We start from the raw sequence: 110,908 nt of genomic DNA, 5'->3' as shown, positions 1-110,908 counted from the left end.
GGGGTCTCCCCATGTGAGAGTAGGGAACTGCCAGGCATCAAACAAGTGAAGAGGCCATCCGCAAGGATGGCCTTTTTGCGTTTGTTTGCTGAAAAACGGCAGGCCGTAAGGCGAAGCCGCCATCCGGCAACTCAGAGCGCACTATCCACATTCAAACGACGCAATTGCCGCTGATGGAAACGCCCAAGGATCAGCACCGTCGTTAACGCACCAAGCAGCGCGCAAAACATATCAGACTGGGTATCCCATGGATCGCCCTGCGTCCCCAGAAAATCATCCGCACCCTGTCCCATCGCCAAAGCAGCCCACCACTCAATGAGTTCATAGGTGGCGCTAATGGCCAGAGCAACACAGCACACCAGAAACCCCGTCATCTTATGTCCACGAACATACCCACCGCGCAGCAGAATTTCTCGCGCTGCCAGTGCGGGAACCAGCCCCTGGAAGAAGTGACCGAGCTTGTCATACGGATTTCGGCTAAGCCCGAGCATCCCCTGAACCTCAAAACCAACCGGAACCTTTGCGTAGGTGTACATTCCACCAACCATCAGAATGATGGCGTGGAAGAAAACCAGAGTATAGAGAAGGGGAGTCAAAGGGTATCGCCGGTGTGTGGCAAGCAGAAGTGGGATGATGATAATGACGGGCGTCACCTCCATCAACCAGGTGACGCGATCGCTCGTGAACAGGCCGGTATAAAACAGGATCATCAGCAGGAGCAGTGACCCGGCTTTTAAAGCAGATAAGGTCATATCATTTTCATTGTCAGGAAAAAAAATCACTATTACCTGACAGAAGGGAAAATTCAATGCGTAGCGGGGACAGAAAAGCAAAAACCCAGCCATAGGCTGGGTTCTTTAAATAGTGGTGCCCGGACTCGGAATCGAACCAAGGACACGGGGATTTTCAATCCCCTGCTCTACCGACTGAGCTATCCGGGCAACGGAGCGCATTAAACCGCAATCGCGCGCGATCGTCAACATTATTTCGGGAAAAGCTGTTCAACTGCTTAAGTTTGCGGCAATCTGTCCGTTTGTGCCCTGGAATTGCACAAATCTTCCAGACAGTTCAGGCAAGATGTGACAATGCTGACGGTAAGAGGAGGGCAGTATGGCAAACGACTGGCTTGAGCTGCGTCAGCATGCAGAAACAGGTATTGAGACAATTAAGGCGCATTTCGAAGGACATGCCTTTGATCCCCACTGGCATGATAGCTATCTGGTCGGAATAACCCTTTCCGGTACGCAGCAGTTCCACTGTCGCCGTGAACGCCACCGTAGCCAGCCGGGCGATGCTTTTTTACTTGAGCCCGGGGAGATCCATGACGGTGATGCGCCGGTAGAGGGCGGCTTTACTTATCTGACCTTTTATCTGGATGAACACTGGCTCACCCGTACGCTTCAAGGGCTGTATGACTCTACTCCCGGGAGTTACACTCTCCACTTTGCCCAAACGCTGACGCGAGAGCCTCAGTTGGTGCGCGCTATCGGTGATACATTTGCCTCGTTGCATAACGATGAGATGAAGATCGTCCAACAGAGCACAATGGATAACCTGCTCTCTCAGATAACTACCCACTGCCACTGGCGTAAGAAACTCCCGTCGCAATTACAAAGCTCAGCTGTAGCGCATCGTGCCCGCGACTATCTCTATGCGCATATCGGCGAGAACGTGGGGCTATCAGACCTTGCCCGCGAGACGGGTACGGATCGCTTTACCCTCACCCGCTGTTTTAAACGCGAATTTCACCTGGCACCGCACGCCTGGCTTATCCAGCTGCGACTGGCAAAGGCCCGACAGATGCTGGCGTGTGGGGAACTGCCTGTTGATGTTGCGACGGCAGTGGGTTTTGCCGATCAAAGCCATCTTGGTCGCTGGTTCCAGCGTGCATACCGTATTTCTCCGGCACACTACCGCCGGTTGTGCACAAACCTTCCAGACGTTTCCAGAAAATAACGGCACATTCGTGGCTCTAATAAAAAAGGAGTCACCTGTGAATTTATTACCCTTCCTGCTGTTTGCATTTGTCGCCTCGATTACACCGGGGCCAACCAACATTCTGGTACTGGCTAACAGTCAGCACTTTGGCGTAAAAAATACGGTTCCTGCGATCCTGGGCGGGTGTATTGCCGCCAGCGCTATTGTTCTGGTTTCAGGCGCTGGGGCAGGAGAAGTGTTACGCCAGTATCCATTGATACGTCAGGTAATGAGCTGGGCGGGTGTGCTGTGGCTTTCCTGGATGAGCTGGCAGCTGTTTAGCGCCCCGGCCGCGAATCTCTCCTCCAGAAGTCACGTCCGATTTACCGCGCGGGCGGCGGCGTTACTACAGGTTGTAAACCCAAAAACATGGATGATGGCGCTGGCAGTTGTCAGCCTGTTTGCTCCGGCAAGCGACCATGCATTACGGGATATTACGCTGATGGCGCTATGGTTTCTGGCGATCTCCGTGGTCTGTTTGTTGTGCTGGGCGTGGCTGGGGAAGGCGGTGAACCGGATTTTCCGCACCACCGTGGCGATGGTGCGATTTCAGCGCGCGATGGCGCTGTGTTTGTTTATTTCCGCCTGGATGGGAATGCTGGCTTAGGTCAGTGCACCACCCATACGACACTGCGCGAACCGCAAAATATCTTCCGCCAGACGGTGCGCCGTATCCACATCCGCCTGGCTACGGTTCACCAGCATGCGGCTCAGGCAACCTTCCAGCACCAGCTCCATCTGCTTCGCGACCATTGCCGGATCATCCACTTCAAGTGTGGTCAGCAGCTCATGTGTGAACTCGTGCGCGGCTCGTTTTTGCTGATCTGCCAGTTGATGGATGGGGTGCCCAGGATCCGGATAGTAGGTGCAGGCGGCGATAAACAGACAACCTGGGTAACGGTTGTTGGTAACACACTCCGTCAGTGCGGTATAGCGCGCCAGCAGCTTTTGCTCGGTGGTCAGTTCTTCATTCAGCATCAGCTGCCTGCGCCAGATATCTACCTGCTGGCTGAGATAGCGCAGGGCATCGTACAGCAGCGCCTCTTTATCCGGCCAGAAGCGCTTAAGTTCATCCAGAGGGTAATCGATACGGTCGGCGACCATCTCAAGCGTGGTGCTGGCGATCCCTTGAATCTCAAGCAATTGCAGGGCTTGTCCCAGTACGTCTTCGCGTTGCACGGTTATCTCCTCCGCTATTCCCAACGGTTTGTCCCGTCTAAAGTGTTGTTTACGGTTGGCGATTGCGCAAATGCGCGTTGAATGCCGTCGCGTCCATAAACCCGGTTACACGCTGCGTCGGCTGTTCTTCCCCCTGTTCATTGAAGAACAGGATGGTAGGCAACCCGAGCACGTTAAGTTGCTTCAGCAGAGCCTTATCCTGCGTGCTGTTGGCGGTTACGTTCGCCTGGAGCAGAACGGTATCGCTCAGCGCATGTTGTACCTGCGGATCGCTGAAGGTGTATTTTTCAAACTCTTTGCAGGCCACGCACCAGTCGGCATAGAGATCGAGCAAGACCGGTTTGCCTTTCGCCTGCGCCAGGGCGTGGTTAAGGTCATCCACGTTTTTAATCTGTATAAAATTCAGATGAGCCTGTGTTTGACCTGCCGGGGTGCCAAACGCCCAGTCCTGTAGCGGACGGACGCTCACCAGCGCGGCCGCCAGCAGAAGGATCTGTAGCAGGCGCATCCACGGTTTCTTCGCCCCCAGACTCACGATAAACGCCCAGCTGAAGAAGGCCACGCCGAGCATCGCCCAAAGACGTGTACCCCACACATCACCGATGATGCGCTCCAGCAGAAATACCGGCAGCGCCAGAATGACAAAACCAAACGCGGTTTTCACCGTCTCCATCCACGGACCGCTTTTCGGCAGCAGACGATTGCCAAACACCGTCACCATGATCAGCGGCAGGCCCATGCCGAGCGCGTAGAGGTACAGCGTGCCGCCGCCGAGCCACAGGTTGCCGCTCTGAGCAATGTATAACAGGATGGCGCTCAACGGCGCAGTGGTGCAGGGGGAGCAAATCAGCCCGGCGATGGCACCCATGGCGAACACGCCGCCCGCAGAGCCACCCTGCTGACGGTTGCTCATCAGCGTCAGACGGGTTTGCAGGGAAGAGGGCAGTTGCAGGGTGAACAGGCCAAACATCGACAGCGCCAGCAGAATAAACACCGCTGACAGTCCGATAAGCACATAAGGATGCTGAAGGGCGGCCTGGAACTGCAACCCGGCAGCGGCGACCACTAGGCCGAGCGCCGTATAGGTTAACGCCATGCCCTGTACATAGATAAAGGCCAGCAACAGCGCACGGGCGGTGGAAAGGCGTTGTTTACCGCCCAGCACGATGCCAGAGATAAGCGGGTACATAGGCAGTACGCAGGGCGTAAAGGCGATGCCGATACCAATCAATAACGCCCAAAGTGCTGAGAACGGAAGGTCTGAAGTGGCTTCGCCTGCGCCTTCACCCTTCATCCTGGCCCTCTCCCCTGATGGGAGAGGGGAGGCAGCGCCTTTCACTTCGCTAAGCGGAACGACCTTTGTTTCAGGTGGGTAACAGAATCCGGCGTCTGCGCAGCCCTGATAGGTGACCGTTAATGTGGCACCTTTATCGGCATGGTTCACCGTGACGGGCACGCTTAAGCGCTGGCGATAAATTTCACTCTTACCGTAGAACTCGTCCTCGTGCCACACGCCAGCGGGCATCTGCAATGCGCCGACGTTCGCCTTTGTCGGCGTGATGCTGACCTGCTTGCGATAGAGGTAGTAACCCTCTTTCACCTGCCAGGTGAGACTGAGATCGTGCTGGTTTTGCTGAAAGTCGAAAACGAATGCCTGGTCGGCAGGAATAAAGTTCGAACGGCCGGGTGCGTCAAACAACCCGGCAAAAACTGACGTGCTGCACAGCAGCAGGATCAGCGTAATGAAGCGTTGAGCCATGAGAGATAATCGTTATCGCCGTGGACCACTGGCAGCACCAGCAGCTCCGGGGTTTGGTATGGATGATGAGACTTGAGGCAGTCGAGGAGCGCCTGCTGGTTTATCAGGTTGGTTTTGAGCAACATCTGGACTTCGTACTCTTGCTCCAGCTTGCCTTCCCAGTAATAAAGGGAGGTGGCGCCGGGAAGAAGCGTGACACAGGCAGCCAGTTTTTCGGCCAGCACTTTGGCGGCCAGATCCTGGGCAGAAGCTTCATCAGGGGCGGTGCACAGTACAACAACAGCATCAGGCGTGTTCACAAGTCGACCTCCTCATCACGAAAGTCTTCACTATATCACGCAAGGCGGTTGGTCATTAATGAAACGGGCCGCAGAGCGGCCCGTTTTTAACTATTTTTACAACGGCTAATCGTTTACAGCACAATGCCGCCGATGATAAAGCCGAGGATCACGCAGAGCGTAATCGCCACCACGCCCGGGATGAGGAACGCGTGGTTAAACACGTACTTACCAATACGGGTTGAGCCGGTGTCATCCATCTCAACTGCGGCCAGCAGGGTTGGGTAGGTGGGCAGCACGAACAGGGCGGAAACCGCTGCAAAAGAGGCAATCGCCGTCAGCGGCGTCACGCCCAGCATCAGTGCCGCAGGCATCAGCGCTTTGGTGGTCGCAGCCTGGGAGTACAGCAGCGTCGCGGCAAAGAACAGCACTACTGCCAGCAGCCACGGATAGTTGTGCAGCAGGTCGCCTGCAACGGTCTGGATATCGCTGATGTGCGCTTTCACAAAGGTATCACCGAGCCACGCCACGCCCAGCACGCACACGCAGGCGCTCATACCGGATTTGAAGGTGCTGGCGTTCAGCACTTCACTGGTGTCGATTTTACAGGTGATGCTGATCAGCGTCGCGATGGTCAGCATAAACACCACAATGGCTTCGTTACGCGGCAGAACCGGGTTCTGGATCAGACCTACCGTGTCGCTGATGGCGGTCGCGTAGAACATCACGGCGACGATACCAATCAGAAACAGCAGCACGGAGCGTTTTGCATGCGGCTTCAGCTCGAAGACCTGGCTACCGCGCAGGCTCACTTCACCTTTTGCCAGACGCTCCTGGTAAACCGGATCGTCTTTCAGCTCGGCACCGAGGAAGTTACACAGCACGGCAGTGATCATTACCGCAATCAGCGTGACCGGAATACAGATTGCCAGCAGCGTCAGGTAACTTACGCCCATTGGCTCAAGGATGCCCGCGAAGAAGACCACCGCCGCGGAAATAGGCGAGGCGGTAATCGCAATCTGGGAGGCGACCACGGCAATAGAAAGAGGGCGAGACGGGCGAATACCCTGCTCTTTCGCCACTTCGGTGATGACCGGCAGCGTGGAGAAGGCAGTATGGCCAGTACCGGCGAGAATGGTCATAAACCAGGTCACCAGCGGGGCAAGGAAGGTGATGTATTTCGGATGGCGACGCAGCATACGCTCCGCCAGGCTCACCAGGTAGTCCATACCGCCAGCGACCTGCATGGCCGCGATAGCAGCAATAACCGCCATGATGATTTCGATAACGTCAAAAGGGATTGCGCCGGGTTTAATCTGAAAGATCAGGGTAAGTACAAGCACTCCGAGACCGCCAGCAAAACCGATGCCGATTCCCCCGAGTCGTGCGCCCAAATAAATCGCCAACAGGACGATGACGAGTTCTGCTCCAAACATAAAGACCTGCCTTGCTCATTAACAAGTTGATATTGAATTGTTGTGTTTTGGTAACGCCCATAAAGAAAAAAGGCACGTCACAAGTGACGTGCCTTTCGGAAGCTTAGCCTGAACGGTTACTGTTCGCTTTCATCGGTATATCGTTTCGCTTTATATGCCGGGTGCATCAGGTTCTGGGCGGAGAAGATATCGTCCAGTTCGGCTTCGGTCAACAATCCTCGCTCGAGAACCACCTCACGTACGCTCTTACCGGTTTCGGCACAAATCTTCCCGACGATATCGCCGTTGTGGTGGCCGATGAAGGGGTTGAGGTAGGTGACGATGCCGATGGAGTTATAGACGTAGCCTTCACACACTTCTTTATTCGCGGTGATGCCGTTAATGCATTTTTCCAGCAGGTTGTAGCAGGCGTTGGTCAGAATATGGATAGATTCAAACATCGCCTGGCCAATCACCGGCTCCATCACGTTCAGCTGGAGCTGACCGGCTTCGGAGGCCATGGTGACGGTCGTATCGTTACCAATAACCTTGAAGCAAACCTGGTTCACCACTTCTGGCACCACCGGGTTCACTTTAGCTGGCATGATGGATGAACCCGCCTGCAACTCTGGCAGGTTGATTTCATTCAGGCCAGCGCGCGGACCGGAGGAGAGCAGGCGCAGGTCGTTACAGATTTTGGACAGTTTCACCGCCAGACGTTTCAGGGCGCTGTGCACCATCACGTAGGCGCCGCAGTCTGAGGTAGCTTCAATCAGGTCTTCCGCAGGCACAACCGGCAGGTTGGACACTTCAGCCAGCTTCTGTACCGCCAGTTGCTGATAGCCATCTGGCGTGTTCAGGCGTGTACCGATGGCGGTTGCGCCCAGGTTCACTTCCAGCAGCAGTTCGGACGTACGCAGCAGGTTTTTCGTCTCTTCGTTCAGCAGCACGTTAAACGCGTGGAATTCCTGTCCGAGGGTCATTGGCACCGCGTCCTGCAACTGGGTACGGCCCATTTTCAGGATGTCCTGGAACTCAACGGCTTTACGCTGGAAGCCATCGCCCAGCTGATTAATCGCGTCGACCAGTTTGACGACAGAGGCATACACCGCGATGCGAAAGCCGGTTGGGTAGGCGTCGTTGGTGGATTGACATTTGTTAACGTGGTCGTTCGGGTTCAGGTACTGGTATTCACCTTTCTGATGACCCATCAGCTCCAGGCCGATGTTTGCCAGCACTTCGTTGGTGTTCATGTTGACAGAGGTGCCCGCGCCGCCCTGATAGACGTCGACCGGGAACTGATCCATGCATTTGCCGTTGTTCAGCACCTCATCGCACGCGGCGATAATCGCATTTGCAGCGCTTTTAGGAATGGTTTGCAACTCTTTGTTTGCCAGAGCCGCGGCTTTTTTTACCATCACCATGCCACGCACAAATTCAGGGATGTCGCTGATTTTGCTGTTGCTGATGTAGAAGTTTTCAATCGCTCTCAGAGTGTGAACACCATAGTAGGCATCCGCTGGAACTTCCCTGGTACCCAACAAATCTTCTTCGATACGAATGTTGTTTAACATGTGAACCTTCTTTTCAAGCTGCCGATGGATTGTACTAAACACACAGTATATATGTGGTTTTGAATATTTTATGACCGACGATTATTCCCTCAATCGGCCAGATGTTCGAGATCATATGCTGATGATAGCGAATTGCCGTAAGCTGGATCACTTATTATCGACCCGATTTCATGATAATTATTAATCTGTGAAATATGTCACCGCTTTAATATTTCCAGAAAAAATATCCGTGCAAACCGATTGAAATTTGGCTAACCGTCGCCATCTCTTATCTACGCGCTTCGCGAACACATTCAGTCAGGGCCAGAAGGCACCTGCCATACAGGAGATGCCAGTGCGCTGGATACCATTTATTGCTTTCTTTCTTTATGTTTACATTGAAATTTCGATTTTCATCCAGGTTGCCCATGTGCTGGGCGTCCTGCTGACGCTGATTCTGGTGATCTTCACCTCCGTCATCGGCATGTCGCTGGTGCGCAATCAGGGTTTCAAAAATTTCCTGTTAATGCAGCAGAAGATGGCCGCAGGCGAAAGCCCGGCCGCCGAGATGATCAAAAGCGTGTCGCTGATTATTGCTGGTTTGCTGCTGATCCTGCCGGGCTTCTTTACAGACTTCCTCGGCCTGCTGTTGCTGTTGCCGCCGGTGCAGAAGCACCTGACCATGAAGCTGCTGCCGCATCTGCGTTTCAGCCGTATGCCAGGCGGTGGTTTCAGCACCGGCCCGGGGGATACCTTTGAAGGGGAATACCAGCGTAAGGATGAGCAGCGCGACCGGTTAGATCATAAAGACGATCGGTGAGTTTCTGGCCCGGTGGCGCTCGCTCACCGGGCCTGCGGAGCTTGCCGCTTCGGTAAAAACACCCACAGCCCCGCCAGCATGACGATGGCGTACACACTCTTCCATCCCACCATCGCCAGCAGCATCAGGCACAGGACACACCCGACAGCCGCCAGCGCCTTAAAACGTCCTTTCAGTAGCCGACAGCCCGCCAGCATGCACAGCAGGTAGATCATGATGAAAATACCGTTGGCGTAGACAATCAGCGCGTCAAGGTTGATGTCGAGGAGATAAATGGCCAGGGAACTCACCACGCAGCAGCCCAGTACGGTATTCAGCGCATTCACCGGAAGCTGACGCTTTGACAGGCGTGAGAGGGGGCTATCCGGTTTATAAAGTGCCTGAGACCACACCAGCCGGGCGAAGCTCTGAATATAAATGTTGAGGCTGGCAAAGCAGGCGAGATAGCCAATCACGCAGGCTACCCACAGGGCTTTAACACCAAACAGCTGCACCACGATGCCCGGCAGCGACGCGGCGGCGGCTTTCTCTTCACTGAACGCGTTGAAGTGCAGCACCAGTACGGTACAGGCCCAATACACTGTGCCCGCCAGCATCAGGCCAATCATCAGAGCGCGGGGAAAGTCACGCTCGGGCTGTTTAAACTCGGATGCCAGATGAGCGAACGCCTCCAGACCGACGAAACACCAGAACATGACGGATAGTGCAGCGAAAAGCTGTGCGTGGTCGATGTCGTTAATCGCGGGGAAAGGAATATCCGCCACCGTAATGTCACCCGCAAACCAGATGGCGACGATCAGCGCGACAATTAACACGGCGACCAGCGTTTGCAGATTGGCGCTGGAACTGGCCCCTCGCGAGCCAACCCACCAGACAATCGCCAGCGTACCGATTTCAGCCAGCAGCAGTTGTTCATCGTGCCAGCCAAACAGCGCCTGTCCGAAGCCGGTTGCGATATGCAGGGCTGCCGGAAGGCCAACGGGTATCACCGACAAAAATAGCCAGCCGGTGACACGCTTCATCCGCGGCCCAAACGCCATGCCGACAAAATGCGCTACGCCGCCTGCGCTCGGGAAGTGCCGCCCGAGTATGGCAAAGACAATCGCCACCGGAAACACCAGCACGATCAGCACCGGCCATGCCCAAAGACTGTTATTGCCGGCAACCAACGCCGCCAGCGCGGGAACCGCAAATACCCCCGTGCCTAATAAAGACGTTGAGAGTAAGCCAATGCCCTGCGCCAGCCCCAACTCCTGCCTGAGTCCACTCATTTACCTCGTCCCGCCACCATCAAAAGAGAGTGGATGGTAACACTTTCGCAAATTTTTTTTCGATTACCCCTTGAAGGGGTAAAAAGCTATCCCCATCTCTCAGGGCACTAGCCGGAAAACCGCATGCGGACCGGCGTCATCCATAACTGATAATGACTTTCTCAAAGGAGAGCTATCAATGAGTATTCGTCCGTTACATGATCGTGTGATCGTCAAACGTAAAGAAGTTGAAACCAAGTCTGCTGGCGGCATCGTTCTGACCGGTTCAGCAGCAGCAAAATCAACGCGTGGCGAAATCATCGCTGTCGGTAAGGGCCGCATCCTGGAAAACGGAACTGTGCAGCCACTGGACGTTAAAGTTGGTGACATCGTCATTTTCAACGATGGCTACGGCGTAAAATCCGAGAAGATCGACAATGAAGAAGTGTTGATCATGTCCGAGAGCGACATTCTGGCAATTGTTGAAGCGTAATTAACGCACGAAAACTGTACGAATTTGAGGAAATAAGAACATGGCAGCTAAAGACGTAAAATTCGGTAACGACGCTCGTGTAAAAATGCTCCGCGGCGTAAACGTACTGGCAGACGCAGTGAAAGTCACTCTGGGCCCGAAAGGCCGTAACGTAGTGCTGGACAAATCCTTCGGCGCGCCAACCATCACCAAAGATGGTGTTTCTGTTGCACGTGAAATCGAGCTGGAAGACAAGTTCGAAAACATGGGCGCACAGATGGTGAAAGAAGTTGCCTCTAAAGCGAACGACGCTGCCGGTGACGGTACCACCACCGCGACCGTACTGGCGCAGGCGATCATCACCGAAGGCCTGAAAGCCGTTGCTGCGGGCATGAACCCAATGGATCTGAAACGTGGTATCGACAAAGCCGTCGCTTCCGCTGTTGAAGAACTGAAAGCGCTGTCCGTACCGTGCTCTGACTCTAAAGCCATTGCTCAGGTTGGTACTATCTCTGCTAACTCCGACGAAACCGTAGGTAAACTGATCGCTGAAGCGATGGATAAAGTCGGTAAAGAAGGCGTGATCACCGTTGAAGACGGTACTGGTCTGGAAGACGAACTGGACGTGGTTGAAGGTATGCAGTTCGACCGCGGTTACCTGTCCCCATACTTCATCAACAAGCCAGAAACTGGCGCTGTTGAGCTGGAAAGCCCGTTCATCCTGCTGGCTGACAAGAAAATCTCCAACATCCGCGAAATGCTGCCAGTGCTGGAAGCCGTTGCGAAAGCAGGCAAGCCGCTGGTAATCATTGCTGAAGACGTTGAAGGCGAAGCGCTGGCGACCCTGGTGGTTAACACCATGCGTGGCATCGTGAAAGTGGCAGCGGTTAAAGCACCTGGCTTCGGCGATCGTCGTAAGGCGATGCTCCAGGATATCGCTACCCTGACCGGCGGTACCGTGATCTCCGAAGAGATCGGTATGGAGCTGGAAAAAGCGACTCTGGAAGACCTGGGCCAGGCGAAACGCGTTGTGATCAACAAAGACACCACCACCATCATCGACGGTGTGGGTGAAGAAGCCGCTATTCAGGGCCGTGTTGGTCAGATCCGTAAGCAGATCGAAGAAGCAACTTCCGATTACGACCGTGAAAAACTCCAGGAGCGCGTAGCGAAACTGGCAGGTGGCGTAGCGGTAATCAAAGTCGGTGCGGCTACCGAAGTTGAAATGAAAGAGAAGAAAGCACGCGTTGACGACGCCCTGCACGCGACCCGTGCTGCGGTAGAAGAAGGCGTGGTTGCTGGTGGTGGTGTCGCGCTGGTGCGTGTAGCCGCTAAACTGGCTGGCCTGACTGCTCAGAACGAAGACCAGAACGTGGGTATCAAAGTTGCGCTGCGCGCAATGGAAGCTCCGCTGCGTCAGATCGTGTCCAACGCCGGTGAAGAGCCGTCTGTGGTTGCGAACAAGGTGAAAGCGGGTGAAGGTAACTACGGTTACAACGCGGCAACTGAAGAATACGGCAACATGATCGACTTCGGTATCCTGGATCCAACTAAAGTGACCCGTTCTGCTCTGCAATACGCGGCATCTGTAGCTGGCCTGATGATCACGACCGAGTGCATGGTGACCGACCTGCCTAAAGGCGACGCGCCTGACTTAGGTGCTGCTGGTGGTATGGGCGGCATGGGTGGCATGGGCGGCATGATGTAATCATGCTGTTCTGAACCTCTCAGAACGAGCCCCGGGCAGCAATGCCCGGGGTTTTTTATTATCTTCTACTCAAACGTGCCTTTCACGCACACCACGCCTTCACGCACCATCTGGCGGCCTTTCGCCCAGACCTCACGGATCTTCAGGTCATCCGTCAGCACCAGGAAATCGGCATCGCATCCGGGCGCGATCCGCCCTTTATGCTCCAGACCGAGAAACTCCGCCACGTTACGCGTAAATGGCAGAAGTGCCTCCTCCAGAGGCAGGTGATACCGGCCGACCAGCTGCTGTAGCGTATCAAGCAGGGACTCAAAACCCGCCACGCCAATGCCAACAAGATTACCGTTTGCGTCAAAATTCGGCTGGCTGCCGTTGCCATCCGAGCTGAGCGTGAGCCGGTTAAACGGCACCTGCGCGTCACGGGCCGTCGCGATGGCGGTAGCGGCATCAATGGGCTCACTGATGCTGGTGGTGATGTCGATGTACCCCCCTTCGCGGGCATAGTCCAGTGCGGCGTGGAACAGTGCCTGGGCGCGGTTGACGTGGGTTGGCAGCAGCTTCGTGCGAGGCACGTCGGCGTTATTCAGGATGTTAAGCAGTGGCTCCAGCAGTTTAGGGCTGTTGCCGAGGTGAAATACGGATATCCCCGCTTTGGCGCCCAGCAGCCCGCCGACGCGTGACTGGGCGGCCATATTCGCGAGCTGGTCATCTGCCGGTGCGGAAGAGCGATGGTCAGAAATCGCGCATTTCACGCCAATGATTTTATCAATTAGCGCCACATCCTTTTCGATACTGCCAGTGATCGTCGGAGAAGGCAGGCCATACGCGCCTGTCAGCATCCATGCGCTGATCCCTTCATGCTCAAGTGCCCGCGTTTTCGCCAGCAGCGACTCGGGATGGCGGGTCACGCCGTCGGTGCCCAGCAGGCCTACAACGGAGGTGATGCCAGCCGCCACCAGCGCAGACAATCGTACCTCTGGCGTCCGGGTGTGGGGACCGGCTTCACCGCCGCCGCCAATCAGGTGTACATGCTGATCGATAAACCCCGGGCAAACCACCGCTCCGGCGAGATCGCTTTCAGGGCAGTCTGGCCTCATTGTGGCGTGGCCAGCTTTTTCGACTGCGACGATTTTTCCTCCGGCAATCAGCAGATCGCAATGCCCAAGATCCTCGGGAGCGTAAAGCTGCGCATTGCGGAAAAGGTGCGGTTCCAGCACTGAAAAATCCATTTTTATCTCCTCAGAAGAGTAGTTGCATCACCCACATTGAGAGCAGGGCGTTAATGACGTAGACAGCGATGATGTGCGGATAATACTTCGGGTTGACGCCTGCGGTGCCAAGGCAACGGCCCGTGTTTTGCACCGGATTACCCATCAGATAGATGGCGGGCAGCAGGATGGTGGCATCGTGACCGTTGAGCGTGCCGGCAGCGACCAGACTGGCGCAGACCCCCACACCGCCCCCCATGCTCATCACCGAGGCCAGAAGAACCGTTGCCGCCGCACCCGGAAGTCCCCACAGAGCCATGATGGGCTCGCATACCTTGCCGACAATATCCAGCAGGCCGGTTACCTTGAGCGCCTGAATGATAACAAACGCCATGACCACGTTCGGCAGCAGGCTGGTGGTGGCGATGGTAAAGCCGCGGCGGGCGCCATCGATAAACAAGTCCATGATATTTTTACGCGACCGGGCGATCATTTTTCCTCCTGAGCGCAGCGAACTTCCATGTGGGCGATCCACAGTCGCAGAAAGTTCGCGCCAACAAATTTGAACACCAGAATGACGGCAAGCGGCGTGATTACCGGGACGGTAATAAAGGTAAAGAGTGCGGCGCCGGAAGAAAAATAGTTGGTAATAATGGCGCTACCGCTGGTCTGGAAGGTGGCGAAAATGGCGCGCTCATGGTCAGTAATTGCCCCTTCGTTGGTCAACTCTTTGGTCATCCCTGCGGCAGCATCAGTATTTTGCAGGTTGGCGATAAGCGCCAGAGAGCAAATGCCCGGCACGCCGAGCAGCGGGCGCAGAATGGGCGTCATAAGCTGTTGTGCGGCGCGCAGCCCGCCCAGCCCCTCGGTAACGGCAATGATCCCGAGCGATAAAATGACCGAGGGCGCCAGTTCAAGGGCAAACAAAAACCCATCTTTCGCTCCTGTGCCGCCCTCGCCGCGAAACGTCAGCGCACCGTTCACCGGTCCAAAGCTGCCGTTCAGGACGGTAAAATCCAGCACGCGCCACCATTCGGTACTTTTGGCGAAAAAACCTGAGAAAAATACGATGGTGAGCACGAACGCCAGATAGCCCACCCAGGTTACTTTTTCCTCTCCTGAGGATGATGCACTCATGAAACCCCCTTTTTTGAGTCGCGTACAAAAGTTGTACGTCGCATCACTAAAAACGATCGGGGGCTAAAACACGATATCCCAAAGGTTATTATCAGAATTCATTTAAGATGTCGGAGGAGTGCCAGCGGAATCTGGCTCGCAGAAATGCTCAGCATTTTTCTTTTGGTCATCTTTTTAGTATAAGGTTTACACGCGGACAACTACTGTCCAGCTTATTGAAAACGAGGAATAACATGCGCATAAAAGTCTGTGCAGGGATTGTAGGTGCAGCATTGCTGCTGGCGGGTTGTAGCACCAGCAATGAGCTGACGGCAGCGGGCCAGAGCGTTCGCTTTGTGGAAGATAAGCCGGGCAGCGAATGCCAGCTGTTAGGCACCGCCACTGGCGAGCAAAGCAACTGGATGTCGGGGCAGCACGGCGAAGAGGGCGGCTCTATGCGCGGTGCGGCCAATGCCCTGCGTAATCAGGCTGCGGCAATGGGCGGCAACGTGATTTACGGGGTAAGCAGCCCGACGCAGGGGATGCTGTCCAGCTTTGTGCCAACCGCCAGCCAGATGAACGGCCAGGTCTATAAGTGCCCGAACTGATATAACCGTTTGATGGCGCTGCCGCTTTATCTCCAGGGCAGGTAAGCGTAGCGCCACCTGCCTTTTTACTGCTGACGCAGCTGCAAATCCAGCGGCGTCTTACTCGGCTCTCCGCCAATCTCACGTGCCAGCTTCGGCACCATATAACCTGAAACCAGCGTTAACAGCTCGCGCATAATCTTCCGGGCCTCTTCATCTGTCACCATGAAGTGCGCCGCGCCCTGGACGCGATCCAGAACATGCAGGTAATAGGGCATAACGCCCGCATCAAATAAGGCATTGCTGAGATCGGCCAGCACGCGGGCGCTGTCGTTCACGCCGCGCAGTAATACGCTCTGGTTGAGCAGCGTCACGCCTGCCTTTCGCATACGCGCCATCGCCGCACGAAAGTCCGCGTCAATTTCATTCGCGTGGTTGATATGGTTTACCAGCAGCACCTGCAAACGGGACTGCTCCAGGCGCGTGACCAGGGCGTCGGTGATACGCGCCGGGATGACGATCGGTAAACGGCTGTGAATGCGCAGACGCTTAATGTGCGGGATGGTCTCAAGCTGAGTCAGCAGCCAGTCCAGCTCATGATCTTTTGCCATCAGCGGGTCGCCGCCGGAAAAGATGATTTCATCCAGTTCCGGGTGCGCCGTGATGTAGTCCAGCGCCACCTGCCAGTTGCGCTTATTGCCCTGGTTTTCGGCGTACGGGAAGTGGCGACGGAAGCAATAGCGGCAATTTACCGCGCAACCGCCCTTAACCAGCAGCAGGGCACGATTGCGGTATTTATGCAGCAAACCCGGTACGACACTGTTCTGCTCTTGCAGCGGATCGGTGCTGTAGCCGGGGGCGGTAATAAACTCATCCTGAGAGGTAAGCGTTTGTTTTAATAACGGATCATCAGGATTGCCCTTTTCCATTCGGGCAACAAACGCGCGGGGAACGCGCAGGGCGAAAAGGCGTTTCGCCTCACGACCTGCACGCAACGCTTCGTGCTGTTCGAGGTCTAAAAGACGCAGCAATTCATCAGGACTGGTGATTACATCGGCAAGTTGCGATAACCAATCTTCTCTGGACGGGGTGTTTAGGGTTACAATATGCGCCATTTTGTGGCTTAGCTACCAGTTAACAAATTTAGAGGGCCTTATGGCAACGTACTATAGCAACGATTTTCGTGCTGGTCTTAAAATCATGATGGACGGCGAACCGTACGCGGTTGAAGCCAGCGAATTCGTTAAACCAGGTAAAGGCCAGGCATTCGCACGCGTAAAGCTGCGTCGCCTGCTGACCGGTACCCGTGTTGAGAAAACCTTCAAATCTACTGACTCCGCTGAAGGCGCTGATGTTGTCGATATGAACCTGACTTACCTGTACAACGACGGTGAGTTCTGGCACTTCATGAACAACGAAACCTTCGAGCAGCTGTCTGCGGACGCAAAAGCGATTGGTGACAACGCCAAGTGGCTGCTGGATCAGGCTGAGTGCATCGTGACCCTGTGGAACGGTCAGCCTATCGCGGTTACGCCTCCGAACTTCGTTGAGCTGGAAATCGTTGAAACCGATCCAGGTCTGAAAGGTGATACCGCAGGTACTGGCGGCAAGCCTGCCACTCTGTCTACCGGCGCTGTGGTGAAAGTGCCACTGTTCGTACAGATCGGTGAAGTGATCAAAGTGGATACCCGCTCCGGCGAATACGTATCCCGCGTGAAGTAATTTACGTCATGATGTAAGGCGCAGCGCCCGCTGCGCCTGATTTTGCAGGCAGGGAAGATGAAACGTACCGTTAAAATTCTGCTTCTGTTAGCGCTCTCCAGCGCAATTCTCTCCGGTTGCAACACCGCGCGTGGCATGGGTGAAGATATCCAGGATCTCGGCCATATCATTTCCCATGCGGCCAGCTAATTCCGTCTAATTTTCCTAAAAATTCTTCCTTTTCCGTCAAACGACAAGATCTTGTCTATTCTTAAGTTGCTATACACAAAATAACTTTGGCTATAAAAGGAAGATATTATGGTTAAGAAAACAATTGCAGCGATCTTTTCTGTTCTGGTGCTTTCTTCGGTACTGACTGCATGTAACACCACCCGTGGCGTAGGGGAAGATATCTCCGACGGTGGTAACGCGATTTCTGGCGCAGCAACCAAAGCTCAGAACTAATGAAAGCGACGGTACGGCAGGTCATTTCACCGTACCGTCAATTCTCCACTTCCTGTAGCGATAAAAACGGGGAGTAGCGCGTATCCATATGTAGCTTCATGCGGATATTGCGTTTGTACGTGTACACCGTTTTTCCGTTAATGCGCAGATTGCTGGCAATTTTCTGGTTGCTCGCGCCATCCATCCACAGGCTAAGAACTCTCTCTTCCTGACGCGTCAGTAACGGTGCCGCCATCTCCGGAAGCTCCGCGCTTGCGCATGACGTTAGCGCGTCATTTATCACCGCCGCTAGTCTTTCCAGATCGGTATTTTTGGAAAGAGAAGACCATATCGGGAACTGCGCCAGATAATCTGTCATCTCTTGCTCCTGGCCTGATTGCAGCATAATAAAAGGCAATGTTTCGCTGGCAATCAGCAGGGAGGATAGCTGCTGAAAATGGTGTAAATCCTGCCGGAAGCCAGATAAATCAGCGATGACCAGCGCAGGTTTCCATTGCAGGATATGCTCTCTGGCGAGGAAAAGATTATTTACCCCGGTTACGACGAAATGACCCGAAAACAGGTCTGAATGATTGACCCAGGCTTCAAATCCCGTGCGGGTGAAGTGACAACGGTCAATCAAAAGAATTTTAAACATAAAATTTTCGCAGTCGGCTAGTGGTTTGGCTTCCTGCCATCAGAAAGCCTATCATCATAGAGAAGTCGGATGAGTCATAAATGCCTGAACTCCGTGTCTTACTGAGGCTATTTCTTGCCTTAACATGTTCAGCAGAAAAAGTTTGAAAAAAAATTCCATGCTAACCAAAATATAAGGCGCAACCTCAGCCTTGCGGGACGACCCGTAAGCGCTTCATTCATCGGGGACGGCCCCAACTTGTCGTTAAGTTAAGGAGCCTGATATGTCCTGGATCGTTCTTGTTATTGCCGGTTTGCTCGAAGTGGTATGGGCAATTGGCCTGAAATATACCCATGGTTTTACCCGCCTGACGCCCAGCGTCATCACTATCGCCGCAATGATTGTCAGTATCGTCATGTTGTCATGGGCGATGCGAAGCTTGCCAGTCGGAACGGCTTACGCTGTCTGGACGGGAATTGGCGCGGTAGGGGCTGCCATTACCGGTATTCTGCTGCTGGGGGAGTCTGCGAGCCTGGCGCGCATCGCCAGCCTCGCGTTAATCGTCGCGGGTATCATCGGGTTAAAACTCAGTACCCACTAATGCGGCTGTTTTACCCAGAGTAATTTCGTCACGTCAAACCCTTGCCGGGTCGCTATGTCCAGCATCTGCTGTTTCATTTCCGCCGGGATCGTTGGCGTGCGGGAGAGGATCCACAGATAGTTGCGATCCGGCCCACACACCAGCGCATGGCGGTACTCTCTGTCCAGCGCAATGACGTTATACCCGCCGTAGAATGGGCCGATGAAAGAGACTTTCATGGCCGCGCGGTTAGACGCGCCGGTGAAATAGGCCTGACCAACTGACTGCTGCCACATCTGGCGATCCGGGTTATAGCCGCGGTTAATGACCCGGATCCCGCCGTCATCCATCGCGCTGTAGTTGACCGTGACTTTTTCTAAGCCCCGTTCGAACTGATGGTCCATTCGGGCGATTTCATACCAGGTGCCGAGGAAGCGCTGTGCGTCGAAATTACTGACTACCGTGACGCCAGGCGGAGGAGTAGGGGAACTGCAAGCAACCACTAAAAACGCGGCTGTTACTGCGGCAATAACAGGCAGAATGCGCATAGGAGTTTCCTTACTGTTTTTTGTTAAGTGTAGATGACAGCAGGGAAAATGCGGGAGATTGTGTAGGGTGTTTTGCCGGGTGGCGGCTTCGCCTTACCCGGCCTACAAAGTTCACGCGTTGTGTAGGCCGGGTAAGCGCAGCGCCACCCGGCAATGTTTTACTGAAGCGCCTTGAGGATATGGTATGCCGCCTCAACGCGTGCCGGGTTCGGATAGCTTTTATTCGCGAGCATCACAATACCGATCTGCTTTTCAGGAATAAAGGCCACGTAGCTGCCAAATCCGCCAGTAGAACCCGTTTTATGGACCCAGGACGCTTTGACCGGGGGAGCCGGTGGATTCACTTCTGCCACGGGTAATGGCGCCAGCGCTACCTTACTGTCGCTGCCTTCGACCACCGTGTTGGCCTCCACGGGCCAGTTGAGCATCTCCCAGCCCAGACCCTGATACATTGACCCGATACGCCAGTAGCGCGACTGCGCCAGCGCGATGCCCTGCTTAAGTGAGGCATCGGCAACCTTCTCCGGCGCCATGTTTGCCATGACCCAGTTCGCCATATCCTGCACGTTGGTTTTCACGCCATAGGCTTGTGCATCCAGCATTCCCGGCGAAACGCGCACCGCTTTACCGTCACGATAGCCCCAGGCGTAATGCGCCTCTTCCGCTTTCGGCACGTTAATCCAGGTGTGATGCAGCGCCAGCGGTTTGAATACTCGCTCGGTCATCGCCTGCTCGTAGCGCATGCCGGAAGGCTTAACCGCCAGCGCACCAAACAGGCCGATGCTGGCGTTGGCATAAAGGCGCGTTGTGCCTGGCTTCCACTGCGGCTGCCAGTGTTGATAGAAGCGCAGCAGGGAGGCGTCATCCGTCACCTCATCGGGCACCTGTAGCGGCAGACCGCCTGCGGTGTAGGTGGCGAGATCCAGCATTCGAATCCCTTGCCACTGCTTGCCCGTCAGCTCAGGCCAGTATCTGGTCACCGGATCGTCCAGCGAAATTTCACCGCGAGCAATGGCATCCCCACCTAAAACGCCGGTGAAGGTTTTACTTATAGAACCCAGCTCGAACAGGGTCTGAGGCGTAACGGGTTTATTCGCCGCGATATCGGCCTTGCCAAACGTGTAATAGTGCGGTTTTCCCTGATAAATAACGGCCACCGCCATGCCTGGAACAGACTGGGCTTTCATCAGCGGGGTAACCGTATTCGCGACCACCTCCGCCAGCTGTTTTTCTGACACTGGCGCGGCGAGAGCAGAGCAAGAGAGGCCCAGCAGCAGGGCGCAGCAAAGGGATTTTTTCATCATCAGTAATCTTCCGTAATAGCGAGTCAAGGGGATGTCCGGGCCCATCAGACAGGCGTAGTCTGTTGGATTTGACTGTGCCTGACAAACGGTTAAATTTAGCATTAGCTGTTAATTTTTCTAACGGAAGAGACCATGACGCGAAGCTATCTCCCCCTCAATTCGCTTCGGGCTTTTGAAGCCGCCGCGAGACATCTCAGCTTTACGCATGCGGCCATTGAGCTGAACGTGACCCATTCAGCCATTAGCCAGCATGTGAAAACGCTGGAGCAGCACCTGAACTGTCAGCTGTTCGTTCGCGTGTCGCGCGGGCTGATGTTGACTACCGAGGGTGAAAATTTACTGCCGGTGTTGAATGATTCTTTCGATCGTATAGCCGGAATGCTGGATCGCTTCGCTAACCATCGTGCGCAGGAGAAGCTGAAAATCGGCGTGGTGGGTACATTTGCCACCGGGGTTTTATTCTCGCAGCTGGAGGATTTTCGCCGTGGCTATCCGCACATCGATCTTCAGCTTTCCACCCATAACAACCGCGTTGATCCGGCTGCCGAAGGGCTTGACTATACGATCCGCTACGGTGGCGGGGCGTGGCACGGCACCGAGGCTGAATTCCTTTGTCATGCGCCGCTCGCGCCGCTGTGTACGCCCGATATCGCCGCCAGTCTGCACAGTCCGGCCGACATCCTCAGGTTTACGCTGCTGCGCTCTTACCGACGCGATGAATGGACCGCGTGGATGCAGGCGGCCGGCGAGCATCCCCCTTCGCCAATGCACCGCGTGATGGTATTTGATTCGTCCGTGACCATGCTGGAGGCCGCTCAGGCAGGGGTGGGCATTGCTATTGCGCCTGTCGATATGTTTACCCATCTGTTAGCCAGCGAGCGCATTGTGCAGCCCTTTGCGACGCAGATTGAGCTCGGCAGTTACTGGCTGACCCGATTGCAGTCCCGGGCAGAAACGCCAGCCATGCGCGAATTTTCCCGGTGGCTGGTGGAGAAGATGAAAAAGTAAAAAGCCCGCCGGATGGCGGGCCTGTTCAGTCAGATGGTGACCACGGCAATCAACGTGACGACCGTCAGAATGGTCGCCAGACCGTAGAAGACCCATTTACCGCTTGGCACATGGATTTTCAGATCGTGCATCGCATGGTGGATACGGTGCAGACCACACCACAGCGGCAGGACGATCATCAGGAAGATGAACACGCGGCCAATAAAGCTGCTCGCAAAGGCCAGTACGCGCTCATAGCTCAGCGCATCGCCCGGGAACAACCCCAGCGGCAGCATGATCCCGACCAGCAGGATAATGACCGGGGCAATAATGGCGCTCCACATGCCGCCTGCGCCAAACAGCCCCCAGAAAACCGGCTCGTCTGAACGTTTTGGATTTGGATTGATCACAGTAGTCTCCTTACCAGAACAGTGCGACAAACAGAATGACCACAGAGACAACTGCTGTCACTGCCCAGAGCCCTTTAATGACCGGCTCTGGCCCCATTTTTTCGCCTTTTACAATGATGTTCGCTGCTTTTGGCGCCAGTTCAAACCAGGTTTTGGTATGAAGCAGCGCGGCGGCGAGCACAATCAGGTTCAGTACTACGATGATTGGGTTTTGCAGGAAGCCCACAAAACTGGCCCAGGCTTCCGGGCCGTGCTTGAGGGCATACACCCCGTACATCAGTTCGAGGCTGAACCAGACCGCGGGAATTGCCGTGCCTTCACGCAGCATATAGAAGCGATAAAACGGCAGTTTTTTCCACCAGGTGGACGGCATTGGTCGCACGTAGGCTTTGCGTTTAGTCGTCATCATGCACTCCTTAGCGTGGTTTCAGGGTAGCGATAAGAAAGTCTTTCGAGCTTTCCACCTTACCCTGCTGAATGGCGGCGGCCGGGTCGACATGCTTCGGACAGACTTCGGAGCAGTAACCGACAAACGTGCAGGTCCAGACCCCGTTCTGGCTGTTCAACTGGGCCATACGTTCTTTTTTGCCGTGGTCGCGGCTGTCTTCGTTATAGCGGTGCGCCAGGGTAATGGCGGCCGGGCCGATAAACTCAGGGTTCAGGCCAAACTGTGGACAGGCGGCGTAGCACAGGCCGCAGTTGATGCAGCCGGAGAACTGATGGTATTTCGCCATCTGCGCGGGCGTCTGAGTGTTTGGCCCCTGATCCGGTGTGCGCGGGTTGCCGATGATGTACGGCTTAATCGCTTCGAGGCTTTCGATAAAGTGGGTCATGTCGACCACCAGATCGCGCTCAATCGGGAAATTGCCCAGCGCTTCAACCTTGATGCCTTTGGTGTAATCACGCAGGAAGGTTTTACACGCCAGCTTTGGCACCTTGTTGACCATCATGCCGCAGGAGCCGCAAATTGCCATGCGGCAGGACCAGCGGTAGCTCAGGTCTGGGGCCAGGTTATCTTTGATATAGCCGAGCGCATCCAGCAGGGAGGTTTGCTCGTCGTAAGGGACTTCATAGAAAGCGCTATGCGGCGCGGCGTCCACTTCCGGATTGTAGCGCACCACTTCAACTTTCAGTTTTTGCATCTCAGCCATTCGCCTTCTCCTTCTTATCGGCGGCTTCTGCTTCTGCACCGTACACGCGTTTCGCCGGTGGCAGCGTGGTGATTTTCACGTCGCTGTAGTCCAGACGGGTGGTGCCATCCGCATCGCGCCAGGCGAGAGTGTGTTTAAGGAAATTGACGTCGTCACGTTCAGTGCAGCCCTCATCCAGACGCTGGTGCGCGCCGCGGGACTCTTTACGCGCCAGGGCGGAATGGGCCATACATTCTGCGACGTTCAGGCCGTGGCCCAGTTCAATGGTATAAAGCAGATCGGTATTGAAGACGCTGGAGGTGTCGGTGATGCGCACGCGCTTGAAGCGCTCCTGCAACTCCGCCAGCTTATCGACGGTTTTCTGCATCAGCTCTGGCGTACGGTAGATCCCGCAGCCTTCTTCCATCGACAGCCCCATTTCGTCGCGGATCTTCGACCAGTTTTCGTTACCTTCCTGGTTCACCAGGTCTTTCAGGCGTTTTTCGACGTCTACAACCTGCGCATCCAGCGCCGCGCTGTTAGCTTCACCTGCCGTTGCGGCACGCTCCACCGCACGTTCGCCCGCCATGCGACCAAAGACCACCAGCTCAGCCAGCGAGTTCGAGCCCAGACGGTTTGCGCCGTGCAGACCGACGGAGGAACACTCGCCCACCGCAAGCAGCCCTTTGATGCGGGTTTCGCACTGCTGATCGGTTTCGATGCCGCCCATGGTGTAGTGCGCGGTTGGACGCACCGGGATCGGTTCTTTCACCGGATCGACGCCCACATACGCTTTCGCCAGCTCGCAGATAAACGGCAGACGCTCCAGCAGTTTCTTCTCGCCGAGATGACGCAGGTCGAGATGCACCACGTCGCCGCGCGGCGTTGAGATGGTGTTGCCTTTGCGCCACTCGTGCCAGAAAGCCTGAGAGACTTTGTCGCGTGGGCCGAGTTCCATGTATTTGTTTTTCGGCTCGCCAAGTGGGGTTTCCGGACCCATGCCGTAATCCTGCAAATAGCGATAGCCGTTTTTGTTGACCAGAATTCCGCCTTCGCCGCGGCAGCCTTCCGTCATCAGTATGCCGGAGCCCGGTAGGCCGGTTGGGTGATACTGGACGAACTCCATATCACGCAGCGGGACGCCGTGGCTGAGCGCCATGCCCATACCGTCACCGGTGACGATGCCGCCGTTGGTGTTGTAGCGGTATACGCGGCCCGCGCCGCCCGTTGCCATCACCACCGCATTCGCGCGGATCTGGACAAGCGTGCCTTCCATCATGTTCATCGCCACCAGTCCGCGCGCATGACCGTCGTCGACCAGAATGTCGAGAACGAAATGTTCGTCAAAGCGCTGGATTTGTGGGAACTGGAGGGAGGTCTGGAACAGGGTGTGCAGCATGTGGAAGCCGGTCTTATCGGCGGCAAACCAGGTGCGTTCGATCTTCATGCCACCGAAGCGGCGGACGTTGACGCTCCCGTCCGGACGGCGGCTCCACGGGCATCCCCACTGTTCCAGCTGGGTCATCTCCGTTGGGCAATGGTGCACGAAGTAATCAACGACATCCTGTTCGCAAAGCCAGTCGCCCCCTGCAACCGTGTCGTGGAAATGGTATTCGAAGCTGTCATGATCCTGCGCGACGGCAGCGGATCCTCCTTCTGCGGCTACCGTGTGGCTGCGCATCGGATAGACTTTTGAAATCAATGCGATTTTAGCGTTCGGATTGGCTTGTGCCGCAGCAATTGCAGCGCGTAATCCAGCCCCGCCAGCGCCTATTACGGCAAGATCGGCTTGAAAAGTTTGCACGACATTCCTCCAGATTTTTGTTTTCCCGCAACGCGATGAGCTAAAGGACGTTCACCTGCCCGAACGGGCGATTGCGGAAGCGATTCCACTGCTCCTTTATGGGTAAAACAGTATAACCGCGTAGAAGGGAGGGAAATTTGACGTGTTCGATTTTTTTGCTGTTCTGTGCGGTGATTTATCATCGTGATTAATGAATGGCGTCACAGTATTTCTCTGTGCAATGAAAAGGGACTTTTACTGTGCAAAATTTGTCTCTGCCCCGGCTTACGAGTAGACTTCGTGCCCTTGTCTGAAAACGGAGAAATAACTCATGAGCGAAACGGCCACCTGGCAGCCGAGCGCATCCATTCCAAACCTGCTAAAGCGCGCAGCAATTATGGCGGAGATCCGCCGTTTCTTTGCCGACCGCGGCGTCCTGGAGGTGGAAACGCCGTGCATGAGTCAGGCGACGGTTACGGATATTCATCTGGTCCCGTTTGAAACCCGTTTTGTTGGCCCAGGCCACTCTCAGGGCATGAATCTGTATCTGATGACCAGCCCGGAATACCATATGAAGCGTCTGCTGGCGGCCGGGTGTGGTCCGGTCTATCAGCTGTGCCGTAGCTTCCGTAATGAAGAGATGGGCCGACACCATAATCCGGAATTCACCATGCTGGAGTGGTACCGCCCGCACTACGACATGTATCGTCTGATGAACGAAGTCGACGATCTGCTGCAACAGGTGCTGGATTGCGCGGAAGCTGAAACGCTCTCCTATCAGCAGGCCTTCCAGCGCCATCTGGAAATCGATCCGCTGTCGGCTGATAAAACACAGCTGCGTGAAGTGGCGGCAAAACTGGATCTGAGCAATGTGGCGGATAACGAAGAGGACCGCGACACGCTGTTGCAACTGCTGTTCACCTTTGGCGTTGAACCGCAAATTGGTAAAGATCGCCCGACGTTTGTCTATCACTTCCCGGCCAGCCAGGCCTCGCTGGCGCAGATCAGCACCGAAGATCACCGCGTGGCGGAACGGTTTGAGGTGTACTTCAAAGGCATTGAGTTGGCGAACGGTTTCCACGAGCTGACCGACGCGCGCGAACAGCAGCAGCGTTTCGAGCAGGATAACCGCAAGCGCAACGCGCGCGGTCTTCCGCAGCAGCCGATTGACACCAACCTGCTGGAAGCGCTTAAGGCCGGTTTGCCGGACTGCTCCGGCGTGGCGCTGGGTGTGGATCGTCTGGTCATGCTGGCGCTGGGTGCCGAGCAGCTGGGCGATGTGATTGCCTTTACGGTCGATCGCGCCTGAAAAAATGCCGGGTGGCGCTGTCGCTTACCCGGCCTACTCGGTCATTTAACTCTGCCACATTAAAAACTGCTCTTTTCGCTATAGACGGGTCTTTTTCTTAAATTGCCTCGGATAGCCACAATATTTGTCTGGTCATCTGCTACCATCCGCGCAGTTTAATTCCGTTTCGGATGGTTATATGTCTCACTCACTCAAAAAAATGACCCTTACCGGGCTCATTCTGATGATTTTTACGTCAGTCTTTGGCTTTGCCAATAGCCCGTCCGCGTTTTATCTGATGGGCTACAGCGCGACGCCGTTTTATATCGTTTCCGCTCTGTTCTTCTTTATCCCGTTTGCGCTGATGATGGCGGAGATGGGCTCGGCGTACCGGAAAGAAGAGGGTGGCATCTATTCGTGGATGAACAACAGCGTCGGTCCGCGTTATGCGTTTATCGGTACGTTCATGTGGTTTTCATCCTACGTCGTCTGGATGGTCAGCACGGCGGCCAAGGTCTGGGTGCCGTTCTCAACGTTTCTCTTCGGTGCGGATAAAACGCAGGTCTGGTCTCTGGCGGGGCTGAGCTCCACGCAGGTGGTCGGTATTCTGGCGGTGTGCTGGATGGTGGTGGTCACGCTGGTGGCCTCGAAAGGCATCAACAAAATTGCCCGTATCACTGCCGTTGGCGGTATTTCCGTGATGTGCCTGAACCTGGTGCTGCTGCTGGTCAGCATCGCCATTCTGTGCCTGAACGGCGGGCATTTCGCACAGGAAGTCAACTTCGTTTCATCGCCTAATCCGGGTTACCAGTCCGGACTGGCCATGCTCTCCTTCGTGGTGTTTGCCATCTTTGCTTACGGTGGAATTGAAGCCGTGGGCGGCCTGGTCGACAAAACCGAAAATCCGGAAAAGAACTTCGCCAAAGGCATTATCTTTGCCGCCATCGTCATATCCATTGGCTACTCACTGGCGATTTTCCTCTGGGGCGTCAGCACCAACTGGCAGCAGGTACTGAGCAATAACACTACCAACCTCGGCAACATTACCTACGTGTTGATGAAAAGCCTGGGGGTGACGCTGGGCAACGCCATGGATCTCGCGCCGGAAACGTCGGCCACCCTGGGGATCTGGTTTGCGCGGATTACCGGTTTGTCGATGTTCCTCGCCTATACTGGCGCGTTCTTCACGCTGATCTACTCGCCGCTGAAAGCGATTATTCAGGGGACGCCAAAGGCGCTGTGGCCTGCACGTATGACTCAGCTGAACGCTGCCGGTATGCCTGCCAACGCGATGTGGATGCAGTGCATGCTGGTGTGCGTGTTCATTCTGCTGGTGTCCTTCGGCGGTGATACCGCGTCGGCGTTCTATAACAAGCTGACCCTGATGGCAAACGTATCGATGACGCTTCCGTATCTGTTCCTGACCCTGACGTTCCCGTTCTTTAAGGCGAAGCAGGATCTGGAACGACCGTTTGTGATCTTCAAAACCCGTGCGGCGACGCTGCTGGCGACCACTGTTGTGGTGCTGGTCGTCGCGTTCGCCAACATTTTTACCGTCATTCAGCCCGTTGTTGAGGCAAATGACTGGAACAGCACGCTGTGGATGGTTGGCGGACCGATCTTCTTCTCGCTGCTGGCAATGGGGATTTATGAGCATTACCGTCGTCGCTCGACGGCCTGTGTAGCAGAAGTGGCATAAAGGATTGACCCCCTCCCGATGGGGAGGGGGAAAGGATTACAAACTTCCCGCCGGGCGCGTACGCGCCGCTGACGTCAACGTTCTTCCCGTCTTACGTCCGTCCAGCGTTTCCAGACGCATCTGGAACGGTGGGAACGGCATATCAATTCCGTGCTCGCGGAAGCCAGCCAGAATCAGCTGGTGGATCTCATGGCGCAGCGGCATACGGTGTCCCATCTCGGCGGCGTAGATACGCAGCTCGAAAATCTGGATCCCCTGCTGCAAATCAACCAGGAAGACTTCCGGCGGTGGGTTGTCGATTACCAGCGAACAGCGTTCAGCAGCCGTATACAGGATCTGCGTCACCTCTTCGCTGTTGGCATCCGACGGAGCGGGTACGGTCAGCACCACACGCGTGACGGAGTCGGACAGCGACCAGTTGATAAACTGCTCGGTGATAAATGCCTTGTTCGGGACGATGATCTCTTTACGGTCCCAGTCGCTGATGGTGGTGGCACGGGTGTTGATCCTGGTGACGCTGCCGGTGAGATCGCGGATGGTCACCGTATCACCAATTCGAATCGGCTTTTCAAACAGAATGATCAGACCAGAAACGAAGTTGGCAAAAATCTCCTGTAAACCAAAGCCCAGGCCTACGGTCAGGGCGGCAACCAGCCATTGCAGTTTTGACCATTCGATACCAATCATCGAGAAGCCGACCAGCCCACCAAACAGCATGATTAAATACTTGGTGATGGTGGTGATGGCATAGCCTGTGCCTGGGGTTAAATCCAGATGCTGCAACAGCGCCAGCTCCAGCAAGGCAGGGAAGTTACGTATCAGCTGGGTGGTGATGATCAGCACCAGAATCGCAATCAGCACGGCCCCTAAGGTGATGGGCTCCAGGCTTTCGACTCCCTGCACCGTGGATGTCACATCCCATAAAGAGATGTTCTCCAGGAAGCCAAACGCGGAGTGGATTTCTGACCACAGGTAGATCACCGACAGCAGGGCAACCAGCATCAGAATTGAGCGTACCAGCCGCAGGGACTGAGTACTTATCGCATCCAGATCCAGTTCGACGTCATCAGCGTCTGTAGTCCCTTCGGTGCTGTTGACGTGGTTTGGCTCTTCCTCACCCCGCGCGCGCTGGGCCAGAATTTCTGCGCGACGATGTTTAGCACGGTCAAACGCCAGACGACGACGCTGGATCAGCATGCCGCGGCGGATAACATGGTAGACCACCAGCAGCAGGAACCAGATGGCCACCGACGTTTCCAGTCGGGCGAGCAGCGCCTGCGACGTGGCGAGATAACCGACCGCTGCCGCCAGCATCGCCGCCAGCGGCGCGCTGAGCAGCAGGTTCCACAGCAGACGGTTTAACATGTTATCGCCGCTGCCGGTCTTGTCGAGATAGAGCGGGATCCCGGCGCGTTTCAGGCTGAGCGTCACTACCGCTAACGCCCCGCAGATCAGCATAAAGCACAGCCGTCCCAACGAGCCGGAGAACTCCCGGTCATTGAGATTATCGAACATGATCAACGCCATAATCAGCGGCACAATCAGCCCGATACTCATCAGGTAGTAACGCATCGCCCGCGCAACGCGATTACGCGGCCAGCCAAAGTGAGCGATGAACAGACCATTTGGCCGCGCAAACGTGGCGCAAATCATCACCACCCACAGCAGCGGAACGGTGGCGGTCACGCCATCGCCAATCGCGACGGCAAGCGGGTAGGGCCAGGCTTCACGCAGTCCGTATCCGAGCGTCATCCACAGCACCGGCAGCGGAGACGCGACCAGAATTGACCAGAACACCGTACGCAACGTCAGCCAGAAGTGATCCTGGGTTACTTTTCCCACTCGGGCGCTGGAGCGCTCAAGGAAACGGGTAAAGTGACGACGGGAATAAATACTGAAGCCCACCAGAATCAGCGCCCCCAGCAACGGGAAGATAGTCTCCTTACTGGTTATCATCATTACGCTGGCGAGGCCCAGCTGGCTAAAGGTGTCCAGCGAAATGAGGCGGCGCAGATCCTGCACGATCTCAATCGGCCAGGCGAAGGTCATCGGCCGCACGTCGGACGTCCAGAAAAGGTAACGGTGCGTGGCTTCGTTGACCTCTTTCAGCGCATCCTCCAGCTGGCTATTCGAGACTTTCAGCTTGGTCAGCTCAAGGATCAGCGTATCGCCCCCCTGCAACAGGGAATTGAGCAGTTCGCGTTGGGTGCGCAGCTGCGCTTCCAGAATACGACTTTGCTCGCCGGTGAGCGGCTGTCCGTCAGCCTGACGGATCTGGCGGATTTGCGGCTGCTTGTTGAGGAGATCTTCATAATGAAGACGCTGAACACGCAGCTGCGCCATCTCCGTATCAAGCTGCTGTGGTTTTGGCATCTCTGGCAGACGGGCCACCTGCGCGCGTAACGCTTCGCCCAACAGGTTAGACGAGCCAAGCCACTGGGACTGTTCACGCAGCGTGTTGAGTGCCTGACGAACCTGAAGGGTTTGATTGGTAGCCTGACGCTGCTGCGAGGCCACCAAATCCATGCGCTGCGCCTGCTGATTCAGCGCAGCAGAAAGCTCGCGGTTAACCTTAAACTGGGCGACGATGCTGTCGGGCAGGTTAGCGCTGTTTTCGGCCAGTAACTCTGTGCTTTCCAGAGCACGTTCAGCTTCACGCTGACGCTGGCTGTTGAGTTGATTTCTCAGCGCCTGGAGATACGCATCCAGCTGCTGGCTCTGCTTCTGCGCCAGCTCGGAACGCATCCGCGACAGCTCCTGGCGGTTGTTAGCGGAAAGCTGCGCCAGCTCCAGTTCATCAACCAGGGCTTTTAGTCTGGCGGATTCCGCCTGCAACCCAAGATTTTGCGCCTGATTCTGCGGTGTGCTGCCTGTCTGCGTCCCGATGCGGCGTTCCACCTCATTTAACTGACGGCGGGCATCGGTTTGCTGCTGTGGAAGCTGACTGAGGGAATCGGCAATTTCACGCGCCCGTTCCTGCTCCTGCTGCGCCAGACGGCTTTTTTCCAGCAGCTGGCTGCTGACTTGCAGGATCTCCTGATTCAGCGCCTCGGACGTCATCCCCGCGGGGACCTGGCGTGGTTCATCGCGCAGGTTGTTTAGCTGCGAGCGCAGGGTCTGAGAGAGTTTGGGGAAATTGTCGATAACCTGTTGATACTGCTGCGCGCGCTCAAGGGAACCCTTTCGTTCCTCAAGCGCGTTCAGTGCAGACTGGAGCGACTCAATGGTCTCCGGCTGAGCGGGTTTTGCCGCTTTTGCCTGCTCCAGCTCCTGGGTTATCTGTTTGGCGTCGGGGGCCGTCGCTGCGTACGCCCCCATGCTGAGGCACCAGGCCATCAGTAATACGATAATCGGGCGCACGTCAGCGATCCTTCTGTTGTTAGCCTTCGTCTTTTTTGTCGTCAACCAGCGGGCTGGCGTCGTGCTCGGCTTTGATCTCATCTTCCGGCAACGGGGCTGGCGCAACGTCTGGTGTTGCAAAGACCTCCGTCGATACTGCCAGAGGCTGGCCGAGTTTGGTCACGGACAGGCTTTCCAGCTCGTCGACCAGGTTAACTTTGCCCGGAGCGAACAGGTTGATGACCGTTGAGCCCAGCTTGAAGCGGCCCATTTCCTGACCTTTCAGCAGGGCCACAGAACCTTCTTCTTCGCCGGCAGGCCAGGTCCAGCGCTTGATCACGCCTTCGCGTGGCGGAGTAATGGTGCCCGCCCAGACGGTTTCGATGCTGCCTACAATGGTAGCACCCACCAGAATCTGCGCCATTGGGCCAAATTCAGTATCAAACAGGCAGATGACGCGCTCGTTACGGGCAAACAGGTTAGGAACGTTTTGCGCCGTCAGGTGATTGACGGAGAACAGATCCCCCGGCACGTAGATCATCTCGCGCAGAATACCGTTACACGGCATATGCACGCGGTGGTAATCGCGCGGGGAGAGATAGGTGGTCGCGAAAGTCCCGTTACGGAACAGATCGGCTATTATGTAGTTACCGGCCAGCAGCGCTTCCAGGCTGTAGTTATGGCCTTTCGCCTGCAAAATTTTGTCGTTTTCAATTTTACCCAGCTGGCTGATCACGCCGTCCGCTGGCATCACCAGCACGTTCGGGTCGGTATTCAGCGGACGCACTTCGTCGCGCAGCGGACGCACAAAAAATTCGTTGAAGGTACGATAGCTTGCCGTATCCGGCTTCTGCGCTTCTTTCATGTCGACCTTGTAGTATTTCACGAACAGGTCGATGACCAGTTTGGTCAGCCAGCCCGCTCGTTTGCTCGCGCCCCAGCCCGCCAGGCGAGTGAGCCACAGTTTCGGCAGAATGTATTGAAGCGAAAGTTTAAATGAGTTTAACAAGGTAGCCTCCAGGCCATTGTTTTGTCGTTCCTGATCCGGCATTACGCTGCCGGAACCTGAAAAAAGGGGACGATTTTAGCGACGCTTAGCTTAGTTGTCAGTTATCAGAATCAGAAAAGTTTTTACGCGTTTTTACCTGGTCCATGCTTTCGAGAATGCGGTGGTAATTTTCGAAACGGGTTTCCGCAATTTCACCGTTCTCCACCGCTTCGCGGATGGCGCAGCCCGGATCGTTGTCATGTTTACAGTCGCGGTATTTGCAAGCGCCTAAATAGTCATGGAATTCGACAAATCCGTTAAAGATTTGTTCCGGCTCGAGGTGCCAGAGACCAAATTCACGCACGCCCGGGGAGTCAATCACATCGCCGCCGTGCGGGAAGTGATAGAGACGTGAGGCGGTGGTGGTGTGCTGGCCCAGCCCGGAGACGTCCGACACATCGTTGGTCAGGATCTCCTGCTGAAGGCCGAGCAGATTGTTAAGCAGGCTGGATTTACCCACGCCGGACTGCCCTGCAAAGATGCTGATGCGGTCGGTTAGCGCATCTTCCAGCGGCTTCAGGCCGTCTTTGGTGCGGCTGGAAACCATCAACACGCGATAGGCAATGTTGCGGTAAATATCCATCTGCTCATTGACAAAGGCCATGGCCTCGTCATCCAGCAGATCGATTTTATTCAGCACGATAAGCGGCTCAACCTGTAGCGTTTCGCAGGCCACCAGATAACGGTCAATAATGTTGAGTGAAAGCTCAGGCAAAATCGCCGAAACGATCACGATCTGGTTAATGTTGGCGGCAATGGGCTTCACGCCGTCGTAGAAATCCGGACGGGTCAGAACCGACGTGCGTTCATGCACGGCTTCAACGATACCTTTAACCGTTACCCCTTCTGCCGCCTCTTTGCCTGGACGCCAGACCACGCGGTCACCGGTCACCAGGGAACGGATGGTGCGACGGATATTGCAACGGTGGATATCCCCGTCGGCAGATTCGACATCGGCGTGCATGCCGAAGCGGCTAATCACAACGCCTTCTGTCGCTTCGCCAAACAGGTTGTCGTCGTAATCGGGCTTCTCCGTAGTGGTTTTAAGACGGCGCTGGTGATTTGCATTCACGCGGCGCTGCTGCCCTTTGGAGAGTTTATTTTTACTCAATCGCGCTGGCTCCTGGTCGCCCGTAGCGGGCAAAACCTCTATGATACACTCTAATTAATACTAGTTAACCTGCTACTGCCGGTTATGCGAGAAGGGTGGAAAATAACATGAGCGCGGACGAAAACAACCTGATTTGGATCGATCTGGAGATGACCGGCCTTGATCCCGAGCGCGATCGCATTATTGAGATCGCCACACTGGTCACCGATGCCAACCTCAATATTCTGGCGGAAGGCCCAACGATTGCCGTGCACCAGTCCGATGACCAGCTTGCGCTGATGGATGAGTGGAACGTGCGTACCCATACCGGCAGCGGGCTGGTGGAACGCGTGAAGGCCAGCACCCTGGGCGACCGCGAAGCGGAGCTGGCGACGCTTGAATTTCTGAAGCAGTGGGTGCCGGCAGGAAAATCGCCTATCTGTGGCAACAGCATTGGTCAGGATCGTCGTTTCCTGTTTAAGTACATGCCGGAGCTGGAGTCCTACTTCCACTACCGCTATCTGGATGTGAGCACCCTGAAAGAGCTGGCCCGCCGCTGGAAACCGGAAATTCTCGACGGCTTCACAAAGCAGGGGACGCACCAGGCGATGGATGACATCCGTGAGTCTGTTGCGGAGCTGGCGTACTATCGCGAAAACTTTATTAAGCTCTGATTTTGCGATCCGGCGCCTTGCGTGGCCGGGTTTTTGTCGCTAAATTGTTCAGCTTGCCGATTAAATAAGCACTTGAACTGAATTTCAAAAAAATCGCTTTGAGGGGGGTTGCAGCTAAACGGATTTCTCGTATAATGCGCCTCCCGTAACGACAGAGAATTACACGTTACGACAGCAACAAAAGCAGTACAGATTTGCGGGAATAGCTCAGTTGGTAGAGCACGACCTTGCCAAGGTCGGGGTCGCGAGTTCGAGTCTCGTTTCCCGCTCCAAAATTTGAAAAGTATCGCAAGATACGCCAGCACCAGAACACCCAAGCGGGAATAGCTCAGTTGGTAGAGCACGACCTTGCCAAGGTCGGGGTCGCGAGTTCGAGTCTCGTTTCCCGCTCCAAAATTTGAAAAGTATCGCAAGATACGCCAGCACCAGAACCCCCCAGCGGGAATAGCTCAGTTGGTAGAGCACGACCTTGCCAAGGTCGGGGTCGCGAGTTCGAGTCTCGTTTCCCGCTCCAAATTCTTCTTCATCTCCAGATTATCCACAGCGAAGTGCTTCGTTGGGGACGTTTTCTATTATATCTGAAATACTCTTGTGAACAGAGTTATCCACAGAAATCGTGATAAAACCAGTCTCTACGAAATGTTAGCAGGGTGAATAATATCTTCGTAATTCCCTGTAATTTATGAAGAAAATTTGATTTCAAAATGTTATTGAGATCACTTGACCTGTTTGCCAGAGCTGATGGCGCCTGAATTCTTATTTTTATTCACAGCCTGTGAATATATCACACATCCCGCGGCAGCCCTTTTTCAATCACCCTGACCAGGCGCTGTTTCTTCGGTAACTGCACTTCAACCACGCCGGCATTTCGCTTCTCAATTTGCTGCGCAATCGCCCATTCTATGTGCTCATCAAGAAGTGGGTGCTCACCTCTGCGGCTTTCGAGCGCCTGAAGATTTGCCTCATCCCACGGGGCATTCCCCAGCGCAACGGCCACATTACGCAGCCAGCGCAGGTGGCCGATACGACGTATGGCGGAACCCTCCGTCACCTTCAGGAACCAGGCTTCGCTCCAGGCGAACAGTTCGATCAACTGCGGGGCATGTAACGCCTTGCGCGGACTGAAGTCTTCTTCGTCCGTCAACTGTGAATAACGGTTCCACGGACAAATCAGCTGACAGTCATCACAGCCGTAGATGCGGTTGCCAATAAGCGGACGAAACTCCTCTGGAATAGCGCCTTCCAGCTCGATAGTGAGATAAGAGATACAGCGGCGCGCATCAACGGTATACGGTTCGACAATCGCGCCCGTTGGGCAGATGGTCATACAGGCCACACAGCGGCCACAACCTTCTTCCACCGGACTGTCTACCGGCAGAGGTAAATCAATCAGTAGTTCACCCAGGAAAAAGAATGAGCCCGCGTCGCGGCTTAAGATAAGTGAGTGCTTACCTGTCCAGCCGAGCCCGGCTTTTTCGGCGATCGGGCGCTCAAGAATAGGCGCAGAATCGACAAAGGGTCTAAAATTCAGCGAAACACAGTGCTGCTGAATGGTTTCCCCGAGCTTTTTTAGACGGTTGCGCAGAAGTTTATGGTAATCACGCCCCAGCGCGTATCGGCTGACGTAACCCAGCGAAGGATTTTTTAGCGTGCGCGCAAAGGCCGCGTTAGCAGGCAGATAGTTCATACGTACGCTAATAACGCGCAGCGTACCCGGCAACAGCTCGTGGGGGCGGGCACGCATCATACCGTGACGCGCCATCCACTCCATCTCGCCGTGGTATTGTTTATCCAGCCATGCCTGGAGCTTAGGCTCACTGGCAGAGAGGTCGGTGTCAGTAATACCGACCTTCTGGAAGCCCAGTTCAGCACCCCACTGTTTTATTTTTTGCGCTAATTCATTGAGATCGAGGGGCTGTGACATGACGGACCATACTGTGAAGAAAAACCCCGCAAGTATACCACATTCCATCTGGCATGCGGATGACCTCCGTCGGGCCGAGAAAGAGGCCGCAGATAGCCTCGGCATTACCCTTTACGAACTGATGCAGCGCGCGGGCGAGGCGGCGTTTAACGTGGCGCGCACGGCTTATCCTGATGCCTCGCACTATCTGATCCTGTGCGGGCACGGCAATAACGGTGGCGATGGCTATGTGGTGGCTCGTCTTGCGGTGGCGGCGGGGCTGCGCGTCACCCTGATGGCGCTGGAGAGCGACAAGCCGCTACCGGAAGAGGCTGGCATGGCGAGAGAGGCCTGGCTGAATGCGGGGGGCATTATTCATGCGCCTGATATTATCTGGCCCGAGGATGTCGACGTGATTGTTGATGGTCTGCTGGGGACGGGACTGATGCGCGCGCCTCGCGATGACGTCGCCGCGCTGATTACGCGCGCTAATGCGCACCCCGCCCCGGTGGTAGCGCTGGATATTCCCTCCGGCCTGATGGCGCAAACCGGCGCGACGCCGGGCGTGTCGATTGAGGCGGCGCACACCGTGACCTTTATCGCCCTGAAGCCGGGGCTGCTTACCGGGAAAGCGCGGGATGTCGTGGGCACGTTACACCACAACGCCCTGGGGCTGGAAAACTGGCTGATCGGACAGGATACCCATATCACCCGCTTTGATGCCTCCCAGCTTGCACAGTGGCTACCGCCGCGTCGTCCCACCTCCCATAAGGGTGACCATGGCCGACTGCTGATTATTGGTGGCGATCATGGCACGGCAGGTGCGATTCGAATGACCGGAGAGGCCGCGTTGCGCAGCGGCGGCGGATTAATACGCGTGCTGACCCGCAGCGAAAACATTCCGCCCATTATTACCGCGCGGCCGGAGCTGATGGTCCACGAGCTTACCCCGCAGGCGATTGAAGAGGGTCTTGAGTGGGCGGACGTGGTGGTCATTGGTCCGGGCTTGGGTCAGCAGGAGTGGGGTAAACAGGCCCTGCAAAAGGCCGAGAATTTTCGTAAACCGATGCTCTGGGATGCCGACGCGCTTAACCTTCTGGCAATAAACCCGGATAAGCGTCACAATCGCATTCTGACGCCGCACCCCGGCGAAGCCGCACGGCTGCTTAACTGTAGCGTGGCAGAAATTGAAAGCGATCGCTTACTTTCAGCCCAACGTCTGGTAAAACGTTACGGAGGTGTTGTCGTTTTGAAAGGGGCGGGAACCATTATCGCCAGCGATGATGCGATGGGCATCGTTGATGCCGGTAATGCAGGCATGGCGAGCGGCGGCATGGGCGATGTGCTCTCTGGCATCATTGGCGCATTGCTCGGACAGAAACTTCCCCTTTATGATGCAGCCTGTGCGGGCTGCGTGGCCCACGGTGCGGCGGCTGACAGGCTGGCTGCTCGTTACGGAACGCGCGGTATGCTGGCCACCGATCTTTTTTGCACGCTGCGGCGTGTTGTTAACCCGGATGTGATTGACGTAGAAAATGACTAATCGAGCGATTCCTTTACCTGATGAACAAGCCACTTTAGATCTCGGCAAGCGCGTGGCGCAGGCCTGTCAGGGGGCGACCGTCATTTATCTGTATGGTGATTTAGGCGCGGGGAAAACAACCTTCAGCCGTGGCTTTTTGCAGGCGTTAGGCCATAACGGGAACGTAAAAAGCCCGACCTACACGCTGGTGGAACCGTACACGCTTGAAAATATCATGGTGTACCACTTTGATTTATATCGTCTTGCGGACCCGGAGGAGCTGGAATTTATGGGGATCCGCGATTACTTTGCCAACGACGCCATCTGCCTGGTGGAGTGGCCGCAACAAGGTGCGGGTGTGCTGCCTGACCCGGATGTCGAAATTCACTTAGATTACCAGGCACAAGGGCGTGAGGCACGCATCAGTGCGGTTTCCTCATCAGGCTGTTCCTTACTGGCGCGTTTAGCCGGTTGAGCGTAGGGATAACGGGATGATTAATCGCGTTAAAGGTTGGGTGCTGGCTGCCACGGTCCTGCTGTGCGCGCAGGTCGGGGCGGCCAGCCTCTCGGATATTCAGGTGTCGAATGGCGATAGCCAGGCCCGCATTACGTTCAGCTTTATGGGCGATCCTGAATATGCTTTCTCACAAATCGACAGCCGCAGCGTGGCGCTCGATATTAAACAGACCGGGGTGATCCAGGGGCTGCCGCTCCAGTTCAGCGGCAACAATCTGGTGAAAAGCATCCGTTCGGGAACGCCGAAGGATACGCAGTCTCTGCGTCTGGTGGTCGATCTCACCGAAAAGGGCAAAACGAAGGCGGTTAAGCAGCAAAACGGCGCCAATTATACGGTGGTCTTTACCATTAATGCTGATGTTCCGCCGCCGCCACCGCCTGCACCTGTTGTAGCAAAACGCGTGGAAGCGCCGGTTTATACCCCAAGGCCGTCTGAGCCAGCCCGTAATCCGTTTAAATCACAAAATGACCGACTTACCGCCGTGACCAGCAGCAACACGGTGACGCGTCCGGCGGTCAGCGCGCGGCGAACACCGGTCAGTGGCGACAAAGTGATTATCGCCATCGACGCCGGACACGGCGGGCAAGATCCTGGCGCGATTGGCCCGGGCGGCACGCGGGAGAAAAACGTCACTATCGCCATTGCCCGTAAGCTGCGTGCGCTTCTGAATGACGATCCGATGTTTAAAGGGGTCATGACCCGCGACGGAGATTACTTTATTTCAGTGATGGGACGCTCGGATGTGGCGCGTAAGCAAAACGCCAACTTCCTGGTGTCGATTCACGCGGATGCTGCGCCGAACCGTAACGCCACCGGCGCGTCGGTATGGGTGCTGTCGAACCGTCGAGCCAACAGTGAAATGGCGAACTGGCTTGAAGAGCACGAGAAGCAATCTGAACTGTTAGGCGGGGCAGGCGATGTGCTGGCAAACAGCCAGGCCGATCCGTATCTCAGCCAGGCGGTGCTGGATTTACAGTTCGGTCATTCTCAGCGCGTCGGGTATGATGTCGCCACTAACGTACTGAGCCAGCTGCAAAGCATTGGATCGCTGCATAAGCGTCGCCCGGAGCATGCAAGCCTTGGTGTCCTGCGTTCGCCGGATATCCCGTCGATTCTGGTAGAGACGGGCTTTATCAGTAACCATGGTGAAGAGCGTTTACTGGGAAGCGACAGCTATCAGCAGCAAATTGCCGAAGCGATTTATAACGGTCTGCGTAAATACTTTGACGCGCATCCGCTTCAGTCTGCGCCGCAGGGCGGGGCAGCCCAGACGGCAAGCGCCGCGCTGCCGGGTGAAATGACCGCGACTAATTAAGGAGAGTTCATGCCGATTCAGGTTCTACCGCCGCAGCTCGCGAACCAAATCGCCGCCGGTGAGGTGGTGGAACGCCCTGCGTCGGTGGTGAAGGAACTGGTGGAAAACAGCCTCGATGCAGGGGCGACCCGCATTGATATCGATATCGAACGCGGGGGCGCAAAGCTTATTCGCATTCGTGATAACGGCTGTGGCATCAAAAAGGACGAACTGGCGCTGGCGCTGGCGCGTCATGCCACCAGTAAAATTGCCTCACTTGACGATCTGGAAGCGATTATAAGCCTGGGTTTTCGCGGCGAAGCGCTGGCCAGTATCAGCTCCGTTTCCCGCTTAACGTTGACCTCCCGCACGGCCGACCAGCAGGAAGCCTGGCAGGCCTACGCCGAAGGGCGCGATATGGACGTCACGGTTAAACCTGCGGCGCACCCGGTAGGCACCACGCTTGAAGTGCTGGATCTCTTCTATAACACGCCCGCCCGGCGCAAGTTTATGCGAACCGAGAAGACCGAATTCGGACATATCGACGAGATCATCCGCCGCATCGCGCTGGCGCGCTTTGATGTCACCCTCAACCTCAGCCATAACGGTAAGGTGATGCGCCAGTATCGCGCGGTGGCGGAGGGTGGACAAAAGGAGCGTCGGTTGGGCGCCATCTGCGGCACACCGTTTCTGGAAAAGGCGCTGGCCATTGAGTGGCAGCATGGCGATCTGGCCCTGCGTGGCTGGGTTGCCGATCCGAACGCCAGCAGCGCCGCGTTCGCAGAAATTCAGTATTGCTACGTCAACGGCCGCATGATGCGCGACCGCCTGATTAACCACGCTATTCGACAGGCCTGCGAAGATAAGCTCGGCGCCGATCAACAGCCCGCCTTTGTGCTTTATCTGGAGATCGACCCGCACCAGGTTGACGTTAACGTGCACCCCGCCAAGCACGAGGTGCGTTTCCACCAGTCGCGCCTGGTGCATGATTTCATCTACCAGGGCGTTGCCGCTGTATTGCAGCAGCAGGCAAAGCCAGAGTTGCCGCTGGCAAAAGAAGCGCCCGCGCCGCGCCCACTGCCGGAAAACCGCGTGGCGGCCGGGCGTAACCATTTTGCTGAACCGGCGGTCGCGCGCGAGCCGGCTGCTCCACGTTTATCCTCGGCGGGCAACGCGCCGCGACCAACCGGTGCCAACTATCCCAACGTCCAGCCGGGCTATCAAAAACAGCAGGGGGCGCTGTACCGCAAGCTGCTGGATACCCCGTCCGTTGAGCATAAAGAGCAGATCATAGTTTCAACGCCTTCGCTGGATGGACATAGCCAGAGTTTTGGTCGGGTACTGACCATTGTTGCTCCCGACATGGCGCTGCTTGAACGCGAGGGAAAACTGCTGCTACTGGCGCTTTCCGTGGCGGAGCGCTGGCTCAAACAGGCGCAGTTAACTCCGGGGGTGAATGCCGCCTGCGCGCAGCCGCTGTTGATTCCTGTTCGCCTGAAAATAACCCCTGAAGAAACAGGGGTTTTGCGGCGCGTGCAGACGCAACTGGCCGAAATGGGGATTGAAATCGTACTGGACGCGCAGCATGTGACAATTCGCGCAGTGCCTTTACCCTTACGCCAACAAAATTTACAAAACTTGATTCCTGAACTGATAGGCTACCTGGCGCAGCAAACGACGTTTGATGCCGCCGATACCGCGCAGTGGATCGCCCGCCATCTGGCCAGCGAACATTCGCCGTGGAGTATGGCGCAGGCGATTACCGTTCTGGCGGAGGTAGAACGCCTCTGTCCACAGCTGGTGAAAGCACCTCCAGGTGGCTTGTTACAACCTGTTGATTTACAAACGGCGATGACCGCCCTGAAACATGACTGATGTAAGTAAGGCGAGCCTGCCAAAGGCGATTTTTCTAATGGGGCCAACGGCCTCCGGCAAAACGGCGTTAGCCATTGAGTTACGTAAAGTTTTGCCAGTAGAGTTGATTAGCGTTGATTCAGCCCTCATCTACCGAGGGATGGACATCGGCACGGCGAAGCCCAACGCAGACGAACTGCGTGCGGCACCGCACCGTTTACTGGATATTCTCGACCCGGCACAGGCTTACTCCGCGGCAGATTTTCGCCGCGACGCCTTAGCCGAGATGGCCGAGATTACCGCCGCGGGACGCATACCGCTGTTAGTTGGCGGCACGATGCTCTACTTTAAGGCGCTGCTGGAGGGGTTATCGCCTCTGCCATCGGCCGATCCGGAAGTGAGAGCGAAGATTGAGCGGCAGGCGGCAGAGCAGGGGTGGGACGTTTTGCACAGGCAACTGGAAGAGATTGACCCGGTTGCCGCAGCGCGGATCCACCCAAACGATCCGCAAAGGCTTTCCCGGGCACTGGAAGTTTTTTTCATTTCGGGTAAAACTTTAACGGAACTGACGCAAACGTCAGGAGACGCTCTGCCGTATCAGGTGCATCAGTTCGCCATCGCCCCGGCGAGCCGTGAACTGCTCCATCAACGAATTGAGCAGCGTTTTCATCAGATGTTGGCTTCAGATTTTGAAGCAGAAGTGCGGGCGCTTTTTGCCCGTGGAGATTTGCATACGGACATGCCTTCCATTCGTTGTGTGGGGTACCGCCAGATGTGGTCGTATCTTGAAGGCGAGATTTCATACGATGAAATGGTTTATCGAGGTGTTTGCGCCACGAGACAGTTAGCGAAGCGCCAGATCACCTGGTTACGCGGTTGGAAGGGGGTTCACTGGTTAGACAGTGAAAAACCACAACAGGCGTTAAACGAAGTGATTGAGGTTATTGGTGATATCGCTGACTGAATGTGTACAATTAAGCCGTATCGTGCGCAATTTTTCAGAATCGCAAGGTTCTAAGTACAAAACAAGCATATAAGGAAAAGATAGAATGGCTAAGGGGCAATCTTTACAAGATCCGTTCCTGAACGCATTGCGTCGGGAGCGTGTTCCAGTTTCTATTTATTTGGTGAATGGTATTAAGCTGCAAGGTCAGATTGAGTCTTTCGATCAGTTCGTGATCCTGTTGAAAAACACGGTCAGCCAGATGGTCTACAAGCACGCGATTTCTACTGTTGTTCCGTCCCGTCCGGTATCTCATCACAGCAATAACGCTGGCGGCAGCACTGGCAGTAACTACCATCATGGCAGCAACGCGCAGGGTTCTTCAACACCAGCGCAGGACAGCGAAGAAACCGAATAAGGTTTTGGGCTGTTTTCCACACGGGGAGCCAGGGATCCTGCGTTCCCCGCTGATCTTTTTAGAGAGGTTTACGCTTGTTTGACCGTTATGACGCCGGTGAGCAGGCGGTGCTGGTACACATCTATTTTTCGCAAGACAAAGATATGGAAGACCTCCAGGAGTTTGAATCTCTGGTCTCTTCCGCCGGTGTCGAAGCAATGCAGGTGATTACCGGTAGCCGTAAAGCGCCGCACCCGAAGTATTTTGTAGGTGAAGGTAAAGCAGTAGAAATTGCGGATGCCGTAAAAGCAACCGGCGCATCTGTTGTGCTGTTTGATCATGCGCTGTCTCCGGCTCAGGAACGTAACCTGGAAGCTCTCTGCGAATGCCGTGTTATCGATCGCACGGGGTTGATCTTAGATATTTTTGCTCAGCGTGCGCGTACCCACGAGGGTAAGTTGCAGGTTGAGCTGGCGCAGTTGCGCCATCTGGCGACGCGTCTGGTGCGTGGCTGGACACACCTTGAAAGACAAAAAGGCGGGATTGGTTTGCGCGGCCCGGGTGAAACCCAGCTCGAAACCGACCGCCGTTTACTGCGTGGGCGTATTACCCAGATCCTTTCACGTCTGGAACGTGTAGAGAAACAGCGCGAGCAGGGGCGTCGGGCGCGAACCAAAGCCGACATTCCTACGGTGTCGCTGGTGGGCTATACCAACGCCGGTAAATCCACCCTGTTTAACCAGATAACCGAGGCCCAGGTGTATGCCGCAGACCAGCTGTTTGCGACCCTGGACCCAACCCTGCGCCGTATTGACGTCGCAGACGTGGGTGAAACTGTGCTGGCGGATACCGTAGGGTTTATTCGCCATCTGCCGCACGATCTGGTCGCGGCGTTTAAAGCGACGTTGCAGGAGACGCGTCAGGCGACCCTGCTACTGCATGTGATTGATGCGGCTGACGTACGCGTGCAGGAGAACATCGACGCGGTGAACGTGGTGCTCGAAGAGATCGACGCCCACGAAATTCCCACCCTGTTGGTGATGAACAAGATCGATATGCTGGACGATTTTGAACCGCGTATTGACCGAGACGAAGAGAACAAACCGATTCGGGTCTGGCTGTCTGCTCAGGCCGGGATTGGTGTGCCACTGCTTTTCCAGGCTTTGACAGAACGTCTTTCCGGTGAGGTAGCTCAGCACACGCTGCGACTGCCGCCACAGGAAGGCAGGCTGCGCAGCCGGTTTTATCAGCTTCAGGCGATAGAAAAAGAGTGGATGGAGGATGACGGCAGCGTGGGGATGCAGGTGCGTATGCCGATCGTTGACTGGCGTCGCCTCTGTAAACAAGAACCTGCGCTGGCGGACTATATCGTCTGATCAGAAAGGGGAAGCCTGAAAAATTCGCCCTTGCATAACAAATATGGAGCATATACATGGCGTGGAATCAGCCCGGTAATAACGGACAAGACCGCGACCCGTGGGGAAGCAGCAATAATCAAGGCGGCAACTCTGGGGGAAATGGCAACAAAGGTGGTCGCGAGCAGGGGCCGCCGGATCTGGATGATATCTTCCGCAAACTGAGCAAAAAGCTTGGTGGCCTTGGCGGAGGAAAAGGTTCTGGCTCGGGTGGCAATTCCACTCAGAGTCCGCGCCCGCCAATGGGTGGCCGCGTGGTGGGCATTGTCGCCGCTGCGGTAGTAATCATCTGGGCAGCCAGCGGGTTCTACACCATTAAAGAAGCAGAACGCGGTGTGGTCACCCGTTTCGGTAAGTTCAGCCATCTGGTTGAACCGGGCCTGAACTGGAAGCCGACCTTCATTGATGACGTGACCGCGGTTAACGTGGAGTCCGTCCGTGAACTGGCCGCCTCTGGCGTGATGTTGACCTCTGACGAGAACGTGGTGCGCGTTGAGATGAACGTACAGTACCGCGTGACCGATCCGGAACGTTATCTGTTTAGCGTGACCAGCGCCGATGACAGCCTGCGTCAGGCGACCGACAGCGCCCTGCGTGGCGTGATCGGTAAATACACCATGGACCGTATCCTGACCGAAGGTCGTACCGTTATTCGTAGCGATACCCAGCGTGAGCTGGAAGAGACCATCCGTCCGTACAACATGGGTATCACCCTGCTGGACGTCAACTTCCAGGCTGCACGTCCGCCGGAAGAGGTGAAAGCCGCCTTTGACGATGCGATTGCCGCGCGTGAAAACGAACAGCAGTACATCCGTGAAGCGGAAGCGTACACCAACGAAGTTCAGCCGCGTGCAAACGGTCAGGCGCAGCGTATACTGGAAGAAGCGCGTGCGTATAAGACCCAGACCATCCTGGAAGCACAGGGTGAAGTGGCTCGCTTCGCGAAGATCCTGCCGGAATATAAAGCCGCGCCGGAAATTACCCGTGAGCGTCTCTATATCGAGACCATGGAAAAAGTGCTGAGCCATACGCGTAAAGTGCTGGTTAACGACAACAAAGGCGGAAACCTGATGGTCCTGCCGCTGGATCAGATGCTGAAAGGCGGTTCTGCACCGGCAGCAAAAGACAACAGCGGTGCGAACAACCTGCTGCGTCTGCCACCGGCCTCGTCTGGCAGCGCCAGTGCGAACACAACGCCTTCTTCGAACGATGGTGACATTATGGACCAACGCCGTGCCAACGCGCAGCGTAACGACTACCAGCGTCAGGGGGAATAAGGATGCGTAAGTCAGTTATTGCGATCATCATCATTGTACTGGTCGTGCTCTACACCTCCATCTTTGTGGTGAAAGAGGGCGAGCGTGGGATCAAGTTCCAGTTCAGCAGCGTCGTGCGTGACGGCGACAAGCGTCCGGTGATTTATGAGCCGGGTCTGCACTTTAAGATCCCGTTCATTCAGTCAGTGAAAACGCTCGATGCGCGTATCCAGACCATGGATAACCAGGCCGATCGTTTCGTGACCAAAGAGAAGAAAGACCTGATCGTTGATTCCTATATCAAATGGCGCATCAGCGATTTCAGCCGCTACTTCCTGGCAACCGGGGGTGGCGACGTTTCTCAGGCAGAAGTGCTGCTGAAACGTAAGTTCTCTGACCGTCTGCGTTCTGAAATTGGTCGTCTGGATGTGAAAGACATTGTGACCGACTCCCGTGGTCGTCTGACGCTGGAAGTGCGTGATGCGCTGAACTCCGGCTCTGCGGGCACCGAGGATGAAGTTGAAACCCCGGCGGCAGACGATGCGATTGCCAAAGCGGCTGAACGTGTTCAGGCTGAAACCAACGGTAAAGTGCCGGTGATCAACCCGAACAGTATGGCGGCGCTGGGCATCGAAGTGGTTGATGTGCGCATCAAGCAGATCAACCTGCCAGCGGAAGTGTCCGAGGCGATCTACAACCGTATGCGCGCCGAGCGTGAAGCGGTAGCCCGTCGTCACCGTTCACAGGGTCAGGAAGAAGCGGAAAAACTGCGCGCGGCAGCGGACTATGAAGTCACCAAGACGCTGGCGGAATCTGAGCGCCAGGGTCGTATCCTGCGCGGTGAAGGTGATGCCGAAGCCGCGAAACTGTTTGCTGATGCATTCAGCCAGGATCCGGACTTCTATGCCTTCATTCGTAGCCTGCGCGCTTACGAGAATAGCTTCAAGAGCAACCAGGATGTGATGGTGCTCAGCCCGGACAGCGATTTCTTCCGTTATATGAAGACGCCGACCAACGCAACGCGATAAACTCAGGCTCGTTTGAGTATTCAAACCACCGCTCTTCACGGAGCGGTGGTTTTCTTTTATAAGGAACAAAAATGAATTCAACGATCTGGCTCGCGCTGGCCCTGGTTTTGGTGCTGGAAGGCCTCGGCCCGATGCTTTATCCGCGCGCATGGCGCCGGATGATCGCCACCATGAGCCAACTGCCGGATAATATTTTGCGTCGTTTTGGCGGTGGTCTTGTGGTTGCTGGTATCGTTATCTACTACATGTTGAGGAAAACGATTGGCTGATCAAAAACTAACCGCAATTGGCATATTTTAGGGTCAAAAAGTGCTGTATATCTGAAAAAGCGATGGTAGAATCCATTTTTAAGCAAACGGTGATTTTGAAAAAAATGGGTAACAACGTCGTCGTACTGGGCACCCAATGGGGTGACGAAGGTAAAGGGAAGATTGTTGATCTTCTGACTGAACGGGCTAAATATGTTGTACGCTACCAGGGCGGTCACAACGCAGGCCATACTCTCGTAATCAACGGTGAAAAAACCGTCCTCCATCTTATTCCATCAGGCATTCTTCGCGAAAACGTCACCAGCATCATCGGTAACGGCGTTGTGCTGTCTCCTGCTGCGCTGATGAAAGAGATGAAAGGTCTGGAAGACCGTGGTATCCCTGTTCGTGAGCGTCTGCTGCTCTCCGAAGCCTGCCCGCTGATCCTGGACTATCACGTGGCGCTGGACGTGGCGCGTGAAAAAGCGCGTGGCGCGAAAGCGATCGGCACTACCGGTCGTGGCATCGGCCCGGCATACGAAGATAAAGTGGCTCGTCGCGGTCTGCGCGTCGGTGACCTCTTCGACAAAGCGACCTTCGCTGAAAAACTGAAAGAAGTGATGGAATATCACAACTTTCAGCTGGTGAACTTCTACAAAGCTGACGCTGTTGACTACCAGAAAGTGCTGGATGACGTCATGGCGATTGCAGACATTCTGACCGGTATGGTTGTTGATGTGTCCGATCTGCTGGACCAGGCGCGCAAGCGTGGCGATTTCGTCATGTTCGAAGGTGCGCAGGGTACCCTGCTGGACATCGACCACGGTACCTATCCGTACGTTACGTCCTCTAACACCACCGCGGGTGGCGTGGCGACCGGCTCTGGTCTGGGTCCACGTTATGTGGATTACGTTCTGGGCATCATCAAAGCGTACTCCACACGCGTGGGTGCGGGTCCATTCCCGACCGAACTGTTTGATGAAACCGGCGAGTTCCTCTGCAAGCAGGGTAACGAGTTTGGCGCGACCACCGGTCGTCGTCGTCGTACCGGCTGGCTGGACGCCGTTGCCGTACGTCGCGCAGTGCAGATCAACTCCCTGTCTGGCTTCTGCCTGACCAAGCTGGACGTACTGGACGGCCTGAAAGAAGTGAAAATCTGCGTTGGCTACCGCATGCCAGATGGCCGCGAAGTGACCACCACTCCGCTGGCTGCTGACGACTGGGAAGGCATTGAGCCAATCTACGAAACCATGCCGGGCTGGTCTGAGACCACCTTCGGTGTGAAAGAGCGTAGTGGCCTGCCAAAAGCCGCGCTGGACTACATCAAGCGCATTGAAGAACTGACCGAAGTGCCGATCGATATTATTTCTACCGGCCCGGATCGTACTGAAACGATGATCCTGCGCGACCCGTTCGACGCATAATCTTCGTGACTGCTGGCCTGCGGGGAAACCCGTAGGCCGGATAAGCGCAGCGCCATCCGGCGACCGCTCCTGGATCTCCGCTTTTTCGCCCCGTCTGTCAAATAAATTAGCCGCTAACTATCTGGCTGGTTTATCATCATTAATGAATATCTCTGCGGTTTAACCGCGTTTTCCCTTTTTCCTGAGGTTGATGTGCAGTTAACAAGTTTCACCGATTACGGCTTACGCGCGCTGATTTACATGGCGTCGTTACCCGATGGGAAGATGACCAGCATCTCTGAAGTCACAGAGGTGTACGGTGTGTCCCGTAATCATATGGTCAAAATAATCAATCAACTTAGTCGTGCCGGATACGTTGCTGCCGTCCGCGGGAAGAATGGAGGGATCCGTCTCGGTAAACCGGCACAGAGTATCCGTATTGGCGATGTGGTACGTGAACTGGAGCCGCTCTCTCTGGTGAACTGTAGCAGCGCGTTCTGCCACATTACGCCCGCTTGCCGCCTGAAGCAGGCGCTTTCAAAGGCCGTGCAAAGTTTTCTCAAGGAACTGGATAACTACACGCTGGCCGATTTGGTTGAAGAGAATCAACCGCTTTATAAATTATTGCTGGTGGAATGAAGAAAATTTCCACCGGAGCTGACAACGGAGGAACCGACATGTCACAAGATCCTTTCCAGGAACGCGAAGCCGAAAAATACGCGAATCCTATCCCCAGCCGCGAGTTCATCATTGAACACTTAACAAAACGCGAAAAACCCGCCAATCGTGAAGAACTTGCCGTTGAATTAAACATTGAAGGTGAAGAGCAAATTGAAGCCCTTCGCCGCCGCCTGCGCGCCATGGAGCGTGACGGGCAGCTGGTCTTTACTCGTCGCCAGTGCTACGCGCTGCCAGAACGCCTCGACCTGCTGAAAGGCACCGTTATTGGTCACCGCGATGGCTTCGGCTTCCTGCGCGTGGAAGGCCGTAAAGACGACCTGTACCTCTCATCCGAACAGATGAAGATGTGTATTCACGGCGACCAGATCCTGGCGCAGCCGCTGGGTGCAGACCGTAAAGGCCGCCGCGAAGCGCGCGTGGTCCGCGTGCTGGTGCCGAAAACCAGCCAGATCGTTGGCCGTTACTTTACCGATGCGGGCGTAGGCTTTGTGGTGCCGGACGACAGCCGTCTGAGCTTCGACATTCTCATCCCGCCTGAAGAGGTAATGGGCGCACGCATGGGCTTTGTGGTGGTGGTTGAACTCACCCAGCGCCCAACTCGTCGCACAAAAGCGGTGGGTAAAATCGTTGAAGTGCTGGGCGATAACATGGGCACCGGCATGGCCGTCGATATGGCGCTGCGCACCCATGAAATTCCGTACGTCTGGCCGAAAGCGGTTGAAGACCAGATCGAAAACCTGCGTGAAGAAGTGCCGGAAGAGTCCAAAGCAGGCCGCGTGGATCTGCGCGATCTGCCGCTGGTCACCATTGATGGTGAAGACGCCCGTGACTTCGATGATGCCGTATATTGTGAGAAAAAACGTGGTGGTGGCTGGCGTCTGTGGGTGGCTATCGCGGATGTGAGCTACTACGTGCGTCCACACACGCCGCTGGATAACGAAGCGCGCAGCCGCGGTACGTCGGTCTACTTCCCGTCGCAGGTTGTACCGATGCTGCCTGAAGTGCTCTCCAACGGCCTGTGTTCCCTCAACCCGCAGGTGGACCGCCTGTGTATGGTCTGCGAAATGACCATCTCCAGCAAGGGACGTCTGACGGGCTATAAGTTCTACGAAGCGGTGATGAGTTCTCATGCGCGCCTGACCTATACCAAGGTCTGGCATATGTTGCAGGGCGATCAGGATCTGCGCGAACAGTACGCGCCGCTGGTCAAACACATCGAAGAGCTGCACAACCTCTACAAAACGCTGGATCAGGCGCGCGAAGAGCGCGGTGGGATCTCGTTTGAGAGTGAAGAGGCGAAGTTTATCTTTAACGCTGAGCGTCGTATCGAGCGTATCGAGCAGACCCAGCGTAACGATGCGCACAAGCTGATTGAAGAGTGTATGATCCTGGCGAACATCTCGGCGGCACGTTTCGTTGAGAAAGCCAAAGAGCCTGCGCTGTTCCGTATTCACGACAAGCCAACCACGGAAGCCGTAACCTCGTTCCGCTCCGTGCTGGCTGAACTCGGCCTGGAGCTGCCTGGCGGTAATAAGCCTGAGCCACGCGATTACGCCGAGCTGCTGGAATCCATCAGCGATCGTCCTGACGCGGAAATGCTGCAAACCATGCTGCTGCGCTCCATGAAGCAGGCGATTTACGATCCGGAAAACCGGGGCCACTTTGGTCTGGCCTTACAGTCGTACGCGCACTTTACCTCGCCGATCCGCCGTTATCCGGATCTGTCCCTGCACCGTGCGATCAAGTATCTGCTGGCGCACGAGCAGGGTCATAAAGGCAATACGACCGAAACCGGAGGGTATCACTACTCCATGGAAGAGATGCTGCAACTGGGCCAGCACTGTTCCATGACCGAGCGTCGTGCGGATGAAGCAACGCGCGACGTGGCGGACTGGCTGAAGTGTGACTTTATGCTGGATCAGGTGGGTAATATCTTTAAAGGCGTGATTGCCAGCGTCACCGGCTTTGGCTTCTTCGTGCGTCTGGATGAGCTGTTTATCGACGGTCTGGTGCACGTTTCCAGCCTCGATAACGATTACTACCGCTTCGACCAGGTCGGACAACGTCTGATCGGCGAATCCGGCGGCCAGACCTACCGTCTGGGCGATCGGGTGGAAGTGAAGGTTGAAGCCGTGAATATGGACGACCGTAAAATCGACTTCAGCCTGATCTCCAGCGAGCGCGCGCCGCGTAACGTCGGGAAAACCGAGCGTGAGAAAGCGAAAAAAGGTGGCAACGGTAAAGCGGGCGGCAAGCGACGTCAGGCAGGTAAAAGAGTAAACTTTGAGCCAGACAGCGCTTTCCGTGGCGAGAAGAAACAGAAGCCCAAGGCGGCAAAAAAAGACGCTCGTAAAGCGAAAAAACCGTCGACCAAGACCCAAAAAATAGCGGCCGCGACCAAAGCGAAGCGCGCGGCGAAGAAACAGCAGGCGGAGTAATTTCCCCTCACCCTGACCCTCTCCCCAACGGGAGAGGGAAAATATTTATTACGAGAACCATCAATGAGTGAAATGATTTACGGCATCCACGCGGTGCAGGCCCTGCTGGAGCGCGCGCCGGAGCGTTTTCAGGAAGTTTTTATTCTGAAAGGGCGAGAAGATAAACGTCTGATGCCGCTGATCCACGCGCTGGAAGCGCAGGGCGTAGTGATCCAACTGGCGAACCGCCAGTATCTGGATGAGAAAAGCGAAGGAGCTGTACACCAGGGCATTATCGCGCGCGTGAAGCCAGGCCGTCAGTATCAGGAGAACGATCTGCCGGATCTGATCGCTGAGCTGGATAACCCGTTCTTCCTGATCCTTGATGGCGTAACCGACCCGCATAACCTGGGCGCGTGCCTGCGTAGCGCCGATGCAGCAGGCGTGCATGCGGTGATTGTGCCAAGAGATCGTTCCGCGCAGCTTAACGCTACCGCTAAAAAAGTTGCCTGCGGCGCGGCGGAAAACGTTCCGCTGATCCGCGTGACTAACCTGGCGCGCACCATGCGTCTGTTGCAGGAAGAGAATATCTGGATCGTTGGCACGGCCGGTGAAGCGGATCACACCCTGTATCAGAGCAAAATGACCGGCCGCATGGCGCTGGTGATGGGGGCAGAAGGTGAAGGCATGCGTCGTCTGACGCGCGAGCACTGCGACGAGCTGATCAGCATCCCGATGGCAGGCAGCGTGTCGTCCCTGAACGTTTCTGTTGCGACGGGTATCTGCCTGTTCGAAGCGGTGCGTCAGCGCGGGTAGCCTGTTGTGCCGGGTGGCGGCTTCGCCTTACCCGGCCTACAAAAGCATGGTAACGTAGGCCCGCTAAGCGCAGCGCCACCGGGCAACAATCTCACTCCTCTAACGACCGTAAATGGTCATCCTTCCTCAGCGTCATCAGCGCGAAAATACTCACCACCGCCGTTGCCATCACGTAGTACGCCGGAATATCCAGATTGCCCGTCTCTTTAATCAGCCCGGTAATGATCAGCCCCGCACAGCCCGAGAAGATCGCATTCGACAGAGAATAGGCCAGCCCCAGCCCGGTATAACGCACGCGCGTCGGGAACATCTCAGACAGCATTGCCGGCCCCGGCCCTGCCAGCATCCCAACCAGACCTCCCGCAATCAGCACCACAATCGCTTTGACCGCCAGCGTACTGGTTTCCGCCTGCAAAATTTTCAGCAGCGGCAGGGCGAGGATCAGCAGGAGCACGGTGGAGATAATCATCACCGTCCGCCGCCCGATCCTGTCGCTCAGCATGCCCGACGGAATGATCGTGAGCGCAAATCCAATGTTAGAAATCACCGCAATCAGCAGCGCCTGGTTAAAACCGGTGTGTAGCGCAGATTGCAGATAGGTCGGCATAATCACCAGATAGGTATAGCCCGCCGCAGACCAGACCATCACGCGGCCAATGCCCATCAGGATGGTTTTGAACGTGGCGGCGGTGGTGGCCTGAGTAACAACCGGTTTTTCCCGTTGCTGCACAAAGCTCGGCGTCTCTTCCATGCTCACCCGCAGCCATAGCGCGACCGCACCCATCGGCAACGCCAGGAAGAACGGAATGCGCCAGCCCCAGTCGTGCAAGGCTTCAGGGGAGAGCAGGGCAGAGAGCAACGCGACAATGCCTGCTCCCGCTAACAGCCCGAGCGCCACGGTGAAGGACTGCCATGCCCCGTAAAGACCGCGCTTGCCGCGCGGGGCGAACTCCGTCATCAATGAGACCGCACCGCCATACTCACCGCCCGCGAACAGTCCTTGCAGAATACGCAGGAGTGTAACGATCAGCGGCGCGGCAATCCCGATACTGGCGTAGACCGGCACAATACCGATGGCAGCGGTGGCGAGCGTCATCAATACCAGCACGATAATCAGCGTCGGTTTGCGGCCAATCCTGTCGCCAATGCGGCCAAAGACCACCGCACCCAGCGGACGGAAGAAGAAAGCGATGGCGAACGAGGCCCAGGTAAGGATCAGGCTGGTGAGCTCCGCTTCCCCCTCAAGCTGGAAGAAGTTTCTGGCAATCACCGTTGCCAGAAAACCGTAGACCGCAAATTCATACCACTCGATGAAATTACCGATGGAGCCTGCAATTAATGCACGCTTGTGCGCATCCTGTTGCATAACGATCCTCACAAAAACAGGGTAAGAATAAATTATTCAGCATTAGTGAAGTAATGAAATAGTTTATTCTTATGTTCTGTGAGCTATTTCACGAATGATATCAACACGATCGTCATCGTGTGACCCCCCTCCCATGCAGCGTGCATGCCCTCTGTCCATACTTACCTTTATTGCCAATGAAAGGAGGGAGACAGCATGCACTGGTAGACTCATACCGTTTTTAATCAACCTGCACCGCTATCGAACAGCAACCTTTTTCTCTCTGATTGCGCCCTGCGCGATGCGGTAGCGCGCGAAGGGGCTGAGTGGGATGTGGATCTTCTTGCCAGCATCGGACAGCAGTTGGGTACGGCGGAGTCGCTGGAGCTGGGCAGGCTGGCGAACGTTAATCCGCCGGAGCTGCTGCGTTATGACGCCACGGGAGTGCGGCTGGACGACGTCCGCTTTCATCCGGCATGGCATCTTCTGATGCAGGGGCTTTGCGCCAACCGGGTGCACAACCTGGCGTGGGAGGAGGAGGCGCGGAAAGGATCGTTCGTCGCCAGGGCCGCGCGTTTTGTGCTGCATGCTCAGGTGGAGGCGGGAACGCTATGCCCGGTGACCATGACCTTTGCGGCCACGCCGCTGTTGCTACAGTCGCTACCCAAACCGTTTCACGACTGGTTAACGCCGCTGATGAGCGATCGCTACGATCCCCATCTCGCACCGGGGGCGCAAAAGCGCGGCCTGCTGATCGGCATGGGGATGACGGAAAAGCAGGGCGGTTCGGACGTACTCAGTAATACCACCAAAGCAGAGAAATGCAGTGATGGCAGTTACCGGCTGGTGGGGCACAAATGGTTTTTCTCCGTGCCGCAGAGCGATGCGCATCTGGTGCTGGCGCAGGCGAAGGGCGGGCTTTCCTGCTTTTTTGTTCCGCGTTTCTTACCCGACGGGCAACGCAATGCCGTGCGCCTTGAGCGTCTGAAGGACAAGCTCGGTAACCGTTCAAATGCCAGCAGTGAGGCTGAGTTCCTTGATGCTTACGGCTGGCTGCTGGGCGAAGAGGGTGAAGGTGTCCGGCAAATTCTTAAGATGGGTGGGCTGACGCGCTTTGACTGCGCGCTTGGCAGCCACGGACTGATGCGCCGTGCGCTCTCGGTGGCGCTTTATCATGCCCATCAGCGGCAGACCTTCGGCAAAAATCTGATCGACCAGCCGTTAATGCGCGACGTGCTAAGCCGTATGGCGCTGGTGCTGGAGGGACACACGGCACTGCTGTTCCGACTCGCCCGGGCGTGGGATAACCGCACCGACCCGCAGGAAGCCGCATGGGCGCGGCTTTTCACGCCGGCGGCAAAATACAGCGTCTGCAAAGCGGGCATACCGTTTGTGGCAGAGGCAATGGAGGTGCTGGGTGGCGCAGGCTATTGCGAAGAGAGTGAGCTTCCGCGGTTGTACCGTGAAATGCCCGTTAACAGCATCTGGGAAGGCTCTGGCAATATTATGTGCCTGGATGTCCTGCGCGTGCTGGCGAAGCAGTCGGGCATTCTCGACCTGCTCGCCGATGATTTCGCGCAGGTAAAAGGCCAGGACAGGCACTTCGATCGCAGCTGGCGGCAGCTACAGCAGAAGCTGCGTAAACCGCAGGAAGCGCAGGGCAGGGAGATCGCGCGGCAGCTCTTTTTAATCGGGGCCGGAAGCCAGATGCTGCGGCACGCAACGCCGCCCGTGGCGCAGGCGTGGTGCCGCATGATGCTGGATACCCGGGGCGGCACGCTGATGAGCGAACAGGTGCAAAACGACCTGCTGCTGCGCGCCACGGGCCGGGTCGGTTAAGCTTTAAGCTGGAACAGGCTCACCAGCCGGGTGAGATGTGAACCCTTCTCGCGCAGCGTCTGCGCCGTCTGCTCGCTGCGTGAGATACGATCGGCATTGATGTGCGATGCCTCACCGATGTGCGTCATCGCCAGATTCACCTGACCAATCCCCGCCGACTGCTCGCGGGAGGCGTGGTTGATCTCGGTAACAAGCTGGCTGATGTTATCGATATGAACAATGATGGCATCCATCGCCAGACGCGTCTGCTCAGAAAGCGCATGGCCTTCGCTCACCTTGTTCAGCGTGTCGCCAATCAGCTGCTCAATCTCTTTTACCGCGTTGGCGCTGCGTGCGGCCAGGGCGCGCACCTCTTGCGCCACCACTGCGAAACCTTTCCCGTGCTCGCCCGCCCGCGCCGCTTCAACCGCCGCATTGAGCGCCAGGATATTGGTCTGGAAAGCGATGGACTCAATCACGCGGGTGATGTCTTCAATGCGTTTCGATGCATCACGAATATCATCCATGGTGGAAACTGCGTGGGTCACCGTCTCTCCACCCTGATGCACCGCGCGCGAGGTTTCACCCACCAGCTGCTGAGTTTGCTCCATGTTGGCGGCATTTTGCTGCACGGTGGCGGCTAATTGCTCCATGCTGGCGGAGGTCTCCTCAACGCTGCTGGCCTGTTTGTTGATCTGTTCAGAGATCTCGCCGGTATCTGAAGCCAGCGCGTTAGTCCCCAGATGGATTTCGCTTGCGGCCTCGCGGACCTGCAACACAATTTTTTGCAGGCCGCCCCCGATCCCGTTGATGGCATCAATCAGCTGGCCGACCTCATCCTGGCGGGTTACCGGCAGGCTGGCGCGCAGATCGCCTGCGGCATACTGCCGGGCAAGCGCGATCACTGCGCGCAGTGGGCGGGTTAGCATCCGGCGAATGAGGATAACGAACAGGCCCGCGAAGAGCGCGGATAGCACCACGCCCGCCATCAGGAAGCGATCGCGCAGCGTGGTGACGCTTGAAAGCAGTACGGCTTTATCCACTTCACCCACGATGGTCCAGTTCCAGCCCGGCAGCGGCGTGTAGGCGACTTTGAGCGTACGGCCATCCGCGCTCACGCGTTCCAGCGTGCCGGCTTTATCACTCAGAAGCTGCTGCTGTGTCGCCGTGTCCCAGTTGGGCAGTTTGCCCTCTTCGCTGGCATGGAACAGATACTGTCCGCGCGTTTTACCGCTGCTGCGATCCAGTACAAAGAAGTGACCGCTCTCGCCCAGACGACGGTTAAGGATTTTCTCGCGCATGACGTTCCAGGAATGGGTGATGTCGACGCCAACAAAGATAATCCCGATAACCTGGCCTTCCGCATTTTTAACAGGCTGGTACTGCGTGATATAGCGCTTGCCGAACAGCAGCGCGAGGCCGCGATAGACCTCCCCTTTGGTGACAGCCGCAAATGCCGGGCTGGTGCTATCAAGAACGGTTCCGATGGCGCGGTCGCCATTCTCTTTGCGCAGCGACGTGGCCACGCGGATAAAATCGTTACCGCTGCGGACAAACAGCGTCGAGATGGCCCCCGTTCGGCTCAGGAAGTCATCAGAAAGCGTATTGTTTTCATGCAACTCCGTTTCACCGCCCTTCAGCAGAGGAACGGTAAGGCCGTTAATGGTGCGGCTCTGGCTGCTGTCGCTGTTCAATGGCTGTGGCAAAAAGGTGGTGAACAGGCGGGTATAGCTCTCGACCTCTTCGCTCAGGCTGGTGTTGAACATCTCTACCATATCCACCATGCCGGTAGACTGGTTATGCAGGTCTTCAACCGCAAGATCTTCAAGCTGCTGGCTGGCGTTGTGGCTCAACAGAAAAGTGAACAGCAAAAAAAGCGTGGCGACACTGGCACCTGTTAGCAGCGATAGCTTCGTGCCCAGACCTGCCCGGCGGAAAAAGGTGATCATAAATTGCTCATTATTGAAAAGTGATGGCTGTTCAACGGCAGAGCAGAGATAACGTTTACCTTTTTAATGTAACCTAATGTTACATGTTTGTTTTCGTTAGGTTTTGGGAAAGATAAAAAATTTGCAAAAGTGAAAAGCCACTAAAATTAAGTGGCTTTTATCGGAAGGGATTAGGCATAAAGAATGGCCTGCACGCGCCAGTGATTAACATGGTGATCTTCCTGCATCTGGACGATGCGATACCAGGATGCGCCCTGTTCATCGGCCTTCAGAGCGACGACACGTTCAACGTCTTGCGGACTCCCCGTGATATTATTGACGGAGATCTGACCAATCTCGTTCAGGCCCGTGACGCAATCCGCGCTGGCAAATTCGGCCGACTGCGCCGTGGTGCTCAGCAGGCCCGCTGAAAGCAATAGCGTCGATAAAGCAAGGGTTCGTTTCATCGTCAGCTCCTTTTCACGTGTCTCCGGTATCCGCCGGGCAATCCTTCGCGAATAAACTCATTTCCATTGTTGCTGGCATGGAGTTTATTGTGGACAGGAAAATGTCTACGGACGCAAAGCAGTGTAAAAGTCGTTCAAATGATGATGCTTACTTACGGTACAAAATGCCCTGGGCGTACCACTGTCCCGTAATAATGGTTTCATCAATCATCGTGATGACGTAATAATCTGCTTTTGCGGCAACGGCCTGCGCTTCAATTGCGTCTTCTGCATCATCCGGGGAACCACGAACCATCGCGGATACGGTACCCAGGCGTTGTAATCCTTCCGTCTGATTACGACGAATTTCCTGAGGATGATCGGTAACCGGCGGCGCCGGTTCTGGCGTACCCTGCAATACGGAACATCCGCTGAGCAGCGAGACCAGCAATAAAGCGGTAAGCCTGCGCATAAACCTGTCTCTTTTCCTGATAGCCATAGTGTAGTTGTCTGCGAATTTAGTTTTGGGGGAATGTTCCCGAAGTGTTATCTGGGACGTAGATTTCGAATGAAAATATCGTGAAACCGTAATCCAGCTCTCAACATTATGAATCATTCATCAGCACAGGATCGACAATGATTGAAATTGAAACTCGCCAGCTGAGTGAGCATGAAATCATCCATGCTTTTCCGGCTGGTAAAGGTGAACAGCCGCTGCCGACGGTAGTTTTCTATCATGGCTTTCTCTCCTCGAAGCTGGTCTACAGCTATTTTGCCGTCGCGCTGGCGCAGGCCGGTTTCCGGGTGGTCATGCCTGATGCGCCGAATCATGGGGCACGCTTTACGGGCGATGAGCAGGCGCGGCTGGGGCTGTTCTGGCAAACGCTGCACGGCAATCTGACCGAGTTCGCCGGGCTGCGTGACGCGCTCTTGCAGGCCGGGCTGGTGGAGGGGAAACGGCTGGCGGTCGCAGGCGCATCAATGGGCGGAATGACGGCGCTGGGGATCATGGCCAGGCATCCGGAGGTGACGTCCGTGGCTTGCCTGATGGGATCGGGCTACTTTACGTCGCTGGCAAAGACGCTGTTCCCGCCGCAGGCCCCTCAGGAGATTGAGACCCTGTTGTCTGAATGGGACGTCAGCCATGCGCTTTCGCAGCTGGCCGATCGTCCGCTGCTGCTGTGGCATGGGGATGCCGACGACGTCGTACCGCCCGGTGAAACGTTCCGCCTGCAACAGGCGCTACAGCGCGAAGGGCTGGACAGCAATCTGACCTGCCTGTGGGGAGCGGGTGTCCGGCACCGTATTACCCCGGAGGCGCTGGAAGCAACCGTGGAATTCTTCCGCCAGCACCTTTAAACGCGCAGCACTGTGACACCCTGATCCTCCAGCTTGCTGAGGATCTCGGGGTTGGCGTTTTTGCCGGTGATCACCATGCTGATTTGCTCGGCGCGGCTGAAAAGCATGCCGGCGCGTTCACCGACCTTGCTGCTGTCGACCAGCACCACCAGCTTGCCCACCACGTTAAGCATGTTCTGCTCTGCCATTGCGGTGAGCATATCGGTTTTATACAGGCCATCCGCCGTCAGACCTTTGCCGCTGGTAAACATCCAGTGCCCGGCGTAGAGGCTGTTTTCACTGTCCTGCGGGCTCAGGGTTATGGACTGGCTCTTGTTATACTGGCCGCCCATGATCACCACGCTTTCATGTTCCTGGTCAATGAGATAATTGGCCAGCGGCAGATAGTTGGTAATGATTTGCACCGGCTTGCCGCACATTTCACGGCCCAGCAGAAACGCCGTCGAACCGCAGTTGATCACCACGCTCTCCCCGGGATTCACCAGCTGTGACGCCGCTCTGGCAATCCGCACCTTTTCATCGTGATTCTGCGCCTGGTGGATGTTCATCGGCGTCCAGCGTGGACGCTGCTGGCTGATGGCCTCTGCGCCATTGCGGACTTTTTTCAGCTTGCCGCTCTCATCCAGCTTGTTGATATCCCGTCGCGCGGTAGCGGGGGAGATCCCTAAACGTTCGATCACTTTCTCGACGGTGATAAACCCTGTTTGCGCCAGGAGTTCCAGTAAAATTTGATGCCGTTGCGCTTCCGTCATGAGCTATTCCGATAAGAATTGATTTGAAAAGATGATATTTGAAATAGCGTGAAATTACTAAAATAAAAATGACATCGCCAGACGCAGGGTCTGGCGATTGGGCCTCGGTATCAGAGGAAGGACTTGAACGGCAGATCGGGTTCAATCGTAAAGCAATCATCGAAACCACGCGGGTAGTGATACTCAAGATTGTCTTTATCCAGCGGCCAGGTGAACTTGCCGCCAACCTGCCAGATGAACGGCTTGAAGCCATACTTGAGGCGGTCTTTTTTCATCTCCCACAGGACGCGGATCTCTTGCGGATCGGCCTGGAAGTTTGACCAGATATCATGGTGGAACGGGATCACCACTTTGGTGTTCAGCGCTTCGGCCATACGCAGCATATCCGCGCTGGTCATTTTGTCGGTGATCCCGCGCGGGTTTTCACCGTAAGAGCCAAGCGCCACGTCAATCTGGTGCTCGTTACCGTGCTTCGCGTAGTAGTTGGAGTAGTGGGAGTCACCGCTGTGATACAGGGAACCGCCAGGCGTTTTGAACAGATAGTTCACTGCGCGCTCGTCCATCCCGTCTGGCAGTACGCCTGCGGCTTTCTGATCGGCAGGCAGGGTGATCAGCGCGGTGCGGTCAAAGGCATCCAGCGCGTGAATCTCAATGTCTTTGATTTTCACCACGTCGCCCGGCTTCATCACGATGCAGCGCTCTTTTGGCACGCCCCAGCCAATCCACAAATCCACGCAGGTCTGCGGCCCGATAAACGGTACGTCGTCCGCGCAGTTTTGCATTACCGCTGCCGCCACGTTCACGTCGATATGATCGTTGTGATCGTGGGTAGAGAGAACGGCGTCGATCTGGCGAATGGCAAAAGGATCAAGCACAAAAGGCGTGGTGCGCAGGTTCGGCTGGAGCTTTTCAACGCCGGCCATACGCTGCATCTGGTGGCCTTTTTTCATCAGTGGATTGCCGTGGCTCTGTTTGCCGGTGCCGCACCAGAAATCAACACAAATGTTGGCGCCGCCTTCTGATTTCAGCCAGATCCCGGTGCAGCCCAGCCACCACATCGCAAATGTGCCAGGAGCAACCTGTTCCTGCTCGATCTCTTCGTTCAGCCAGCTACCCCACTCCGGAAAGGTACTTAGAATCCATGATTCACGGGTGATGGTTTTCACTTTACACATCGTTTGACTCCTGGTTTTAATCAAAAGTAATCATGCTGTGACTTGTTGTGATTAATGCTGGCACTGTTTAAATCGATTTGCAATGGCTTATTTACGGAAAATTCCCCTCGCCACATCACAGAAAAAACATCATGACGTTGATAAGATAACCGCTATAAATGATTAATATACTGAAAATTAAGAATTTATTTATTGGATTGGTTCGGTAGTGAAAATCATTACTAACGCCATGGAAATAAATTGCGTGATCCGTCACAAATAATCAAATGCAATCTTGTGATGATTATTTGTGATTAATAGAGTGATGACACCAACCACACAGGGATTGCCCCTCGTGTTCTCATTTTCTGGAGAGAGTTATGGAGATCCTCTACAACGTCTTTACCGTTTTCTTTAATCAGGTAATGACCAACGCCCCGCTGTTGCTGGGTATCGTGACGTGCCTGGGGTACATCCTGCTGCGCAAAAGCGTCAGCGTGATTATCAAAGGCACCATCAAAACCATCATTGGTTTTATGCTGTTGCAGGCGGGGTCTGGCATTCTGACCAGCACGTTTAAGCCGGTTGTTGCCAAAATGTCAGAGGTGTACGGCATTAACGGCGCCATCTCTGACACTTACGCGTCCATGATGGCCACCATCGATCGCATGGGAGATGCATACAGCTGGGTTGGGTATGCGGTACTGCTCGCGCTGGCGCTGAACATCATTTACGTGCTCCTGCGCCGTATCACCGGTATTCGCACCATCATGCTCACCGGGCACATCATGTTCCAGCAGGCGGGTCTGATTGCCGTTTCTCTCTATATCTTCGGCTACCCAATGTGGACCACGGTCATCTGCACGGCAGTGCTGGTCTCACTTTACTGGGGCATCACCTCCAACATGATGTATAAGCCAACGCAGGACGTTACGGACGGCTGCGGTTTCTCCATCGGTCACCAGCAGCAGTTCGCCTCCTGGATTGCTTACAAAGTCGCGCCGTACCTGGGCAAAAAAGAGGAGAGTGTTGAAGATCTCAAATTGCCTGGCTGGCTGAATATCTTCCACGACAACATCGTCTCCACGGCAATTGTGATGACCATCTTCTTCGGCGCTATCCTGCTCTCCTTTGGCATTGACGTGGTGCAGGCGATGGCGGGTAAAACCCACTGGACGGTCTATATCCTGCAAACCGGTTTCTCCTTCGCTGTTGCTATTTTCATCATCACCCAGGGCGTGCGTATGTTCGTCGCCGAACTGTCGGAAGCGTTTAATGGCATCTCCCAGCGCCTGATCCCTGGCGCGGTGCTGGCGATTGACTGTGCGGCTATCTATAGCTTTGCGCCAAACGCCGTTGTCTGGGGCTTTATGTGGGGCACCATCGGCCAGCTGATTGCGGTCGGCATTCTGGTGGGCTGTGGCTCCTCAATCCTGATTATTCCTGGCTTTATCCCGATGTTCTTCTCCAACGCCACTATCGGCGTGTTTGCTAACCACTTCGGCGGATGGCGCGCAGCGCTCAAGATCTGCCTGGTGATGGGCATGGTTGAAATCTTCGGGTGCGTGTGGGCGGTCAAGCTCACCGGCATGAGCGCCTGGATGGGCATGGCGGACTGGTCAATTCTGGCGCCGCCGATGATGCAGGGCTTTGCGTCCGTCGGGCTGGTCTTTATGGCCGTCATCATCCTGATTGCCCTGGCTTATATGTTCTTCGCTGGCCGTTCGCTGCGGGCTGAAGAAGATGCGGAAAAACAAACAGCAGAAGTGTCTGCTCATTAAGGAGTTTCGATTATGACCGTACGTATCCTGGCTGTGTGTGGCAATGGGCAAGGTAGCTCCATGATCATGAAGATGAAAGTGGACCAGTTTTTAACCCAGTCAAACATTGACCACACGGTGAACAGCTGCGCAGTGGGTGAATACAAAAGTGAACTGAACGGCGCGGACATCATCATCGCTTCAACGCACATTGCCGGCGAGATTAGCGTGTCGGGCAACAAATACGTGGTAGGCGTACGCAACATGCTGTCGCCTGCGGATTTCGGACCAAAGCTGCTGGAAGTGATCAAAGAACACTTCCCACAAGACGTGAAGTAAGGATGCCACATGAAACTACGTGATTCGCTGGCAGAGAATAACTCCATCCTTTTACAGGCCGAAGCCAGCACCTGGCAGGAAGCGGTGAAGCTGAGCGTGGATCTGCTGGTTAAGGCTGACGTTGTCGAGCCGCGTTACTACCAGGCGATTCTGGATGGCGTGGCGCAGCATGGCCCTTACTTTGTGATTGCGCCAGGCCTGGCGATGCCGCATGGCCGCCCGGAAGAGGGCGTCAAGAAAACCGGCTTCGCGCTGGTGACGTTGAAAACGCCGCTGGTGTTTAACCACGAAGATAACGACCCGGTCGACATCCTTATCACTATGGCGGCTGTCGATGCCAATACCCACCAGGAGGTGGGCATCATGCAGATCGTCAATCTGTTTGATGATGAAGCTAATTTTGACCGTTTACGCGCCTGCCGTACCGCGCAGGACGTGCTGGATTTAATTGATAACGCCACTGCGGCGGCCGTTTAAGAGGAATTGAAAATGTCATTACCAATGTTGCAGGTCGCGCTGGATAACCAGACTCTGTCTCACGCTTACGAAACCACCCGTCTGATTGCGGAAGAAGTGGACATCATCGAAGTCGGCACCATTCTGTGCGTGGGCGAAGGCGTTCGTGCGGTTCGTGACCTGAAGGCGCTCTATCCGCATAAAATCGTGCTGGCGGATGCCAAAATCGCCGATGCGGGCAAAATTCTCTCTCGCATGTGCTTTGAAGCCAACGCCGACTGGGTCACCGTGATCTGCTGTGCGGATATCAACACTGCGAAAGGCGCGCTGGACGTGGCGAAGGAGTTCAATGGCGACGTGCAGATTGAACTGACCGGTTTCTGGACCTGGGAGCAGGCGCAGGAGTGGCGCGAAGCAGGTATCCAGCAGGTGGTTTATCACCGCAGCCGTGATGCGCAGGCCGCAGGCGTGGCGTGGGGTGAAGCCGATATCAGCGCGATCAAACGTCTGGCCGATATGGGCTTCAAAGTGACCGTAACCGGTGGCCTGGCGCTGGAAGATCTGCCGCTGTTCAAGGGGATTCCAATTCACGTCTTTATTGCCGGTCGTAGCATTCGCGATGCGGAATCTCCGGTGGAAGCTGCGCGTCAGTTTAAACGCTCAATCGCTCAGCTTTGGGGTTAAGGAGCGGGTATGTTGTCAAAACAGGTCCCGCTTGGCATCTATGAAAAGGCACTCCCTGCGGGGGAGTGCTGGCTGGAGCGGTTACAGCTGGCGAAGCAGCTGGGTTTCGATTTTGTCGAAATGTCGCTGGATGAGACGGACGAGCGTCTTGCTCGCCTGGACTGGAGCCGCGACCAGCGTCTGGCGCTGGTGAGCGCCATTGCCGAAACCGGCGTGCGCGTGCCATCCATGTGCCTGAGCGCTCATCGTCGTTTTCCGCTTGGCAGCGAAGATGATGTCGTACGCGCCGAAGGGCTGGAGATCATGCGTAAAGCTATTCGCTTCGCACAAGATGTCGGCATCCGCGTGATCCAACTGGCGGGTTATGATGTTTACTATCAGGAAGCCAATGATGAAACGCGCCGTCGTTTCCGTGACGGCCTGAAAGAGAGCGTTGAGATGGCAAGCCGTGCGCAGGTGACGCTGGCGATGGAGATCATGGATTATCCGTTGATGAACTCCATCAGCAAGGCGCTGGGCTACGCGCACTATCTGAATAACCCGTGGTTCCAGCTTTATCCGGATATCGGCAACCTGTCGGCATGGGATAACGACGTACAGATGGAGCTTCAGGCGGGCATCGGGCATATCGTGGCGGTGCACGTTAAAGATACCCGTCCCGGCGTGTTTAAAAACGTACCGTTCGGCACCGGGGTGGTGGATTTCGAACGGTGCTTCCAGACGCTCAAACAGACAGGTTATTGCGGACCTTACCTGATTGAGATGTGGAGCGAAACCGCGGACGATCCGGCGGCAGAAGTGGCGAAAGCCCGGGACTGGGTGTGCGAGCGCATGGCGCGGGCAGGACTGATGGAGGCGGAACATGCTTAAGCTGAAACAGCAGGTCTTTGAAGCCAATACGGATCTCCCGCGCTATGGACTGGTGACGTTTACGTGGGGCAACGTAAGCGCCATCGATCGCGAGCAGGGGCTGGTGGTGATTAAGCCGAGCGGCGTGGCCTATGACGCCATGAAAGCGGACGATATGGTGGTGGTTGACCTGGAAGGACTGGTCGTTGAAGGCAAATGGCGTCCTTCTTCTGATACGGCAACCCATCTGGCGCTGTACCAGCGTTACCCGTCCTTGGGGGGGATTGTACATACCCATTCCACGCACGCCACCGCCTGGGCACAGGCCGGGCTGGCGATCCCTGCTTTGGGTACAACGCACGCGGACTACTTCTTCGGTGATATTCCCTGCACGCGGGCGTTAACGCAGACTGAGGTCGAAGGCGAGTACGAACTTAACACCGGCAGGGTCATTATCGAAACGCTGGGTGAGACGGAACCACTGCATACGCCGGGTATTGTGGTGTACCAGCATGGTCCATTCTCCTGGGGTAAAGATGCGCATGACGCCGTGCATAACGCGGTGGTGATGGAAGAGGTGGCCAGAATGGCGTGGATTGCGCGCGGCATTAACCCACAGCTTCAGGGCATTGATGATTATCTGATGAACAAGCATTTCATGCGTAAGCACGGCCCGAATGCTTATTACGGGCAGAAGTGAATAAGTGCTCTGGAATACCGAAACAGTTGTAACCGGTGGTATTCCGGAGCCATTTATAAAAAAAAGCCCCCGGGCAGGGGGCAAATTATATATGGCTTTGATTTTCTTTGGCTTTCCTGGTGCTAGCGATAAAGCGTTACTGGTAAATATCTGCACTGGCGTGCATATTACCGTTGCTGCCGGGCTCACGTGTCAGCATGACGTGATAGTATTTTGCGCCCTGCGCATCGGTTTCTTCATTAAGCGCCTGATCTGCTTCACTTTCAGTGGCGAAGTTATGATTGATGTAAATAACGCCTAAGCTCTGCACATCATCCATGTTTCTGGCCTGTTGGCTGTCTATTCTGATGGCTGCCATCGCGTTTGCACTGAGCAAAAGCGCAGCCAAAATGGCGATTGCGATTCTTTTCATGATATGCGCTCCACGACTGCGTGCTGTGATACGGGGGAATGCTCTCCTTCTCTGTTCAGGGTTTCTGATTAAAGTGTAATCGCTACCCGGGTTGGGATGGGTGACCATTTCTGATGGTGTTATTCAAAAAAACAGCGCTTCTGATGAGTGCGATTTTAAATCACCCACTTAGAACAGCTTTACCCTTTGTGCGAATTATTTGTGCAATCAGCTTGAGTTTCCTGGGGGGCGCAAGTATTATGACGCGTCAATTTTTCAGCCGACCTTTAACACGTTCCTTGCCTCCCCGGGCCTCGGCTGACCCAGACAGGAGGCTGAATAATCCGTAAGGAGCAATTCGATGCGTCATTACGAAATCGTTTTTATGGTCCACCCTGACCAGAGCGAACAGGTTCCGGGCATGATCGAGCGTTACTCTGCTGCCATCACTGGTGCAGAAGGCACGATCCACCGTCTGGAAGACTGGGGCCGCCGTCAGCTGGCTTACCCGATCAACAAACTGCACAAAGCACACTACGTTCTGATGAACGTTGAAGCTCCGCAGGAAGTGATCGATGAGCTGGAAACTACCTTCCGCTTCAACGATGCCGTTATCCGCAGCATGGTTATGCGTACCAAACACGCAGTGACCGAAGCATCTCCGATGGTTAAAGCGAAAGACGAGCGCCGTGAGCGTCGCGATGATTTCGCAAACGAAACCGCAGATGATTCTGATGCTGGGGATTCTGAAGAGTAATTTCTGATGACCAACCGTCTGGTGTTGTCCGGCACCGTGTGCAGGACCCCCCTTCGAAAGGTCAGCCCATCAGGAATTCCGCATTGCCAGTTCGTGCTTGAGCATCGTTCTGTGCAAGAGGAAGCCGGGTTTCACCGGCAGGCGTGGTGCCAAATGCCCGTAATTATTAGCGGACACGAAAACCAGGCCATTACTCACAGTTTAACGGTCGGTAGCGCAGTAATCGTTCAGGGGTTCATTTCTTGCCACAAGGCAAAGAACGGCCTGAGCAAAATGGTTCTGCATGCCGAGCAGATTGATTTGATAGATTCTGGAGACTAGCCATATGGCACGTTATTTCCGTCGTCGCAAGTTCTGCCGTTTCACCGCGGAAGGCGTTCAAGAGATCGACTATAAAGATATCGCAACGCTGAAAAACTACATCACCGAAAGCGGTAAGATTGTCCCAAGCCGTATCACCGGTACTCGTGCAAAATATCAGCGTCAGCTGGCTCGCGCTATCAAACGCGCTCGCTACCTGTCTCTGCTGCCGTACACTGATCGTCATCAGTAATCGGGCACGGTCCATTAATACGACTTTAAGAGGATAAGGTAATGCAAGTTATTCTGCTTGATAAAGTAGCAAACCTGGGCAGCCTGGGTGATCAGGTAAACGTTAAAGCGGGTTACGCTCGTAACTTCCTGGTTCCACAGGGTAAAGCTGTTCCAGCTACTAAGAAAAACGTAGAGTTTTTCGAAGCACGTCGTGCTGAACTGGAAGCCAAACTGGCTGACGTTCTGGCGGCTGCTAACGCTCGCGCTGAAGCAATCAACGCACTGGGCACCGTTACCATCGCGTCCAAAGCTGGCGACGAAGGTAAACTGTTCGGTTCCATCGGTACCCGCGATATCGCTGATGCAGTTACTGCGGCAGGCGTTAAAGTGGCTAAGAGCGAAGTTCGTCTGCCGAACGGCGTTCTGCGTACCACTGGTGAGCACGAAGTTGACTTCCAGGTTCACAGCGAAGTGTTCGCTAAACTGGTTGTTAACGTAGTAGCTGAGTAATTTTTTACTCTGCTCGCGTCGAAGCGCCGGCCTTGTGCCGGCGTTTTGCTTTTTAGCGTGACCCTGCGTCATCTTTTGCTCTTGTAAGGTCGCTATTCCTGACGCATTCTCTGATAATAAATTGAAACGCAATTTTATTTATGAGATTTGTCATGGATACTGCTCTGCCCACGCCCGTCTTTGTCCGTCGAAATGTGGCCTATGCCTGCGCCACGCTCTGCTGTCTGCTTTGGGGAAGCTCGTACCCGGCCATTAAAAGTGGCTACGAACTCTTTCAGATCGCGACCGATGATATCCCCTCCAAAGTCGTCTTTGCCGGATACCGTTTTCTGTTTGCCGGCGCGTTGCTGCTGCTTTTTGCCCTGGCCCAGCGAAAACCGATTGGCAGGCTCACGCCCACGCAGTTTGGCCAGCTCACGATCCTCGGACTGACCCAGACCTCCCTCCAGTACACCTTCTTTTATATCGGCCTGGCCTACACGACCGGGGTGAACGGCTCCATCATGAATGCCACCGGGACCTTCTTCAGCGTGCTGCTGGCGCACTTTATCTACCACAACGACAAACTCAGCTATAACAAAACTCTGGGGTGTGTTCTGGGCTTTGCCGGGGTGATGCTGGTGAACTTCCACAGCGGGTTAAGTGAGTTCCAGTTTGTGTGGAAAGGTGACGGATTTGTGGTGCTGGCCGCCTTTATTCTCTCTGCGGCCACGCTTTACGGGAAACGCATTTCCCAGACCGTTGACCCGACGGTGATGACGGGATGGCAGCTGGGGATAGGCGGGGCGGCACTGGTTGCGGGAGGCTATGCCACGGGCGGGACGCTGGAGGTGCACAGCATGAAAGCCGTCGCCGTGCTGGGGTATCTGACGCTGCTCTCATCCGTGGCGTTCGCCCTGTGGAGCGCGCTGCTGAAAGTAAACCGCGTGAGTATGATTGCCCCGTTCAACTTTGTCATACCTGTAGCAGGGACGGTGCTCTCCGCCATCTTCCTCGGCGAAAACATTATGGACATTAAATACGCGATTGCGCTGGTGCTGGTCTGCTCGGGGATCTGGTGGGTGAATAAACGGCGTGCCTGAGAACAAAAGTGCCGGGTGGCGGCATCGCCTTACCCGGCCTGGGCCATTAACGTGCTCTGATGAAACTGCCGTCCGGCTGGCGGGTAAACAGTACCTGCTGCCCGTTGCCGGTATCGATCGTTAACCCGGTCACCACCCCGCTGGCGTTCTGACGGATCTGCACCATCTGACCATTTTGCAGGTTGCTGAGCGGCTTGCCTGCCCCCTCGACTTGCGCCATGGCATACACATCCGTTGCGGGCAAATTGTGGTCGCGGAACAGCTGGGCAAGAGTTTTCCCAGGCTCTACGCGATACGAACGCCACTGCTGCTCAATGCCGGTGGGCTGTTGCGCCTGTGGCTCTGAAGGGGCGGCGGCCAGCTCCTGATCTTCCTGAACAGGTTCAGGTTCAACCGGCGCAACCTGGCCCGGATCGTTAGACGGTGTGACCAGCTGCGTCTGCATCGGCTGTGAACCAGGCTGCGGCTGGCTTTGCGACTGGATATCCAGCTCAGCATTCCGGCTGACCGGCGCGGTATCAACGTTGTCACTGCCGGAAGGAAGCAGGAAGCCGATGACGATCAGCAACGCGCCGATGATAATGCCTCTGCGATGCAAAGGCGGCAGCGGGTCCATGATGCGAAAGTTATCCGGCGCATGCCAGATTTTCGCCAGGGTAGGTTTCAGTTCAAATCGCCCGGGCATGGCTCTCCTCCTGCTCCGCGTCTTTTTATCCTGTCCTGAGAAGTGTAGTTTGCTAACTGCCTGATGGGCGTAACAAAGCCAGCTTTCGTGACATATATTAGGGAAAATCCTGACGGCTACTATTGTTTCCGTTTCGTCGCAGTTTGTCACCTTTACTTAAGACAAAGTTTTACCCATAAGGGCATGGCTGATATGCTGCCCGCTACTTTAAATGTGATGGAAGGAAAACCCATGACCACCCCGACTTTTGACACTATCGAAGCGCAGGCAAGCTACGGCATCGGCTTGCAGGTAGGACAGCAGCTGAGCGAATCCGGCCTGGAAGGTCTGTTACCGGAAGCGCTGGTGGCGGGTATCGCTGACGCGCTGGAAGGCAAGCAGCCCGCTGTGCCGGTTGACGTTGTGCACCGTGCGCTGCGTGAAATCCACGAACGTGCTGACGCCGTACGTCGCGCGCGTTTCGAAGAGATGGCGGCAGAAGGCGTGAAATATCTGGAAGAGAACCGTGAGCGTGAAGGCGTGAACAGCACCGAGTCCGGCTTGCAGTTCCGCGTAATCAATCAGGGTGATGGCGCAATCCCGGCGCGTACCGACCACGTTCGCGTACATTACACCGGTAAGCTGATCGACGGTACCGTGTTCGACAGCTCCGTCGCGCGTGGCGAACCGGCTGAGTTCCCGGTCAACGGCGTTATCGCAGGCTGGATCGAAGCCCTGACCCTGATGCCAGTAGGTTCCAAATGGGAACTGACTATCCCGCACAACCTGGCTTACGGCGAGCGTGGCGCTGGCGCGTCCATTCCGCCATTCAGCACCCTGGTGTTTGAAGTCGAGCTGCTGGAAATCCTGTAATCGGTTTTTCTTATTTTCCTCTCTCCGATCGGGGAGAGGAAAATAGCGATAAAACCCGGAGTTACGACGGAATCAACATTTTGTATTGCAAACGAAACTGTTACGTGTATTTTTGTGAGCTGTTTCGCGCTGTATGAGTGATATGACACTCACTTTCAACATATTATTAACATAATATTCAAATCATAGTATTCATCCCGCCGATTCTTACCTACTATCGATTAGTCCTTACACAGGGGCCGTCATTTATTTGGCGTAAATAAAGGCCAGAAGAGCCTTAACAACACAGACAGGCATAAACAGGAAAATATCACATGGTAGATCAGGTCAAAGTCGCCGCCGCAGAAGAGGCGACGTCTGAACAGTCGCTACGGCGAAATCTCACGAACCGTCACATTCAGCTTATTGCCATTGGCGGAGCCATCGGCACAGGGCTGTTTATGGGCTCGGGCAAAACCATCAGTCTTGCCGGCCCGTCGATCATCTTCGTTTATATGATCATCGGTTTTATGCTCTTTTTCGTGATGCGTGCAATGGGTGAATTGCTGCTCTCGAATCTTGAATACAAATCCTTCAGCGACTTCGCGTCAGACCTGCTCGGCCCGTGGGCGGGCTATTTTACCGGCTGGACCTACTGGTTCTGCTGGGTGGTCACCGGCATGGCTGACGTTGTGGCCATCACGGCGTACGCGCAATTCTGGTTCCCAGGGCTATCGGACTGGGTGGCTTCGCTGGCGGTGATTGTCCTGCTGCTGAGCCTGAACCTCGCCACCGTTAAAATGTTCGGTGAGATGGAGTTCTGGTTCGCGATGATCAAAATCGTCGCCATCATCGCGCTGATTGTCGTCGGGCTGGTGATGGTGCTGACGCACTTCCAGTCGCCAACCGGCGTACAGGCGTCGTTTGCCCATCTGTGGAATGACGGCGGCTGGTTCCCGAAAGGGATCAGCGGCTTCTTTGCCGGCTTCCAGATTGCGGTGTTCGCGTTTGTCGGGATTGAGCTGGTCGGTACCACGGCGGCGGAAACCAAAGATCCGGAGAAATCCCTGCCGCGCGCGATCAACTCCATTCCGCTGCGTATCATCATGTTCTACGTGTTCGCGCTGATCGTCATTATGTCCGTGACGCCATGGAGTTCGGTGGTGCCAACCAAGAGCCCGTTCGTCGAGCTGTTCGTGCTGGTGGGACTGCCTGCTGCCGCGAGCCTGATTAACTTCGTGGTGCTGACCTCTGCGGCCTCTTCCGCGAACAGCGGCGTCTTCTCCACCAGCCGTATGCTGTTCGGTCTGGCGCAGGAGGGCGTTGCTCCGAGCGCGTTTGCCAAACTGTCTAAACGCGCGGTACCGGCGAAAGGGCTGACCTTCTCCTGCATCTGTCTGCTGGGCGGTGTGGTGATGCTCTACGTCAACCCGAGCGTAATCGGCGCGTTCACCATGATCACTACGGTGTCGGCGATCCTGTTCATGTTCGTCTGGACCATTATCCTCTGCTCATACCTGGTGTACCGCAAACAGCGTCCACACCTGCATGAGAAGTCGATCTACAAGATGCCGCTGGGCAAGCTGATGTGCTGGGTGTGCATGGCGTTCTTCGTCTTCGTGCTGGTGCTGCTGACGCTGGAAGAAGATACCCGCCAGGCGCTGATCGTCACGCCGCTGTGGTTTATTGCGCTGGGGCTGGGCTGGCTGTTTATCGGTAAGAAACGTATGGCGAGCATGCGTTAAGCATGTTGCCGGGTGGCGCTGACGCTTACCCGGCCTACGTTCGCGGACGTTGTAGGCCCGGTAAGCGCTAGCGCCGCCGGGCTTTTTTATTCCCCCGCTAATGCACGCGGGAACAGAACGTTATTCTCAAGACTGATGTGTTCCATCAGATCGTCGATCATCTCGTTAATGCCGTTGTACATGGCTTTCCAGGTGGTGCACGCCTCTGGCGGCGGTGTGACGTTGTCGGTGGTGTGTTTAATCACTTCCAGCAGTTCGCCGGCGTCATCATGTTCGCTTTCCATCACGCTGATGGGCCCCATGGCCTGGCTGCCCATGCCCTGTTTGATCATCGGGAAGAGGATCTGCTCCTCTTTCATCATGTGGCTGGAAAGTTCTTCGTGCAGCATGGTCAGGTATTTCGCCAGGCCGCGCGGTACGGAAGGTTTATCGGCATGAACGCGTTCAACTTTGGTCGCCTGTAAAATCAGCTCCGGCAGCTGCTCGCGGTGACGATCGTGGTAACGCACAATGATATGGTCGATGATTTCAGCCAGCGGCGCAGTGCGCCAGTCTTTGTCGACGGGCTGTTCAGCCAGCTGAGCCAGCTCCGCTTCGATAGCCTCTACATCCAGCTCTTTACGCGACGCTGCGCGCGCCAGCGTTTGCTTACCACCGCAGCAGTAATCCATATCATATTTACGGAACAGCGCAGAAGCGCGAGGGATGGAGAGCGCCAGCTCGCCTAAGGGTTGGTCGCGGAAGGCCATAGCAGTTACCTCATCATCAGAAATATAAGATGCATATTAAATGCATCTTTAAGTGGATACTATAACCCTTTAGAGGCAAGGGTGAAAACGAGAAAGGGATCACAAAAAAAGCATGCTTTTAACTTGCTGATTGAATGCAGAAAAGGGCTTTCGAAAGTTTTTAAAGGTGGAGAAACAGTAAACAACCTGCCGCGCGTGCCGATAGATACAGGTCAGACAATACCTGTATATAAATAAGGCAACGCATGTTTAAACGTATAAAAGTCATTACTCTTTTGATTTCGGTGCTGCTTGTGCTCGGCATCATGCAGCTGATCTCCGCTGGCATTTTCATTAATGCACTCAATAACGATAAAGAGAACTTCACCGTTTCTCAGCTTTCCAGCCAGAACGTTGCGGAGTTTACCGACGCCTGGATCAGCCTGAACTAGGCGCGCGTCACCCTCAACCGCGGCATGCTGCGCCTGCAAAGCAGCATGGCGTCGCAGATTAACGGCGGGCAGTTGAACGAGCTGGTCAATACCGCGAAAAACCTGCTGGCCGATGCCCAGACCCATTACGATAAATACTATGCGCTGCCGGAAACGCCGGGTATGGACGAGCACCTGGCCGATCGCCTGGAAGAGCAGTACCGCGTCTACTCCGCCACGCTGACGCAAATGAACGTTCTGCTGGGGCAGGGCAATCTGGAAGATATGTTCAAACAAAATGCCGAACAGAAGCAGACCGCGATGCAAAAGGTTTATCGCGAGTGGCGTGAGGCGCAGGCCGCGCTGACCGCCAAAGGTATCCAGGACAATGAAAGCGACTACAAACGCATTCTGTGGATCCTTTCTGCGGTGATGCTGCTGGTGATCGCGGTGATTATTTCCAGCTGGATTGCGATGCGCCGCGTGCTGCTGCTGCCGCTGGAAGAGGTGATCAACCATATCCGCGCCATTGCCGCAGGGGATTTAACCCAGCCGATTCAGGCTGAGGGTAAAAATGAAATGGCGATCCTGGCGCGCAACGTTCAGGAGATGCAGACTGCGCTGGCCAACACGGTGGGCGTGGTGCGTGAAGGCGCAGATACCATCTACACCGGCGCGGGTGAAATCTCGGCGGGCAGCAACGATCTCTCCTCCCGTACCGAGCAGCAGGCCGCTTCTCTGGAAGAGACGGCAGCCAGCATGGAACAGTTAACCGCTACCGTGAAGCAAAACGCCGATAACGCGCGTCAGGCGTCACGCCTGGCGCTGGACGCCTCCTCCACCGCGAAGAAGGGCGGTAACGTGGTGGAAGGAGTGGTGCGGACGATGGACGAAATCGCCACCAGTTCCAGCAAAATCGCGCAAATTACTAACGTGATCGACGGCATTGCTTTCCAGACCAATATTCTGGCGCTGAACGCGGCGGTAGAAGCGGCGCGCGCGGGCGAGCAGGGACGTGGCTTCGCGGTTGTCGCGGGCGAGGTGCGTACCCTTGCCCAGCGCAGTGCGCAGGCGGCGAAAGAGATCAAAGCGCTGATCGATGATTCCGGCGAGCGTGTTAACGCGGGCTCTCAGCTGGTGAATGAGGCGGGCGCGACGATGGCGGAGATCGTCAATGCGGTTACGCGCGTGACGGACATCATGGGTGAGATTGCGTCGGCCTCCGACGAACAGAGCCGCGGTATCGACCAGGTGGGTCAGGCGGTGGCGGAGATGGATCGCGTCACCCAGCAGAACGCCTCGCTGGTGGAAGAGTCTGCGGCGGCGGCGGCGGCGCTGGAAGATCAGGCTGCACGCCTGAACGACGCGGTGGCAGTGTTTAAGATCACCCGCAATCAGGCGGTGAAAGCCGCGCCGGTAAAGACCTATGCACCTAAAGCGCAGCCCGTCGCGGCGGCGTCTGAAGCGAACTGGGAAACGTTCTGATACTGTGCCGGGTGGCGCTGACGCTTACCCGGCCTACGGTTTTGTAGGCCCTGCAAGCGAAGCGCCGCCGGGCGAAAAGCTCACCCCTCCGACGCCGGAACGACCATCGGTTTTTCCGGCTTCGCTCTCACCGCAATCACCACCCCAACGACCAGTAGCGCGATCCCGCAGGCCGTTAGCAACGGCGGCACGCTCTGGCGCATCAGGAAGGTATAGAGCAGCCCGGCCAGTGTCTCAAAGACAATCAGCGGCCCTAATATCACCGTCGGCAGCTTCTGGCTGGCAATGTTCCAGCACAGCGCGCCCACCCACGAACAGAGCACGGCAATGGCGACCATTAACCCGACGAATACCCACGGGCGCGGTCCGAGGGGCAGGGTAAATGCCGGTTGCTGGCTACCCAGCCAGACACACGCGCCCACATAGCCCAGCAACGAGACAGGGAGGGTGACCAGCGCCTGCGCCGTGGCCCACATCATCGGATGCTTATCCGGGTTTTCCCGCAGCCAGCGTGCGTTGCGCAGGGCATACCAGGCCCAACAGACAACCGAAATAAACGCCAGAAAGATCCCTGAACCGTAACGCCACAAGCTGAAGTTTTCGAGGCCGTGGCGAAGCTCGGCAATATTCACGCACACCAGCCCCACGGCAATGCAGACCAGCGCCGGCGCCATTTTTGACCACGCCAGTTTGCCGTCACGCTGGCTGTAAAGCAGGTTCGCGAAAACCGGGATGACCACCGGCAGCGTGCCGATAATCATGGTCGACACCGGCGCACCGGTGCGCTGAATGGCGCTCGCCAGACAGACGTAGTAGATCAGATTACCCATCATGGTCAGCGCCAGCGCGGTGAGCCAGTCCTGGCGGCCCAGCTGGCGCAGACGCGTGCGCCCCAGCCACGCCAGCGGCACGGCAATCAGCCCCAGCGCCAGGTAACGTCCGGTCGACTGCAATATTGCCGGGTACTCCGGCACAATCAGCGGGCCGACAAAAATCAGCCCCCACATCAAACCCGCAAGCAGGGCATACAACACGCCGCTAATCATTTTTCCATCCATCTTGATTCACTTTGCGCTCAGTGTAGGAGGGCAAAACGGGCGCGTATTGTATGAGGTTGCGCATTAGCGCGGCATAACCTGTTTCTGGTAGCGCACGGGCGTGATGCCGTAGCGACGGGTGAAGGCGCGGGTCAGGTGCGACTGATCGGTCAGCCCGGTCGCGGCGGCCACCTCGGCGGCAGGCATGCCATGGGTGAGGAATGCTTTGGCGCGCCACAGCCGGATGGCCATCAGCATCTGGTGGGGCGTAACGTGGAAATGGGCTTTGAACTGGCGCTGAAAATGGTACGGGCTGAGCGAGACAACGTTAGCCAGCTCGTCCAGGGTCAGCGAGCGCATATAGTTGTCGTGCAGGTAGTCGCGAACGCGTTCGAAGCGGTGCGTGGCCTCCTGCACCACCGGCGCATGGTGGGCCAGCGGCTGAAAAGTCTGAATCAAATCCAGTAGCAGCCCCTTCTGCGCCAGCGGATCGTCCGTGTGCCACAGGCCATAAATCAACTGGCCTATCTGTTGCGAGCGCAGCGGATCGTGACGCGTGACGTCGCTAAACCACCAGTGACGCAGGCCAGTGACCTCTTCCAGCAGGTCGGGTTCGATGTAGACCATCCGGTAGCGCCAGCCGCCTTCAGTGGCGGATTCCCCGGTGTGGATCTCGTCCGGGTTCATGGTCACGACGGATTTTTCCGCGGCAAGATGCTGGGTACCGCGATAGCGGAAGCGTTCGGCACCGGTTTCGATGGTGCCGATACCGAAGGCTTCATGAGTGTGCGGCTCGAAGGCGTAGTCAGAGATATGGGCGTGATAAAGCTCCAGGCCCGGCAGCTGCGCCAGATGGCGAAAGCGCGCGCTGTCTCTCTCATCAGTGAACTGTTCCGGTACGCCTTGCACGGTGAGCCTCCTTGTGGGTCATCGCTTCATTATCAGAGATGACCCGAGGGGATGCCACAAAAAATAACCAATTTTTAACAACTACAGGATGGCTTTGACGCTTTCCGCCAGCGGTGTGGTTGGGCGGCCGATCAGTTTGCTCAGGGTTCGGCTGTCGTCGAACAGGCCGCCTTTGGACGCGCCGGTGTCGGAGTCCGCCAGCATTTCCGCCAGCCCGGCAGGCAGACCAACGCCCTTCAGCGCAGCGGCGAAATCGGCTTCGCTGAGGTTCTGATACGTTACCGGCTTACCGCTCTGCTTGCTCAGTTCCGCAGCCAGTTCGCTCAGCGTCCAGGCATTATCACCCGCCAGTTCATACACCTTGCCGGCATGACCCTCTTCAGAAATCACTTTCGCTGCCGCCGCCGCGTAATCCGCACGGGTCGCAGAGGCAATTTTGCCTTCGCCTGCGGCCCCCATAAACACGCCGTGTTCCAGCGCTGGCGGCGCGCTTGCCAGGTAGTTTTCGGTGTACCAGCCGTTGCGCAGCAGGGCGTAAGGCACGCCGGAGGCCGCCAGGGCATTTTCGGTTTCGACGTGCTCAACGTGCAGACCCAGCGGGGATTTGTCAGCATGCAGCAGGCTGGTATAGGCGATGAATTTCACCCCGGCGGCTTTGGCGGCGTTTATCACGTTCTGGTGCTGTACGGCGCGCTGGCCCACTTCGCTGGAGGAGATGAGCAGTAGTTTATCCACGCCGTTCAGTGCGATGGTAAATGCGGCTTCATCGGTGTAATCCGCCTGACGCACAACGACCCCTTGCTGACGCAACGCTTCGGCTTTCGCCAGGTTACGCACAATAGCCACGATCTGGCTGGCCGGAACGGTTTTCAGCAGTTCTTCAATAACGTGTTGGCCAAGCTGGCCGGTTGCGCCGGTAATCGCGATCATGATGAATCTCCTTCGTGTTTGTCTGGTGTTGTGGCACACTATCACCATAACTAACTTTTAGTAAGTACGTACAAAAAGGTAAGTATGAAAACAACAATATCAACGCTCAGCGAGCAAATGCGCGATGGCAACCTCTTTGCGGAACAGTGCCCGTCACGGGAGGTGCTCAAACACGTAACCAGCCGCTGGGGCGTGCTGATCCTGGTGGCGTTACGTCAGGGGACGCATCGCTTCAGCGATCTGCGCCGCAAGATGGGCGGCGTCAGCGAGAAGATGCTGGCTCAGTCTTTACAGGCGCTGGAACATGACGGGTTTGTCGATCGCGTGTCGTATCCGGTCGTGCCGCCGCATGTGGAGTATAGCCTGACGCCGCTGGGGCGGGAGGTAAGCGAGAAGGTGGCCGCGCTGGCCGACTGGATTGAGGTCAATACGCCGCAGGTGATGGCGAATAGGGACGAGCGTGCGGCATGAAATGCCGGGTGGCGCTTGCGCTTACCCGGCCTACGGGATCGAGGATTGCGGGTAGGCCGGGTAAGGCGAAGCCGCCACCCGGCACAATCATCGCTACCTGCTCAAATCCACCTGATAAATCGCGAACCCAATATCATCCGTCGCGACCTTTTGCATCGGATACTGCGCCTTATCCTTGATAAACGCGGCTGCTTTATCGGACGGAGATGTCTCAAAGCGAATATCCAGCTTAGTGTCGCTGTGGATCGGCGCAAGTCGCCAGTTGTTATCCACCGCCGGATGAATTTCACCCGCCTTTTTCGACTCCGCGCTGATCCACGCCGCCAGCACCGAACGGTTCTCATCCGGTGAGGCAAAGGCGATATGGCTGTCACCCGTACCGGCAAACTTACCGCCATAGGCGCGGTAGTTGTTGGTCACCACCATGAAAGTGGCATTAGGATCAATCGCTTTGCCGTTGAAGGTCAGGTTTTTGATGCGTTCTGCCTGCGGATTAATGGCCTGACATTCGCCGTCATATTTCGCGGGCTGGGTAACGTCAATCTGATAATCCACGCCGTCGATCACGTCGAAGTTGTAGGTGCGGAAACCGTCCCAGTTAATCAGCGACTGCGGTTTGCTGCTGTGCGGATCGATCTGGTTGAACTGTCCGGCAGAGCACTCCAGCCACTCCTTCACCTCTTTCCCGGTGGCTTTCACCACCACGAGCGTGTTGGGATAGAGGTAGAGATCGGCGGCATTACGGAAGGTCAGCTGGCCTTTTTCCACCTCAACGTAGCTGGCCGGATCGTTCTTACGTCCGCCCACTTTGAATGGCGCCGCGGCAGACAGTACCGGCAGATTTGCCAGATCCGGATCGCCCTGAATATAGTGCTCCGCATAGGCTTTCTGCGCCATGTTGACTACCTGCACGGTCGGATCATCCTGTACCAGCGCGAGGAAGCTGTACATGTTATCAGCCGATTTACCGATCGGCTTGCTGACAAATTCACGCGTCGCGTCGTGTTCATGCTTCAGGACGTCGACCAGCTTTTTATCTTCCCCTGCCAGAGATTTTTTGGCCGCTGCGTCGTAGATCGGACGCGCTTCCGCTTTCGACTGCGTGACTTTCCAGCTTCCGCTGTCGTTATTCATCACCAGATCCACCACGCCAAGGTGGTCACCCCACATGCCCGGCATCACCGATGGCACACCGTTGAGCGTCCCTTTTTCGATGTTCGCGCCTTTGATATCAGCGAAATCTTTGCCCGGGAAGACGGCATGGGCGTGACCAAACAGGATCGCATCCACGCCCGGCACCTGGCTGAGATAGTACACGGAGTTCTCAGCCATCACCTGATACGGGTCGGCCGAGAGGCCGGAGTGGGCCACGACGACCACCACATCCGCCCCTTTCGCCCGCATCTCCGGCACGTATTTGCGCGCGGTTTCGGTAATGTCGTTGACGGTTACTTTCCCGTCGAGGTTGGCTTTATCCCACGTCATGATCTGCGGCGGTACAAAACCGATATAGCCGATTTTCAGCGTCTGTTTTTTACCGTCCTGGTCGACAACCTCGGTCTCTTTAATCAGATAAGGGGTGAAGAGCGGCTTCTTCGTCTTAACGTCGATGATATTGGCGTTAACGTACGGGAATTTTGCCCCTGCCAGCGCGTCGTGCAGGTATTTCAGGCCGTAGTTAAATTCGTGGTTGCCCAGGTTGCCAACCGCATAATCCAGGGTGTTCATCGCTTTATAGACAGGGTGGATCTCGCCTTTTTTCAGCCCCTTCGCCGCCATGTAGTCTCCGAGCGGGCTGCCCTGAATTAAGTCCCCGTTATCGACCAGCACGCTGTTTTTCACTTCACCGCGGGCGGCGTTGATCAAACTTGCCGTGCGTACCAGTCCGAATTTTTCCGTAGGGGTATCTTTGTAGTAATCGAAGTCCATCATATTGCTGTGCAGATCGGTGGTTTCCAGAATACGGAGATCCACCGTCGCTGCCTGAACGCTTGCCGCAATCAGCGTTGCCAGGAGCGTTGCGCTAAACTTAATCATCTGAGGAGTCCTTTTTTCGATCCAAGCCACAAAAGAATATGTATGTAGTATTTGTTGCTTACAGAAGTGTGAATGCTGCCAGAAAAAAGGGCGCTGAAACCAGAATTGCTTCACAGATAGCGGAATTGTTCACATTACGATATAACTAAAACAATAAGTTATGCCCACTGCGTTAACGAAGAGGTGGAGAATGTTAGATAAAATTTGTCAGCTCGCACGGGATGCGGGTGATGCCATTATGCAGGTGTACGACGGTGCGAAACCGATGGATGTTGTCAGCAAAGCGGATGACTCCCCGGTGACGGCGGCGGATATCGCGGCGCATGCGGTGATCCTGAAAGGTTTGCAGGCCCTGACGCCGGATATTCCGGTCCTTTCTGAAGAAGCGCCCCAGAGCTGGGATGAACGTCAGCATTGGCAGCGTTACTGGCTTGTCGACCCGCTGGACGGCACGAAAGAGTTTATCAAGCGTAACGGTGAATTCACCGTCAACATCGCTCTGATTGAAAACGGGAAAGCGGTACTGGGCGTGGTTTATGCCCCGGTGATGAAGGTGATGTACAGCGCGGCGGAAGGTAAAGCCTGGAAGGAAGAGTGCGGCGTGCGTAAGCAGATCCAGGTGCGTGATGCCCGTCCTCCGCTGGTGGTGATCAGCCGCTCGCACAGTGACAGCGAGCTGGAGGAGTATCTGCAACAGCTGGGTGAACACCAGACGACGTCGATTGGCTCGTCGCTGAAGTTCTGTCTGGTGGCGGAAGGGCAGGCGCAGCTGTACCCACGTTTCGGGCCGACGAACGTCTGGGATACGGCGGCAGGGCATGCGGTGGCGGCGGCCGCTGGCGCGCATGTGCATGACTGGCAGGGTAAGCCACTGGACTACACCCCGCGCGAGTCATTCCTGAATCCGGGCTTCCGGGTGTCACTTTACTGAGTCAGCAGCTTATGCAGCAGGGCAACCACCTGCTGCACCTCATCCTGCGTCAGCGCGTCGTCTTTAACCCACTCTACGCGACCGTTTTTGTCCAGCACGACAATCGCTGAACTCTCCTCTTCCAGCTGCCACGCCTTACGCGTCACGCCGTTGCTGTCGACAATAAACTGCGACCAGGGATAGAGCTTCTTATTGCTCTCAAGGCTTGAGCGCACAAACATGCCGGAGCCGGGAATGGCGTCGTCGGTGTTCACGATGGTAGTGGTCTGGTAGCGATCGTGCGGGAGTTTTGCGGCCTTGATCGCCTCCACGAGGGTAGCGTTTTTCTCTTTAGCGGATGTACGTCCGGCAATATGTTGTACAACTCTCACTTTGCCCGCAAGCTGCGCGCTATTCCAGGCTTTATAGCTAAACTTATCATTGTCGAGAATCAATTCTCCCCGGTCAGCAATCCCGACCGGCGGGACACGTTGTCCTTTTTCAATGTTGTGTGCGGAAGCCATCAGCGGCAGCAACAGGCAAGCTGCTGCCAGGAGGTTACGTAGGGTCATGGTGTTTCCTTATTGTTAGCAGGTGATCCGACCACTTGGTCATGCGCTTTTAATCATAAGTGCGATCAATAGGCTTTTCCCGCAATCCCGATGCCAGTTTGCGGGCGAACGCACATATCTATGCAAAAACGGCGGCATATACTGCGCTGTATCACGCTTTGCAAAGATTATTCTGAATAATTGTAATCAAACGGTAAATAAACTTATGCACACTGGGTAAGTACGAGGTTCTGGTCTATAGTCATTGGGCATCAAAATTTGCGCTCAGGACAGTCGGGCCGATTGTGGCACCGCAAGAGCGTATGATTCGCAGGAGATACAAGAATGAAAATTTTCCAACGCTACAACCCGCTTCAGGTGGCGAAGTACGTTAAGATCCTGTTCCGTGGACGGTTGTACATCAAGGATGTTGGCGCTTTTGAGTTCGATAAGGGCAAAATCCTTATCCCGAAAGTGAAGGACAAACAGCACTTGTCTGTGATGTCCGAAGTCAACCGTCAGGTTATGCGTCTGCAAACTGAGATGGCTTAACCAACGTGCTATGCAGTAGTTGTTAAAAAGACGGCTCCCAATGGGAGCCGTTGATGTTTGTAGGGCCAGTCCAGAGACATACCCTGAAGCAGATAGTTTTGACTTGGCGTTATTTGTATTAACGGGCATAACCATGAATTGATGAAGTTTTTCTTAAAATCTTTTTCAGTGCTAAAAATTGATATAAAACATTAAAAACTTGGATCACTATTGGACTTATTATCCATGGCATAAACAATACCCCTATACTTTTTATAAGCGAGTTGTAAAAAGGTCAGCTTTAACTGTTGGCTGAGAAGGGAAGCCGTTACGCATGGAAAATAAATGGAATAATTATGCATCGAGATCTGGTTTTTAAAAATAAGAATATAATTGTGTTATTTATGTTAGCTACCATAGGATATGGGATTTGGCGCATGCTTGGTGACTTTTTTTACCTTGAACAGACTATAGTTTATCGGCATGCCGTAGCTGATAAGTCTATGTTGTATATCACGGAAAGCAGCGCGGGTGCGACGACTTCTTTCGTATATAAATATTATCTTTACACGGCACAAAAGACCGATGAAGTTTTTTTAGAAGACATTAAAAATGGTTATGAACCTTTCCTTGTCACCACCGATCCTGGCGTGAAAGTTAGCATTGAAGACAGAACGATTTTTCTTAAAGTAAACGGGGATATTTTTAAATTTAATAATATCGTAGGCTCTGCCTTTATTTATCTCAATTCGTCCCCCTTCTAAGGACTTAAAAAATTATTTAAATTACATAAACGGCAGCTTCCGTTTTAAAACAAAAAGGGCAGCTCAACGCTGCCCTTCATAAATTACGCCGACACCTTCTCTTCCGCATCCGGCAGTTTCGGCACCAGCACGGTCGGTTTGCTATCAATACGCGTTACCAGCAGCTGATCGATGCGGTAGTTATCAATATCCACCACTTCAAACTTGAAGCCGGAGAACTTCACTGAGTCGGTACGTTTCGGGATTTTACGCAGCATAAACATCATAAAGCCGCCGATGGTCTCGTAGTTGCCGGACTGCGGGAACTCGTCGATGTCGAGCACGCGCATGACGTCTTCAATCGGCGTACCGCCATCGATGAGCCATGAATTTTCGTCACGCTGAACAATCTGCTCTTCCAGCCCCTGGCCGACCAGGTCGCCCATCAGGGTCGTCATAACGTCGTTGAGGGTGATAATGCCCACCACCAGCGCGTATTCGTTCATGATCACCGCGAAGTCTTCCCCGGCGGTTTTGAAACTTTCCAGCGCTTCGGAGAGCGTCAGGGTGTCCGGCACAATCAGGGTGTTGCGGATCTGCACGCCGCTGTTCAGCGCCAGGCTCTGGTTTGCCAGCACGCGGTTCAGCAGGTCTTTGGAGTCCACATAGCCGATGATATGGTCGATATCTTCGTTACAGACCAGGAACTTGGAATGTGGATGCTGCGCCACTTTGGTCTTCAGGCTCTGCTCGTCTTCATGCAGATCGAACCAGATGATGTTTTCACGGCCGGTCATGGAGGACGGCACGGTACGGGATTCCAGTTCGAAAACGTTCTCAATCAGCTCGTGCTCCTGCTTGCGCAGCACGCCTGCCAGCGCCCCGGCTTCCACCACGGCATAAATATCATCGGAGGTGATGTCGTCTTTACGCACCATCGGCAGCTTGAAGATGCGGAAAATGACGTTCGCCAGACCATTGAAGAACCACACCAGCGGACGGAAGACATACAGGCAGAAGCGCATCGGGTTGATGATACGCAAAGCCACAGCTTCTGGCGCAATCATACCGATGCGTTTCGGGGTCAGGTCCGCGAATAAAATGAACAAGCCGGTCACCAGGGAGAAGGAGAGGATGAAGCTCAACTGCTCGGCCAGCTCTACGGACATGTACTTAACAAAGAGGCCATAAAACGCCGGAGAAAACGCTGCATCACCCACGATACCGCCAAGAATGGCGACCGCGTTCAGGCCAATCTGCACCACGGTAAAGAACATGCCGGGGTTTTCCTGCATTTTCAGAATGCGTGATGCGTTGATGTTGCCCTCGTCGGCAAGCAGCTTCAGTTTGATTTTACGGGAGGCAGCCAGCGAGATCTCCGATATCGAGAAAAATGCACTGACGGCAATAAGACAAAGTATTACTAAAATACTGTTTAACATAGTTTATCCGGCTTCTCGCCAGATCCTCAGAAGGGGAGTTGATACCATTCGTGTGAAGACACATTGAAGTCAGCTCGTAGCGTTGAGCCGATTATTTCAGCGGTAGTATAGCGTAAAGACGTGTAAACCTGCCAGAGGTCACGTTTTCGGCAAAAAGTGGCCGGAGGGAAAGGCTGCGCGCCACGCGGTTTGCGTGGCGCTGATGCCGTAATCAGTCCTGTTGTGGAGGCAGACAGACGCCGATGCCGCCAATGCCGCAGTAGCCGTACGGATTTTTATGCAGGTACTGCTGGTGGTCGTCTTCGGCATAGTAGAACGGTTTCGCGGTAGCGATTTCCGTCGTGACCTGACGTTTATCACCGGCCGCCTGCATCGCTTCCTGGAAACGCGTCAGGCTGGCGTGGGCCGCGGCCTCCTGCTCTGGGGTGAGCGGGTAGATGGCCGAACGGTATTGGGTGCCGTGATCGTTACCCTGACGCATGCCCTGCGCCGGGTCATGGTTTTCCCAGAACACCTGGAGCAGTTGTTCATAGCTAATGACGCTCGGGTCATACACCACACGCACCGCTTCAGCATGACCGGTCTCACCGGAACAGACTTCGCGGTAGGTTGGGTTAGGCGTATATCCTCCGGTGTAGCCCGCAGCGGTGCTGTACACGCCCGGCAGTTGCCAGAACAGGCGTTCTACGCCCCAAAAGCAGCCCATGGCAAACAGGGCGATCTCCATTCCATCAGGAACGTTTGTCATTGAATGGTTGTTTACGGCGTGTAATGTCGCCACTGGCATAGGGGTGTTGCGTCCCGGTAACGCATCGGCTTGTGATACCAGATGCTTTTTATCAAATAAACTCACGGTGGGGCCTCCGGGGTAGCGTTGTTTCGGTTAAGGTTGTCACGAAGCGTTTAATTGAACACAATAAATGCGATGAATGAGTCTAGATTTAATCATAAGAAATATTTGGATGTTACACCCTTTTTCAACCCGTAATTTGGGTTTTTGGCTTTCAGGCCGTATTTTGCCGCGGAGCGGCACTGCATTTGCTTCCAGGGTGGAAACAGGGATATTCAGGAGAAAACGTGACAAAGATCCGCCAGTTATGTTTAGTCAGCTTACTGCTGACCAGCGGGATTGCCAGCGCGGCCAATGTCCGTTTGCAGGTTGAGGGGTTATCCGGGGCGCTGGAAAAAAACGTGCGTGCGCAGCTTTCTACTATCCAGAGCGATGAGGTCACGCCGGATCGGCGTTTTCGCGCGCGCGTGGATGATGCCATCCGCGAAGGCTTAAAGGCGTTGGGGTACTACGAACCCACCATCGATTTCGATTTACGCCCGCCGCCGGCAAAAGGACGTCAGGTGTTGATTGCCCGCGTCTCGCCGGGCGAACCCGTCCTGATTGGCGGCACGAACGTGGTGCTGCGCGGCGGCGCGCGCACGGATCGTGACTACCTGGATCTGCTCAGCACCCGTCCGAAAGTGGGCACTGTGCTCAATCACGGGGATTACGATCGTTTTAAAAAATCATTAACCAGCGTTTCGCTGCGCAAAGGCTACTTCGACAGCCAGTTCAACAAAAGCCAGCTAGGCGTTGCGCTTGAGCGACGTCAGGCATTCTGGGATATCGATTACGACAGCGGCGAGCGCTACCGGTTTGGCGATGTGACCTTCGAAGGATCGCAAATCCGTGATGAGTATCTGCAAAACCTGGTGCCGTTTAAAAAGGGCGACTACTACCAGTCCAGCGACCTGGGCGAGCTGAACCGTCGTTTGTCCGCGACGGGCTGGTTTAACTCCGTGGTGGTGGCACCGGAATTTGATAAATCCCGTAAAACGAAAGTGTTACCGCTGCATGGCGTGGTCTCTCCGCGCACCGAAAACACCATTGAGACCGGTGTCGGCTACTCCACGGACGTCGGCCCGCGCGTGAAAGCCTCGTGGAAAAAACCGTGGATGAACTCCTACGGCCACAGCCTGACCACCAGCGTGAGCCTGTCTGCGCCTGAACAGCAGCTGGACTTCAGCTATAAAATGCCGCTGCTGAAAAATCCGCTTGAGCAATACTACCTCGTGCAGGGCGGCTTTAAACGTACCGATTTGAACGATACCGAGCAGGACTCGACGACGCTTGCGGTATCACGCTTCTGGGATCTCTCCAGCGGCTGGCAGCGCGCCATTAACCTGCGCTGGAGCCTCGACCACTTTACCCAGGCAAACGTTACCAACACCACCATGCTGCTTTATCCGGGCGTGATGATCAGCCGTACCCGCTCGCGCGGTGGCCTGATGCCGACCTGGGGCGACTCTCAGCGCTACTCCATCGATTACTCCAACACTGCCTGGGGCTCCGACGTAGACTTCTCCGTCTTTCAGGCGCAAAACGTCTGGATCCGCACGCTGTACGACAAACACCGCTTTGTGATGCGCGGTAATCTCGGCTGGATCGAAACCGGTGATTTCGAACGCGTCCCGCCGGATCTGCGCTTCTTCGCCGGGGGCGACCGCAGCATTCGCGGGTATAAGTACAAATCGATCTCACCTGAAAACGACAAAGGACAGTTGACCGGAGCGTCAAAACTGGCGACCGGCTCGCTGGAGTACCAGTACAACGTCAGCGGCAAGTGGTGGGGGGCGATGTTCGTTGACGGCGGTGAAGCGGTGAACGATATCCGCCGCAGCGATTTCAAAACCGGCGCGGGCGTAGGCGTGCGCTGGCAGTCACCGGTCGGGCCCATCAAGCTCGATTTCGCCGTTCCGGTGGGCGACAAAGACGAACACGGTTTACAGTTTTACATCGGTCTGGGGCCTGAATTATGAGTTTATGGAAGAAGATAAGCCTCGGGGTGCTGATTTTTATCGTATTACTGCTCGGTACGGTGGCGTTTCTGGTGGGCACCACCACGGGCCTGCATCTGCTGTTTAACGCCGCGAACCGCTGGGTGCCGGGGCTGGAAATCGGCCAGGTGACGGGCGGCTGGCGCGATCTGCGCCTGAAAAATATCCGTTACGAACAGCCCGGCGTGGCGGTGAACGCGGGCGAGTTTCATCTGGCGGTCAAGCTCGGCTGCCTGCGTGACAGCCAGCTGTGCGTAAACGATCTGTCGCTAAAAGACGTTAACGTGGCGATAGATTCCAAAAAAATGCCGAAGTCTGAGCCTGTCGAAGAAGAGGACAGCGGCCCGCTGAATCTCTCCACGCCGTACCCGATTGCGCTCTACCGGGTTGCGCTGGATAACGTCAATATCAAAATCGACGATACGACGGTATCCGTGATGGATTTCACCTCCGGTCTGCGCTGGCAGGAGAAAAACCTCACCCTGACCCCAACCTCCCTGCAAGGGCTGCTGATTGCGCTGCCGAAGGTGGCCGACGTGGCGCAGGAAGAGATCGTCGAGCCGAAGATCCAGAACCCGCAGCCGGAAGAAAAACCGCTGGGTGAAACGCTGAAAGATCTCTTCTCGAAACCGGTTCTGCCGGAGATGACCGACGTGCATCTGCCGCTGAACCTCAATATCGAAGAGTTTAAGGGCGAGCAGTTGCGTCTGACCGGCGATACCGATCTGACGGTCTACAACATGCTGCTTAAAGTCAGCAGTATCGACGGCAACATGAAGCTCGACGCGCTGGATATCGACTCCAGTCAGGGCTCGGTGAACGCCTCAGGCAATGCGCTGCTGCGCGACAACTGGCCGGTGGATATTACGCTGAACAGCGCCCTGAACATCGATCCGCTGAAGGGCGAAAAGGTGAAGGTGAAGGTCGGCGGCGCGCTGCGTGAGAAGCTGGAGTTCGGCGTGAACCTTTCCGGACCGGTGGATATGGTGCTGCGCGGGCAAACCCAGCTGGCAGAGGCCGGTTTACCGCTCAACCTTGAGGTTGTCAGCAAGCAGCTTTACTGGCCGTTCACCGGCGAAAAACAGTTCCAGGCTGACGATCTGAAGCTGAAGCTGAGTGGCAAAATGACCGACTACACGCTGTCGTTCCGCACGGCAGTGAAGGGGCAGGGGGTACCGCCCGCCGATATCACCCTGGATGCGAAGGGTAACGAGTTGCAGGTTAACCTCGACAAGCTGACCGTGGCGGCGCTGGAAGGAAAAACAGAGCTGACCGCGCTGCTCGACTGGCAGCAGGCGATCAGCTGGCGCGGCGAGCTGAAGCTGACCGGGATCAACACCGCTAAAGAGGTCCCGGACTGGCCGTCAAAACTGGATGGCCTGATCAAAACCCGCGGTAGCCTGTACGGTGGCACCTGGCAGATGGACGTGCCGGAACTCAAGCTCACCGGCAACGTGAAGCAGAACAAAGTCAACGTAGAGGGCTCGCTTAAGGGCAACAGCTATCTCCAGTGGGTGATCCCGGGCCTGCACGTGGCGCTGGGCCGCAACACGGCAGATATCAAAGGCGAGCTGGGGGTGAAAGATCTCGATCTGGATGCCACCATCGACGCGCCAAATCTCGATAACGCCCTGCCGGGTCTTGGCGGCACGGCGAAGGGGTTAGTGAAGGTTCGCGGTACGGTGGAGGCGCCGCAGCTGCTGGCGGACATCACCGCTAATAACCTGCGCTGGCAGGAACTTTCCATTGCCCGCGTGCGCATCGAAGGGGACGTGAAATCCACCGATCAGATCGGCGGAAACCTGGACCTGCGCGTGGAGCGTATCTCGCAGCCGGACGTGAACATCAGTCTGGTCACGCTGGCGGCAAAAGGTAACGAAAAGCAGCACGATCTCCAGCTGCGCGTGCAGGGCGAGCCGGTCTCCGGGCAGCTGCACCTGACGGGCAGTTTTGACCGCCAGGCAACGCGCTGGAAGGGCGTACTGGATAACACCCGCTTCAGCACGCCGGTCGGCCCGCTGGTGCTGTCCCGATCCATCGCGCTGGACTACCGCAATGCGGAGCAAAAGTTAAGCATTGGGCCACACTGCTGGACCAACCCGAATGCTGAGCTGTGCGTGCCGCAGACCATTGATGCGGGCGCGGAAGGACGCGCGCAGATCAACCTCAACCGTTTCGACCTGGCGATGCTGAAACCGTTTATGCCGGAAACCACCCAGGCCAGCGGGGTCTTCAGCGGCAAAGCGGACGTCGCGTGGGACACCACCAAAGAGGGGCTGCCGCAGGGCAGCGTTACGCTCTCCGGGCGTAACGTGAAGGTGACGCAGGAGGTCAATGACGCGCCGCTGCCGGTAGCGTTCGACACCCTGAATGTGAACGCTGACCTGCGTAACAATCGTGCTGAACTGGGATGGCTGATCCGCCTGACCAACAACGGTCAGTTTGACGGACAGGTGCAAATTACCGATCCGCAAGGGCGGCGCAATCTCGGCGGCAACGTCAATATTCGCAACTTCAACCTGGCGATGGTGAATCCGATCTTCTCGCGGGGAGAAAAGGCGGCGGGGATGCTCAGCGCCAACCTGCGTCTGGCGGGGGATGCGCAAAGCCCGCAGCTGTTTGGCCAGATGCGGTTAAACGGCGTGGACATTGACGGTAACTTTATGCCGTTCGATATGCAGCCAAGCCAGCTGACGATGAACTTTAACGGCCAAAGCTCAACCCTCAGTGGCTCAGTACTGACGCAGCAGGGACAAATCAACCTGAGCGGTGACGCAGACTGGAGCCAGCTCGACAACTGGCGCGCCCGTATTGCGGCCAAGGGCAGCAGGGTGCGTATCACGGTACCGCCGATGGTGCGCCTGGACGTGTCGCCAGACGTGGTCTTTGAGGCAACGCCGAGTCTCTTCACCCTGGACGGCCGTGTTGACGTACCGTGGGCGCGCATCGTGGTTCACGAAGTGCCGGAAAGCGCGGTTGGTGTCTCCAGTGATGAAGTTATGCTCAATGAAAATCTGAAACCTGTTGAACAGAAGAGCGCGGGCATACCGATCAATAGTAATCTTATCGTGCACGTGGGGAATAACGTGCGTTTGGACGCGTTTGGGCTGAAGGCGAGACTCACGGGTGACCTGAAAGTGGCGCAGGATCAACAGGGGCTTGGCCTCAATGGACAAATCAATATTCCTGAAGGGCGCTTCCATGCCTACGGTCAGGATTTGATTGTGCGTAAAGGCGAGCTGCTGTTCTCCGGTCCACCGGATCAGCCGGTACTCAATATCGAAGCGATACGTAACCCGGAAGCCACCGAAGATGATGTGATTGCGGGCGTGCGCGTGACGGGCTCCGCCGTTGAACCTAAGGCCGAGATCTTCTCTGACCCGGCCATGTCGCAACAGGAAGCGCTCTCTTACCTGCTGCGCGGCCAGGGTCTGGATAGCCAACAGGGCGATGGTGCGGCAATGACATCAATGTTAGTCGGTCTGGGGGTTGCACAAAGTGGTCAGGTTGTGGGTAAAATCGGCGAGACGTTTGGCGTAAGCAATCTGGCGCTGGACACTCAGGGCGTGGGTGACTCTTCGCAGGTAGTGGTCAGCGGCTATGTACTGCCGGGTCTACAGGTAAAATATGGCGTGGGGATCTTTGACTCACTGGCTACACTCACGTTACGTTATCGCCTGATGCCTAAGCTATATCTGGAAGCAGTGTCCGGCGTAGACCAGGCACTTGATCTGCTCTATCAGTTTGAGTTTTAGCAATGCGAATATTTGTTTACGGCAGTTTACGAACCAGGCAAGGCAACAGCCACTGGATGACCAACGCCCAGTTGCTGGGAAATTACACAATCGAAAACTACCAGTTGTACAGTCTGGGCCACTATCCAGGCGCAGTTCCGGGGAACGGAACGGTACAGGGTGAGGTTTATCGTATTGATAATGCCACGCTGGCCGAACTTGATGCCTTGCGCACCAGGGGCGGTGAATACGCTCGCCAGTTGATCCAGACACCTTACGGCAGTGCATGGATGTACGTGTACCAACGTTCGGTCGACGGGTTAACGCTGATTGAAAGCGGTAACTGGTTAGACAGAGACCAGTTCTGAAAAACGACAACGCCACCGTAAGGTGGCGTTGTTTTTTTGCGCCCATTCGCACGGGTTACCGGGATCGAAAGGCACAAAAAAGCTCCGACGCGCGGGGCTTAGTATCAGCAGTAAGAATTACTTCTTAGCAGCACGCTCGAAAGAGGCGATGATTTCTGCTTTCGCCGCTTCTGCGTTATCCCAGCCTTCAACTTTAACCCATTTGCCTTTTTCGAGATCTTTGTAGTGCTCGAAGAAGTGGGCGATCTGCGCTTTCAGCAGCTCTGGCAGGTCGTTCACATCTTTAATGTGATCGTACTCTTTGCTCAGCTTGGTGTGCGGTACGGCAACCAGTTTCGCATCTTCACCCGCTTCGTCAGTCATTTTCAGCACGCCAACAGGACGGCAGCGAATGACGGAGCCTGGCTGCAATGGGTACGGCGTCGGGACCAGTACGTCAACCGGGTCACCGTCCAGAGACAGAGTGTGGTTGATGTAGCCGTAGTTGCACGGATAGAACATGGCGGTAGACATGAAACGGTCAACGAACAGCGCACCGGTGTCTTTGTCGATTTCGTATTTGATTGGATCTGCGTTGGCCGGGATTTCGATCACAACGTAGATGTCTTCTGGCAGTTCTTTACCCGCAGGGACGTTGAGTAAGCTCATGTCGGTGTCCTTTAAAATGGATGGTAAACAAGTGGCAGGTATTATAGCCAACTGGCGCTGAAAGTCTCCGCCTGTTTTCGACTTCTCTCCCTCGCGCCTTCACTTTTCAGACCGTTTCCATGACAGGATAATCCATAAACTCAGCCGCATTTTAAATGTTGAAATGAAAGCGATTACAAACTTGTGATTAACGTTTTATTCACTTTTCTGAAGTGTGATGTAACGCAATCCGTAACATATTCCATTGGCTATAGTTCATCCGCGGAACATCTTTTAACCAACAATAACCTACCCTACGAGGACGTTCATATGTGGAAGCGCTTACTTCTTGTTACAGTAGTTTCGGCAGCCATGTCGTCTATGGCGATGGCCGCACCTTTAACCGTGGGATTTTCGCAGGTCGGATCTGAATCCGGCTGGCGCGCCGCTGAAACGAATGTGGCGAAAAGTGAGGCCGAAAAGCGCGGTATTACGCTGAAAATCGCCGATGGTCAGCAAAAGCAAGAGAACCAGATTAAAGCGGTGCGCTCGTTTATCGCTCAGGGCGTGGATGCCATCTTTATTGCCCCGGTTGTCGCTACGGGCTGGGAGCCGGTGCTGAAGGAAGCCAAAGATGCTGAAATTCCGGTCTTCCTGCTCGACCGTTCCATCGACGTAAAAGACAAATCTCTCTATATGACCACCGTCACCGCCGATAACGTGCTGGAAGGCAAACTGATTGGTGACTGGCTGGTGAAGCAGGTGGATGGCAAGCCGTGTAACGTGGTTGAGTTGCAGGGCACCGTCGGAGCGAGCGTGGCTATCGACCGTAAGAAAGGTTTCGCGGAGGCCATCGCCAAAGCACCAAACATCAAAATCATCCGTTCTCAGTCCGGCGACTTCACCCGCAGCAAGGGTAAAGAGGTCATGGAAAGCTTCATCAAGGCAGAAAATAACGGCAAAAATATTTGCATGGTTTACGCCCACAACGACGACATGGTGATCGGCGCCATCCAGGCCATCAAAGAAGCGGGCCTGAAGCCGGGCAAAGATATCCTCACCGGCTCGATCGACGGCGTACCGGACATCTACAAAGCAATGATTGACGGCGAAGCGAACGCCAGCGTGGAGCTGACGCCAAATATGGCGGGCCCGGCATTCGATGCGCTGGAGAAATTCAAGAAAGACGGCACCCAGCCTGAGAAGTTGACCATCACCAAATCCACGCTCTACCTGCCGGACACGGCGAAAGAAGAGTTAGAGAAGAAGAAAAATATGGGCTACTAAGCCCTCGCCCCCTCACCCTAGCCCTCTCCCCGGAGGGGAGAGGGAAAAGGGCGGGTTGGGCAGAAAATTAAAGATGGGCACGACATAGTCCCCTCTCCCCTCCGGGGAGAGGGTCAGGGTGAGGGGGAAACCATGACCACCGAACAACACCAGGAAATCCTTCGCACAGAGGGCCTGAGTAAATTTTTCCCTGGCGTTAAGGCGCTGGATAACGTTGATTTCAGCCTGCGGCGGGGGGAGATCATGGCGTTGCTCGGCGAAAACGGGGCGGGGAAGTCGACGCTGATTAAAACCCTGACCGGGGTCTATCACGCCGATCGCGGCGCTATCTGGCTGGAAGGTAACGCCATTTCGCCCAAAAACACCGCACATGCCCAGCAACTGGGGATCGGCACGGTCTACCAGGAAGTAAACCTGCTGCCAAACATGTCGGTAGCGGATAACCTGTTTATTGGCCGCGAGCCCAGACGTTTTGGCCTGCTGCGCCGCAAAGAGATGGAAGCGCGCGCCGCGAAGCTGATGGAATCGTATGGCTTCTCTCTCGACGTGCGCGAACCGCTGAACCGTTTCTCCGTGGCGATGCAGCAGATCGTGGCGATCTGTCGCGCTATCGATCTCTCGGCGAAAGTGCTGATCCTCGATGAACCCACCGCCAGCCTCGATACCCAGGAAGTGGAGATGCTTTTTACCCTGATGCGCCAGCTGCGTAATCAGGGCGTTAGCCTGATTTTCGTGACGCATTTCCTCGATCAGGTTTACGAGGTGAGCGACCGTATTACGGTGCTGCGCAACGGCAGCTTTGTCGGCTGCCGGGAAACCCGCGAGCTGCCGCAGATAGAGCTGGTCAAAATGATGCTGGGCCGCGAGCTGGAGACCAACGCGCTTCAGCGCGCGGGCCGTACGCTGCTGAGCGAAAAACCGATCGCCGCGTTTCACGATTACGGCAGAAAAGGGACCATCGCGCCGTTTAACCTCGAGGTACGCCCCGGTGAAATTGTGGGACTGGCGGGTCTGTTAGGCTCCGGGCGCACCGAAACCGCCGAAGTCATCTTCGGGATCAAACCTGCCGACAGCGGAACGGCGCTGATCAAAGGCAAACCACAAACGCTACGTTCACCGCATCAGGCGTCGTGCCTCGGCGTGGGCTTCTGCCCGGAGGACAGGAAAACGGACGGTATTATTGCCGCCGCCTCGGTGCGGGAAAACATCATTCTGGCGCTACAGGCCCAGCGCGGCTGGCTGCGTCCGATCCCTAAGCGCGAGCAGAACGCGATTGCCGAGCGCTTCATCCGCCAGCTCGGTATACGTACCCCGAGCGCGGAACAGCCCATCGAGTTCCTCTCGGGCGGTAATCAGCAGAAGGTGTTGCTCTCGCGCTGGCTGCTCACCAAGCCGCAATTCCTGATCCTCGACGAGCCCACGCGCGGTATCGACGTGGGCGCGCACGCCGAAATCATCCGGCTTATCGAAACGCTCTGCGCCGACGGTCTGGCGCTGCTGGTGATCTCGTCTGAGCTGGAGGAGCTGGTCGGCTATGCCGATCGCGTCATCATCATGCGCGATCGCAGGCAGGTGGCAGAGATCCCGCTGGATAAACTGTCGGTTCCGGCGATCATGAATGCCATCGCGGCGTAAGGACTCAAATGTGATGTCCCGTTCTCTTTCGCAAACTGGCGAAGCGAAGCGCCGCTTCAGCTGGCCGACCGGCACGCCGCAAATCGTGGCGCTGCTGCTGGTGCTGCTGGTGGATAGCCTGGTGGCTCCGCATTTTTTCCAGATCGTCGTGCAGGATGGCCGCCTGTTTGGTAGCCCGATCGACATCTTAAACCGTGCCGCGCCCGTGGCGCTGCTGGCGATTGGTATGACGCTGGTCATTGCCACCGGCGGGATCGACCTCTCCGTCGGTGCGGTAATGGCGATTGCGGGCGCCACCGCCGCCTCGATGACCGTCGCCGGGCACAGCCTGCCGGTGGTTCTGCTGGCCGCGCTGGGCTCCGGCGTGCTAGCCGGGCTGTGGAACGGCATTCTGGTCGCGGTGCTCAAGATCCAGCCGTTTGTCGCGACGTTGATTTTGATGGTGGCCGGGCGCGGTGTGGCGCAGCTTATTACCTCCGGTCAAATCGTCACCTTTAACTCCCCGAGCCTGGCGTGGATCGGCAGCGGTAATTTTCTGTTCTTCCCGACGCCGGTGATCGTCGCGCTGGTGACGCTGGTGGTGTTCTGGCTTTTCACCCGCAAAACGGCGCTCGGGATGTTCATCGAAGCGGTGGGGATTAACATTCGGGCCGCGAAAAACGCCGGGGTAAATACGCGGCTGATGGTGATGCTGACTTACGTGCTGAGCGGCGTCTGTGCTGCGATTGCCGGGGTGATCGTGGCCGCCGATATTCGCGGAGCTGATGCCAATAACGCCGGACTCTGGCTCGAGCTGGATGCAATCCTTGCGGTGGTTATCGGCGGTGGATCGCTGATGGGCGGACGTTTTAATCTGCTGCTCTCGGTGGTGGGGGCGTTGATTATTCAGGGTATGAATACCGGTATTTTGCTCTCCGGGTTCCAGCCGGAGCTGAATCAGGTCGTCAAAGCGGTCGTGGTGCTTATCGTGCTTATCGTGCAGTCGCCGCGCTTTATCACTCTCATTAAGAGGTTCCGCGGTCATGATAAAACGTAATTTGCCGTTAATGATCACGCTGGGCGTGTTCGTGCTGGGATACATTTACTGCCTGACCCAGTTCCCGGGCTTCGCCTCCACGCGGGTGATTTGCAACATCCTGACCGACAATGCCTTTTTAGGCATTATCGCCGTCGGCATGACGTTTGTGATCCTCTCCGGCGGGATCGATCTCTCCGTTGGGTCGGTGATCGCCTTTACCGGCGTGTTCCTTGCCAAGGCGATTGGCTTTTGGGGCATTTCGCCGCTGCTGGCTTTTCCGCTGGTGCTGGTTATGGGCTGCGCGTTCGGCGCCTTTATGGGGCTTTTGATCGATGCGCTGAAAATCCCGGCCTTTATTATCACCCTCGCCGGGATGTTCTTCCTGCGCGGCGTGAGCTATCTGGTGTCGGAGGAGTCAATTCCCATTAACCACCCGATCTACGACACGCTCTCCAGCCTGGCGTGGAAAATCCCCGGCGGGGGGCGCCTGAGCGCAATGGGGCTGCTGATGCTGGGCGTGGTGGTGATCGGGATCTTCCTCGCCCACCGTACCCGGTTTGGTAACCAGGTTTATGCCATTGGCGGCAGCGCCACGTCCGCGAACCTGATGGGAATTTCCACGCGCAGCACCACTATCCGCATCTACATGCTTTCGACCGGGCTGGCCACGCTCGCGGGGATTGTATTCTCAGTTTATACCCAGGCAGGCTATGCCCTGGCGGGGGTGGGCGTTGAGCTGGACGCCATTGCCTCGGTAGTGATTGGCGGTACGCTGCTCAGCGGCGGAGTGGGGACAGTCCTCGGCACGCTGTTTGGCGTGGCGATCCAGGGGCTGATTCAGACCTATATCAACTTCGACGGCACGCTCAGCTCCTGGTGGACCAAAATCGCCATCGGCATTCTGCTGTTTATTTTTATCGCGCTCCAGCGCGGCCTGACGGTGCTGTGGGAGAACCGCCAGAGCTCGCCTGTTACCCGGGTGAATACCTCTGTAACAGGGCGATAACATGCTGAAATTGCTTAAACTCTAAACATTTTCCGGTAGCGGCCGATACTCTTTTTTTATGCCCAGAAATATCTCGCTACCGGAAATAACATCATGCTTAAAACGCTATCGATTCGTACCGGCTTGCTCTCTTTACTGGCCGTTATGACCCTTCTGCTGCTGATTGTCAGCGGCATCGGCATTTATGCCCTTACACAAAGTTCCGCTTCTCTCCAGCGCATCAATCATCTTCAGGGTGAACAGATGGTGCAGCTGAATGCCGGCTATACGCTGATCCTGCGCGCGCGTAACGAAGCGGGGCAGGCCGTCCGCATGATGGAGGTCGGCCTGCTGGACGATGCGGCCAGGGCGGTCAAAACCATTAACCAGGAAGTGGCGCTGGCACAGAAAACGCTGAAGGACGTGATCGGCAGCGGCGTGGCGGATGAGCAGGGGCAAAAGCTGCTGGATAACGTCGCCGCGAGCCTGGCGGTGTACAACCAGCAGGGTATCAGCCCGATGCTGAAAGCCCTGAACGAGCAAAGCGCGGACAGCTATTACGATCTGCTGGAAAACAAGCTGGTCCCGGTGGCGAAGCAGTTTGATAACGATATGCAGGCGTTCCAGGCATGGAGCGAGGCGCGCGGCAAAGCGGAGGTGAGCGCCGTGCAGGCGAGTAAAACCCGCGTGCTGATCCTGATTATCGTCGCGGCGCTGCTGACGGCTGGCATTATCGTGCTGGCCTGGCTGGTTCTGCGCCATATGCTGCTCAAGCCGCTTTCAGCCTCGATTGCCCAGCTGGAACATGTGGCGGCCGGGGATTTAACCCATACCCTGAACGCGCCGGCGAGCCAGGAATTTAATCGCCTTAACGCGGCGATCGAAGGGATGCGCCAGTCGCTGATGGACTCCGTTCTGCGGGTGCGTGACGCCAGCTCGCAGATTGATACCGGCAGCCGCGAGCTGACGGCCGGGAATATGAACCTGGCTCAGCGCACGGAATCCACCGCCACCTCGCTGGAGCAGACGGCCGCCAGCATGGAAGAGATCACCGCCACGGTGAAACTTAACGCCGATAACGCCGAGCAGGCGCACCAACTGGCGAAGTCGGTCTCCGATACCGCCGATCACGGCAGCGAAATGGTCTGCTATGTCATTGAGAAGATGCGCGACATCTCCGGCAGCTCGGCACGCATCGCCGATATCCTGAGCGTCATCGACGGCATTGCCTTCCAGACCAATATTCTGGCGCTGAATGCCTCCGTTGAAGCGGCGCGTGCGGGTGAGCAGGGGCGAGGTTTTGCGGTCGTGGCGGGTGAGGTGCGTAATCTCGCCAGCCGCAGTGCTGATGCGGCGAAAGAGATCCGCTCGCTTATCAGCGATTCGCAAACCCACGTGAACGAGGGCAGCGAGCTGGCGCAGCAGGCCGGTGAGACGATGGACGAGATCGCCACCGAAGTACTGCGTATGACCAAACTGATGCGTGAAATTGCGACGGCCTCTCAGGAGCAAAGCCGCGGTATTGAGCAGGTGAATATCGCCGTCAATCAGATGGATGAAACGGCGCAGCAAAATGCGGCGCTGGTCCAGCAATCATCTGCGGCAACACGTTCCCTGGAGGAGCAGTCTCGCGAGCTGATGGAAGCGATGGCCTCCTTCAAATTGACGACGCAAACGGCATGACGAAAAAAAGGGGAGCCTGACGGGCTCCCCTTTTCGTGCGTTACGCGTCCGGGTATTCGCGGATCATGCGTTCAACGTCATCCACCATATGGCGGTTGCCGACGAAGAAGGAACGGCGCTGGTGCAGGCTTTCTGGCACGATATCCAGAATACGCTCTTTACCGTCGCTCGCCTTGCCGCCTGCCTGTTCGGCCAGGAACGCCATTGGGTTGCACTCGTACAGCAGACGCAGTTTTCCGTCCGGGTGGCTGGCGGTGCTTGGGTAGAGGTAAATACCGCCCTTCAGCAGGTTACGGTGGAAATCCGCCACCAGCGAGCCGATATAGCGTGAGGTGTACGGGCGCTGGGTGGCTTTATCCTCTTCCTGGCAGAATTTGATGTACTTCTTCACGCCGTTCGGGAATTTGATGTAGTTGCCTTCGTTGATGGAGTAGGTGTTGCCCTTCTCCGGGAAGCGCATACGCTCCTGGCACAGGCAGAACACGCCCAGGGACGGATCGTAGGTAAAGGCGTGTACGCCGCAGCCGGTGGTGTACACCAGCATGGTGGACGAGCCATACACCACATAACCGGCAGCAACCTGTTTACTGCCCGGTTGCAGGAAGTCTTCTTCCGTCACCGGCGTGCCAACCGGCGTGACGCGACGGTAGATGGAGAAAATGGTACCGACAGAAACGTTAACGTCGATGTTGGAGGAGCCGTCCAGCGGATCCATCAGAACAACGTATTTCGCGTGTTCACACCCTTCGAATACGACGATCTCATCTTCTTCTTCAGAGGCGATACCCGCAACGATGTCGCGCGCGCGCAGTGCTGCTTTCAGTTTTTCATTGGCGAACAGGTCGAGTTTCTGCTGAACCTCACCCTGAACGTTCTCGGCACCGCTGGCACCCAGGATATCGACCAGACCGGCCTTGTTGATATCGCGGTGGATGATCTTAGCGCCCAGCTTTATTGCCGACAGCAAAGCAGTGAGCTCACCCGTAGCATGAGAGAACTCGTGCTGCTTCTCGACAATAAATTCACCTAACGTTTTCATAACACTTTCCCTGCATCTTATGTTGAGTAAAGCGGTTGATGTCCAACAATCTTAACAAACATTCAAATATTAGCGCAGAGGTGAATCGCGCCAGCAAAATACGGATTTACCTGAAATGCGTTTCACAGCCGCTGACATGTGAGTAAAATGTGCGCCACATTGAAGAAGGATAGTGACGTATGCGCATTCATATATTGGGGATTTGTGGCACTTTCATGGGCGGACTGGCAATGCTGGCGCGCTCGCTGGGCCATGAAGTGACAGGTTCGGACGCCAATGTGTATCCGCCGATGAGCACGCTGCTCGAGAAGCAGGGAATTTCTCTGATTCAGGGATACGACGCCAGCCAGCTGGAGCCGCAGCCGGATCTGGTGATCGTGGGTAACGCCATGACCCGTGGGAATCCATGCGTTGAAGCGGTGCTGGAACGCAATATCCCGTACATGTCTGGCCCGCAGTGGCTGCATGATTTTGTCCTGCGCGACCGCTGGGTTGTCGCCGTTGCCGGGACGCACGGCAAAACCACCACCGCCGGTATGGCGACCTGGATCCTCGAAGCCTGCGGCTACAAGCCGGGCTTCGTGATCGGCGGCGTACCGGGGAATTTCGACGTCTCCGCGCGTCTGGGCGACAGCCCGTTCTTTGTGATTGAAGCGGATGAATACGACTGCGCGTTCTTCGACAAGCGCTCCAAGTTCGTGCATTACTGCCCACGCACGCTGATCCTCAACAACCTTGAGTTCGATCACGCGGATATCTTTGACGACCTGAAAGCGATTCAGAAACAGTTCCACCATCTGGTGCGCATTGTTCCGGGTCAGGGCCGCATTATCCTGCCGGAGAACGACATCAACCTGAAGCAGACCCTGGCAATGGGGTGCTGGAGCGAGCAGGAGCTGGTGGGCGAGCAGGGGCACTGGCAGGCGAAAAAGCTCAACGCGGATGCCTCCGAATGGGAAGTGCTGCTCGACGGTGAGAAAGTGGGCGAGGTGAAGTGGGGCCTGGTGGGCGAGCACAACATGCACAACGGCCTGATGGCGATCGCCGCGGCGCGTCACGTTGGCGTACTGCCTGCGGATGCCGCCAATGCGCTGGGCACGTTTATCAACGCCCGTCGCCGTCTGGAGCTGCGTGGCGAAGCCCACGGTGTGACGGTGTATGACGATTTCGCGCACCACCCAACGGCCATTCTGGCGACGCTTGCCGCATTGCGTGGCAAAGTTGGCGGCACCGCGCGCATTCTGGCCGTGCTGGAACCGCGTTCGAACACCATGAAAATGGGCATCTGCAAAGACGATCTCGCGCCGTCCTTAGGGCGTGCCGACGAAGTCTTCCTGCTGCAACCGCAGCATATTCCGTGGCAGGTGGCCGAAGTGGCCGACGCCTGCATTCAGCCAGCGCACTGGAGTGCGGACGTGGATGTCTTAGCGGATATGGTGGTGAAAGCCGCACAGCCTGGCGATCACATTCTGGTGATGAGCAACGGCGGGTTTGGCGGGATCCATCAGAAGCTGCTGGACGGTCTGGCGAAGAAAGCCGCGGCCGCAGAGTAAAAAAAGACCCGGTGGCGCTAGCGCTTACCGGGCCTACATTATCTCTTCTCCCTCTCCCCTTTGGAGAGAGGGCTGGGGTGAGGGGCTTACTCTTCGTTCTCAGACAGCTCGCGCAGATACTGGAAAATCAGGCGCGCTGACTTCGGCGGCTTATTCCCTTCTTTCTCTTTCTTCGCGTTACGGATCAAAGAACGCAGCTGCTGGCGGTCGGCATTCGGCCACAGGTTCAGCACTTCAGGTACCGCGTCATCACCTTGCTCGATCAGACGATCGCGGATCTGCTCCAGCTTATGGAACAGCGCAACCTGCTGGTTGTGGCGGTTTTTCAGTTTGTCCAGCGCCTGACGGATCGGCTCCACGTCGCGCTGACGCAGCAGTTTCCCGATAAGCTGAAGCTGGCGGCGACGCCCTTCTTTCTTGATTTTCTGTGCCAGTTCAATGGCATCACGCAGATCCTGGTCGAGCGGGATCTTATCCAGCGCGTTTTTACCCAGTTCTACCATTTCTGCGCCAAGCTGTTTTAACTCTTCGGCGTCACGTTTAATTTCACTTTTACTGACCCAGATGATCTCATCATCTTCGTCTTCGATGTCATCACCGGGAACGTCGTCGAGCCAGTCTTCGGGCTGCTTAGTCATGTCAGGCTCCTTAAAAAAAGAGGCTAATGTTACCAGTTAAGACGCGCACTGAAAAACGGTTCTCTGTTAGACTTCACTTAACTCTCTCTTACAGTATGGCATTTGCGATGAAAGTAACCTCACAAGTTGAAGCGCAGCGTAAGATTCTGGAAGAAGCCGTCTCCACCGCGCTGACGCTCGCTTCAGGTAAATCAGATGGCGCCGAAGTGGCGGTCAGCAAAACCACCGGCATTAGCGTGAGCACCCGCTATGGCGAAGTGGAGAATGTAGAATTTAATAGCGATGGCGCGCTGGGGATCACCGTGTATCACCAGAATCGCAAAGGCAGCGCGTCGTCTACCGATCTCAGCCCGGATGCCATCGCCCGTACGGTGCAGGCGGCGCTGGATATCGCGCGTTACACCTCCCCGGATCCTTACGCTGGCGTGGCCGATAAAGAGCTGCTGGCGTTTGACGCGCCGGATCTCGATCTGTTCCATCCCGCGGAAGTGACGCCGGACGAAGCCATTGAGCTGGCCGCGCGAGCCGAGCAGGCTTCTTTGCAGGCTGACAAACGCATCACCAATACCGAAGGCGGCAGCTTTAACAGCCACTACGGCATCAAAGTGTTTGGTAACTCCCATGGCATGTTGCAGGGGTACTGCTCAACCCGCCACTCGCTTTCCAGTTGCGTCATCGCCGAAGAAAACGGCGACATGGAGCGCGACTACGCCTATACCATTGGCCGCGCGCTGGGGGATTTGCAGTCTCCGGAGTGGGTGGGTAAAGCGTGCGCCGAACGCACGCTGTCTCGCCTGTCGCCGCGCAAGCTCTCCACCATGAAAGCCCCGGTGATTTTTGCCAACGAAGTGGCGACCGGTCTGTTTGGCCATCTGGTAGGCGCTATCGCGGGCGGTTCCGTTTACCGTAAATCGACCTTCCTGCTCGACTCGCTGGGCAAGCAGATCCTGCCGGAATGGCTGACCATCGAAGAGCACCCACACCTGCTGAAAGGGCTGGCCTCCACGCCGTTCGACAGCGAAGGCGTTCGCACGGAACGCCGGGATATCGTGAAAGACGGCATTCTGACCCAGTGGCTGCTGACCAACTACTCTGCGCGTAAGCTGGGGCTGAAAAGCACCGGGCACGCGGGTGGCATCCACAACTGGCGCATTGCCGGACAGGGCCTGAATTTTGAACAGATGCTGAAAGAGATGGGCACCGGCCTGGTGGTCACCGAGTTGATGGGGCAGGGCGTGAGCGGTATCACCGGCGATTACTCTCGCGGTGCAGCGGGCTTCTGGGTCGAAAACGGTGAAATTCAGTATCCGGTGAGCGAAATCACCATCGCCGGCAACCTCAAGGACATGTGGCGCAATATTGTTACGGTCGGTAACGATATTGAAACACGCAGCAATATTCAGTGTGGTTCTGTATTACTGCCGGAGATGAAAATCGCCGGGCAATAATCCCCTTAAAAGCGTGATTAATAATAAAAAAGGAAGTGAGCAATGCGTAAACACCTGTTAGCGATCGTCGCGGCTTCAACGCTGGTTCTTGGCTCATCTGCGTTTGCTGCCGATCTCGAAGACAACATGGACATCCTCAGTCAAAATCTGAAGGTGGTACAGAAAACCGACAATGCGGCGGAAATGAAAGACGCACTGACGAAGATGCGTGAAGCTGCGCTGGATGCGCAAAAAGCGACGCCGCCGAAGCTGGAAAGCAAAGCGGCAGACAGCGCCGAGATGAAAGACTACCGCCACGGCTTTGACGTGCTGGTCGGCCAGATTGACGGCGCGCTGAAGCTGGCGAACGAAGGCAAAGTGAAGGAAGCCCAGGCGGCAGCCGATCAGTTTGCGGCGACCCGCAACGCGTATCACAAGAAGTATCGTTAATTGGGTGCCTGAGCTGTACGTCCTATCTCCGTATGCGGAGGCGCATGATGCGCCCCCGCATCGTTGCTCCCTACTTGCCGGAGCGACAATCCATCCGCGCTGTAACTTCAAGCGAGCCATTACGAAAACGGATCTCGCACAGTGTTTTCCTCGTCACCAGCGTTAAGATGATTATTGTCAAAGAAATAATCATCAAAACCCCGATACTTGGGTTTCTGCGTTTCATGGATGCCTCCTTGCTTTAAAGCGGGCGAGGTAGCGAACTCCACGGTGTGACGTGTCGTTTCGAGCCCCCGCCCTGATTTTTTATCAGGCGGGGCTTTCCACTTTCCGTCCCATGCCTGAGACGGTCAGTCTCAAGCACCCGCCGCCACTCTAGCGAATCTCCATAAGAAAACCTTATCCACGTCACATTTCTACGAGCCTGCTCGTAATCTTTTCCACTCCGCTTAGCAGTCTAATACCGCGTAATAGCGTGATATTCATCACGTAAATCCAGCGATTTATACAGATTCACCGCATTTATGTGGCACAGATCACTGCCGCTGCTCGCCTTTCCACTTCGAAGTGGAAAACAACTCGCTACAAACAATTCCCCCTCGACGTTAGTTTTATTCCAGAGCCATTAACGGGGTAAGACGAGTGATTAACGGAGCGGTAATGAACGACGTTGGGGAACAGGCGGTGCAAACAGAACAGCTCGCGAACACCATGCTTCAGCAGGTCTACGCCCTGCTGGCCCGGCACAACATCATCCCCAACGCGGTACAGGAGCAGATGCTGACCTCCCACGTTCGCGCAATGGCGCACCGGTCCGTGACCGGCGAGCCGCTGCCGGAGGTTGAAGCAGAGCTGTTCGACGAAATTTCACCAGATTCAATGCAACTTGCCCGTGAAGTGGTAGCGCAGTTCGGCAACCTTCCTGATGAAGAGGCCTGGCTGCTCTCCGTTCACTTCGAAGTCGCGAAAGACAACCTTTAAGGAGCAACACATGGAACAGATTACAGTCGTGATTGGCGATCGCCTGGGTAAAGGTCAGAAAGTGGCTGCGGGTGTGGAAAAAGCCGGCGGACGCGCGGTTGTCGTACCGGGCATGGCAGCGGATATGAAGCTCGGTGACGTGATGAAAGCGGAAAACGCCACCTTCGGCATCTCCTTCTGCGGCAGCGGCGGCGCGGGCGCCATCACCGCTCAGACCAAATATGGCTACAAGGCCAAATACGGAATGCGCTCCGTGGATGAGGGTGTGACCGCCATCAACGAAGGCTGCAACGTGCTGGGCTTTGGCTTTATGGATAAAGAAGAGCTGGGCGAGCGTCTGGTACAGGCGTGGCAGAAGAAATACGGCGCGTAAGCATGAAAGAACAGTTCACAACCACGGTGAGAGTGAAGGGGAAGGGCGACGCCAAAGCGCGCGCCTTTGCCGACGCGCTCAACCACGTTCAGGCCGCGGTGATGAAAGCCTCACCGCATATCTTACTGCGTATTGAGCCACAGGATGTGCAGGTCGTTCAGGCGCAAGAAGCGGTGCGAAAAGAAGCGTTTCTGTTCTTCTTTCTGCGCCGGGAAAGACGCACCTACAGCGTGGAGCTGGATGTGACCGTCAACGTGACAGCCATCAATCTCGACCAGGTGGATTTCGTCACGCAACGCTGATTATTCATAAAAGGGCAGACTGATGTTCTTAATTATATTAATAAAATCGCTCATCATCGGCGGCCTGGTAGGCGTCGGTGTCGGGGCCGGGGCTGCACGCATGTTTCATGCGCCTACCACTCAGGGTATGGGCGCGTTTCGTACGTTGGGGGAACTGAACTCCTGCGAAGGGGATCCGGCGTCCCACTTCTCCTTTGGGTTAGGTTTCTTCTTTAACGCCTGGGCCTCTTCCGTGGCCGCAGGTGCCTTCACACAGGACGTTGACCACCGCATCATCCCGAACTGGGGTGCTGCCGCGCTGATGATCAAAAACCGTAACGTCGGTGAAACGCTGCATGACCCGCGCAAAATGGCGATTGCCTGCGGCATCATCGGCATGATTGTCGTGACCTTCCTTAACCTGACCGCCTCCTCCGTGCCCGCAGCGCTTCAGGTCACCGCCGTGAAGGTGCTGGTACCGGCGGCTAACCTGCTGGTCAACACCGTGATGCCGGTGATCTTCTGGCTGGCGGCCATCGACGCGGGTAAAAAATCGGGCTTCTGGGCCACCATCTTTGGCGGCGCGGCGCAGCTGATCATGGGTAACGCCGTACCGGGTCTGGTACTGGGTATTCTGATCGGTAAAGGCGTGGAGGAGAGCGGCTGGAACCACGTCACCAAAGTGATGATGGCGGCGATCGTTCTGCTCTTCGTGCTGAGCGGCTTCTTCCGCGGCTTCGACATGAAGATGATCGAATCCTTCCATCTGACCGTGCCGAACTGGCTCGACATGATCCACAACTCGCTCAGCGGTAAATAACAGGAGCCTCGACATGGAACAGAATAAAGGTTTTTGGTATGCCGACTGGTCGTTCCCGATCTTCGTTGGCCTGCTCTCCTCCGGCGTTTTTGCCGGGACGCACATGTACTACCTCTACGGCATCGGCGCGTTTAACGAAGTGGCCTTCGTGGCGATGCTGAAAGCGGGCATTGATACCGGCGTTTACGGCGCAGTGGCGGCATTTGGCGCGAGCTTCCTGTTCGCCCGAATTATCGAAGGGTCGCTGGTAGGTATTCTTGATATCGGCGGGGCGATCCAGACCGGCGTGGGCCTCGGCGTACCGGCGCTGCTGCTGGGCGCGGGGATCATGTTCCCGGTGACCAACTTCATTGCCTCGCTGATTACCGGCCTGGTGATTGGTCTGGCGATTGGCTACGTCATCATCCTGGCGCGTAAGTTCACCATCAACCAGAGCAACTCCACCTACGGCGCAGACGTGATGATGGGCGCGGGTAACGCCTCCGGCCGCTTCCTCGGGCCGTTGATTATCCTCAGCGCCATGACCGCTTCCATTCCAATCGGCGTCGGTTCCCTGGTAGGCGCGTTGCTGTTCTACATCTGGCAGAAGCCGATAACCGGTGGCGCCATCCTCGGCGCAATGATTTTGGGCTGGCTGTTCCCGGTCGCCCTTTAATACCCGCGGGCGCTTCGGTGCCCGCCTTATCAGGAGAACCCCATGTTTGATCTACTCCTGCGCCGTGCGCGCCTCGCCGACGATACCCTGACCGATATCGCCATTCAGGACGGGAAGATCGCCGCGACAGGCGACATTAACGCTCCCGCCCGCAAAACGGTTGAGCTTAACGGTGATGTGTTCGTCAGCGCGGGCTGGATTGACTCCCACGTCCACTGCTACCCGAACTCCCCGATTTACCACGACGAGCCGGACAGCGTGGGCATTGCCACCGGCGTCACCACCGTGGTGGACGCGGGCAGCACCGGGGCCGACGACGTGGACGATTTCTACGCCATCACCCGCAAAGCCTCCACCGAGGTGTTTGCCCTGCTGAACATCTCCCGCGTGGGGCTGATCGCCCAGAACGAGCTGGCCAATATGGCCAATATTGACGCCGACGCGGTGAAAGAGGCGGTGAAACGCCATCCTGATTTTATCGTCGGCCTGAAGGCGCGCATGAGCAGCAGCGTGGTCGGTGAAAACGGCATCACCCCGCTGGCGCGCGCGAAAGCGATCCAGAAAGAGAACGGCGACCTGCCGCTGATGGTGCACATTGGCAACAACCCGCCGAACCTCGACGAAATCGCCGAGCTGCTGAGCTCCGGCGACATCATTACCCACTGCTACAACGGCAAGCCAAACCGCATCCTGACGCCCTCCGGCGAGCTGCGTGCCTCCATTACCTCCGCCCTGAAGCGCGGCGTGCGTCTGGACGTTGGCCACGGTACGGCGAGCTTCAGCTTTGAAGTGGCGAAGCGCGCTATTGCGATGGGCATTCTGCCGCACACCATCAGCTCGGATATTTACTGCCGCAACCGCATCAACGGTCCGGTCGGCTCGCTGGCAAGCGTGATGTCGAAATTCCTCGCCATCGGCATGTCATTGCCGCAGGTGATTGACTGCGTCACCGCCAACGCCGCCGACGGCCTGCGCCTGACGCGCAAAGGCCGCATTCAGCCTGGCCTCGACGCCGATCTGACGCTGTTTACCCTCAAGCGCCAGCCGACGGTGCTGACGGATGCCGAAAACGACAGCCTACAGGCTGAACACATTCTGGTGCCGCTTGCCGCGATCCGCGCGGGCAAGGGCTACATGACCGAACAAGGGAGCACGGAACATGCCTTCGATTTATGAGAAGTACAACTTAAAGCAGGTTATCAACACCTCTGGCCGCATGACGGCGCTGGGCGTCTCCACGCCGCGCCCGGAAGTGGTGCAGGCGGCGATGGACGGCATGAATCACTATTTCGAGATGAAGGATCTGGTCAATAAAACCGGGGAATACATCGCGAAGCTGCTGGAGGTGGAAGGGGCGACGGTGGTCTCCTGCGCGTCGGCGGGCATTGCCCAGTCCGTGGCGGCTGTGCTGGTGAAAGATAGCGACTGGCTGCTGGAAAACCTGCACGTCACACCGATTGAAAATAACGAGATCGTCCTGCCGAAAGGCCACAACGTGAATTTTGGCGCGCCGGTGGGCACCATGGTGGCGCTTGGCGGCGGCAAGCTGGTGGAAGCGGGCTACGCCAACGAATGCTCTGCCGATCAGCTGGCGGCGGCGATCACCCCGCGCACGGCGGCTATCCTCTACATTAAATCGCACCACTGCGTGCAGAAAAGCATGCTCAGCGTCGAGCAGGCGGCGGTTGTCGCGCGTAAACACGACTTGCCGCTGATCGTTGATGCCGCGGCGGAAGAAGATCTGCATACCTATTACCGATCCGGCGCCGATCTGGTGATCTACAGCGGCGCGAAGGCGATCGAAGGCCCAACCAGCGGCCTGGTGATTGGCAAAACCCAGTACGTTGAGTGGGTGAAGCGCCAGACGGCGGGCATTGGCCGCGCGATGAAGGTGGGCAAAGAGGGCATTCTTGGCCTGACCTGCGCCATCGAACACTACCTGACGGCCACCAAAGAGAGCGGCGCCGAGATGGTGGCGAAAATGACGCCGTTTATCGAGGCGCTCAACACCCTGAACGGTGTGACCGCGCGCGTGGTCTGGGACAGCGCCGGACGCGACATCGCCCGCACCGAAATTAAGTTCGACGAAGCCACCACGGGCGTCGGCACGGGTGACCTGGTGAACGCGCTGAAGCAGGGCGAATACGCCATCTATTTCCGTGGCTACAAGGCCAACGAAGGGATTATTGAGGCGGACGTGCGCAGCGTAAATGCTGACCAGCTGAACATCGTGTACCGTCGCATTAGCGAAGTATTAGGACAGGAGAAAAACGCATGAAACTGACCCCCAACTTTTACCGTGACCGCGTCTGCCTGAACGTGCTGGCAGGCTCAAAGGCCAACGCCAGCGCCATCTATGAGGCGGCGGAAGGCCACGTGCTGGTGGGCGTGCTCTCCAAAAATTACCCGGACGTGGCGAGCGCGGTCGCGGATATGCGTGAGTACGCGAAGCTGATTGATAACGCGCTCTCCGTTGGCCTGGGCGCGGGCGATCCGAACCAGTCGGCGATGGTGAGTGAAATATCCCGCCAGGTGCAGCCGCAGCACGTTAACCAGGTCTTTACCGGCGTGGCCACCAGCCGCGCGCTGCTGGGGCAAAATGACTCCGTGGTCAACGGTCTGGTCTCTCCGACCGGTACCGTCGGGATGGTGAAAATCTCCACCGGCCCGCTAAGCAGTAACGCGCCGGACGGCATTGTGCCGGTTGAAACCGCTATCGCCCTGCTGAAAGATTTCGGCGGCAGCTCCATCAAATACTTCCCGATGGGCGGCCTGAAATGCCGTGACGAATACCAGGCGGTGGCGGAAGCCTGCGCCCGTCACGACTTCTGGCTGGAGCCGACCGGGGGAATCGATCTGGAAAACTTCGAGACGATCTTGCAGATCGCCCTCGACGCGGGCGTGAGCAAAATCATCCCGCATATCTACAGCTCGATTATCGATAAAGCCAGCGGTGATACGCGCCCAGAAGATGTGCGCACGCTGCTGGCGATGACGAAGAAGCTGGTGAAGTAAAACCTGCCCCTCACCCCAGCCCTCTCCCCAAAGGGGAGAGGGTGTAATCGTCCCCTCTCCCCTTTGGGGAGAGGGTTAGGGTGAGGGGAAACAAACCGCACACACCCGAAGGAGCCACCATGCACACCCGTACCCTGCTTGTTGCTTCACTCTCTTTACTTGCTACCTCTGCTATTGCTCAAAACCAGTACGCCTGGGTGGGCACCTACAACCCCAACGGCGAAGGGCTGTACCGCTTTACCGTCGACCCGCAAACCGGTGCGCTGAACGATAAAACGCTGGTGAGCAAGCTGCCGAACGCCGCGCAGTTAACCGTCTCACACGACGGCAAAACGCTCTATCTGGCAAGCGAAGTGGAGCAGGGCGTGGTGCAGGCGCTGCGCATCGGCGATAACGGCACGCTGAGCGAGCTGAATCAGGTGGCCTCCGGCGGCGCGGGGCCGGTATATCTTTCCCTGACGCCGAACGGTAAACATCTGCTGGTGGCAAACTACATCAGCGGAACTGTCGCGGTGCTGCCCGTTAACGCAGACGGCAGCCTGAGCGATGCTACGGACACCCATCAGGACAAAGGCGAACCGGGCGCGGCGAAGCCGGAAGCTGCCGTCGAGGGCAGTTTCGCCATCAGCGATCATAACGGCCCGCATGCGCACATGATCGCCGCCGATCCGAGCGGGAAATACGTTTTTTCCACCGATCTGGGGCTGGATCGCATCTATCAGTACCGTTTTGACGATCAAACCGGGAAGCTGACTCCGAACGATCCGCCGTTTATCAGCGCCTCCTCAAAAGGGGCCGGGCCGCGCCACTTCGTCTTTACGCCGAAAGGTGATGCCCTGTGGCTGATTAACGAAGAGGCGTCTACGCTCACCCATTATGCGCTGGACAGTAATGGCAGGCTGAAAGAGGGTAAAACGGTTTCAGCCCTGCCGGACGGTTATAAAGGCACCAGTTTTGCTGCCGGGCTGGCGCTAAGTGCCGACGGGAAACAGCTGTATGTCGCTAACCGTTTGCATAACAGCATCGGGCACTTTACCGTAACGGCAGAGGGTACGCTGACGCATCAGGATGATGTCTGGACGCGCGGCGACTATCCGCGCACCCTGACGCTCGATAAGCAGGGTCGCTGGCTGTACGTCATGAACCAGCGCAGCGACAACATTACCCGTTTCCGCGTGGCACCGGACGGCAAGCTGAGCGCCGAGCCAGACTATACCCCGGTCGGCAGCCCATCCCAGATGGTCATTTCACCTTAAGCCGTAAGAGGACAACGACGTGCGATTTCCGAACCAACGTTTAGCGCAACTTTTCGATCTGTTGCAAAACGAGACGCTGCCGCAGGACGAGCTGGCGCAGCGGCTGTCGGTTTCCACGCGAACCGTCCGGGCGGATATCACCGCCCTGAACGCGCTGCTGGCCAGCCACGGCGCGCAGTTCATTTTGAGCCGGGGCAACGGCTATCAGCTCAAAATTAATGATGTGGCGCGCTATCAGCAATTGCA

109 protein-coding genes, 4 tRNA genes and 2 pseudogenes (1 of these 115 cut by a window edge) are annotated in these 110,908 nt (G+C 56.0%); 72 read left to right on the top strand and 43 right to left on the bottom strand.

Going from position 1 to position 110,908, the window contains the following annotated elements; translation table 11 throughout:
• Nucleotides 1-131: 131 nt before the first annotated feature.
• Complete coding sequence (locus ACOTYB_RS02360; RefSeq protein WP_126524659.1) at nt 132-752, bottom strand: DUF2238 domain-containing protein; 621 nt, start codon at nt 750-752, stop codon at nt 132-134.
• A gap of 113 nt (nt 753-865) precedes the next feature.
• Nucleotides 866-941: transfer RNA gene (locus ACOTYB_RS02355), tRNA-Phe, on the bottom strand.
• Nucleotides 942-1,110: 169 nt separating this feature from the next.
• Between ACOTYB_RS02355 and ACOTYB_RS02350 the strand changes: the two genes are divergently transcribed.
• Together ACOTYB_RS02350 and ACOTYB_RS02345 are read left to right on the top strand one after the other, a co-directional pair.
• The gene (locus ACOTYB_RS02350; RefSeq protein ID WP_047654584.1) at nt 1,111-1,956 is read left to right on the top strand and encodes an AraC family transcriptional regulator; all 846 of its coding nucleotides are present in this window, start codon (nt 1,111-1,113) and stop codon (nt 1,954-1,956) included.
• 37 nt (nt 1,957-1,993) lie between these two features.
• Nucleotides 1,994-2,584 (top strand): LysE family translocator, encoded by a 591-nt coding sequence (locus tag ACOTYB_RS02345; protein WP_003855903.1) that lies wholly within the window; start codon nt 1,994-1,996, stop codon nt 2,582-2,584.
• Here the strand turns inward: ACOTYB_RS02345 and ACOTYB_RS02340 are convergent.
• From ACOTYB_RS02340 to aspA, 5 genes are all read right to left on the bottom strand, one after another.
• Complete coding sequence (locus ACOTYB_RS02340) at nt 2,581-3,156, bottom strand: transcriptional regulator (protein ID WP_017383972.1); 576 nt, start codon at nt 3,154-3,156, stop codon at nt 2,581-2,583. The two genes, ACOTYB_RS02345 and ACOTYB_RS02340, sit on opposite strands and share 4 nt — an antisense overlap.
• A gap of 49 nt (nt 3,157-3,205) precedes the next feature.
• Nucleotides 3,206-4,915: a protein-disulfide reductase DsbD gene (locus ACOTYB_RS02335; RefSeq protein ID WP_220153513.1), complete on the bottom strand. Its 1,710-nt coding sequence runs from the start codon at nt 4,913-4,915 to the stop codon at nt 3,206-3,208.
• Entirely contained in the window at nt 4,891-5,214 is a 324-nt protein-coding gene (cutA, locus tag ACOTYB_RS02330) for a divalent cation tolerance protein CutA (RefSeq protein ID WP_045331806.1), read from the bottom strand. Before cutA ends, ACOTYB_RS02335 begins: the two co-directional genes overlap by 25 nt.
• Before the next feature lie 113 nt (nt 5,215-5,327).
• On the bottom strand, nt 5,328-6,629 hold the full coding sequence (locus ACOTYB_RS02325) for an anaerobic C4-dicarboxylate transporter (RefSeq protein ID WP_003855921.1): 1,302 nt from the start codon (nt 6,627-6,629) through the stop codon (nt 5,328-5,330).
• Between the two features lie 116 nt (nt 6,630-6,745).
• Nucleotides 6,746-8,182 carry an aspartate ammonia-lyase gene (gene aspA, locus ACOTYB_RS02320; RefSeq protein ID WP_003855923.1) on the bottom strand — a complete coding sequence of 479 codons (1,437 nt, stop codon included), beginning with the start codon at nt 8,180-8,182 and terminating at the stop codon, nt 6,746-6,748.
• A gap of 334 nt (nt 8,183-8,516) precedes the next feature.
• Between aspA and ACOTYB_RS02315 the strand changes: the two genes are divergently transcribed.
• On the top strand, nt 8,517-8,981 hold the full coding sequence (locus ACOTYB_RS02315) for an FxsA family protein (RefSeq protein ID WP_003855925.1): 465 nt from the start codon (nt 8,517-8,519) through the stop codon (nt 8,979-8,981).
• A gap of 23 nt (nt 8,982-9,004) precedes the next feature.
• Here ACOTYB_RS02315 and yjeH read toward each other — a convergent pair whose 3' ends face one another.
• Nucleotides 9,005-10,252 (bottom strand): L-methionine/branched-chain amino acid transporter, encoded by a 1,248-nt coding sequence (yjeH, locus tag ACOTYB_RS02310; protein ID WP_045337467.1) that lies wholly within the window; start codon nt 10,250-10,252, stop codon nt 9,005-9,007.
• A 178-nt stretch (nt 10,253-10,430) separates the two neighbouring features.
• Between yjeH and ACOTYB_RS02305 the strand changes: the two genes are divergently transcribed.
• Nucleotides 10,431-10,724, top strand: coding sequence for a co-chaperone GroES (locus ACOTYB_RS02305; protein ID WP_003855929.1), 294 nt, complete (start codon nt 10,431-10,433; stop codon nt 10,722-10,724).
• A gap of 40 nt (nt 10,725-10,764) precedes the next feature.
• Nucleotides 10,765-12,411 carry a chaperonin GroEL gene (groL, locus tag ACOTYB_RS02300; RefSeq protein ID WP_003855930.1) on the top strand — a complete coding sequence of 549 codons (1,647 nt, stop codon included), beginning with the start codon at nt 10,765-10,767 and terminating at the stop codon, nt 12,409-12,411.
• A gap of 65 nt (nt 12,412-12,476) precedes the next feature.
• On the opposite strand, the gene iadA is transcribed toward groL, so the two are convergent.
• From iadA to ACOTYB_RS02285, 3 genes are read right to left on the bottom strand one after another with little or no spacing between them, the layout of a single operon-like run.
• On the bottom strand, nt 12,477-13,640 hold the full coding sequence (gene iadA / locus ACOTYB_RS02295) for a beta-aspartyl-peptidase (protein ID WP_045351094.1): 1,164 nt from the start codon (nt 13,638-13,640) through the stop codon (nt 12,477-12,479).
• Nucleotides 13,641-13,650: 10 nt separating this feature from the next.
• The gene (locus tag ACOTYB_RS02290; RefSeq protein WP_409248698.1) at nt 13,651-14,112 is read right to left on the bottom strand and encodes a YjiG family protein; all 462 of its coding nucleotides are present in this window, start codon (nt 14,110-14,112) and stop codon (nt 13,651-13,653) included.
• Nucleotides 14,109-14,756: a nucleoside recognition domain-containing protein gene (locus tag ACOTYB_RS02285; RefSeq protein WP_022650246.1), complete on the bottom strand. Its 648-nt coding sequence runs from the start codon at nt 14,754-14,756 to the stop codon at nt 14,109-14,111. Before ACOTYB_RS02285 ends, ACOTYB_RS02290 begins: the two co-directional genes overlap by 4 nt.
• A 233-nt stretch (nt 14,757-14,989) precedes the next feature.
• On the opposite strand from ACOTYB_RS02285, the gene ACOTYB_RS02280 reads away from it, so the two are divergent.
• Nucleotides 14,990-15,343 carry a DUF4156 domain-containing protein gene (locus ACOTYB_RS02280; protein WP_003855938.1) on the top strand — a complete coding sequence of 118 codons (354 nt, stop codon included), beginning with the start codon at nt 14,990-14,992 and terminating at the stop codon, nt 15,341-15,343.
• Between the two features lie 65 nt (nt 15,344-15,408).
• On the opposite strand, the gene epmB is transcribed toward ACOTYB_RS02280, so the two are convergent.
• Nucleotides 15,409-16,437, bottom strand: coding sequence for an EF-P beta-lysylation protein EpmB (gene epmB, locus ACOTYB_RS02275; protein WP_003855939.1), 1,029 nt, complete (start codon nt 16,435-16,437; stop codon nt 15,409-15,411).
• 40 nt (nt 16,438-16,477) lie between these two features.
• On the opposite strand from epmB, the gene efp reads away from it, so the two are divergent.
• From efp to ecnB, 3 genes are all read left to right on the top strand, one after another.
• The gene (efp, locus tag ACOTYB_RS02270; RefSeq protein WP_003855940.1) at nt 16,478-17,044 is read left to right on the top strand and encodes an elongation factor P; all 567 of its coding nucleotides are present in this window, start codon (nt 16,478-16,480) and stop codon (nt 17,042-17,044) included.
• A 57-nt stretch (nt 17,045-17,101) separates the two neighbouring features.
• Nucleotides 17,102-17,233: an entericidin A/B family lipoprotein gene (locus tag ACOTYB_RS02265; RefSeq protein ID WP_003855941.1), complete on the top strand. Its 132-nt coding sequence runs from the start codon at nt 17,102-17,104 to the stop codon at nt 17,231-17,233.
• A 108-nt stretch (nt 17,234-17,341) separates the two neighbouring features.
• A complete protein-coding gene (ecnB, locus tag ACOTYB_RS02260; protein ID WP_003855942.1) occupies nt 17,342-17,488 on the top strand; it encodes a lipoprotein toxin entericidin B in 147 nt (48 codons plus the stop codon).
• A gap of 37 nt (nt 17,489-17,525) precedes the next feature.
• Here the strand turns inward: ecnB and ACOTYB_RS02255 are convergent, their stop codons facing one another.
• A complete protein-coding gene (locus ACOTYB_RS02255; RefSeq protein ID WP_047054056.1) occupies nt 17,526-18,125 on the bottom strand; it encodes a helix-turn-helix transcriptional regulator in 600 nt (199 codons plus the stop codon).
• Nucleotides 18,126-18,387: 262 nt separating this feature from the next.
• Here ACOTYB_RS02255 and sugE point away from each other — a divergent pair, with 262 nt between their 5' ends.
• Complete coding sequence (gene sugE / locus ACOTYB_RS02250; RefSeq protein WP_003855944.1) at nt 18,388-18,705, top strand: quaternary ammonium compound efflux SMR transporter SugE; 318 nt, start codon at nt 18,388-18,390, stop codon at nt 18,703-18,705.
• Here the strand turns inward: sugE and ACOTYB_RS02245 are convergent.
• The gene (locus ACOTYB_RS02245) at nt 18,702-19,232 is read right to left on the bottom strand and encodes a lipocalin family protein (protein WP_003855945.1); all 531 of its coding nucleotides are present in this window, start codon (nt 19,230-19,232) and stop codon (nt 18,702-18,704) included. The genes sugE and ACOTYB_RS02245 overlap by 4 nt on opposite strands.
• A 158-nt stretch (nt 19,233-19,390) precedes the next feature.
• Nucleotides 19,391-20,536 carry a cephalosporin-hydrolyzing class C beta-lactamase ACT-144 gene (locus ACOTYB_RS02240; protein WP_047054053.1) on the bottom strand — a complete coding sequence of 382 codons (1,146 nt, stop codon included), beginning with the start codon at nt 20,534-20,536 and terminating at the stop codon, nt 19,391-19,393.
• A gap of 132 nt (nt 20,537-20,668) precedes the next feature.
• Here ACOTYB_RS02240 and ampR point away from each other — a divergent pair, with 132 nt between their 5' ends.
• Complete coding sequence (gene ampR, locus ACOTYB_RS02235) at nt 20,669-21,544, top strand: LysR family transcriptional regulator AmpR (RefSeq protein WP_220316704.1); 876 nt, start codon at nt 20,669-20,671, stop codon at nt 21,542-21,544.
• A 29-nt stretch (nt 21,545-21,573) separates the two neighbouring features.
• Here ampR and frdD read toward each other — a convergent pair whose 3' ends face one another.
• The 4 genes from frdD to frdA are packed head-to-tail and all read right to left on the bottom strand — an operon-like array spanning nt 21,574 to nt 24,867.
• Complete coding sequence (gene frdD / locus ACOTYB_RS02230; protein ID WP_000609653.1) at nt 21,574-21,933, bottom strand: fumarate reductase subunit FrdD; 360 nt, start codon at nt 21,931-21,933, stop codon at nt 21,574-21,576.
• A 10-nt stretch (nt 21,934-21,943) separates the two neighbouring features.
• Nucleotides 21,944-22,339: a fumarate reductase subunit FrdC gene (frdC, locus tag ACOTYB_RS02225; protein WP_023324035.1), complete on the bottom strand. Its 396-nt coding sequence runs from the start codon at nt 22,337-22,339 to the stop codon at nt 21,944-21,946.
• Between the two features lie 10 nt (nt 22,340-22,349).
• On the bottom strand, nt 22,350-23,084 hold the full coding sequence (locus ACOTYB_RS02220; protein ID WP_003855955.1) for a succinate dehydrogenase/fumarate reductase iron-sulfur subunit: 735 nt from the start codon (nt 23,082-23,084) through the stop codon (nt 22,350-22,352).
• Nucleotides 23,077-24,867 carry a fumarate reductase (quinol) flavoprotein subunit gene (frdA, locus tag ACOTYB_RS02215; RefSeq protein ID WP_220153515.1) on the bottom strand — a complete coding sequence of 597 codons (1,791 nt, stop codon included), beginning with the start codon at nt 24,865-24,867 and terminating at the stop codon, nt 23,077-23,079. The genes ACOTYB_RS02220 and frdA overlap by 8 nt, the downstream gene beginning before the upstream one ends.
• 310 nt (nt 24,868-25,177) lie before the next feature.
• Here frdA and epmA point away from each other — a divergent pair, with 310 nt between their 5' ends.
• Together epmA and yjeM are read left to right on the top strand one after the other, a co-directional pair.
• On the top strand, nt 25,178-26,155 hold the full coding sequence (epmA, locus tag ACOTYB_RS02210) for an elongation factor P--(R)-beta-lysine ligase (RefSeq protein WP_003855960.1): 978 nt from the start codon (nt 25,178-25,180) through the stop codon (nt 26,153-26,155).
• Between the two features lie 178 nt (nt 26,156-26,333).
• Nucleotides 26,334-27,833: a glutamate/gamma-aminobutyrate family transporter YjeM gene (gene yjeM / locus ACOTYB_RS02205; protein WP_220153516.1), complete on the top strand. Its 1,500-nt coding sequence runs from the start codon at nt 26,334-26,336 to the stop codon at nt 27,831-27,833.
• Between the two features lie 36 nt (nt 27,834-27,869).
• Here yjeM and mscM read toward each other — a convergent pair whose 3' ends face one another.
• The 3 genes from mscM to rsgA all read right to left on the bottom strand — a co-directional run bounded on the left by mscM (nt 27,870) and on the right by rsgA (nt 33,331).
• Nucleotides 27,870-31,193 carry a miniconductance mechanosensitive channel MscM gene (gene mscM, locus ACOTYB_RS02200; protein WP_220153517.1) on the bottom strand — a complete coding sequence of 1,108 codons (3,324 nt, stop codon included), beginning with the start codon at nt 31,191-31,193 and terminating at the stop codon, nt 27,870-27,872.
• 19 nt (nt 31,194-31,212) lie between these two features.
• Entirely contained in the window at nt 31,213-32,181 is a 969-nt protein-coding gene (gene asd, locus ACOTYB_RS02195; protein WP_409248699.1) for an archaetidylserine decarboxylase, read from the bottom strand.
• 97 nt (nt 32,182-32,278) lie between these two features.
• Nucleotides 32,279-33,331: a small ribosomal subunit biogenesis GTPase RsgA gene (rsgA, locus tag ACOTYB_RS02190; protein ID WP_220153518.1), complete on the bottom strand. Its 1,053-nt coding sequence runs from the start codon at nt 33,329-33,331 to the stop codon at nt 32,279-32,281.
• Between the two features lie 107 nt (nt 33,332-33,438).
• Here rsgA and orn point away from each other — a divergent pair, with 107 nt between their 5' ends.
• The 4 genes from orn to ACOTYB_RS02170 all read left to right on the top strand — a co-directional run bounded on the left by orn (nt 33,439) and on the right by ACOTYB_RS02170 (nt 34,498).
• On the top strand, nt 33,439-33,984 hold the full coding sequence (gene orn, locus ACOTYB_RS02185) for an oligoribonuclease (protein ID WP_003855965.1): 546 nt from the start codon (nt 33,439-33,441) through the stop codon (nt 33,982-33,984).
• Between the two features lie 196 nt (nt 33,985-34,180).
• Nucleotides 34,181-34,256, top strand: a tRNA-Gly gene (locus tag ACOTYB_RS02180).
• A gap of 45 nt (nt 34,257-34,301) precedes the next feature.
• Nucleotides 34,302-34,377: transfer RNA gene (locus ACOTYB_RS02175), tRNA-Gly, on the top strand.
• A gap of 45 nt (nt 34,378-34,422) precedes the next feature.
• A tRNA-Gly gene (locus ACOTYB_RS02170) sits at nt 34,423-34,498 on the top strand.
• A gap of 270 nt (nt 34,499-34,768) precedes the next feature.
• Here the strand turns inward: ACOTYB_RS02170 and queG are convergent.
• On the bottom strand, nt 34,769-35,908 hold the full coding sequence (queG, locus tag ACOTYB_RS02165) for a tRNA epoxyqueuosine(34) reductase QueG (RefSeq protein WP_003855966.1): 1,140 nt from the start codon (nt 35,906-35,908) through the stop codon (nt 34,769-34,771).
• Here queG and nnr point away from each other — a divergent pair.
• The 14 genes from nnr to rlmB all read left to right on the top strand — a co-directional run bounded on the left by nnr (nt 35,907) and on the right by rlmB (nt 51,678).
• On the top strand, nt 35,907-37,430 hold the full coding sequence (gene nnr, locus ACOTYB_RS02160; RefSeq protein ID WP_104468742.1) for a bifunctional ADP-dependent NAD(P)H-hydrate dehydratase/NAD(P)H-hydrate epimerase: 1,524 nt from the start codon (nt 35,907-35,909) through the stop codon (nt 37,428-37,430). The two genes, queG and nnr, sit on opposite strands and share 2 nt — an antisense overlap.
• Nucleotides 37,423-37,884, top strand: a complete 462-nt coding sequence (gene tsaE, locus ACOTYB_RS02155) for a tRNA (adenosine(37)-N6)-threonylcarbamoyltransferase complex ATPase subunit type 1 TsaE (protein WP_003855970.1) — start codon at nt 37,423-37,425, stop codon at nt 37,882-37,884. Before nnr ends, tsaE begins: the two co-directional genes overlap by 8 nt.
• Nucleotides 37,885-37,900: 16 nt before the next feature.
• On the top strand, nt 37,901-39,241 hold the full coding sequence (amiB, locus tag ACOTYB_RS02150; protein ID WP_003855985.1) for an N-acetylmuramoyl-L-alanine amidase AmiB: 1,341 nt from the start codon (nt 37,901-37,903) through the stop codon (nt 39,239-39,241).
• Between the two features lie 9 nt (nt 39,242-39,250).
• A complete protein-coding gene (gene mutL / locus ACOTYB_RS02145) occupies nt 39,251-41,095 on the top strand; it encodes a DNA mismatch repair endonuclease MutL (protein WP_220153519.1) in 1,845 nt (614 codons plus the stop codon).
• Nucleotides 41,088-42,038, top strand: coding sequence for a tRNA (adenosine(37)-N6)-dimethylallyltransferase MiaA (miaA, locus tag ACOTYB_RS02140; RefSeq protein ID WP_003855989.1), 951 nt, complete (start codon nt 41,088-41,090; stop codon nt 42,036-42,038). The genes mutL and miaA overlap by 8 nt, the downstream gene beginning before the upstream one ends.
• Nucleotides 42,039-42,123: 85 nt before the next feature.
• Nucleotides 42,124-42,435: an RNA chaperone Hfq gene (gene hfq / locus ACOTYB_RS02135; protein WP_220153520.1), complete on the top strand. Its 312-nt coding sequence runs from the start codon at nt 42,124-42,126 to the stop codon at nt 42,433-42,435.
• Nucleotides 42,436-42,509: 74 nt separating this feature from the next.
• Nucleotides 42,510-43,790 (top strand): ribosome rescue GTPase HflX, encoded by a 1,281-nt coding sequence (gene hflX / locus ACOTYB_RS02130; protein WP_003855991.1) that lies wholly within the window; start codon nt 42,510-42,512, stop codon nt 43,788-43,790.
• 56 nt (nt 43,791-43,846) lie between these two features.
• Nucleotides 43,847-45,106 (top strand): FtsH protease activity modulator HflK, encoded by a 1,260-nt coding sequence (hflK, locus tag ACOTYB_RS02125; RefSeq protein ID WP_003855992.1) that lies wholly within the window; start codon nt 43,847-43,849, stop codon nt 45,104-45,106.
• Between the two features lie 2 nt (nt 45,107-45,108).
• Nucleotides 45,109-46,113, top strand: a complete 1,005-nt coding sequence (hflC, locus tag ACOTYB_RS02120) for a protease modulator HflC (protein ID WP_003855994.1) — start codon at nt 45,109-45,111, stop codon at nt 46,111-46,113.
• 71 nt (nt 46,114-46,184) lie between these two features.
• Nucleotides 46,185-46,382 carry a DUF2065 domain-containing protein gene (locus tag ACOTYB_RS02115; RefSeq protein WP_003855996.1) on the top strand — a complete coding sequence of 66 codons (198 nt, stop codon included), beginning with the start codon at nt 46,185-46,187 and terminating at the stop codon, nt 46,380-46,382.
• 104 nt (nt 46,383-46,486) lie between these two features.
• Nucleotides 46,487-47,785 carry an adenylosuccinate synthase gene (locus ACOTYB_RS02110; RefSeq protein WP_032628076.1) on the top strand — a complete coding sequence of 433 codons (1,299 nt, stop codon included), beginning with the start codon at nt 46,487-46,489 and terminating at the stop codon, nt 47,783-47,785.
• 192 nt (nt 47,786-47,977) lie between these two features.
• The gene (nsrR, locus tag ACOTYB_RS02105; protein ID WP_003855998.1) at nt 47,978-48,403 is read left to right on the top strand and encodes a nitric oxide-sensing transcriptional repressor NsrR; all 426 of its coding nucleotides are present in this window, start codon (nt 47,978-47,980) and stop codon (nt 48,401-48,403) included.
• A 38-nt stretch (nt 48,404-48,441) separates the two neighbouring features.
• Nucleotides 48,442-50,883 carry a ribonuclease R gene (rnr, locus tag ACOTYB_RS02100; protein WP_023315260.1) on the top strand — a complete coding sequence of 814 codons (2,442 nt, stop codon included), beginning with the start codon at nt 48,442-48,444 and terminating at the stop codon, nt 50,881-50,883.
• A 63-nt stretch (nt 50,884-50,946) separates the two neighbouring features.
• Nucleotides 50,947-51,678, top strand: a complete 732-nt coding sequence (rlmB, locus tag ACOTYB_RS02095; RefSeq protein ID WP_003856001.1) for a 23S rRNA (guanosine(2251)-2'-O)-methyltransferase RlmB — start codon at nt 50,947-50,949, stop codon at nt 51,676-51,678.
• Nucleotides 51,679-51,769: 91 nt separating this feature from the next.
• Here the strand turns inward: rlmB and ACOTYB_RS02090 are convergent, their stop codons facing one another.
• Nucleotides 51,770-53,044: an MFS transporter gene (locus ACOTYB_RS02090; protein ID WP_023315262.1), complete on the bottom strand. Its 1,275-nt coding sequence runs from the start codon at nt 53,042-53,044 to the stop codon at nt 51,770-51,772.
• 195 nt (nt 53,045-53,239) lie between these two features.
• On the opposite strand from ACOTYB_RS02090, the pseudogene ACOTYB_RS02085 reads away from it, so the two are divergent.
• Nucleotides 53,240-54,862: pseudogene (locus ACOTYB_RS02085) on the top strand (isovaleryl-CoA dehydrogenase).
• Here ACOTYB_RS02085 and ACOTYB_RS02080 read toward each other — a convergent pair.
• The 3 genes from ACOTYB_RS02080 to bsmA form a co-directional block, all read right to left on the bottom strand.
• Nucleotides 54,859-56,790 (bottom strand): methyl-accepting chemotaxis protein, encoded by a 1,932-nt coding sequence (locus ACOTYB_RS02080; protein ID WP_063401552.1) that lies wholly within the window; start codon nt 56,788-56,790, stop codon nt 54,859-54,861. The pseudogene ACOTYB_RS02085 and the gene ACOTYB_RS02080 overlap by 4 nt on opposite strands.
• A 170-nt stretch (nt 56,791-56,960) precedes the next feature.
• Complete coding sequence (gene yjfN / locus ACOTYB_RS02075) at nt 56,961-57,236, bottom strand: DUF1471 family protease activator YjfN (protein ID WP_421765736.1); 276 nt, start codon at nt 57,234-57,236, stop codon at nt 56,961-56,963.
• 148 nt (nt 57,237-57,384) lie between these two features.
• On the bottom strand, nt 57,385-57,714 hold the full coding sequence (gene bsmA, locus ACOTYB_RS02070) for a biofilm peroxide resistance protein BsmA (RefSeq protein WP_003856011.1): 330 nt from the start codon (nt 57,712-57,714) through the stop codon (nt 57,385-57,387).
• A gap of 137 nt (nt 57,715-57,851) precedes the next feature.
• Here bsmA and yjfP point away from each other — a divergent pair, with 137 nt between their 5' ends.
• Nucleotides 57,852-58,574 (top strand): esterase, encoded by a 723-nt coding sequence (gene yjfP / locus ACOTYB_RS02065; protein WP_045336766.1) that lies wholly within the window; start codon nt 57,852-57,854, stop codon nt 58,572-58,574.
• On the opposite strand, the gene ulaR is transcribed toward yjfP, so the two are convergent.
• Both ulaR and ulaG read right to left on the bottom strand, forming a co-directional pair.
• A complete protein-coding gene (gene ulaR / locus ACOTYB_RS02060) occupies nt 58,571-59,326 on the bottom strand; it encodes an HTH-type transcriptional regulator UlaR (RefSeq protein WP_003856014.1) in 756 nt (251 codons plus the stop codon). The two genes, yjfP and ulaR, sit on opposite strands and share 4 nt — an antisense overlap.
• 110 nt (nt 59,327-59,436) lie before the next feature.
• The gene (gene ulaG / locus ACOTYB_RS02055) at nt 59,437-60,501 is read right to left on the bottom strand and encodes an L-ascorbate 6-phosphate lactonase (RefSeq protein WP_421765735.1); all 1,065 of its coding nucleotides are present in this window, start codon (nt 60,499-60,501) and stop codon (nt 59,437-59,439) included.
• A 359-nt stretch (nt 60,502-60,860) separates the two neighbouring features.
• On the opposite strand from ulaG, the gene ulaA reads away from it, so the two are divergent.
• From ulaA to ACOTYB_RS02025, 6 genes are read left to right on the top strand one after another with little or no spacing between them, the layout of a single operon-like run.
• Complete coding sequence (gene ulaA / locus ACOTYB_RS02050) at nt 60,861-62,261, top strand: PTS ascorbate transporter subunit IIC (protein WP_003856019.1); 1,401 nt, start codon at nt 60,861-60,863, stop codon at nt 62,259-62,261.
• Between the two features lie 12 nt (nt 62,262-62,273).
• Nucleotides 62,274-62,579, top strand: coding sequence for a PTS ascorbate transporter subunit IIB (gene ulaB / locus ACOTYB_RS02045; RefSeq protein ID WP_003856022.1), 306 nt, complete (start codon nt 62,274-62,276; stop codon nt 62,577-62,579).
• A gap of 9 nt (nt 62,580-62,588) precedes the next feature.
• Nucleotides 62,589-63,056 carry a PTS ascorbate transporter subunit IIA gene (gene ulaC, locus ACOTYB_RS02040; protein WP_003856024.1) on the top strand — a complete coding sequence of 156 codons (468 nt, stop codon included), beginning with the start codon at nt 62,589-62,591 and terminating at the stop codon, nt 63,054-63,056.
• Nucleotides 63,057-63,068: 12 nt separating this feature from the next.
• Entirely contained in the window at nt 63,069-63,719 is a 651-nt protein-coding gene (gene ulaD / locus ACOTYB_RS02035; RefSeq protein WP_003856025.1) for a 3-keto-L-gulonate-6-phosphate decarboxylase UlaD, read from the top strand.
• A gap of 9 nt (nt 63,720-63,728) precedes the next feature.
• Entirely contained in the window at nt 63,729-64,589 is an 861-nt protein-coding gene (locus tag ACOTYB_RS02030; RefSeq protein WP_126524641.1) for an L-ribulose-5-phosphate 3-epimerase, read from the top strand.
• Nucleotides 64,582-65,268 carry an L-ribulose-5-phosphate 4-epimerase gene (locus ACOTYB_RS02025; RefSeq protein ID WP_126524639.1) on the top strand — a complete coding sequence of 229 codons (687 nt, stop codon included), beginning with the start codon at nt 64,582-64,584 and terminating at the stop codon, nt 65,266-65,268. Before ACOTYB_RS02030 ends, ACOTYB_RS02025 begins: the two co-directional genes overlap by 8 nt.
• Before the next feature lie 136 nt (nt 65,269-65,404).
• Here ACOTYB_RS02025 and yjfY read toward each other — a convergent pair whose 3' ends face one another.
• Nucleotides 65,405-65,680: a DUF1471 family protein YjfY gene (gene yjfY, locus ACOTYB_RS02020; RefSeq protein ID WP_017383944.1), complete on the bottom strand. Its 276-nt coding sequence runs from the start codon at nt 65,678-65,680 to the stop codon at nt 65,405-65,407.
• 340 nt (nt 65,681-66,020) lie between these two features.
• On the opposite strand from yjfY, the gene rpsF reads away from it, so the two are divergent.
• The 5 genes from rpsF to ACOTYB_RS01995 all read left to right on the top strand — a co-directional run bounded on the left by rpsF (nt 66,021) and on the right by ACOTYB_RS01995 (nt 68,542).
• Complete coding sequence (rpsF, locus tag ACOTYB_RS02015) at nt 66,021-66,416, top strand: 30S ribosomal protein S6 (RefSeq protein WP_003856034.1); 396 nt, start codon at nt 66,021-66,023, stop codon at nt 66,414-66,416.
• 6 nt (nt 66,417-66,422) lie between these two features.
• Entirely contained in the window at nt 66,423-66,737 is a 315-nt protein-coding gene (priB, locus tag ACOTYB_RS02010; protein WP_003856035.1) for a primosomal replication protein N, read from the top strand.
• 4 nt (nt 66,738-66,741) lie between these two features.
• Entirely contained in the window at nt 66,742-66,969 is a 228-nt protein-coding gene (gene rpsR / locus ACOTYB_RS02005) for a 30S ribosomal protein S18 (RefSeq protein WP_000135199.1), read from the top strand.
• A gap of 41 nt (nt 66,970-67,010) precedes the next feature.
• Entirely contained in the window at nt 67,011-67,460 is a 450-nt protein-coding gene (rplI, locus tag ACOTYB_RS02000) for a 50S ribosomal protein L9 (protein ID WP_003856039.1), read from the top strand.
• A 152-nt stretch (nt 67,461-67,612) separates the two neighbouring features.
• On the top strand, nt 67,613-68,542 hold the full coding sequence (locus ACOTYB_RS01995; RefSeq protein ID WP_409248702.1) for a DMT family transporter: 930 nt from the start codon (nt 67,613-67,615) through the stop codon (nt 68,540-68,542).
• A 46-nt stretch (nt 68,543-68,588) separates the two neighbouring features.
• Here the strand turns inward: ACOTYB_RS01995 and ACOTYB_RS01990 are convergent, their stop codons facing one another.
• Nucleotides 68,589-69,227, bottom strand: coding sequence for an OapA family protein (locus ACOTYB_RS01990; protein WP_022650264.1), 639 nt, complete (start codon nt 69,225-69,227; stop codon nt 68,589-68,591).
• 231 nt (nt 69,228-69,458) lie between these two features.
• On the opposite strand from ACOTYB_RS01990, the gene fklB reads away from it, so the two are divergent.
• Together fklB and cycA are read left to right on the top strand one after the other, a co-directional pair.
• On the top strand, nt 69,459-70,079 hold the full coding sequence (gene fklB / locus ACOTYB_RS01985) for an FKBP-type peptidyl-prolyl cis-trans isomerase (protein ID WP_008502892.1): 621 nt from the start codon (nt 69,459-69,461) through the stop codon (nt 70,077-70,079).
• A 314-nt stretch (nt 70,080-70,393) separates the two neighbouring features.
• A complete protein-coding gene (gene cycA, locus ACOTYB_RS01980) occupies nt 70,394-71,803 on the top strand; it encodes a D-serine/D-alanine/glycine transporter (protein ID WP_003856045.1) in 1,410 nt (469 codons plus the stop codon).
• Nucleotides 71,804-71,889: 86 nt separating this feature from the next.
• Here the strand turns inward: cycA and ytfE are convergent, their stop codons facing one another.
• Nucleotides 71,890-72,552 carry an iron-sulfur cluster repair protein YtfE gene (gene ytfE / locus ACOTYB_RS01975; protein WP_003856046.1) on the bottom strand — a complete coding sequence of 221 codons (663 nt, stop codon included), beginning with the start codon at nt 72,550-72,552 and terminating at the stop codon, nt 71,890-71,892.
• Between the two features lie 245 nt (nt 72,553-72,797).
• Here ytfE and ACOTYB_RS01970 point away from each other — a divergent pair.
• Nucleotides 72,798-74,447 (top strand): annotated as a pseudogene (locus tag ACOTYB_RS01970) (methyl-accepting chemotaxis protein).
• Nucleotides 74,448-74,527: 80 nt separating this feature from the next.
• Here ACOTYB_RS01970 and ACOTYB_RS01965 read toward each other — a convergent pair.
• From ACOTYB_RS01965 to ACOTYB_RS01955, 3 genes are all read right to left on the bottom strand, one after another.
• Complete coding sequence (locus ACOTYB_RS01965; protein ID WP_047054035.1) at nt 74,528-75,493, bottom strand: DMT family transporter; 966 nt, start codon at nt 75,491-75,493, stop codon at nt 74,528-74,530.
• 75 nt (nt 75,494-75,568) lie between these two features.
• Entirely contained in the window at nt 75,569-76,393 is an 825-nt protein-coding gene (locus ACOTYB_RS01960; RefSeq protein WP_023315272.1) for an AraC family transcriptional regulator, read from the bottom strand.
• 81 nt (nt 76,394-76,474) lie between these two features.
• Nucleotides 76,475-77,323, bottom strand: coding sequence for an SDR family oxidoreductase (locus ACOTYB_RS01955; protein WP_045342479.1), 849 nt, complete (start codon nt 77,321-77,323; stop codon nt 76,475-76,477).
• 84 nt (nt 77,324-77,407) lie between these two features.
• Here ACOTYB_RS01955 and ACOTYB_RS01950 point away from each other — a divergent pair, with 84 nt between their 5' ends.
• A complete protein-coding gene (locus ACOTYB_RS01950) occupies nt 77,408-77,794 on the top strand; it encodes a winged helix-turn-helix transcriptional regulator (RefSeq protein ID WP_045342480.1) in 387 nt (128 codons plus the stop codon).
• 93 nt (nt 77,795-77,887) lie between these two features.
• Here ACOTYB_RS01950 and ACOTYB_RS01945 read toward each other — a convergent pair whose 3' ends face one another.
• Nucleotides 77,888-79,831 (bottom strand): bifunctional 2',3'-cyclic-nucleotide 2'-phosphodiesterase/3'-nucleotidase, encoded by a 1,944-nt coding sequence (locus tag ACOTYB_RS01945; RefSeq protein ID WP_220153523.1) that lies wholly within the window; start codon nt 79,829-79,831, stop codon nt 77,888-77,890.
• Between the two features lie 190 nt (nt 79,832-80,021).
• Between ACOTYB_RS01945 and cysQ the strand changes: the two genes are divergently transcribed.
• Entirely contained in the window at nt 80,022-80,762 is a 741-nt protein-coding gene (gene cysQ, locus ACOTYB_RS01940) for a 3'(2'),5'-bisphosphate nucleotidase CysQ (protein WP_003856050.1), read from the top strand.
• Here cysQ and ACOTYB_RS01935 read toward each other — a convergent pair.
• A complete protein-coding gene (locus ACOTYB_RS01935; protein ID WP_220153524.1) occupies nt 80,756-81,313 on the bottom strand; it encodes a YtfJ family protein in 558 nt (185 codons plus the stop codon). The two genes, cysQ and ACOTYB_RS01935, sit on opposite strands and share 7 nt — an antisense overlap.
• Nucleotides 81,314-81,637: 324 nt before the next feature.
• Here ACOTYB_RS01935 and ACOTYB_RS01930 point away from each other — a divergent pair, with 324 nt between their 5' ends.
• Together ACOTYB_RS01930 and ACOTYB_RS01925 are read left to right on the top strand one after the other, a co-directional pair.
• On the top strand, nt 81,638-81,844 hold the full coding sequence (locus ACOTYB_RS01930) for a DUF1107 domain-containing protein (protein ID WP_003856054.1): 207 nt from the start codon (nt 81,638-81,640) through the stop codon (nt 81,842-81,844).
• A 335-nt stretch (nt 81,845-82,179) separates the two neighbouring features.
• On the top strand, nt 82,180-82,587 hold the full coding sequence (locus ACOTYB_RS01925) for a hypothetical protein (RefSeq protein WP_045342484.1): 408 nt from the start codon (nt 82,180-82,182) through the stop codon (nt 82,585-82,587).
• An 83-nt stretch (nt 82,588-82,670) separates the two neighbouring features.
• Here the strand turns inward: ACOTYB_RS01925 and ACOTYB_RS01920 are convergent, their stop codons facing one another.
• Both ACOTYB_RS01920 and msrA read right to left on the bottom strand, forming a co-directional pair.
• Nucleotides 82,671-84,008, bottom strand: coding sequence for a hemolysin family protein (locus ACOTYB_RS01920; protein WP_022650272.1), 1,338 nt, complete (start codon nt 84,006-84,008; stop codon nt 82,671-82,673).
• Between the two features lie 211 nt (nt 84,009-84,219).
• On the bottom strand, nt 84,220-84,861 hold the full coding sequence (gene msrA, locus ACOTYB_RS01915; protein ID WP_003856057.1) for a peptide-methionine (S)-S-oxide reductase MsrA: 642 nt from the start codon (nt 84,859-84,861) through the stop codon (nt 84,220-84,222).
• 224 nt (nt 84,862-85,085) lie between these two features.
• Between msrA and tamA the strand changes: the two genes are divergently transcribed.
• From tamA to ACOTYB_RS01900, 3 genes are read left to right on the top strand one after another with little or no spacing between them, the layout of a single operon-like run.
• Entirely contained in the window at nt 85,086-86,819 is a 1,734-nt protein-coding gene (gene tamA, locus ACOTYB_RS01910) for an autotransporter assembly complex protein TamA (RefSeq protein ID WP_022650273.1), read from the top strand.
• The gene (gene tamB, locus ACOTYB_RS01905; RefSeq protein ID WP_220153526.1) at nt 86,816-90,592 is read left to right on the top strand and encodes an autotransporter assembly complex protein TamB; all 3,777 of its coding nucleotides are present in this window, start codon (nt 86,816-86,818) and stop codon (nt 90,590-90,592) included. Before tamA ends, tamB begins: the two co-directional genes overlap by 4 nt.
• Before the next feature lie 2 nt (nt 90,593-90,594).
• On the top strand, nt 90,595-90,939 hold the full coding sequence (locus ACOTYB_RS01900; protein ID WP_017383925.1) for a gamma-glutamylcyclotransferase family protein: 345 nt from the start codon (nt 90,595-90,597) through the stop codon (nt 90,937-90,939).
• A gap of 117 nt (nt 90,940-91,056) precedes the next feature.
• On the opposite strand, the gene ppa is transcribed toward ACOTYB_RS01900, so the two are convergent.
• Nucleotides 91,057-91,587: an inorganic diphosphatase gene (gene ppa / locus ACOTYB_RS01895; RefSeq protein ID WP_006810347.1), complete on the bottom strand. Its 531-nt coding sequence runs from the start codon at nt 91,585-91,587 to the stop codon at nt 91,057-91,059.
• 309 nt (nt 91,588-91,896) lie between these two features.
• Here ppa and ytfQ point away from each other — a divergent pair, with 309 nt between their 5' ends.
• The 5 genes from ytfQ (at nt 91,897) to ACOTYB_RS01870 (ending at nt 98,174) form a co-directional block, all read left to right on the top strand.
• Entirely contained in the window at nt 91,897-92,853 is a 957-nt protein-coding gene (ytfQ, locus tag ACOTYB_RS01890) for a galactofuranose ABC transporter substrate-binding protein YtfQ (RefSeq protein ID WP_045342489.1), read from the top strand.
• Between the two features lie 132 nt (nt 92,854-92,985).
• On the top strand, nt 92,986-94,488 hold the full coding sequence (gene ytfR, locus ACOTYB_RS01885; protein WP_017383923.1) for a galactofuranose ABC transporter, ATP-binding protein YtfR: 1,503 nt from the start codon (nt 92,986-92,988) through the stop codon (nt 94,486-94,488).
• A gap of 10 nt (nt 94,489-94,498) precedes the next feature.
• Complete coding sequence (ytfT, locus tag ACOTYB_RS01880; RefSeq protein ID WP_161353898.1) at nt 94,499-95,524, top strand: galactofuranose ABC transporter, ATP-binding protein YtfT; 1,026 nt, start codon at nt 94,499-94,501, stop codon at nt 95,522-95,524.
• Nucleotides 95,511-96,512 carry a galactofuranose ABC transporter, permease protein YjfF gene (gene yjfF / locus ACOTYB_RS01875; RefSeq protein WP_112017661.1) on the top strand — a complete coding sequence of 334 codons (1,002 nt, stop codon included), beginning with the start codon at nt 95,511-95,513 and terminating at the stop codon, nt 96,510-96,512. The genes ytfT and yjfF overlap by 14 nt, the downstream gene beginning before the upstream one ends.
• A gap of 93 nt (nt 96,513-96,605) precedes the next feature.
• Entirely contained in the window at nt 96,606-98,174 is a 1,569-nt protein-coding gene (locus tag ACOTYB_RS01870) for a methyl-accepting chemotaxis protein (RefSeq protein ID WP_017694651.1), read from the top strand.
• 40 nt (nt 98,175-98,214) lie between these two features.
• On the opposite strand, the gene fbp is transcribed toward ACOTYB_RS01870, so the two are convergent.
• Complete coding sequence (fbp, locus tag ACOTYB_RS01865; RefSeq protein WP_060579847.1) at nt 98,215-99,213, bottom strand: class 1 fructose-bisphosphatase; 999 nt, start codon at nt 99,211-99,213, stop codon at nt 98,215-98,217.
• Nucleotides 99,214-99,392: 179 nt separating this feature from the next.
• Here fbp and mpl point away from each other — a divergent pair, with 179 nt between their 5' ends.
• The gene (gene mpl / locus ACOTYB_RS01860) at nt 99,393-100,766 is read left to right on the top strand and encodes a UDP-N-acetylmuramate:L-alanyl-gamma-D-glutamyl-meso-diaminopimelate ligase (RefSeq protein WP_023315280.1); all 1,374 of its coding nucleotides are present in this window, start codon (nt 99,393-99,395) and stop codon (nt 100,764-100,766) included.
• Nucleotides 100,767-100,852: 86 nt separating this feature from the next.
• Here the strand turns inward: mpl and yjgA are convergent, their stop codons facing one another.
• Complete coding sequence (gene yjgA / locus ACOTYB_RS01855) at nt 100,853-101,404, bottom strand: ribosome biogenesis factor YjgA (RefSeq protein ID WP_003856072.1); 552 nt, start codon at nt 101,402-101,404, stop codon at nt 100,853-100,855.
• Nucleotides 101,405-101,499: 95 nt separating this feature from the next.
• On the opposite strand from yjgA, the gene pmbA reads away from it, so the two are divergent.
• Both pmbA and cybC read left to right on the top strand, forming a co-directional pair.
• Nucleotides 101,500-102,852 (top strand): metalloprotease PmbA, encoded by a 1,353-nt coding sequence (pmbA, locus tag ACOTYB_RS01850; RefSeq protein WP_015572506.1) that lies wholly within the window; start codon nt 101,500-101,502, stop codon nt 102,850-102,852.
• Nucleotides 102,853-102,894: 42 nt separating this feature from the next.
• Entirely contained in the window at nt 102,895-103,281 is a 387-nt protein-coding gene (cybC, locus tag ACOTYB_RS01845) for a cytochrome b562 (protein ID WP_022650280.1), read from the top strand.
• 70 nt (nt 103,282-103,351) lie between these two features.
• Here the strand turns inward: cybC and ACOTYB_RS01840 are convergent, their stop codons facing one another.
• Nucleotides 103,352-103,507, bottom strand: a complete 156-nt coding sequence (locus ACOTYB_RS01840) for a Hok/Gef family protein (protein WP_017383916.1) — start codon at nt 103,505-103,507, stop codon at nt 103,352-103,354.
• 416 nt (nt 103,508-103,923) lie between these two features.
• On the opposite strand from ACOTYB_RS01840, the gene ACOTYB_RS01835 reads away from it, so the two are divergent.
• The 10 genes from ACOTYB_RS01835 to ACOTYB_RS01790 all read left to right on the top strand — a co-directional run.
• On the top strand, nt 103,924-104,262 hold the full coding sequence (locus ACOTYB_RS01835) for a PRD domain-containing protein (RefSeq protein ID WP_026080657.1): 339 nt from the start codon (nt 103,924-103,926) through the stop codon (nt 104,260-104,262).
• Nucleotides 104,263-104,272: 10 nt separating this feature from the next.
• The gene (locus ACOTYB_RS01830) at nt 104,273-104,635 is read left to right on the top strand and encodes an SFCGS family glycine-rich protein (RefSeq protein WP_006810339.1); all 363 of its coding nucleotides are present in this window, start codon (nt 104,273-104,275) and stop codon (nt 104,633-104,635) included.
• Between the two features lie 2 nt (nt 104,636-104,637).
• Nucleotides 104,638-104,937, top strand: coding sequence for a DUF4312 family protein (locus tag ACOTYB_RS01825; RefSeq protein WP_006810338.1), 300 nt, complete (start codon nt 104,638-104,640; stop codon nt 104,935-104,937).
• Between the two features lie 22 nt (nt 104,938-104,959).
• Nucleotides 104,960-105,736 carry a DUF4311 domain-containing protein gene (locus tag ACOTYB_RS01820; protein WP_006810337.1) on the top strand — a complete coding sequence of 259 codons (777 nt, stop codon included), beginning with the start codon at nt 104,960-104,962 and terminating at the stop codon, nt 105,734-105,736.
• A 13-nt stretch (nt 105,737-105,749) separates the two neighbouring features.
• A complete protein-coding gene (locus ACOTYB_RS01815; protein ID WP_003856081.1) occupies nt 105,750-106,391 on the top strand; it encodes a DUF4310 family protein in 642 nt (213 codons plus the stop codon).
• Between the two features lie 42 nt (nt 106,392-106,433).
• Entirely contained in the window at nt 106,434-107,567 is a 1,134-nt protein-coding gene (locus ACOTYB_RS01810) for an amidohydrolase/deacetylase family metallohydrolase (RefSeq protein WP_022650282.1), read from the top strand.
• Nucleotides 107,551-108,669: a DgaE family pyridoxal phosphate-dependent ammonia lyase gene (locus ACOTYB_RS01805; RefSeq protein WP_032608372.1), complete on the top strand. Its 1,119-nt coding sequence runs from the start codon at nt 107,551-107,553 to the stop codon at nt 108,667-108,669. Before ACOTYB_RS01810 ends, ACOTYB_RS01805 begins: the two co-directional genes overlap by 17 nt.
• On the top strand, nt 108,666-109,406 hold the full coding sequence (gene dagF, locus ACOTYB_RS01800) for a 2-dehydro-3-deoxy-phosphogluconate aldolase (RefSeq protein WP_045350667.1): 741 nt from the start codon (nt 108,666-108,668) through the stop codon (nt 109,404-109,406). Before ACOTYB_RS01805 ends, dagF begins: the two co-directional genes overlap by 4 nt.
• Before the next feature lie 119 nt (nt 109,407-109,525).
• Nucleotides 109,526-110,662 (top strand): lactonase family protein, encoded by a 1,137-nt coding sequence (locus tag ACOTYB_RS01795; protein WP_023324063.1) that lies wholly within the window; start codon nt 109,526-109,528, stop codon nt 110,660-110,662.
• Between the two features lie 19 nt (nt 110,663-110,681).
• On the top strand, nt 110,682-110,908 hold the 5' portion of the coding sequence (locus ACOTYB_RS01790; RefSeq protein ID WP_220153528.1) for a BglG family transcription antiterminator. The gene runs 1,684 nt beyond the window's last position; only the first 227 of its 1,911 coding nucleotides appear in the window; its start codon is at nt 110,682-110,684; its stop codon lies off the right edge, out of view.

The sequence above is a fragment of the Enterobacter cloacae complex sp. IR5450 genome, assembly GCF_049238665.1.
In the GTDB taxonomy this organism is placed as follows: domain Bacteria; phylum Pseudomonadota; class Gammaproteobacteria; order Enterobacterales; family Enterobacteriaceae; genus Enterobacter; species Enterobacter hormaechei_C.
Note: the sequence above shows the minus strand (reverse complement) of the source record. Positions and strands in the feature narration are given on the sequence as shown.

Bases quoted from the DNA above. Each gene is read 5' to 3' on its own strand.
- yjfY (WP_017383944.1), bottom strand. From the start codon at position 65,680: ATGAAAAGAATCGCAATCGCCATTTTGGCTGCGCTTTTGCTCAGTGCA.
- aspA (WP_003855923.1), bottom strand. From the start codon at position 8,182: ATGTTAAACAACATTCGTATCGAAGAAGATTTGTTGGGTACCAGGGAA.
- ACOTYB_RS01810 (WP_022650282.1), top strand. From the start codon at position 106,434: ATGTTTGATCTACTCCTGCGCCGTGCGCGCCTCGCCGACGATACCCTG.
- ACOTYB_RS02090 (WP_023315262.1), bottom strand. From the start codon at position 53,044: ATGCAACAGGATGCGCACAAGCGTGCATTAATTGCAGGCTCCATCGGT.
- ampR (WP_220316704.1), top strand. From the start codon at position 20,669: ATGACGCGAAGCTATCTCCCCCTCAATTCGCTTCGGGCTTTTGAAGCC.
- ACOTYB_RS02025 (WP_126524639.1), top strand. From the start codon at position 64,582: ATGCTTAAGCTGAAACAGCAGGTCTTTGAAGCCAATACGGATCTCCCG.
- rnr (WP_023315260.1), top strand. From the start codon at position 48,442: ATGTCACAAGATCCTTTCCAGGAACGCGAAGCCGAAAAATACGCGAAT.
- ppa (WP_006810347.1), bottom strand. From the start codon at position 91,587: ATGAGCTTACTCAACGTCCCTGCGGGTAAAGAACTGCCAGAAGACATC.
- ACOTYB_RS01820 (WP_006810337.1), top strand. From the start codon at position 104,960: ATGTTCTTAATTATATTAATAAAATCGCTCATCATCGGCGGCCTGGTA.
- ytfQ (WP_045342489.1), top strand. From the start codon at position 91,897: ATGTGGAAGCGCTTACTTCTTGTTACAGTAGTTTCGGCAGCCATGTCG.
- rpsF (WP_003856034.1), top strand. From the start codon at position 66,021: ATGCGTCATTACGAAATCGTTTTTATGGTCCACCCTGACCAGAGCGAA.
- miaA (WP_003855989.1), top strand. From the start codon at position 41,088: ATGACTGATGTAAGTAAGGCGAGCCTGCCAAAGGCGATTTTTCTAATG.
- fklB (WP_008502892.1), top strand. From the start codon at position 69,459: ATGACCACCCCGACTTTTGACACTATCGAAGCGCAGGCAAGCTACGGC.
- ulaG (WP_421765735.1), bottom strand. From the start codon at position 60,501: ATGTGTAAAGTGAAAACCATCACCCGTGAATCATGGATTCTAAGTACC.
- ACOTYB_RS02240 (WP_047054053.1), bottom strand. From the start codon at position 20,536: ATGATGAAAAAATCCCTTTGCTGCGCCCTGCTGCTGGGCCTCTCTTGC.
- priB (WP_003856035.1), top strand. From the start codon at position 66,423: ATGACCAACCGTCTGGTGTTGTCCGGCACCGTGTGCAGGACCCCCCTT.
- hfq (WP_220153520.1), top strand. From the start codon at position 42,124: ATGGCTAAGGGGCAATCTTTACAAGATCCGTTCCTGAACGCATTGCGT.
- sugE (WP_003855944.1), top strand. From the start codon at position 18,388: ATGTCCTGGATCGTTCTTGTTATTGCCGGTTTGCTCGAAGTGGTATGG.
- ACOTYB_RS01840 (WP_017383916.1), bottom strand. From the start codon at position 103,507: ATGAAACGCAGAAACCCAAGTATCGGGGTTTTGATGATTATTTCTTTG.
- yjgA (WP_003856072.1), bottom strand. From the start codon at position 101,404: ATGACTAAGCAGCCCGAAGACTGGCTCGACGACGTTCCCGGTGATGAC.
- ACOTYB_RS01995 (WP_409248702.1), top strand. From the start codon at position 67,613: ATGGATACTGCTCTGCCCACGCCCGTCTTTGTCCGTCGAAATGTGGCC.
- ulaR (WP_003856014.1), bottom strand. From the start codon at position 59,326: ATGACGGAAGCGCAACGGCATCAAATTTTACTGGAACTCCTGGCGCAA.
- ACOTYB_RS01830 (WP_006810339.1), top strand. From the start codon at position 104,273: ATGGAACAGATTACAGTCGTGATTGGCGATCGCCTGGGTAAAGGTCAG.
- ACOTYB_RS02305 (WP_003855929.1), top strand. From the start codon at position 10,431: ATGAGTATTCGTCCGTTACATGATCGTGTGATCGTCAAACGTAAAGAA.
- ACOTYB_RS01935 (WP_220153524.1), bottom strand. From the start codon at position 81,313: ATGACCCTACGTAACCTCCTGGCAGCAGCTTGCCTGTTGCTGCCGCTG.
- amiB (WP_003855985.1), top strand. From the start codon at position 37,901: ATGATTAATCGCGTTAAAGGTTGGGTGCTGGCTGCCACGGTCCTGCTG.
- ACOTYB_RS02245 (WP_003855945.1), bottom strand. From the start codon at position 19,232: ATGCGCATTCTGCCTGTTATTGCCGCAGTAACAGCCGCGTTTTTAGTG.
- ytfR (WP_017383923.1), top strand. From the start codon at position 92,986: ATGACCACCGAACAACACCAGGAAATCCTTCGCACAGAGGGCCTGAGT.
- hflK (WP_003855992.1), top strand. From the start codon at position 43,847: ATGGCGTGGAATCAGCCCGGTAATAACGGACAAGACCGCGACCCGTGG.
- ecnB (WP_003855942.1), top strand. From the start codon at position 17,342: ATGGTTAAGAAAACAATTGCAGCGATCTTTTCTGTTCTGGTGCTTTCT.
- cycA (WP_003856045.1), top strand. From the start codon at position 70,394: ATGGTAGATCAGGTCAAAGTCGCCGCCGCAGAAGAGGCGACGTCTGAA.
- ACOTYB_RS02265 (WP_003855941.1), top strand. From the start codon at position 17,102: ATGAAACGTACCGTTAAAATTCTGCTTCTGTTAGCGCTCTCCAGCGCA.
- ACOTYB_RS01930 (WP_003856054.1), top strand. From the start codon at position 81,638: ATGAAAATTTTCCAACGCTACAACCCGCTTCAGGTGGCGAAGTACGTT.
- pmbA (WP_015572506.1), top strand. From the start codon at position 101,500: ATGGCATTTGCGATGAAAGTAACCTCACAAGTTGAAGCGCAGCGTAAG.
- ACOTYB_RS02350 (WP_047654584.1), top strand. From the start codon at position 1,111: ATGGCAAACGACTGGCTTGAGCTGCGTCAGCATGCAGAAACAGGTATT.
- ACOTYB_RS02290 (WP_409248698.1), bottom strand. From the start codon at position 14,112: ATGATCGCCCGGTCGCGTAAAAATATCATGGACTTGTTTATCGATGGC.
- rlmB (WP_003856001.1), top strand. From the start codon at position 50,947: ATGAGTGAAATGATTTACGGCATCCACGCGGTGCAGGCCCTGCTGGAG.
- ACOTYB_RS01900 (WP_017383925.1), top strand. From the start codon at position 90,595: ATGCGAATATTTGTTTACGGCAGTTTACGAACCAGGCAAGGCAACAGC.
- cysQ (WP_003856050.1), top strand. From the start codon at position 80,022: ATGTTAGATAAAATTTGTCAGCTCGCACGGGATGCGGGTGATGCCATT.
- cybC (WP_022650280.1), top strand. From the start codon at position 102,895: ATGCGTAAACACCTGTTAGCGATCGTCGCGGCTTCAACGCTGGTTCTT.
- ACOTYB_RS02325 (WP_003855921.1), bottom strand. From the start codon at position 6,629: ATGTTTGGAGCAGAACTCGTCATCGTCCTGTTGGCGATTTATTTGGGC.
- ACOTYB_RS01955 (WP_045342479.1), bottom strand. From the start codon at position 77,323: ATGATCGCGATTACCGGCGCAACCGGCCAGCTTGGCCAACACGTTATT.
- bsmA (WP_003856011.1), bottom strand. From the start codon at position 57,714: ATGGCTATCAGGAAAAGAGACAGGTTTATGCGCAGGCTTACCGCTTTA.
- ACOTYB_RS02115 (WP_003855996.1), top strand. From the start codon at position 46,185: ATGAATTCAACGATCTGGCTCGCGCTGGCCCTGGTTTTGGTGCTGGAA.
- ulaB (WP_003856022.1), top strand. From the start codon at position 62,274: ATGACCGTACGTATCCTGGCTGTGTGTGGCAATGGGCAAGGTAGCTCC.
- ACOTYB_RS02110 (WP_032628076.1), top strand. From the start codon at position 46,487: ATGGGTAACAACGTCGTCGTACTGGGCACCCAATGGGGTGACGAAGGT.
- tamB (WP_220153526.1), top strand. From the start codon at position 86,816: ATGAGTTTATGGAAGAAGATAAGCCTCGGGGTGCTGATTTTTATCGTA.
- ACOTYB_RS02255 (WP_047054056.1), bottom strand. From the start codon at position 18,125: ATGTTTAAAATTCTTTTGATTGACCGTTGTCACTTCACCCGCACGGGA.
- queG (WP_003855966.1), bottom strand. From the start codon at position 35,908: ATGTCACAGCCCCTCGATCTCAATGAATTAGCGCAAAAAATAAAACAG.
- ACOTYB_RS02335 (WP_220153513.1), bottom strand. From the start codon at position 4,915: ATGGCTCAACGCTTCATTACGCTGATCCTGCTGCTGTGCAGCACGTCA.
- ulaA (WP_003856019.1), top strand. From the start codon at position 60,861: ATGGAGATCCTCTACAACGTCTTTACCGTTTTCTTTAATCAGGTAATG.
- ACOTYB_RS01965 (WP_047054035.1), bottom strand. From the start codon at position 75,493: ATGATTAGCGGCGTGTTGTATGCCCTGCTTGCGGGTTTGATGTGGGGG.
- epmB (WP_003855939.1), bottom strand. From the start codon at position 16,437: ATGGCGCATATTGTAACCCTAAACACCCCGTCCAGAGAAGATTGGTTA.
- ytfE (WP_003856046.1), bottom strand. From the start codon at position 72,552: ATGGCCTTCCGCGACCAACCCTTAGGCGAGCTGGCGCTCTCCATCCCT.
- orn (WP_003855965.1), top strand. From the start codon at position 33,439: ATGAGCGCGGACGAAAACAACCTGATTTGGATCGATCTGGAGATGACC.
- efp (WP_003855940.1), top strand. From the start codon at position 16,478: ATGGCAACGTACTATAGCAACGATTTTCGTGCTGGTCTTAAAATCATG.
- iadA (WP_045351094.1), bottom strand. From the start codon at position 13,640: ATGGATTTTTCAGTGCTGGAACCGCACCTTTTCCGCAATGCGCAGCTT.
- ACOTYB_RS01945 (WP_220153523.1), bottom strand. From the start codon at position 79,831: ATGATTAAGTTTAGCGCAACGCTCCTGGCAACGCTGATTGCGGCAAGC.
- ACOTYB_RS02285 (WP_022650246.1), bottom strand. From the start codon at position 14,756: ATGAGTGCATCATCCTCAGGAGAGGAAAAAGTAACCTGGGTGGGCTAT.
- frdC (WP_023324035.1), bottom strand. From the start codon at position 22,339: ATGACGACTAAACGCAAAGCCTACGTGCGACCAATGCCGTCCACCTGG.
- rpsR (WP_000135199.1), top strand. From the start codon at position 66,742: ATGGCACGTTATTTCCGTCGTCGCAAGTTCTGCCGTTTCACCGCGGAA.
- ACOTYB_RS01805 (WP_032608372.1), top strand. From the start codon at position 107,551: ATGCCTTCGATTTATGAGAAGTACAACTTAAAGCAGGTTATCAACACC.
- ACOTYB_RS02280 (WP_003855938.1), top strand. From the start codon at position 14,990: ATGCGCATAAAAGTCTGTGCAGGGATTGTAGGTGCAGCATTGCTGCTG.
- ACOTYB_RS02360 (WP_126524659.1), bottom strand. From the start codon at position 752: ATGACCTTATCTGCTTTAAAAGCCGGGTCACTGCTCCTGCTGATGATC.
- ACOTYB_RS01990 (WP_022650264.1), bottom strand. From the start codon at position 69,227: ATGCCCGGGCGATTTGAACTGAAACCTACCCTGGCGAAAATCTGGCAT.
- groL (WP_003855930.1), top strand. From the start codon at position 10,765: ATGGCAGCTAAAGACGTAAAATTCGGTAACGACGCTCGTGTAAAAATG.
- mutL (WP_220153519.1), top strand. From the start codon at position 39,251: ATGCCGATTCAGGTTCTACCGCCGCAGCTCGCGAACCAAATCGCCGCC.
- epmA (WP_003855960.1), top strand. From the start codon at position 25,178: ATGAGCGAAACGGCCACCTGGCAGCCGAGCGCATCCATTCCAAACCTG.
- tsaE (WP_003855970.1), top strand. From the start codon at position 37,423: ATGACTAATCGAGCGATTCCTTTACCTGATGAACAAGCCACTTTAGAT.
- yjeM (WP_220153516.1), top strand. From the start codon at position 26,334: ATGTCTCACTCACTCAAAAAAATGACCCTTACCGGGCTCATTCTGATG.
- fbp (WP_060579847.1), bottom strand. From the start codon at position 99,213: ATGAAAACGTTAGGTGAATTTATTGTCGAGAAGCAGCACGAGTTCTCT.
- ACOTYB_RS01950 (WP_045342480.1), top strand. From the start codon at position 77,408: ATGAAAACAACAATATCAACGCTCAGCGAGCAAATGCGCGATGGCAAC.
- ACOTYB_RS01825 (WP_006810338.1), top strand. From the start codon at position 104,638: ATGAAAGAACAGTTCACAACCACGGTGAGAGTGAAGGGGAAGGGCGAC.
- ACOTYB_RS02080 (WP_063401552.1), bottom strand. From the start codon at position 56,790: ATGATCACCTTTTTCCGCCGGGCAGGTCTGGGCACGAAGCTATCGCTG.
- yjfN (WP_421765736.1), bottom strand. From the start codon at position 57,236: ATGAAACGAACCCTTGCTTTATCGACGCTATTGCTTTCAGCGGGCCTG.
- yjeH (WP_045337467.1), bottom strand. From the start codon at position 10,252: ATGAGTGGACTCAGGCAGGAGTTGGGGCTGGCGCAGGGCATTGGCTTA.
- nnr (WP_104468742.1), top strand. From the start codon at position 35,907: ATGACGGACCATACTGTGAAGAAAAACCCCGCAAGTATACCACATTCC.
- ACOTYB_RS02030 (WP_126524641.1), top strand. From the start codon at position 63,729: ATGTTGTCAAAACAGGTCCCGCTTGGCATCTATGAAAAGGCACTCCCT.
- ulaC (WP_003856024.1), top strand. From the start codon at position 62,589: ATGAAACTACGTGATTCGCTGGCAGAGAATAACTCCATCCTTTTACAG.
- yjfF (WP_112017661.1), top strand. From the start codon at position 95,511: ATGATAAAACGTAATTTGCCGTTAATGATCACGCTGGGCGTGTTCGTG.
- ACOTYB_RS01870 (WP_017694651.1), top strand. From the start codon at position 96,606: ATGCTTAAAACGCTATCGATTCGTACCGGCTTGCTCTCTTTACTGGCC.
- dagF (WP_045350667.1), top strand. From the start codon at position 108,666: ATGAAACTGACCCCCAACTTTTACCGTGACCGCGTCTGCCTGAACGTG.
- rplI (WP_003856039.1), top strand. From the start codon at position 67,011: ATGCAAGTTATTCTGCTTGATAAAGTAGCAAACCTGGGCAGCCTGGGT.
- ACOTYB_RS01795 (WP_023324063.1), top strand. From the start codon at position 109,526: ATGCACACCCGTACCCTGCTTGTTGCTTCACTCTCTTTACTTGCTACC.
- ACOTYB_RS01920 (WP_022650272.1), bottom strand. From the start codon at position 84,008: ATGTTAAACAGTATTTTAGTAATACTTTGTCTTATTGCCGTCAGTGCA.
- yjfP (WP_045336766.1), top strand. From the start codon at position 57,852: ATGATTGAAATTGAAACTCGCCAGCTGAGTGAGCATGAAATCATCCAT.
- ulaD (WP_003856025.1), top strand. From the start codon at position 63,069: ATGTCATTACCAATGTTGCAGGTCGCGCTGGATAACCAGACTCTGTCT.
- ACOTYB_RS01925 (WP_045342484.1), top strand. From the start codon at position 82,180: ATGCATCGAGATCTGGTTTTTAAAAATAAGAATATAATTGTGTTATTT.
- mpl (WP_023315280.1), top strand. From the start codon at position 99,393: ATGCGCATTCATATATTGGGGATTTGTGGCACTTTCATGGGCGGACTG.
- ACOTYB_RS02220 (WP_003855955.1), bottom strand. From the start codon at position 23,084: ATGGCTGAGATGCAAAAACTGAAAGTTGAAGTGGTGCGCTACAATCCG.
- ACOTYB_RS01815 (WP_003856081.1), top strand. From the start codon at position 105,750: ATGGAACAGAATAAAGGTTTTTGGTATGCCGACTGGTCGTTCCCGATC.
- hflC (WP_003855994.1), top strand. From the start codon at position 45,109: ATGCGTAAGTCAGTTATTGCGATCATCATCATTGTACTGGTCGTGCTC.